The sequence below is a fragment of the Bartonella sp. AA16NXGY genome (assembly GCF_042197325.1).
In the GTDB taxonomy this organism is placed as follows: Bacteria; Pseudomonadota; Alphaproteobacteria; order Rhizobiales; family Rhizobiaceae; genus Bartonella.
Map to the genome: position 1 here is coordinate 1 of NZ_JBHIRR010000001.1, position 115,343 is coordinate 115,343.

The following is a 115,343-nucleotide window of genomic DNA, read 5'->3' on the forward strand; positions in this document are numbered from 1 at the left end:
CAAGAGATGCAAAAGATTTTGGCAAAAGCTGCTTAAACCTATGGGGGTGCTCTCTCCTCCCAGCACTCCCACCCATTTAATTAATATAAAAAAGAGAAAGGTAATGAGATGATATTTGATGATGGAGATAGATATGTAACGACACGTGAGTGTGCACAGCTTTTTAGTGTATCCACAACAACGATTCGCAATTGGGTGCTTCAGGGGTTGTTTCCGGAGCCATATAAGCTAGGGAGAGCAGTGAGATGGAGAAAAAAAGAGATCCTAGCTTTTACTCCAAAGAAAAATACGGAGCAAATAAGAACAAATTAGGTAAAATTATATAAACCGTAGAAGGTGGTCTAAAAGTTGGTCTTAAAATAGCTCTTTAAAGAAAAAATCTATATATTTCAATATTTTAAACAAAAAAGTGGTGCCCAGACGCGGATTCGAACCACGGACACGCGGATTTTCAGTCCGCTGCTCTACCAACTGAGCTATCTGGGCATGCTTCAAAAAAACATAAAGCGTTTGCGGTTATAACATTAAAATTTTCTCTGTCCAGTCATCAAAAGAAAAATAATTGATTTTTTAATAAGTTTATCTCCCTATTCTAGAGCGTTATCAATGAATCTTTATCATAAAATAAATTTGATAGGTATATTGGACACTTTAGTGTATTGTTATTAGAATGCTGTCTTATCGTGGTGGTGATACGAAAAAAAATTAAAAGAATCAATCGAGAAGAATGATTAAGAAAGATTTTTTTATAAAGTTTCCCTAAATTTTAAGCATACGAAATAAGAGACAACATTTTTGACTTTTTTCTAAAAAGATTATTGATTAGTCTTTATAATAATTTGTTTTTCTTTATAAAGAAAGAAAAACATCTAAAAGGGGAGAAATAATGATAATGTTACAAAAACCAAGTAATCGTCCCAATAATACTAATTTTTCTTCAGGCCCTTGTAGCAAACGGCCTGGTTGGACTCTTGATGTTCTTAAAAATGCATTAGTTGGGCGTTCACATAGATCTAGAGAAGCAGAATTAAAACTTGCTGAAGTTGTTAATTTAACCCGTGAGATTCTTGAGGTTCCTTCTGATCATCGTATAGGAATTATGCCAGGATCAGATACCGGTGCTGTTGAGGCTGCTCTATGGTCTCTATTAGGTGAGCGTGGCATTGATATGGCAGCGTGGGAAAGTTTTGGGTTTGGGTGGAATAAAGATGTTGTCGAGCAATTAAAGCTTTCTGATGTGCGTCGTTTTGAAGCTCCTTATGGTGAAATACCAGATTTAACACAACTTGACTTTGATCGGGATGTTGTTTTTACATGGAATGGGACAACTTCTGGTGTGCGTATTCCTAATGCGGATTTCATTCCGCATAAGCGGGCTGGATTGACCATTTGTGATGCAACATCGGCAGCTTTTGCGCAATATCTTGATTTTTCAAAATTAGATGTTGTTACTTTTTCATGGCAGAAAGTTTTGGGAGGTGAGGCTGCACATGGTATGGTGATTTTAAGTCCTCGTGCTGTTGAGAGGCTTGAGAATCATGTTCCAGCTTGGCCTATGCCCCAACTTTTCTATATGACAAAAAATGGAAAATTGAACGAAGATATTTTTAAAGGAAAGATCATCAATACACCTTCTATGCTTTGTGTTGAGGATTTTCTTGATGGGTTGAAGTGGGCAAAATCTCTAGGAGGTGCAGCGGCATTAAGAGCAAGGGTTGAGAAAAATTTTTCTGTACTTGATGCTTTTGTTCGCAAAACGCCATGGTTAGAATATTTGGTAAAAGATCCTGAAGTGCGTTCTAACACCGCTATTTGTTTAGATATTGTGGATCCAGTGATTACTGCTTTGGATACGGAAAAGCGAGTATCTTTTATAAAAGCGGTTGTGAAGCGTCTTGATGAGGAAGGGGTTGCTTATGATATCGGTTCGTATCGCGATGCTCCTCCTGGGCTTCGAATTTGGGCGGGTATAACAATTGAGGCTTCCGATCTTGAAATTTTAACACAATGGCTTGAGTGGGCGTTCCAAGTTGAAAAAGCACAGCTTTAAATAATTACTGTTGATTTTCACAACGTGTTTTTAAACAAAAAAGGATACGAGAGATTATGATGATCTTTCGTATTCTTGTATCAGACAAACAGCCTCTAAATATTACATGAATTGTAAAAGATTAAGACGGGGAATGAATGCTTTGTCAGGTGTTGGATACGCACAAATTAAAATCTCTAATGTTTTTACTTTTTGTAGCGAAAATGACAGATTTAAAATATTTGGGTATTTGCTTATCTTTATTATCATAAATTTGAAAATTTAATCACTTGAAGATTGAGAAAAATCTGAAATGAGGAGTCGCACTTGCTCTAAGGTTTCGTTATAAAGAAGAGTTTGTTTTTGAATGCTGGTTTTTTTGACCAAACACGACGGAGAAAGTTATGGCCAATGTAGTTGTTGTCGGTACACAATGGGGTGATGAAGGCAAAGGTAAAATTGTAGATTGGTTGTCTGAGCGAGCAGATATCGTGGTGAGATATCAGGGGGGGCATAATGCTGGCCATACATTGGTTGTTGATGGAGTCAGTTATAAATTATCACTTTTACCGTCTGGTTTAGTGCGTGGCAAGTTATCAATTATTGGTAATGGTGTTGTTGTTGACCCTCATCATTTTGTTGCAGAAGTAAAAAAACTATGTAATCAGGGTGTAAAAATCACACCAGAAATTTTGCGTATTGCTGAAAATGCTCCTTTGATTCTTTCTTTGCATCGTGATCTTGATGCAATTCGAGAAAGCGGTTTATCTGGTTTAAAGATTGGTACAACAAAGCGCGGTATTGGACCGGCTTATGAAGATAAGGTGGGACGTCGTGCTATCCGAGTGATGGATTTAGCAGAAAAAGATACACTTATGGCTAAGATTGAGCGGCTTTTGAGGCATCATAATGCTTTGCGTCGTGGGATGGGTGTTGCAGAGATTGATTCTCGAGCACTTTATGATGAATTGATGCAAGTTGCGGATAAAATTTTGCCCTTTATGGATTGTACGTGGCGTCTTTTAGATGAAGGTTATCGAGGAGGGAAACACATTCTTTTTGAAGGTGCGCAAGGTGCTTTATTAGATAATGATTTTGGAACTTATCCTTATGTAACGTCATCTAATACAGTTGCTGGGCAAGCATGTACAGGTTCGGGGATGGGACCTGATGCAATCCATTATGTTTTGGGTATTGCAAAAGCTTATACTACACGCGTTGGAGAAGGGCCGTTCCCGACAGAGCAGATAAATGATATTGGTGAATTTCTGGGAGTGCGTGGACATGAATTTGGTGTTGTAACGGGTCGAAAGCGTCGATGTGGTTGGTTTGATGCTGTCTTAGTACGTCAGATGGTAACAATTTGCGGTGTTCAAGGTATAGCATTGACAAAACTTGATGTTTTAGATGGTTTGGATGAAATAAAAATTTGTATTGGTTATGAGCTTGATGGTAAAAGGATTGATTATTTACCTTCTTCCATGGGAGCTCAGGATCGGGTGAAGCCTATTTATGCAACATTAGAAGGTTGGAAGGAAGAAACAGCACATGCATTGAGGTGGGAAGATTTACCAGTGCAGGCTATTAAATATATACGCTATATTGAAGAACTGATTAATACAAAAGTGGCTTTATTATCCACAAGTCCAGAGCGTGAAGATACTATTCTTATTACGGATCCCTTTGTTAATTGATTATTGTTTTTAGATTTCTATATATGTTCTCTGTTCGTTTTTGTATCTTTTTACAAAAAAAGTTTTTAAGAGCACGTAAAAGAAAGGTGCAAAATAGCATTGTTTATTTTTCATATTCATTTTACATTATTGCAATAGTTGTACCAATATTAAATGGCAACCAATTTAGAAGGCTAAAATAAAGTTTTTTGGCTTTACTATTGATTTTTTCTCAGTTTAAGAGAGATTATAGAGGAAATGGTAGATTTCGTTGGAATCTTAAAAAAGACAATTAATGCACAAAATAATATTACACCACAAGTGCGTAAGCGGATTTATAAGCGGGCTACCGAAACACTAGAACATCAATTTGTAACAGCAAAAATACCACAAGCAATAGCGGATGAACAAAGAAAGATTCTTCAAAGTTCTATTGCAACTGTTGAAGGAGAATATTTAGCAGTTGAAAAGAAACGGCTTTCTTCAGTTATTGGTTGGAATCCCACAAATATAAATGAAGATAAGAAATATACAAAAAAAACTATATTACCAAAGAATAATGAATTGTCAGAGGTAAACATAAAAAGAAAGCAAGATTTTGTTACACGTTCAAAGGATAACAAGGTATTTGTTGAGCTTTGTGTATCAGATATACCAGATGCAGAGCCTGTTAATATGGAGGCTGATGTGCCTTCTCAGCATGTTAATAGCAGTGTGTTAAAGATTTCTCCTTCGCAGGAAGATAATCCGCATATTGTTTCGCACATTTTTTCTCAGGCTTTACGTCGTGCTAATAAATCGTTAGTGCAAAGGCGTATTGTGATAAGTGCTGTTTCTGTTGTTAGTTTTGTTGTTTTACTTGTTGGTATTTTTTTTGTTGGTGAGCGTGTATTTGTATCAAATGATCATCAGTTTTTAGAAGAAAATCTTCAAGCTTCTCACAGAGTACCAAAGGCATTTCCAATTAAGAGAAAGTTAACACAACGCTTATTAGAGGATGGAAGTGAAATTGATGTTGGTTTAAAACAAGCGATAGATTCTTCGGATGAAGAAGTATTCTCAACAGTTGTTGATAGCAATTTGCAATCGCTTGAAACATCAGGTGAAGCTGTTTTCTATCAAGCACGTACAAATTATGATGCAGAAAAGATAGCAACGGGAAGTGCTCGCTGGACACTTATAAAAGAGTCTCAAGTGAAGGGGTCTCCAGAAGAAACAACTATACAAGGTGATATAACAATTCCTGATGAAGGGATATCATTACGGTTAATTTTACGTCGTAATACCGATCAGTCATTTCCTGCTTCATATATTATGGACCTTATTTTTATTCTTTCGGATAAATTTTCAGGTAAAGCTATAAGCAATGTTCAAGCATTAACCTTTAAAGCAAGTGAACAATCCATTGGACAGGCTTTAACAAGAACCATTGCTGCAAAGATTAACGATGACTTTTTTCTTGTCGCATTGAGTGGAAATCATCCATTTCTTGATCGAAATTTACAATTGATGCGAGAATTAGATTGGATGCGTTTGGTGTTAACGGATAAAAACGGGCGTATAAGTGAATTAACCTTTGCAAAAGGACCAACAGGTAAGTCTATTTTTAATGAAGTTATTGGACAATGGCTTGCACAACAAGATAAGTTAACAGTTCTTGGTCAACAAAATAAAACATAGATGCAAAAAAATAAACGGCTGTGAAGAATTTTCTACGACCGTCTTTATCAATTATATACCAAATATATTCAATAAAGCTTTAGATATCAATAACTTAAAGAATTCTATAGGCTAATTTACAAGTATAAAGCCAAGGCATGCTTTTTTTCATTTTCACATTTAAAGAATGTGCAAACCATTGGCTTTATACTTAACTCTAGGTTTTATACTTGACTTTGAGATAAAGTAGAATCTTTGATAGAGTTTTGCACTTTTTCAAATGCACGCATTTCAATTTGTCTTACTCGTTCTCGACTAATATTAAATTCACCAGAGAGTTCTTCTAGGGTTAGTGGTACATCGTTTAAACGACGCGCTTTAAATATACGCTTTTCGCGTTCATTGAGATTGTCCATGGCATTTATGAGCATGGAACGGCGATTTTCTAATTCACTTTTTTCAATTAAAATTTGTTCTTGATCGTTAGATTCATCCACCAACCAATCTTGCAACTCACTGTTTTCCCCTTCTTTTGTTCGAATTGGTGCGTTGAGTGAAGTGTCACCACCAAGCCTACGATTCATTGATACAACTTCATCTTCTGTGACATTCAACTGGATTGCAATTTTTTTCACTTGTTCTGCATTGAGATCGCCACTATCAAGTGCTTGAAGTTTACTTTTTAACTTACGAAGGTTGAAAAACAAACGCTTTTGATTAGCTGTTGTCCCCATTTTCACCAAACTCCAAGAGCGCAATACATATTCTTGGATTGATGCTTTAATCCACCATATTGCATAGGTTGCAAGACGAAAACCCCGCTCTGGTTCGAAACGTTTAACAGCTTGCATGAGTCCAACATTGCCTTCTGAAATGACTTCCCCAATGGGAAGTCCGTAGCCCCGATATCCCATCGCGATTTTAGCTACGAGACGCAAATGGCTGGTTACTAGCCTATGCGCAGCTTTTAGATCATTATGCTCACGGTAACGCTGAGCTAACATATATTCTTCTTTTGGCTCAAGCATTGGAAAACGACGCACTTCTTCCAAGTAACGGTTTAAACCACCATCACCTGTCATTACTGATAATAAATTCATATGGGCCATATATAGCACCCTCCTTTTGTTTGAATTCCCTGATAAGGCAAATTCTATGTTTTAGATAGCTAACTATCCTCATAACCTCACTCTAGCATATTTTTCAATTTTGTTCAAAAAAAGATATTTTATTGTGAAATCTTGAGAAGGGGAAAAGTTTCAATTCATTTTTTTAAAAAGTTTAATAAGTTTAGCCATATCTTGAGGCAGTGGTGCGGAAAACGACATAACTTTACCGGTAGAAGGATGTTCAAAAGTAAGACTTGCAGCATGGAGTGCATGTCGGTTGAATTGATCGATTGCATTTCTAATAGTGGAGTTGAATGTGTTTGATTTTGTTTTAAAAGCGTTTCCATAAACTGTATCGCCTATGAGTGGATGCCCAATATGAGTCATATGAACACGGATTTGATGGGTGCGTCCAGTTTCCAAGCGACATTCCAGAAGGCTAGCAAAAGATGTTGAGTCTGCATGAGAGCCATATTTTTCAAGCAGAGAAACATGTGTAACAGCATGACGAGCATAAGGGTTTTGGTTATGGATGACAGCTTGCTTTGTCCGGTTATGGGGCGAACGGCCAAGTGATGCATCAATTGTCCAGACATTGCGCTGAGGTGTTCCCCAAATCAAGGCATGGTAGCGTCGATCTAATGCGCAGGTACGTCCATGATCAGAAAATTGAGCACTGAGACTTTTATGAGCTAGATCATTTTTTGCAACAACCATGACACCGCTTGTATTTTTATCAAGACGATGGACAATACCAGGGCGTTTAACACCACCTATACCAGATAAACTATTCCCACAGTGGTAAATAAGGGCATTAACCAATGTACCGGTCCAATTGCCATTCCCAGGATGAACAACAAGACCGGCTGGTTTGTTAATAACAATGACATGATCATCTTCAAAAAGAATGTCCAATGCAATGGCTTCAGCGCTAGGTTCTGCATCACGAAGGTCCGGCATTTCCAATTCAATTATTTGGTTAGGTTTTAATTTTATTTTGGGTTCCTTTATGAATTGACCATCAATTTTAAGACAGCCTTCACGGATGAGAGTTTGCAAACGCGAACGTGAGAGCACATCATGATATTGTTTTGCGAGCCACTGATCAAGACGTTGCCCAAGAGCACCTTCATCCGTTATTTTCTGTATTACCATACGATTCCTATTAAGTTTTTAATAAGATTTTACCAGTACGAAATTGCTTTACTATCGAGAAATTCTTTAATTCCCCAATGTCCTCCTTCACGAGCGCGCCCAGAAAATTTTACACCTCCAAAGTAGCTTCCACTGGGTAATCCATATCCATTAACTTCTACCATACCAGAGCGTACTTGTGCCGCAATACGACGATATTTGTTGCGATCTTGCGATTGAATATAGTTTGTAAGACCATACTCAGTCTCATTCGCTAAAGCGATGGCTTCTTCTTCTGTACTAAAAGAAAGAATCGAGAGAACTGGACCAAAGATTTCTTCTTTAAAAATACGCATATGAGGTTTTACATCAGCAAAGACTGTTGGACGGACATAATAACCGCGTTCCATTCCTTTCGGTAAACCAGTCCCGCCTGCAACAAGAGTTGCACCTTCATCAATTCCCGATTGGATAAGATCTTGAATTTTATCATATTGTTTTTTTGAAACAACGGGCCCAATATGATTTCCTTCTTGGCAGTTTGGTCCTACTTTTGTTGTTTCTGCAATATCTTTGGCTATTTTCACGGCTTTGTCATAGATGCTCTGTTCCACAAGCATACGAGTTGGTGCATTACAACTTTGTCCACTATTATAAAAGCAATGTCGTGCACCACGTTGAACAGCATCTGAGTCGGCATCAGCAAAGATAATATTCGCTCCTTTTCCCCCAAGTTCCAGACAGACTCTTTTTAAAGTAGCGCTGGCATTTTTAGAAATATCTTTTCCTGCTCTAGTTGAACCAGTAAAGCTGATCATTTCTAAATCTGAATGTGCAGAGAGGTAAGAGCCGACAGTCGCACCATCACCATTGATTAAATTAAAAACACCGGCTGGAAGTGCGGCTTCATCTAAAAATTCAGCAAAAAGCATAGCAGAAAGAGGCGCAATTTCAGAGGGCTTTAACACCATGGTACAGCCAGCCAAGAGAGCAGGAATAACTTTAAGAGTTACTTGATTCATGGGCCAATTCCATGGCGTAATTAATCCTACGACGCCGATAGGATCGTAGTGAAGGATTGCTTGCTCATTTCCCTTTATTAAAGTTTCTTGGAACGAAAACTCTTTATAAGCTTCGATAAAATTGCGAATATGGGAACTTCCGGTTGCAGTTTGCGCATTAAGCGCCATATCAATTGGTGCTCCCATTTCCATTGAAATGGTTTTTGCCATGTCTTTGGAACGTTTTTCGTAGATCTCTAGAATTTTTTCAACAAATCCAAGACGCTCATTTGGTGATGTTGTTTTCCATTTTTGAAAGGCTTCTTTAGCCGCATTAATTGCTTTATCAGCATCTTTTGTACTTCCAAGGCTAATGACAGCACAAGCCTCCTCTGTTGATGGATTAATGACGTCAAAATCGTGAGGAGTGCTTGGCTCATCCCATAGACCATTGATATAAAATTTCCGTTTATTAAACATAATTCACTCCCTTTTTTCTATTTATATTTATATTTATATTTATATTTATGTAATTATGATTGTCTTAGTCTAAGCCTTTTTAAACGAGGATAACAAGGATAATCTTATAAAAACGTGAGAAATTAGATTATATCGTGATAATTGAGCATGGAGAATTCAATAGAGCAATGCTTATTGTATTATTGAGACTAGTTTCTTTTATGAAAAGGGAGAGAAAGAGAGGCATAGACAATTTTCTTGAAGTTTTTTTATCATGAAGTTTTCTTCAAAACAAATGAAATACGCGCTCTATGACACCATAAACTAGGCAATTTATATCGTAAATATGCAAAAGGCAGATTATGAATATGCATTATGGCACTATTTTTTTCATTAAAAAGTAACCATCAGCAAAAGGTTATTAACCTTCGTATGATAGTTTCTACGAATTCTTTTTGAAAAGGTTATTTTTCTCATTGCTATAAATTTGTTGGGTGCCATGCATAATTCGAAAACAAAATCTATTTCTACGTCTTCTTTTTCTGATGATGGTACAAAAGGTGCATCAAGAGAAGATTTATCTGTTAAGATTACTGAGATATTTCCTTATCCGGAAGTGTGGAAAAAGGCATTTGCCCTCGGAAAAAACGTCCGTTTCACGAGAACCCCAGAAGTTGAGATTTTGCGTCGTCGTATAGAAACAGATCCAGTTTTTGCAAAACAGTTTAAAATTTTTACGAAGCAAGATCAAAAAAAAATTACAGATACAGATATTGTACGTTGTAACAAGAAAACAACAAATATTCTTTCGACAAAAAAAGTCATTAATCCTCAATCAATAGAGAATAAAACATCAGTTTGTCATTCAACGGTTTTGAAGCAGTTGTCACGTCAAACTACTCGTATGCCGTCAGCAAATATTCCACTTGAGGAGGATAAACAAGAACGTAAATTACAAGTGGAAAATGTGCTACAAAAAATAAAACCTGCTTTGCATCTTTCCGATGATGCATTTTTTGAGTGTGAATCTTTGATATTTGAACATGTGGAGACTCAAACTTCAAAAGAGGATGGAATATCAATTGATACGACAAATGAAATTACACCAGATATTCCCACAGCCTTTGATGAGTCAATAACGGCTCTTTACCGTGTTCTTGAATACCGCTTTCCACAACTCTATGATTCAATTACATCAGAATCTCCAGCGGAAAGGATGCGAGGTGTTGAGAAAATTTCTGATTTAATGCATACAAATAATGATACTACTAAAGAGAGTCATTCTAATCTTTCTGTTGAAGATTCTGCTCATACGTTAAGTAATACAGGCGCGTTAAGCGATGCAGGGGCGAGTATAGAGACTGAAAATAGCAATAATACTGTCGCCAATAATACTGTTGATTGTATAAACAAAGCCGTCACAAAGAATTCAAAAGATTTTTCTGTGATGCAAGCAAACAGTAAAAATAAAACATTGCAATCTACTCGTATGCCATTAGGTAATTATGATTCTGCTTTTATGCAAAATATTCAATCTATTGACTGTGATGTTTATGAATTTCCTCCGATCAACTTATTACAGGAACCTGTTTTTCATGAAGGTACGATGATTCCTCAAGAAACATTAGAACGTGGTGCTGGACTTTTGGAAAGTGTTTTGGAAGATTTTGGCATTAAGGGTGAAGTTATCCATGTTCATCCAGGGCCAGTGGTAACAATGTATGAATTTGAACCCGCCGCGGGCGTAAAGTCATCGCGCGTTATTAATCTTTCTGATGATATTGCGCGTTCTATGTCTGCTATTTCTACACGCGTTGCTGTAATTCCTGGACGTAATGTTATCGGGATTGAGTTACCCAATGCGGTTCGTGAAACCGTTTATTTACGAGAATTAATCCAAACACGTTCTTTTCGTGAAAGTGAATTTAAACTTGCTCTTGCTTTGGGGAAGGGGATTAATGGTGAACCGGTCATTGCAGAATTAGCAAAAATGCCTCATTTATTGGTTGCAGGAACAACAGGATCAGGCAAGTCTGTTGCAATTAATACAATGATTTTGTCGATTCTTTATCGTATGACACCAAAGCAATGTCGTTTGATCATGGTTGATCCTAAAATGTTAGAGCTTTCTGTTTATGATGGCATTCCACATCTTTTAACACCCGTTGTCACAGATCCCAAAAAAGCAGTAACAGCTTTAAAATGGGCGGTTCGTGAAATGGAAGAGCGTTATCGCAAAATGGCTAAGTTGGGTGTGCGTAATATTGATGGTTTTAATGCACGCGTTGCACTTGCAGCTCAAAAAGGCGAAACAATCATGTGTACTGTTCAGTCGGGTTTTGATAAGGAAACAGGGGAAATGCTTTATCATGAAGAAGCCATGGATCTCACGCAGCTTCCTTATATTGTTGTGATTGTTGATGAGATGGCTGATCTTATGATGGTGGCAGGGAAAGAGATAGAGAATGCCATTCAGCGCTTAGCGCAAATGGCGCGTGCGGCAGGTATTCATCTTATTATGGCAACACAACGTCCTTCTGTTGATGTTATCACAGGTACAATTAAAGCGAACTTTCCTACCCGCATTTCTTTTCAAGTAACATCAAAAATTGATAGTCGTACGATCTTGGGTGAACAAGGTGCTGAAACGCTTTTAGGTCAGGGGGATATGCTTCATATGGCAGGTGGTGGACGCATTGTGCGCGTTCATGGACCTTTTGTCTCAGATGAAGAAGTTGAATCCATCGTTGCACATCTTAAAATGCAAGGAAAACCTGATTATTTAGCAACGGTAACAGATAATGAAGACGATAACAAAGAGGATACTTCTGCTGATTCAGCTGCTGAAATTTCTGAGGAAGAAAATTTTGATGAAGAGGGTGAGGAACTTTATAACCAAGCTGTAAAAATTGTTATGCGTGATAAAAAATGTTCAACATCTTATATTCAGCGCCGACTTTCAATCGGCTATAATAAAGCAGCTTCTCTCGTCGAGCGAATGGAAGAAAAAGGCATTGTTGGAGCCGCTAATCATGTTGGAAAACGTGAAATTTTACTCAATGAAGGAAAATAAACAAACGCATTTAAAAATATGCAATTTTTTAAATATCTGACAGTTATTATTTAAATGTGCTTGTTTTATTTTTTTATATAATATTAAAAATTTAAATGGAGAGTAATAAAGCAAAAGCGATCTTTTGTATTAAGACTTCTGATGAGGTAAACAAGCTGATATCAAAGGAGATTATGAGATGTTTTTAACATTTCTAAATGATCTGGAATATAAAGAAATTAAACAAATCTTTATATGAAAACAGATAATTTGTGTTCTCTTTTTTACAGAGAAATTTTTTAATAAAATAGTGCGGTGGCATATTTTTTGTTTTTTCTTTTGTAGCGATTCTAATGAAAGAAAGATCTTTGGGAGATTATTGAGAGCATCATAAGAAAAATGCCCAATATGCAAGTTCTGTTGCATAGGATACTTTAAAGCGTCACGCTGAATTTATTATCATTTGATATTATTGGCTCAAGAAAGATGTTCTTACGAGAAGCTTTATTTGAAAAAGAGATTTTGATAATGCAGTATATTGATTTATAGTAATTTATCATTATTCACAGTGAATAAAAGTCTCAAACATTGTAAGATTTTCTCATTTCAAATCTGTTTCTGTTGAAACAATTAAAACCGTTTTCTTGCGTATCATAATAATGTAGGAGTAAAAAAGTTAAAAAATAAAAAGGCTGCTTATGAACGCCTTCAAATGCCGAGAACTATTGATAACATTAGGGGCTGAAATTAGTATAATGATGGTGCTAACCAGCTCTTTTATAAGTATAAAAATGGTAATGCACAATGCCTTGATATCCTCTATAGGGACTTTTACATTACACCATTTACAGATGACGTCGTAAAATAAGCTTGGGGATCTTGGGAGATATCTTTTCAAAAAAGGCGCATGAATGTGTAAAATAAGTGTATTCTTTTTGAGTACTATTTATGCGAGGGAGATGTTACCATTATTGTAACAAGATTTATTACATAATGGGTGAATAAGCAACAAGAGCTGGAAGCTTCTTTTTATTCTTGTTTTGTTGATGAAACAGTCAAAATTTTGCTACAGACAATTGATATGAGATATCAAGTTATTTTAACCAGAATAGATAATTGTAAACAAATTAGCATTATTCATTTGAGAGTAAATTCAACACTTTTTAGTTTTAGTTATGCCATTAAAAGCAGATGAGTTAAAGTTAAATACAAATGAATTAAAATGTCAGCAAGAAGCTTTTCGTTTTACACCAGAGCTTTTGCCACGGCCTTTTACGTGGGAAATCGATCACAATGGTTTGTTTTGTGAAGTCTCAAAAGAGCTAGCTGAAGTTGTTGGTCCTCTCTCTTCTTCTATTTTAGGGTGTAGTTTTCATGAGCTTGCTCATCAATTTAATGATGATCGATATCTGGTTCTCAGTCGTTTTATTGAAGCGGCTATGCCTTGGAGTAAAGAGATTGTTCAATGGCCTGTTGATGGTTGCTTACAATGGCTTGATGTTGAATTGTCGGCTTTGCCAATTTTTGATGTTAAAAAGCAGCTTAAGGGGTTTCGTGGCTTTGGTGTTTTAAAAATACAAAAAAAAGTCCAAGAAAAAAGAAATGAAAAGCTAGAAACAGAAATGCTATGTCTTACGGAGATAGAACGCTCAGCTTTTCGTGAAATTGCAGAGCAATTGCGTGATGAATTGAATTCATCGGTAAAAGAAGAAAATTTAGTTGAAGAAACAGCTATTCAGTTACCATATGCACAAACATTGCCGGTAAATGCTATAGAACAAGCTCTCGTAAAAGAGCCCGCTGCAGTTTTATCATTGTTGGATACAGCAACAGATGGTGTTTTATGGTTGGATGAAGAGGGCTTTGTTCAATCAGCGAGTAGGGCAGCCTTAGCATTAATGGGTTATGAAATAAATGAACTACGAGGACAACCATTCTCTTCATTATTTACTTTGCAAAGCCGACTTTTGGTTGAAAAGTATTTTAAATCAATCCGTATGGAGGAAAAAAATCAGGTTTTAAATCGCAGTGAAACCGCTGATTTAATGACAAAAAATCATAAAAATATAACCGTTTTGATAACGATTGTATTTTTGGTAAAGCAAGGCAATTATGCTGTTATGTTGCGTGATAGGACACAAACAGTTCCATCAGGAGAAAAAAAAGCAGAAGAGGATAAAATCGTTGGAGTTGTTCATGAAATACGAACACCTTTGAATGCTCTTATTGGTTTTGCAGAAATTATGAGAGAAGGCCGTTTTGGTTCGATAGAAAATGAGCGCTATCATGGATATTTACGCGATATTATTTCCTCTGGAAAACATATATTATTGCTGATTAATCAATTACTAGAGTGCTCGAAGATAAATTATTCTGGTTCCGATAACCAGATTGATTCTTCCCTTATTTCTGAAACATTTGATGTAATATCTTGTTTACGTGCGACGATAGCTTTTCTTGAAACTCAAGCCAATCAGAACGGCATTATCATGCGTATTGTTGCTCCACCTCACGTTCCATTTATTCCTGTATCACAACAAGTGTTTCGCCAGATTATATGGAATCTTCTTTCCAATGCTATTCGTTTTACACCTTTGGGTGGACAGATTATTGTTCACGTTTCTTATAGAAAAGAACGTGTAAAAATTTCAGTGAGTGATAATGGTATAGGGATGAACGAAGAAGAGATTATACAGGCACTGCAACCTTATGGTCAAGTAGAGCGCAAAGATGGACGATCTGGTGATAGCGCTTTTATGGGAACAGGTTTAGGCCTCCCAATGTGTAAAGCAATGGTGGAAGAAAGAGGGGGACAATTTTTACTGTTCTCAAAACCCAATCATGGAACAACTGTGGAAATGTTTTTTCCTCGTGTTCCATGATGTAAATCTTGCATAAAATTATTTTTTCTTAGCCAAAAGATCTCTAATTTCTGTTAAAAGTTGTTCTTCTGAAGACGTTTTTTTGGGGCTTTCTTCTTCTTTTCTACGAATTTTATTCATAGCCTTAACGAATAAAAAAAGAACCCAAGCAATAATGAGAAAATTGATGAGTAAAGTAATAAAGTGTCCATAGCTAATGGTTGCTCCAGCTGCTTTGGCGGCACTCAATGTTGCTTGTTTTTCGCCAGCAAGTTGAATAAACATATTAGAAAAATCAATCCCACCTGTAATCAGCCCAATGATTGGCATAAAAATATCATTGACAATTGAGTTGACCAAGCTACCAAAAGCACCCCCTATAATCACACCGATAGCAAGATCAATCATATTACCTTTTAGGGCAAATTCTTTGAATTCTTTAAGCATTGCATTTTCCCCTTTATATAAGCGATATACGGTAATTTACTTACCGCTTTTGATGAAAAAGGAAAGGGCAGATTTTATTTTTAGGATTATATTACGATATTAATATTATTTTCAAAGAACTTTATAAGGTTTAATAAAGAGCTTTAGGGCTCTATTTGAATGTACATAGAATATTTCCTAGAAAAAAGCTTTTTTGATAAAAACTATATCTGCTTTTTCAACAGAAAGTAGAAAACTGTAGCTTAATTTATATAATTGCCTCAAGATTTTTATGTTAACATTAAAAAGAGAGGTTTTTACACAATACCACAAAATAAGTAGTGTAGAAAGTTGAGCTATCAGAAAGCTTTTCAAATGAAGTACATATATTAGCATAACATTTTGTCATAAAAAGAGAATTTAGGAATAAAAAATATATTTCAGCACTGATAGAAGAAATAGATAGATGAGACAGGAGTAAAACTTATAATTTAATTCCTCTTAATTTAGTAAGCGATAATAGCAATTAGGAGGGCATTATGGCTTATCTAAAAGCTATTTGTATTGGGTTACATGAGCTAAAATGGCGATAATTCGGATGGAAGAAACACATTTCATCTGCTGGAAGATTGTATCAGTTTATAAATAGCAGAGCTCTAGGGTTTGCAAGATCATTTTGGTTTGGAAGTCGTTGGTATGATGTTTGAGTTCAATAATCAACTGTCATTACTTAAAATATATGTTAGGCAGAGCACTTAATAGATGCAAAATTGTATTTAATACATCAGAAATGGCAAAGAAAACAACGCAGATTATCAATAGAGTACAAATTGATTGAACATTCTGTTGCTCATAAATAGTGCAACAATAGTATGAATTTAGATGATTTTATGAACTATGTATCCTATAAATGCTAGGAAAAAATAGCTTTATAGAACAAGCTTTGTTTCTATTGAAAACAATATTACACAAAGGAACTTTGGGAATAGAGATAATTTGCCTGCATTTTTAAGAAAATTATGAGCGTGCCTGCATAAGGCGTCATAAAACCATGACTATGGTAAGAGCCATTGATGTTCCAATTCATGCTGAATTTTATAAGATTAGGATTCATATTTTAATCTTTAAAAAATGTCGAAAAAGAGAAACATTTTTTAAGAATAAAAAGTTCTTTACATAGTATAACCAATATAAACATGTATGGCTATTATGTGATGAGTTTTCTTCTAGAAGGGGAATATTATTTGGATAATATGCTTGCTTTGATTGGAAATCTTTTGTGTTAAAAGGTAGAGGTGAGGTGCGATGGATCATTTTTATGTTGTGGAGAAGAATTGATGAGTTTTTTTCGTTGTATTGGCCGTTCTGCCTTATTTATGTTGGATCCAGAGCAAGCACACGGTTTAGCGATTCTTGGGCTGAAAAGTGGATTAAATGGTTGTCAAAAGGTTATCGACAAACGTTTGTGTGTAACTGTTGCTGGTCTTGAGTTTGAAAATTTTATTGGTCTTGCAGCGGGGTTTGATAAAAATGCAGAGGTTGTAGATGGTATTTTTCGGTTAGGATTTGGTTTTACTGAAATTGGGACAGTGACACCAAAGCCTCAGATTGGAAATCCTAAACCACGGCTTTTTCGTTTAAAAGAAGATGAAGCGATTATTAATAGAATGGGCTTTAATAATGACGGACATCAAGTTGTTTACAATAGATTGCATGCGTGTAAAAAAACTGGTGTTATAGGAGTCAACATTGGAGCCAATAAGGATACGGTCGATAAGATTGATGATTATACTGTTGGTATTGCTCATTTTTATGATGTTGCTGATTATTTTACGGTTAATATTTCTTCTCCTAATACACCAGGTTTACGTGATTTACAGGCCCGTGACAGTTTGCATCTTTTGTTGAGTGCAATTTCGCAAGCGCGAAATGAGCAAGAGAACAAGCATGGATTCTCCATTCCCATTTTTTTAAAAATTTCTCCTGATTTATCAGAGAAAGAATTAGATGATGTTGCTGAAGAAATAAAACTTTCTGATTTTGATGGACTCATTGTTTCTAACACAACTCTTTCACGCCAAGGTCTTAACAATAGTCACTTCCGTAATGAAGAGGGTGGGCTTTCTGGACGTCCACTCTTTGAGCGTTCTACTATTATGCTTGCAAAAATGCGTCAAAAATTAGGGAAGGAGATTGCAATTATCGGTGTTGGCGGTATAAAGGATGCACAGACTGCTTTGGAAAAAGTAAAAGCTGGTGCAGATTTGATTCAATTATATAGTGGGATGGTTTATGAAGGTCCAAATCTTGTCATAACTATTCTGCAAGAGGTTTTGCAGATGATGCAACAAGATGGAGTTGATAACATAAAAGGCTATCGTGATCATAGTCTTGAGCATTGGGCAAAATTTCCTTTGTAAAAAACGCTTTTTTCTTCACAAAAAATTGCGAGATTTTTTTAAAGGGGCTTGCAAACTTTGTTGATCTTCCTTATGTCACATAAGCAAAGAATAAATGTTTACGAAATCGTGAACAGTTATGATACATTTGATTTTATGCGGTTGTAGCTCAGTTGGTTAGAGCGCTGGTTTGTGGCACCAGAGGTCGTAGGTTCAAATCCCACCAACCGTACCATTGATTTCCTTACAACTTTTCTCATTCTCCTTTCCAGTGTTTTGTAAAGCGGTTAAAAGACGCAGTTTTCGGCGTTTTTTGCCTTTGACTGATAACAGAGCCGAGGCCTTGCGCGGGTGTATTTTCCTCTTTTTCGCCCAAAATGGCCAAAACGTCTCATTGAGCGGAGACTTTTTTAAAAAGGTCTCCGCTCAATTTATATTTATTTTTCAATATGTTATAAAATTGCTCATTTTTGGTCGGTATGCATCTTGTGGGTGGCGCGCGTGATACGAACCTAAGGCCTCTGTTTAAGTAGAATCGCTATAATTCCCCTATAAGGTTTTGTTTTTTTACAGTAAGCTTGCAATATGCATGAAAATAAATATTCTATTCTTCTATACTGAGCATAAGGGGAAATGCAGTGATGAGTATAATAGCGGGTGAAGATAAAATTGATTAGCCTTTTACTAAAGAAACCCTTTACTATTTTTTATGCCAGTGCTGGTGTCTGTGAGGAAAAACGTAGACATATTATGTTGTATCTCATCAATAAATATATTACATGGATTTGGGTTATCATATTTTTTGCTAATGGGCTGCCCAATGTTTTTTTGAAGGGACTCCCCAGCTTTGGTGGATCAATATGGGTTTAGTTTGTGTTGGTATCTTTTTTTCTAAATATTTTCCTAACATGATGCGATATTTTTATCGCATCAAACATCATGGAGCATAATATGTCATTGTTTAACATTCTGACTGGAACTCCTTTATGGGCCTGGATTTTGCTTATTTTTCTCATTGCGAGGGGAATAATCGCATTGAAAGATAGGGAAATGAAGGTTAACCGCCTTTTTCTATTGCCGTTAGTCTTTCTTTTTTTGGGCGCAAGCGATGTGATTAAAGAGCTGGCGTTCCTGCGCTGGGGAGCAGTCTCAATGTTGGCAGGGCTGATGATCGGCGTTGGCGTTGGCTGGTTGCTCTGGCGTGCTACTGCGCGTTTAAAAATCAAAGAAGGAACGGATTTCATTATTCTGCCTGGTACGCCGTTGACGCTGACATTTATTCTTATCGCTTTTGTCATCAAATTCACATTGATTGTTTTTCTCAAGGTTGTACCTGATTTGAAATATGCATTTGATTTTAACCTTCTTTTTGGTCTTTTAAGTGGGTTCACTGGTGGTGTGTTTTGGGGCGGCACATTAAATTTATATATAACATTTCGAAAAAATATAAATTAGTTCCTATATCCTTAGCTGTTGATGCTTCTGTCAAGTATTATGATACAGAAGCGTCCGCTGTTTTACGTTGAAACTGCGGCTGCTATACGACTAAGTGGCCTTACGTCTGAGTATGCAAGAGCGGCAGAGTTTATACAGTCTACGCCATAATATGTGGAGCACTCTTGCGGGAATGAGTGCATTATTATTGCGATATACATGTAACCCTCTAGCTAATATTATATTAGTAAGGCTGTTTTTTGAAGCCGCTTGTAATTACGGTGTGTTTTTAAAGAGAACGTTCGAACCGATGTATCGCTTGCAGTACCATTTCTCTTTATAAAACTATTCTCATTTCTTTTAGAAATCTGCACTTCTCAGCTTTTTTTGCGTATGATCGATAACGTAGTTAAGATCCTTGAGATAGTGAATTTTTATCTCTTTTTGCTAAAAATGCTCAAACCATCTTATTTAGTCGAGACTTTGTTTAAGAAGGGATCTTCTAAATTTATTTTTTCAATAGGATATAAATTTCTCGTTTTGGGTGCGCGGTAAACTTATAGCAGCAATAAGCTTAGGTTTATTGGTTCTAAGCGTGGAGGGAGTTGAGCTATCCAATGAAAAAGAATAAATTGCATTTTTGTCTAACTTTGTGAACACACACTATTTTCTGGACTAATCGAGGAAATAGAACATTCCTGTGTTGAGAGGATTAGACAATGAGTTGTAAACAATTAGAGCAAGAAATAGCCACTGTAAAGTATACGTTAATGTAGGAGCCCAAAGCCTTATGGCACACTTATTTCAGTGACGATTATTTAGGACAAACGCATCATGTGCTTGTGGTGTCAAAAGGCTATCAATGAGGGCAAGATTTACAAAAGCTTGAAAGCTATTGCTAAGCATATTACCGGCATCAATTGGAATGGCCATTTGTTTTTTGGCCTTGTAAGGCGGGGATGAGAGGATGACTGGGGACAAGAAAGGTGCTTAAACAAGCGATAAAACCAATACGCGGCGCTATATATAGACGTAAAACCGAAGAAGGTTTAAAGCAAGAGTTTAACTGACGGGACGACAAAAAGAAGCAGACGAAAGCTTTGTTAAAGCTTACCGTCATGAAGGTTGGCAATTAATACCAACGTTGCTGATAATGTAAAAATCATGCCGCAATATATTTAAGGAGCGAGTGCAAGAGATTAATACATTCCTATGGCAGATTGTAAAAGCATGGTTTGTACATGAGTCTAATTATATGATTGATAAGGCAATACAAATCACTCAGGGATAAAATGATAAGAGCTATATTTTATTATGAATCTGACACACAGTATAAAACCTATAAAGGCAAAGCGTTTTATGGCATGGGAAGGATTTTCAGCTTGCTGGTGGGCGTTTGAGGGTGTTTTTACACACCGTGAAAGGTATTTTAGCAAATCTTGCTTGTGCGGACAAGGGAGAACTAGAAGTGGATGCTGACATAATCCCTTGTGAAATGGTTTTTATTGCGTCAAAATAAATGATGAAGAAATTTATGTTTTCGTTGGCAGTGATAGTACTTGTATGTGCTTGACCAAGCCACATGTGACGCAATTTTAAAATTACCCATGGTGGCATGTCGTCAAATTGACGATACAGCTCTTCGATTTGTAAGAAATATGACAAGGCTAAAAGATAGACATATTTGGGATGTGCTTGTGCCAATTGATAAGCTTATTGATAATATTTGTAAGTGCCATAATAGCACACAAGAAAAAATATAAAATAACCGCCTTTATTATGCCAAACAGCGGCTAATTTAGGGCGCGAAATTATTGCTTTTTCAAAGTAAATCAAAGAAAGGCAAAATGATCAAAATGTGGTAATGCGAATTGATCTAGCCGACTTGCGTAAGCAAAAAGACATAAAACAAGCACAAGAAACTTTAAAAAATAAAGAGAACAGCTTATATGACACTTTTCATGAAAGTAAATTTGCAGAGGATATAGAAATAAATAGGATAAAAGGAATTGCGACGTACAAAAGAAATATTCATAGACATATTTTATACTAAGCGTAACGGAGAAGCGCAAAGATGAGTATAATAGCGGGTGAAGATAGAATAGAGGGCATGAGTCAAAGCCCTGTTAATCCAGACATAGAAAAGTTAAAAGCAGCCTTTCCGCAATGTTTTGCTGAGGGAAAGCTGGATATAGATCAGCTTCTTAATCTATGCGGCGAATATATTGATAATGATTTTGAGAAGTTCAAATTTGAATGGAAGGGCAAAGGAGCAAGTTTAAAGCTTGCACAAAAGCCTTCACTAGCGACATTGCGCCCGAAGCGCGAGGAGAGCGTAAACTTTGATAATACACATAATCTTTATATTAAGGGCGATAATCTTGAAGTGTTAAAACTTATCCAGCGGGCTTATTTTGGCCAAGTGAAGATGATCTATATAGACCCGCCCTATAATACGGGGAATGATTTTATCTATGATGATGATTTTAAAGACCCATTGGCGCGATATAAGGAAGTGACCAAGCAGACAACGAAGTCAAACCCTGAGACAATGGGGCGGTTTCACACGGCTTGGCTCAATATGATTTATCCGCGCTTGCTTTTGGCACAGACCTTATTGCGTGACGATGGGGTGATCTTTATCTCGATTGATGATCATGAGGTGCATAATTTGCGCAAAGTGTGCGACGAGGTGTTTGGTGAAGAAAATTTTGTTGCTCAATTGGTGTGGGAGAAGGTTCACACGCGCAAGAATTCAGCGAAATATTTTTCTGTCAGCCATGAATATATTATATGCTACGCAAAGTATAAGGAGAATTTCAAGAGAAACCTGTTACCGCGACCAGATAGTTCAGCATATAAAAATCCTGATAATCATCCTAAGGGACCTTGGAAAGCGGACCCCATTACGGCTCATAAACCCTATGCGGCCAATTATACAATTACCAAGCCGAATGGGGTGGTTCTGAAAAGGCCGCAAGGGCGTTATTGGGCTTTTAGCGAAAAAGTTTTGAAAGAAAAAATTGCTAATGATGAGATCATATGGGGCGAAGGCGAATCCTATCCTATGATTAAAAGGTTTTTAAATGAGACTCAAGATGGGTTGGTTCCTACGACTTTTTTCGGCAAGGAGATCGATGCCAATTTTGATGAAGAATTTGCAGGAATTTTTAAACGAGAGTTTTCAGGTGATACCGCTTTTTCCAAACGTGAAATTGATCAATTAATGCATGTTCAAGGATTGTTTGAATATATTAAACCTACCAAACTCATAAAATTGCTCATGCAAATCGGCATGAACAAAGACGACATCATTCTCGATTTTTTTGCTGGCTCTAGTACAACAGCGCATGCAGTGATGGCTTTGAATGCCGAAGATGGTGGCAATCGCAAATTCATCATGGTGCAATTGCCTGAATTGTGTGATGAGAAGAGCGAAGCTTATAAGGCTGGTTATAAAACTATCTGCGATATAGGTAGCGAACGTATTCGCCGCGCTGGTGCACAAATCAAGCAAAAGCATGAAGCAGAATTCACAAGCAAGCAGCCTTTAGACATCGGATTTCGCGTGCTAGAGCTCGATAGTTCCAATTTTTCCATATGGGACGATAGCCCGATTGATCCGAATGCACTTGATGTTAAAGAACAATTGCAAATGCGTTTGGATCATATTTTACGGGGGGTGAATTCCGAGCGCTCTCATCAAGATATTATCTTCGAGATCATACTTAAATATGGTTGGCCATTGGATTTAAAAATTTATCCTTTACCAATCAATGGCAAAAAATTCTATTATATAGGTGAGAGCGAAGGCGATGTCTTAGTGATTATAGCCATAGACCCGCCCTTGGACCCCGAAGATGCGGAAGAGATGATAAAGTATTTGCCCGTAAAAATCGTAGCGCTTGATGCGGCCTTTAAAAGTGATGAGGCGCTTATTAATTGCGACTTTATCTTTAAAGACAATGAAGTAAGTTTTGATAAAATTTAAACTATAGAGAGACGATTGGGGCGGCGATATGAAACTTAAATTTAAACAACAAGAATTTCAAAATGATGCCGTTAAAAGCGTCATTGATTTATTTAAAGGCCAACCACGACGAGATTCTTCTATTTTCTTGTGTTCAGAACAAGGACAATTAGCGTTAAATGAATTTGGTTATGGTAATCAATTATTGATTAGTGATGAAACTATATTAGCAAATTTACAAGAGGTGCAACAGAACAATAAACTCGTGGCGAGTAAGGCGCTAGAGCAAAAGCAGTTTTCTATTGAGATGGAAACGGGAACAGGCAAAACTTATGTTTATAGCAAGACGATTTTTGAGTTAAATCAACGCTATGGCTTTATCAAATTTATTATCGTCGTACCAAGTGTTGCTATTCGCGAAGGGGTATATAAATCACTTCAAGTAACAAGGGAGCATTTTCAAGCAGAGTTTGATAATCTGCCCTATCGTTATTTTATTTATAATTCAAAAGATCTTTCGCAAATTCGCCAATTTGCAAGCTCTACCAATATTGAAATTATGATTATCAATATTGATGCATTTAAAAAAGCGGAAAATATTATCAATCTTCCGCAAGATAGACTGAATGGCGAAAGTGCTATGCGCTATATCCAAGATACAAATCCGATTGTGATCATAGATGAACCGCAATCGGTGGATAGTACAGCAAAAGCGAAAGAGGCTATTGCGAGCCTTAATCCGCTTTGTGTTTTCCGCTATAGTGCCACGCATAAAGAGGAGATTAATCTTTTATATCGTTTAACACCTGTTGATGCTTATCAAAAAGGACTGGTAAAGCAAATTTGTGTCTCTTCTAATCAGATAGAGCAAGATTTTAACCGTCCCTATATTGCCTTGAAATCCGTATCACACAAACATGGCTTTAAGGCGCGCTTAGAGTTGGATATTGCGGGAAAGAATGGCACTGTGAGCCGCAAAACAGTTACAGTGAGACAAGGCGATGATCTGTATCGCGTTACGGGCGGGCGTGAGCTTTATAGGGGTTATATTGTTTCGGGTATCAATTGCATGGCGGGGGATGAAGCTGTTGAGTTTTCTGATACTGAAGTTGTCAAATTTGGCCACGCCCTTGGTGATGTGAATACAATAGAGCTTAAACGCGCGCAAATTTATCGCACTATAGAAACACATTTAGATAAAGAATTGCGGCTTGCGCCTTTAGGGATTAAAGTTTTATCACTTTTTTTTATTGATGAGGTGGCTAAATATCGTAGCTCTGATGAAGAGCCAGCACTTTATGAGCGTATGTTTGAAGAATGTTATGAAGAGCTGTTGACGAAAAAGAAATATGCCTCCTTACGAACTAAGTTTGCGCAAAATGTTCGAAATGTGCACGGCGGTTATTTCTCGCAAGACAAGAAAGGCGTGTATAAGGATACAAAGGGCGACAGCCAAGCTGATGATGACACTTATAACACGATTATGCGTGATAAGGAGTGGTTATTATCTTTTGCATGCCCCTTGCGTTTTATCTTTTCACATTCTGCCTTGAGAGAAGGCTGGGATAATCCGAATGTGTTTCAAGTGTGTATGTTGATTGAGCAAAAATCGAATTTTACCGCACGGCAAAAGATTGGTCGCGGTTTGCGCTTGTGCGTAAACCAACACGGTGAACAGGTAGAAGATAAAGATATAAATGTGCTGCATGTCATGGTGAATGAAAGCTTTGCTGAGTTTGTGAGTACATTGCAAAAAGAATTAGAGGCGGATATTGGTTATAAACTTGGTACATTGCAGATGGAGCATTTGGTTGGCCGTATTTATGAAGATGTAAAATATGTGGCCGCTAAAGTGGAAGTATCGCAAGCACAAAAAATTGTTAAAATACTTGTTGCAAAAGATTTTATTGATGAGGCGGGTGTCGTTAAAGTAGATCAAGATTTAGTGGCGAGCGAATTTGAGGCTATAGGGGCGGAGGAAATGCCACGCGAATTGCGTCAAGAAATTGTGAAAAAAACTGATGCGGGCGCGCTTATTAATGTTGAGACGCTGCAAGATCTGATTTATATGACAGCTGTGACGGAAACAAAAATTCTGTCTTCGCAAGAGGCTGCTGATATATTGGTTGAGTTGCGTGAAAAAGCCTTGCTTACATCAGCAGGAAAAATCACAGATACATTAAAAGCGCAATGGGCGACTGGGACGTTAGATTTAAGTGAACGTTTTAGTAAAGGGCAGAAGCAAGCTGTGCTGCAGGCGCTAGAAGCGAGCCAAGCCATGCCGATTATTCGTAATGCTACGCGCGAGGTGCGGGTTAAGCTTAAAAAGCAAACAGTGGCTTCACCAGAGTTTTTGGCCTTGTGGGAGAAGATCAATAAAAAGACCACTTATCGTGCAAAGCTTGATCGCACAGAGTTTGTTGCCAAAGCAGTGGATGCAGTGGAAAAAATGGCGCCAGTTGCGCCCGCGCATTTGGTTTATCAGACAGCAGAGATAGAACTGGATAGTGCTGGTGTGACCTATGAAGAGCAGTTATTAAAGCAGAGTGCGCTTGATTATAGTTTTTGTGCACTGCCGAACATTGTACATTATTTGACCTTAAAGCTGAAATTAACCACAAAGACAATTATTGGTATTTTGACCAAGAGTGGCCGTGAGCATGAGTTTGTAAAAAATCCACAAGCTTTTTTAGAGCGCATAGAAGAAATACTCAATAAAACCCATGTTAATCTTACAATTGATGGCATTAAATATTTAAAGCTGGTCGGGCAAGAATATAGTGTGCAAGAGCTTTTTACCAGTGAAGAGCTTGTGGCAAATTTAGAGCGTACAGCTGTTGTGAGTGAGAAGAGTGTGTATGATCATGTGGTTTATGAAAGCAGTGTGGAGAAAGAGTTTGCACAAAGTCTTGAAAATGATCCTGAAGTCAGATTGTTTTTTAAACTACCAAGAAGTTTTAAAATAGCCACTCCCATTGGTTCTTATACGCCTGATTGGGCAGTTTTTTTAGAGCGAGATGGCGAACAAAAGCTTTACTTTGTGCTGGAGACAAAAGGGGCAAACAGCGAGTTTGATTTGCGACTTAAAGAAATACTGAAGATTAAATGCGGCAAAGCGCATTTTGCTGCACTGCAAACGAGCGTTGCGTTTAACGACCAGCCGGTGATAAATTGGCGTGAATATAAGCGTACTTTGCCCGAAGGGGCGCATGAGTTTCCAAGTGCTGCGGTGGTTGTTACAGAATGATTGGAGCATGAAATACTTAAGGGGGAGGGGAGAAAAGCTTTTTATATCAAAATAATAAATTGATAAAAGGTAGTTATAATGTACACTTCATGTTGAATTTAATTGTTTTCATTTAATACAGGAGGTAAAGTTATGAAAACTAAAGATATGTATAAACCACTGAAAAAAAATTAAACGGGTTGATGTTGCTGCGCTCAAAGCCCGAGCAAGTGAGCAGAAAATGGCTGCTTGAGGCGCTTCTATGAATTGAAGTTTTAAAATATACAAAGCTGGCGGCAAAAAAAGCTGCCAGCTTTATAGCTTTTGGATATATTAATGACGATAGATTATGAAGTTAAAAAGTTGCTCTATGGCTGTGGGGCAATGAGCGAGGTTCGGCTGATTACAGGTTCCTTCCATGCTTTTTTTTCTTGTCTATGGGCGTTAGTATAGCACAGTTAGCCTTATTGCAAATTGTGTTTAGCGCGGCTATTTGTATTTTTGAAGTGCCTTGTGGGATTTTAGGAGATAAAATTGGCGTTAAAAAAATGTTATCTTATCATGTTTCTTTTTTTCGCTCTTCTTCTTTTTATCTATTTACGCGCCTAATCTTTCTGTCTTAATTCCGGCAGAAATTATATATGCTTTAGGCTTTGCTTTATGTTCTGGCGCTGATAGCACATGGATTAAAGGCTTAATCGACGGCGGTGGATACAAGGGTAGTTTGATCTACCACCAAGTAAACGTCTATAAGCGGGAACTGATGGCATTCATGAATATGGTTGCTGGTGCGCTAGGTGTTCTTATTGTTTTGTGTATGGATAATTATCAGTCGGCATATTATTTTTGTTCTTTCGGGTTTCTCGTGCTTGTATTCTTGTTTAGTCGGGTGACGGGGATAGGTATTGCATCCGCTTCGGATAGTCAGTAAATAGACTCGGGTTCTTTGTTGCATGCAACAGAAGCTTTTACTTATTTAGTTACCTCAAAAATCGGGTTATATTACATATTGATATGTGGTTTTATTGTTGCTGCATTGCAGCCAATATTTCATTTTTGGCAACCTTTTATTTTGGGACAGACAGGAGTATTAGACAATGCGACAGGAAAGACTAAAATTCTTATTCTTGGCCTGTGCTTTGTGTCTTATACTCTCGTAAAATACTTATTTAATCGCTTTGTGATTAAATATCTTATGCAAAAATATGCTCCTATGGCGATAACTTTGTGCTCACTCGTCCTAAGTGCTGTTGTTATGCTTGCTCTGCTTCTCGTTGCAAACAGTTGGGCTCCTATTATTTTATTCACCGTATTTCACAGTTTTTTTCTGTTCCTATGACGCAGTTTGAAGCAGAATTTTTTAAACATATTCAACAAAAGAATGCAAATACGGTTTTATCCATTGTTAGTTTTCTTGCGCGTATTTTTGGTATTTTAGCGCTTGTGCTGATTGTTGGTTGGCAAATAATGTTTGTATAGAAGCAGCTTTTTGTTTTGCCTTGGTTTGTATATGTTCAATTATCCCGCTTAATTTGGCTTGGCTTTATACTGATAAAAAGTTAATAAAAAACGAAGAGGTCTGAGAGTGAAGATACAGTTGAATAGGGACTTGCCTATGACTTACATAAAGACACAGGAAAAAATAGTGTGTGGGTCATCTTATATGGATTGAGTCGAAATTAATAGCTGTCCATCGTTTTTAGCAGAGATGCTTACCGATTTGAATGCGCCAAATGATTGTGCTGTTATTCTCCAGAAATATCGCGAACGAGTATATCAAGAGGATATGATATTGATGTGTTGTTAAATGAATACTTCAGATTGGATTCGGAGGAGGCCAAAATTATTATTTTTGAGGAGGGCAATCATTCATATGAAGTCTCTATAGGTTTTGTGATGTGGACATGGTGCGTATAGTTATAGAATGCTCTCCTAGTGAGTGCTAGATGGTGCTTTTGCGTTCGTAAAATATTGTGCGTTGGTTGTTGAACTAAAGTTTCATAATTTTAGATCGTAGAGCGGTGGGGCATCGAGGTGTCTTATGTATCATAAACGCTCTTTTTTAATTGGTGTATAGGCACAATGGATTGTAAAAATGCTAATGCCTGTGTTTTTTGACAACTTGGTCGGCTTTGTTTTTTTTACGTATGTAAGCAGCGAGTAAGCAAAGGTTAGCACAGGTGTATTACTTGCAGTACCAAAAAGTTTGATTAAAAATACTAAAAATGGATATACAAGACGAACAAACGGCTCGCTGAGGATCTTTTATCAATGACTGTAGTTGCTTGGGGGCATAATATTGTACAAAAAACCAATAAAGGTGCATTGCGCTTCTTTTTTAAGAACTGGGCATCTCCTCTTACCTTAATGCGTTCTCATTATGCATCCTTTACACAAGACTTGTGATGGAAAGACTTTACGGAAAAAATCAATGTGTTTTGTTTAAAAGATCCGAGCTTAATATGCCCTTCAATATGGAAGGGTATTTCACAATGTTTGTTGTGATGAAGCAATTGCTCTCTCTTGGCATGCCACTGGCTGTTGGGTTTATCTCTCAGATGATGATTTCCTTCACAGATGCAGCGCTTGTAGCGCATTTAGGCGTGCAAGCCTTGAGTGGTACAATGTTAGCTCTGAGTATATTTAGTTTTGTTATGTTGTTTGGGCTAGGTATTATTACCGCGGTTGCACCAAAACTTGCGGAAAGTTTTCGTAGACAAGATAGATATGCATTGAAGGCATGGTTTGATCAAGGAATATGGCTTTCCCTTGTGATTGGAATGATGAGTGCGATCATTTTACTCAACACGAGAAATATTTTGTGTTTTCTCGGCCAAGATGGGACAATTGCCAATATAGCGCAGGAATATAATAGTGGTGCTGCTATAGGGGTGGTGTTTTTTTATCTTTATGTGAATAGCCGGGGATTACTGTCAGCAATTGGTAATCCAAAGCCGTTAACCTGGGTTATGCTTGCGGCTATCCTTGTGAATTTTCTTATCTCTTGGCCGCTTATTTTTGGTATAGGTTCTGTAAGCGGATTAGGTGTCTTTGGTGCAGGAATTGCGAGCAGTTTGATCCGTATTTTAATTGTTATTGCAGCAGCAATAATTTTGTCCCGCAATTCTGCTTTTCATTCTTTTCGCTTTAATTATTTGAGACCAAAGTTAGAGATTTCACGAATAATAAAATTGCTGCGAGTAGGGCTACCCATTGGTATACGTATTCTTATTGCGGAGGGCTTTCCTTCGTTCATTGCATTCATGATTACGGTTTATGGGGTCGAATCTTTGGCCGCGCATACGATAGGGATGCGTCTCGATATGCTTATTTCTGTGGTGGCTTTGGGGATTTCCAGCGCAGCCGCGACAATAGCAGCGTGGTATAGAGCAGATAGGAATAATATGGCTCTAAAACAATTGCGTATGAGTGTCACTGTTTTTGCTGTAGCTTATGTCTTGTTTTTATCAGGGATTGTTTATCTCTCTTATGGATTCATCCTTACAACCATCTTTAATATTTCTTCAGAACGCGTTATTGTTTTCTCTTGGAAGTTGCTTCCGTTCATCTTATTGTCTTTTTCTTTTGGCACTTTAGGAGCTATGCTCAATGGCATACTTGTGGGCTTGCTTGATACGTTTTGGTCAACAATTGTTGTAGCAATAAGTTATTGGGGGTTAGGCCTATTTGGGGGAGCACTAATGGCGCATTTTTTTGAATATGACTTTATTGGCTATTGGCTTGGCATGATTGGTGCAAGCTTAATCGTTTCTCTCTTTAATTATATGCGCGTGGGTTATTTAATAAAATGCAATCCTATATTTGGGGCAGAGTGAGTGTTATAAAAGCGCTTGTAAAGCACTAGCTGTGAAGGCTTAGCTACTTATCGTCCATAGAGGCTGTTTTACTTCTATGGAGATAACAATATAGGTTACAAAACTTGCTTAATATTGAAAAGAAGTGTCTTTGATTGTAGCCTCAATATTATTTGTTGAGTTTTTAAAATAATATGGGTTTATTAAAATCATTCGGCTACAATTTAAGAGTAAGTTCGGTAGATTGGAAGAGTTTAATACCTTAAAAAATGACGAGAAAAAACGTGCTTATATTCATACGCCGTTGAGGAGGCATTTAAAAAAGTTGTTGTTTTTATAAGTCATTACCATTGTGATGCTAAAACGCATGCATTTGTCAAAACAATCGCAGACGCTAACGATGTTATTCTTGCAAGCCCTGTTTATCACGGGTCTTATTCAGGGGGATTGAAGAATGCTCTTGATAATTTAGAGTATAATGCTTTTGGGATAAAGTTTTTGGTCATCTCTCTCATGACAATATAACCCAAAATGCGCACTGCCCTGTGTATATTTGGTACCAATTGTGCATACGCTTTATGGACCGGCGCTGCAATATCAAGTTGCTTCGGCTAAAGATGATTTTGCGTTTGAGAATGAAAACCGTACACGGAGACTTAGCAGCGTAAATGTACGGGCTTGCTGCGCACATCTTGCTGATAAAATGTACAATAAGGGTGGAGGATATGATCAAAAATGATAAGAAATACCGTTAGTTAGTCGTTGGTGGTACAGGAATATTGGCGCCCTTTTGCCGGTCATGAGGGCTGAACAACGTGATTATCGCAGCGCGTTTTCGTTCTCATCAATCCAAAATTGAGTTATTTCAGACAAGGGCTAAATGTATATTTTGGAGATTATTATAAGCCATAGGCACAATTTTTAAAAGGGGTACCACTATGGACGGGCTTGAAATATTGCATATTATGGGGGGCATTCGCCTGCACATGCATTTTCGTGTAGATTGAGATTGAGATTGAGCGGTTGGCCTTCTTACCGAAGCCTCTGTGTATTGTTCATGTTTTTGGTTCTAATGCAGAGGATAAAATAATCTCTGGATGTGCGCATCATAATAAGATTGATTCTACATCTGTAAAATTAGGTCGGAAAAGGCGATCATAGGGCCAACGGTGGTCAATGAGAAAAGTGTTTATGATCATGAGATTTGTGAGAGCCGTATTGAGAAAGAGTTTGCGCAAAATCTCGATAATGACTCTGATGTAAGATTGTTTTTTAAACTGCCAAGAAATTTAAAAATAGCCACTCCCATTGGTTCTTATACGCCTGATTGGGCGGTTTTTTAGAGTGAGATGGCGCGCAAAAGCTTTATTTTGTACTGGAAACAAAAGGAACGAATAGCGAGTTTGATTTGCGCCTTAAAGAAATGCTGAAGATTAAATGCAGCAAGGCGCATTTTACCGCCCTTGAGACTGGTGTGGTATTTAACGAGGCACTGGTGATGAGTTGGCGCGATTCTAAGCGGGGATGGTGGTAGAGAGAGTGGGGGCTGTGGTAAGAGTGGGCGGCACGAATGACGCTGTCTTTAGTTGCGTACCGCCAAGCTAATTTTGTGCTTTGCGGAATTCGCTAAGACTTTTGGACGTACCGCGTTTACCGCGTAATAAAATCTTATGAATATCATGCAGAAGGCGCGCGCAGAAGGGGGTGATTACGTGACTAGCTTCCCAATGCCGTAATTAAGTACAGCTACATAATGAGATAGCTCTTCAATATCATCAGTTGCACTGATACTTTTTCTTTATTTTCAAACAATAATAGGTCAGATGGTAACGATTATGTCCTTTCTATCTAAGAAAAGAGTAGCACCGCTTGCGTATATGCACGAGTAAAAGTTAATCAACATTGGTCTGAGGTAAAAACCGTCAATTATTTCTAATACACCTAAGGATTTCATAGCTTGCTCTAACGGTTTATATAAAGCCGCCCTTTTAAAAGGTGGATTGGGTGGAAAATTTATTGGAATATAGGCTTTATGAATCTCTCGAACTAAGCTTTCTACTATGCAGGCCCTAAGGCGTGATTGCATATATGGTCGCATCTGTTGCTGCGTTGTGTAGGCAAAGATCCTAAACTAGGAAAGGAGGGCTGCTCTTTTGATTACAAAGGAAGAATACGGCTAATTACAAAGGAAGAATACGGCGCGTAAGTGCAGCAAAATGTATTTTGAGGAGCAGAGGGGTGAGGCATTTGATGTCCAGCGGGTAACGGATTAACTGGAGTATAAGTGGGTATTGCTAGGGCGGAGTTTTTGGTTAAGAATTGCACTTCGTACGCTATAAGCTCTCTGCATCCTTCATATAGGCGTTGGATCATCGCCCAATCAACGTAAAGGGGCTGTTTTGTCTTTAGCGTTTGTTTGGCTGCTTCTATAGTGCCGCTGGCTCTATCAGCCATTATGGTGATAATTTTCTCGTCCAAAGAATAAATCAATCGATTGCGTAATAGGGTATGTGTGCCTTTTTTGACCGTGTCTTTTTTTAAAAGCAGCTGTTACCTCGTGGCAGGGTTGGGGGTGTTTATATGATCAGCCTGCCAAAGAAATGGAAGCGTTATCGCGATAGCCACCAATAGTAGTCCAGCGATAAAGGTGGCAGCAAACTGCAATGATATAAAAGAACCAAGGACGCCGACCAAAAAGCTTCCGACCGGCGTTCCAGCATAGCCTATCACTCGAAAAGCAGAATTAGCTCGCCCGAGAAGTTGCTTTGGTGTGAGGCGCTGCCTGAAGGCGGTAACACCAATAAACCATAAGCTTGCTCCAACGCCAGCAATAAAGGTGACGCCCCATACGACGACAGCACTTTTTGAAAAGGCTGGAATCAAAAGCAAGACAACAGTTCCTAAACCGTCAGTGAGAACAGCTAGGCGCACCGGTGCATAGCGTATACGCGACGCAAATAGGGCACCTGCCATTGTTCCAAGCGCGTAGGCTGCAAACATCACGCCATATTGGCTGCTATGTAGGCCCAGATACCGACTGTCGGTAACGAAGAAGATGAACGAGGTTAGGAATGCTCCAAATACCACCGATAGAAAGAATGTGAGTAATGTAAGGGAGGTAAGATGCCGATTTGAAAAAATGAAACGAAATCCGGCAATGATATAACGGAAAGTGATGTTTTTTTTATCGGGTGTTGGCGATATCGGAACAGCACGGCGAGCGGTAAAAATCAATGTGATAAAAAGCACGATTAACAGGCCGAGAAATAGCAGTGTGCTATGCGCTAAAATGCTGCTTGTTATGACAGGGGCAAGAAAATAGGAGACCCCGAAATCTAAAAACAAGACAATTGAGTAGAAGGTCATCAATCGCTCTCCCTCCATGATAAGTGGTGGAATAGTCATTATATAAGCTTCGGCAGAAACGACGATGAATCCAGCAATGGTTGCATAGAAGAAAATTTGTTCGGCTGGAGTAATCTGTATCGTGAGCAGTACGAACAGTACAATATGCAGTAGCATGAAGATGAGGAGAGCCGAGGTTGCAAGTTTTATTTTGTCGCAGCGATCAAGTAAAGCGCCTGCAAGGATGCCGAAAATTGGCCACGCTAATGAGAAGAGACCTTGCGCCCAACTTACTCCGACTACGCCATATCCAGATTGTCTTGCTAATAGCGGGATGGCAGTGCGCAAAGCACCGCTGAGTAAGGCGAGCAGACTAACGGTTAGGCAAAAATAGCGTATGTTCTTGTTGGAAAAAAGCGTGAACATTCTGTTCTCCTTAAGATGCCACACAGGTTTCCGCTGGTCCATCAAGTACGGCGGTTGTATTCAGCATGTTTGCGACATAGCCGTCCAAGATATTCCTATCTGCCTGAGGTAGAAGAAAATACATAAGGTTGGAATACCATTGCCAACCACGCTGAGTCAGTTGAAGATCGTTATCACTTTCTACGATGAGACCTGCACCTATGAGCTATTGTAGGTTATTGTATACGAAAGAGGGAAGTGCGGTCCAGTCAATTCTTTCTTTTTTGGCATATTTGGCATAGCCGTTATAAGGTAGCCGCATACACAACGCTTTGGAGGCTTGTTGCTCCGCTGATACCCAATTGTAGTATACTTTGGATTTTCCTTTAAGTTGTATGTCGGTAATGTATCCGCTTCGACTGGGATTGGCTCGTGTGACGAGTGAGCCGAGAATCGACAGTGCTGACGCCCCGAAGCCAACCACATAATCGTCATGATAACCATGCAAATATTTGTGATAGCGGAAATAATTAGCTGAACTCGTTTTAGCGAGCGTTAGAGGAGTGTTATTGGCAATTTTGATATAGGAATGCCCATTACACGGCGCATAGCCGCAGCTGCGCATAACGATGTCGCTAAATAATCGAAGCATCTGTCGATGCTGTAGGCTGGACGGTTTAAGCCCTTTTTGTGCGTAAGACTTATGCAGTTGCGACGTGATAGCCAGATTGTTGATTGCATAGAGGTTGATGGTTTCAGGGTGAAGCTCGCTGGCTTGCTTCAAATCGTATAATAGTTCTTCGGTTTGCTGGCTGTGCATGCCATATAGTAGGTCGAAACCGACATGTCCAATTATCTCTTGTGACCAAGCCACGGTATTGTTGATTTGTTCACGTGTTGAGGTGAGGTTAAACAATGATCGGAAACGCTCAATGAAACTCTGTATACCGAAGCTGATCCGGTTAACGCCGATCTCACGGGCAGCATAAAGTTTATCACGTGTGACGCTCTTCGGTTCGCTTTCCAGTGTAAACTCGGCTAAGGAAGAGAGCTCAAATTCGGCATGCAATACTTTTCCGATGTGGCGGATATTATCTGCGGACAAGAGCGACGGTGTGCCGCCCCCTATATAGATGCTGCGGATGGGCCCTCTAAGCGAGCGAATGAAATTTCCTTTGGTTCTGATCTCTGTGGTAAGCGCTGACATATAAGATTCGATTTGCTTAACGTGCTTGTAGGCCCCTTTCTGAAAGGGACAGAAGGAACAGATGGTTTCGCAAAAGGGAATATGCAAATAAAGAGAAATGGTACGCGCTTGTGGAATCTGCTTACTTTGCGCTAGTTTATTAAAGTCTAGGTAATCGTAAAATTCATTTGAAATAGTGCGAAATAACGGATATGTGAAGTTGTAAATCGGCTTGAGTTGATCGAACTTCACAAAAGGATGATCCACGAGTTGCATAGTTTACCTCCCCCAATTTCTTAACGCGCACTATATTATTGACGGGCGACAGGTGATCCAATCATCCGAGTGTATTACCAAAGATTTTCACGGAACATAATGAATCCTCCTTTTGTAGAAGTTATATGTATTATACATATAACTCATTATATGAACAGATGAGCTTGTTTAAGAGGCAATGTAAAGATAAAAATATAAAAGAACTTTCTCTTGCAGCCTTATGGTCTGATATTGTAATTGGTATCCTGTTTTACGTGGTCGGGCTATGAATGCCTAGGGCGAGAAAAAGCAGGGTATTTTAATGGACGTGCGGGGCATCTTTGTTATGTTGCTGGGATTTGGAATTTGCGTCTGGTTATGAAATATCATTAGCGCAAAAAGATGGTTTTAAAGGTAGATATATATTTTTTAATATCCCTGTAAAACTTCGAGAAGAGATAGAATTATCCTATTAGAAAACATATAAATGTCCAGTGTGATAATATTATCGAATTACATGACATCATCACTCGTGCACGCCATTTTGACATATTACCTAAAATCTCATTGAGATTGTGCCATGTACTGGAAAACGGGGATAGATCGTGTTTTGGTATGACTGCGGCGAAGTTACGTGCCGCATTATCTTTGCTAGAATCCAATAGGATTAGGCTTAATGGGGTGCCTTTGCATGTGGGCTCTAATTTGAATTCGACTGAGTTAATAGTATCCACCTTAACTAAGGCTGGAAAGGATATTTACGCATTGAAGGATCAAAAAAGTTTTATCAGTCTAGGCGGAGGATATCCGACTTCCACAGCGTTCTGCGATGCCATGACGGTCAATGACGAATACCCTCGTAAAATTTATGAGGCATTATCACAATTGGGTTGTGATTTACATAAGCGTACGGTAATTATTGAACCTAGGCGTATTATATCTAAAGATTATGGTTATTTATTTTCAAATATTAGCTCTATAAAAGAGCAGAATGGTACGAACTTAATTATAATCTGGGCTCTGGGGATGTGTGCTCGGTTTGCACAGTATCACGAGATCATAAGTCAAAGTATGTGAAAGCAACTGATACAAAAAAGATTTTACGATGGTGGAAGATCGACGATAAAGGACGTTAGTTCAAAGGAAATTGATATTATTGTGTTCTCATATCCTGATTTTTTGGCTTTTTAGATATAAATAACACACCTCCTAGTGGGCTGGAGACTATCAAATGTTGGATCACGCATGGCGCAATTAGCAAAAATTCCTATCTATTGGATTTAGTATGCTCCACTGGATTCTCAGCTCTAAATATTGTGTGCGAAGTGCAATGTCAAGCGGTGGGAATTGATATAAGTGCAGAGTCTGTACCATCCGCTCAGAACAAGGTTGATAGCTCTGTTATACAGGCGATGGTTAAGTTTTATGTCGGAAATGTTGAGCGTATGACTTATCCTGAAAATACATTTACGCATATTATGGCGGGGTGAGTATTTGTAAGCACAGCTGTAAAGGCTACTCACCATCCTAGGGTGTTTACTTCTATGTGGATAACAATAGAGTTACAAAACTTGCTTCATATTAAAAGAAAAGTTTCTTTTCTTTTAATTAAGCATTGCTACAACCAAAAGGAAATTAAATATCTCGCCTTTATTATTCTCGCCAATGTTTGCTTATATATGATTATTTGAATCGGAATTAGGTTACGTACAATATGGTATTTCTCGCTGTTTTATATAAGGAGAAGGTTCGCACCGATGTATCGCGTGCAATATCAATTTTTTCACTATGGTGATAGGATAGCTTTTTGAGCGCAAAGTTCTTTTACCTTGATGGATCTTATAGTATTCTTCAAAAATATCAGTTGATAATTTTTTTTCGTGTCGTTTATGCATGGGCTGATACAATAAGAATAGGACTTGATTGTTTTTAAAGTTGGTATGTTATGGCTGTAAAAAATGGTGAACAAACGAAAAGTAAGAATTTTAAACCTGTCTCTCGTTTTCTCAAAAGTTTACGTGGTGTGTGCAATTGGGAACAAGTTTCACAATGGCTTGCTTCCCGTAAGGTAGAGGATATTGAATGTATTACGCCTGATCAAGCAGGGGTACCACGGGGCAAGATGATGCTTTCTAAAAAATTTACATCGGAAACATCATTGGCATTGCCTTCAGCAGTTTTTATGGCAACAATTTCAGGGGATTATCCGGAAGATGGTCATGGTTTTGAATATCCTAAAGCAGATGGTGATTTACGCCTTGAGCCTGATCTTTCTACGTTAAGCATTGTTCCATGGGAAGATGCTCCTACGGCACAGGTGATTTGTGATCTTGTGTATCAAAATGGTCAGGTTGTGGATTACACACCACGCAATGTTTTACGAACAGTGGTTCATTTTTACACAAAAATGGGTTTAAGCCCTGTTGTTGCACCAGAAATTGAGTTTTATTTGGTACAAAAAAATCCCGATCCTGATTATCCGTTAGTTCCACCAGTTGGTCGTTCTGGGCGTTCAATTGGTGGTGGACAGGGGTATTCCATTGCTGGTGTTAATGAATTTGATGATTTGATTGATGATATTTATCAATTTTCAGAGGCACAAGGATTGGAAATTGATACCCTCATTCATGAAGAAGGAGCAGGTCAGTTTGAAATTAATTTACGTCATGGTGATCCTATTGAGTTAGCGGATCAAGTTTTTATGTTTAAACGAACAATTCGTGAAGCAGCACTAAAACATAATATGTATGCGACATTTATGGCAAAACCCATTCAGGGGCAGCCAGGTTCTGCGATGCATATTCACCAATCGGTCGTTGATAAGAAAACGGGTATGAACATTTTTACACAGGAAAATGGTGAAGAAAGTATCTGTTTTCGCCATTTTATTGGTGGATTGCAAAAACATATGCCAGGGGTTCTTGTGATGCTTGCGCCTTACGTGAATTCTTATCGACGTCTTGTACCTGATAATTCGGCTCCTGTTAATTTGCGGTGGGGATATGATAATCGTACTACAGCTTTTCGTGTTCCTCGTTCTGCTCCTCAAGCGCGGCGTGTCGAGAATAGGCTTCCTTCATCAGATGCGAATCCTTATTTAGCTCTTGCAGCTTCTTTAGCGTGTGGTCTCATTGGTTTACAGCAAAAAATTGAGCCAGATGAGCCAACGACAAATAATGTGAATGCTGATAATATTGAGTTACCGCGTGGACTCATTGAGGCAGTTAATTTGTTTGAACAAGATACAGCAATACATGCTATTTTAGGGGATGTGTTTGTCAGTACTTATGCTGCAATCAAACGACAAGAGTTTGAAACTTTTATGGAAGTAATTAGTCCGTGGGAGCGTGAATATCTCCTGCTGAATGTTTAAATTTTATGACGATGATTGATGATAATTCAATTTCTCCAGGAATTTCTTGGTATGAAGATACTTTAAAAGAGCGCCCCTCTTATCCTTCTTTTTGTGAAAACAGACAGTGTGATGTTGCCATTATTGGAGGCGGATTTACGGGTCTTTCGGCTGCTTATCATTTAGCCAAAGCTGGAGTGGATGTTGTTTTGTTTGAAGCATCACGTTTTGGTGATGGCGCTTCAGGGCGCAATGGTGGACAGCTGGGAACAGGGCAACGGCAATGGGTAGAAACATTAGAAAAAAAGTATGGTTTTGAGCGCAGTAAGGCTCTGTTTGATTTGGCAGAAGAAGCTAAAAGAGATATTTTATCTTTATGCGCAATGCCTAATTGTCCTTGTGATTTGATAGGAGGACAGCTTTCTGTAACTCATAAAAGGCGTGAGCTTCTCTCTTATCAACAGCATATTGAGGCGATGCAGCGTTATGGCTATCACGCGCTTACTTTTATGGATAAGGCTGAAACATTTGAGCGACTTGGATCAACTTTTTATTGTGGTGGTATTTATGATGCGGATACCGGTCATATAAATCCCTTAAAATTGATTATTGGGTTGGCAAAAAGAGCACAAGATGCTGGTGCTAAGCTTTATGAGAAGTCACAAGTAACGACCGTAAGGCGCAAGGGAGCACATTGGAAAGTAATAACAGAAAAAGGCAGTGTAACAGCAGAGCATGTTTTACTTGCAACAAATGGGTATAAACTTGGTCTGGAGCGTTTTATTGAAAAAAATATTGTTTCTATTCGCTCTTATATTGGAGCAACGGACCCATTACCAAAGCATAGTTCAATTCTTATAGGGGGGGAATCGGTTGATGATTCCCGTTTTATGGTTCGCTATTTTCGCAAAAGCATTGATAATCGTCTCTTATTTGGTGGTGTAGAAAGTTATGACAATAAGCATCCTCTAAATTTAGATGAACGTATAAAACGGCAAATTGTTGAAATTTATCCTCAATTACATTCTATCAATTTAAGCCATCGGTGGGGAGCAACGGTTGCCATCACAGTTGAACGTATGCCCTATGTTCGACAAATTTTTTCAAGGATGACTTATTGTGGTGGTTATTCAGGGCATGGCGTTATGCTGGCTCCTTTCGTGGGAAAATTATACGCAGAATGGTTAACTGGAAAATATGAACGTTTTTCCTATTTCCAAGACTTAAAGATTTCATCTTTTCCGGGAGGAAGAGTTTTGCGTTATCCGCTTATATTTTTAGCAATGCGTTGGTTTTCTTTATTGGATCGCCTTTAATGGAAACATTGCTTGAAATGAAGAAAATTAATGGCTTATTTAGTATCTGTCTGCTTTAATGATGAAAGCTTTTATAAGTGATATGGGATTTCATAATCGAATAGAAAAATAAACAAGTTCATGGTGCGTAAAATTATTCCAGTTTCTTCCTTTGATTGTATTGTTTTTGGTGGCAATGGTGATCTGGCGTTGCGCAAGCTTTTGCCGGCTTTGTATCATTGTCAGTGTGCTGGGCAATTCAGTGAGCCAACACGTATTATTGGGGTTTCGCGCACTTCCTTAAGTTGTGAAGAATATCAAAATTTTGTTCGCATTTCTTTAGAAAAACATATCCATCCAAAAGATCTCAATTCAACAGAACTCAATCGTTTTCTTGCACGTTTAAGCTATGTTTCTGTTGATGTTACCTCAAATCGAGGGTGGAAGGATTTAGCCCTCCTTCTGTCACAAGATTCAGCGGATATTCGAGCTTTTTATTTGGCTGTTGGTTCGTCACTTTTTGCTGATATTGCGATGAAGTTGGGAAAAAATAATTTGGTGACAGCACAAACACGGATTATCATTGAAAAACCAATTGGTTGCGATGTAAAAACAGCTATTTCACTTAATGATGTATTTGCAAGCGCCTTTAATGAAGAGCAGATCTTTCGCATTGATCATTATCTTGGGAAGGAAACTGTTCAAAATTTAATGGCATTGCGGTTTGTTAATACACTTTATGAACCGCTATGGAACTCCAATTATATTGATCATGTTCAAATAACCGTTGCTGAATCTTTAGGGTTAGAGGGGCGTACAGAATACTATGAAAGCACTGGTGCTCTACGCGATATGGTTCAAAACCATATGCTACAGTTACTTTGTTTGGTTGCGATGGAAATACCATTTACCAACAGTGCTAATGCTGTGCGCGATGAAAAACTTAAAGTTTTACATTCTTTAACACCGCTTGATGTCCATAATGTAGGGCAGCATACTGTACGTGGGCAGTATCTTTCTGGTCTATCAAATGGTATATCGGTAGAGTCTTATTTTGATGATCTAGGAAGAGCGAGTGAGAGTGAAACATTTGTAGCACTTAAGGTTAAGATTGATAACTGGCGTTGGGCTAATACGCCTTTTTATTTACGAACAGGTAAGCGCATGTTCACGCGAATGTCTGAAATTGTTGTGGTTTTTAAACCTATTCCTCATAATATTTTTAATGTGGATTTAGATGAAATTTTTTCTAATCGGCTTGTAATTCGTCTCCAACCTGATGAAGGTGTAAAACAATGGTTGATGATTAAGGATCCAAGTTATGGCGGTATGCGGTTTTGTCACATTCCATTAGACATGAGTTTTGCTTCTGCATTTTCTGAACGTAATCCTGATGCTTATGAACGTTTATTAATGGATATTATTCGTGGAGATCAAACACTGTTTATGCGTCGTGATGAAGTTGAGGCTGCTTGGCGTTGGATTGATCCAATCATTGAGGGATGGGAAGAAATAAAACAGCCTGTTCACAGTTATAACGCTGGTTCATGGGGGCCGTCTGCTTCGATGAGCCTCATGGAACGTGATGGGCGTATATGGAACAATTTAGTTTAGAGCAATAAGTATGTATAGAATGAATATTGATCGTTTAGACTTTGAAACCCCTCAGACTTTAGCCTTGGCATTAGCAGATCGAGTAGCCGCAGAGCTTAGTGTATCTGTTCTTGAGCGCAAGAGAGCAGTTTTAGCGGTGTCTGGTGGTAAAACACCAGAATTGTTTTTTCATTATTTGTCAAAAGCGGATATTGATTGGCAAAAGATTATTATCACGTTGGTCGATGAACGTTTTGTCCCTGCACACGATGAACGTTCAAATGAACATATGGTACGGTGTCATTTGTTACAAAATTTTGCCGCAAAAGCACGTTTTGTAGGGCTTTATCATAAAGCAATTACTGCTGAACTTGCTGCTTTTTCAGCGGCGAGTCGTGTTAATACTTTGCCTAAACCCTTTGATGTTGTTGTTTTAGGAATGGGGGAGGATGGACATACGGCTTCTTTTTTTCCTGATTCTGATCGTTTAAAGCAAGCGCTTGATTTACGAACACAAGCACTTGTTTTACCCCTTCATGCTAAGAGTGCTGTTGAGCCAAGACTCTCACTAACTTTGCCAGTTATTATGCAATCTCGTTGCGTTATTCTCCATTTCGAGGGTTTTCAGAAACGCGATTGTTTTGAAGAAGCTTGTCAAGACGGGTCTGAAATAGAAATGCCTATTCGGGCAATTTTGCGTAATTCCCCTCATCTCGTTCAGGTTTATTGGTCGCCTGCAGAAAATGAAATAAGTGAATCAAAATATGTGACACAAAGTGAATAAAACGTAATCTCTCTCAATGAATGAGGGGAAGAAACAATGAAAGGGGGAGAGAAATATGGCACTTTCCAAGACAATTGCCACAGTTACACGAAGAATTTATGAACGTTCTCGATCAACACGAGAAATTTACTTAGATCGTATTGCGAAAGCACAAGTTCATCGCCCCAAACGGAGTTTTTTAGGATGTGCCAATCAGGCTCATGGCTTTGCTGCTTGTGGTGCAATAGATAAAGAGCGTTTGAAGGGAAATATCGTTGGGAATATTGGCATTATCACGGCATATAACGATATACTTTCAGCACATCAACCTTTTGAAAAATTTCCTCACTTAATTAAAGAGTCGGCCCGTATGGTTGGTGGTGTTGCACAGGTTGCAGGTGGTGTTCCCGCGATGTGCGATGGTGTTACGCAGGGAAATGCGGGGATGGAGCTTTCCCTTTTTTCACGTGAAGTAATTGCAATGGCAACAGCTATAAGCTTATCACACGATGTCTTTGATGCAGCATTGTATCTTGGGGTGTGTGATAAAATTGTGCCAGGTTTATTGATTGGTGCCCTAACATTTGGTCATTTACCAGGAATTTTTATAGCTGCTGGTCCTATGACAAGTGGTCAAGGTAATGATGAAAAAGCAAAGATACGTCAACTTTACGCGGAAAATAAAATAGATCGCCAAACACTTCTAGCATCGGAAGCACGTTCTTATCATGGGCCAGGAACATGTACATTTTATGGAACAGCTAACTCTAATCAGGTGATACTGGAGATGATGGGGCTTCATATGCCTGGAGCTTCTTTTATTAATGCGAATACACCGTTGCGTGATGCTTTAACAAAAGAAGCTACGAAACGTGTACTTGAAATGACAGATCTTGGTGATCATTATAGTCCACTTGGTATGATCATTGATGAGCGTTCTTTTGTGAATGCCATTGTAGGATTAAATGCAACAGGAGGTTCTACCAATCATGCGATTCATTTGATTGCTATGGCTGCTGTTTGCGGTATTAAATTGACATGGCATGATATTGCAGAAATTTCATCCGTTGTGCCTCTTTTAGCGCGCATTTATCCTAACGGTTTAGCAGATATTAATCATTTTTACGCTGCGGGGGGAATGGGATTTATTATTCGCGAGCTTATCGAGGCAGGTTTGGTACATGAAGATGTTTCTACGGTTTTTGGTAAAGATCTCAATGCTTATGCAATTGAAGCAAAGCTTTCTGCTGATGGTCATGTGGTGCGTGAAGCGGCTCTTAAGGAAAGTGGTGATCATAAGGTGTTAGCGGGGTGGAGAAAGCCATTTCAGCTTGATGGTGGTCTTCGTGTTTTATCAGGAGATTTGGGAACAGCTATTATAAAAGTTTCCTCTGTTAAACCAGAGTATTGGCAGATTAAAGCACCAGTCTTTGTTTTTAATGATCAAGAGGAACTACAAAAATCTTTTAAATCTGGAGTGTTGCATAATAAAGACTTTATCGCTGTCATTCGCTATCAAGGACCAAAAGCCAATGGTATGCCAGAGCTTCATAAATTAACAACCATTTTAGGCGTTTTACAAGATCGCGGTCAAAAGGTAGCATTGATAACCGATGGGCGTATGTCAGGAGCGTCAGGAAAAATTCCTGCTGCTCTCCATGTGACACCAGAAGCAGTGGATAATGGCCCCATTGCACGTTTGCAGGATGGTGATATTGTTTTTCTTGATGCTCATGAGGGTAAATTAACTCTTTTGGAGGATTTAGCAAAATTTAACGCGCGAAAAATCATACCTCCGGATCTTTCAAAAAACGAACATGGTGTTGGACGCGAACTTTTTCATGTTTTTCGTCAATCCGTTAATCGTGCAGATCAAGGGGCATCTGTTTTTATGACATGAAAAATGCAAAAATAAATAAGCTGAATCATATACAATGAAACCATATACAAGGAATTGTTACAATTTTTAGAATTTTGGTATCGGCAGATTGTGTGATCGCGCGGCGGCTTTGAGTGTATTAACCATAAGCATGGCAATTGTCATTGGTCCAACGCCTCCTGGAACAGGGGTGATCGCAGCAGCTTTTTCTTTTACGTTTTCAAAATCGACATCACCAACAAGACGTGTTTTCCCTATACCTTTTTCTGGTGCAGCAACGCGGTTAATACCGACATCAATAACAATTGCACCATCTTTTATCCAGTCTTTTTTAATCATTTGTGGGCGGCCTACAGCTGCTACTAGAATATCAGCGCTTCGACACACATCATCAAGGTCACGGGTACGACTATGGGCAATTGTCACAGTGGCATTGGCTGCTGTTAAAAGGGCAGCCATAGGTTTTCCAACAATATTAGAGCGTCCAACAACGACAGCATCAAGTCCAGATAAATCTCGTCCACAGTGTTGTTCAATCATCATCATGGCACCAGCTGGAGTGCAGGGAATAATTGCATCTTCAAGTGCATTTGCCGCGAGTTTTCCTACATTAATATAATGAAAACCATCAACATCTTTTTGGAAAGCAACGGCTTGTGTTATGCGATTTGTATTCATATGAGCAGGGAGAGGCAGCTGTACCAAAATACCATGAATTTTGGGATCAGAATTTAATGTTGCAATAAGTTGAAGGAGTTCTTTTTCTTGCGTTTCTTTGGAAACGACATGTTTGATTGAAAGAAACCCACATTCTTCGGCTTTTTTATTTTTTGAGGTGACATATACTTGACTTGCAGGATCATCTCCAACGATAATAACAGCGATACTAGGTTGTATATTATAGTGATGGCGGAGCTTTGCTGTTTCGGCCTTAACTTTCACAATAATCTCTTCAGCAAGTTTTTTTCCGTCGATAATATTATTCATTCAGAGATCCTTTCGGTAAGGCTGTTTGTTTTTTTTGTAAAGCATTTTCTAATAATACGATAGAGTTTTATAGCAATATTCATATGAGAACAGTAAGAATGGTTTTATAATGTTGTGGATTTATAGTTTTGAAGACTTTTAAATAATTGCTTTATAAAGAAGCAGCAACATTGCTGTTTGAATAAATTTTGGATAAAGAACAAAAATAATGAAGATACAAAGTGGATATAGTGAATTATAGGATTATAAAAACTTTTTATGATCATTTAAGTTTGTTTTTAATCTGTTATAGGGGGATAAGTATAGAGGGATAATGTGCGCATCAGAATAATAAAATTTTTGAGCGGAGTTTTTATTACAATTATCTTTTTATTTGGAGTGGGGATTCTCGTTTTACCTTATCTTATTTCTACAGATGCGATTCGTATTCGTTTAGCGCAGGATTTAAGTGCGTGGACGGGTTACAATGTGCAATTGCGTGATCCACCGCGGTTACATCTTTTTCCTTATCCTAAAGCATTTCTTTCTGGCGTTACTTTAACATCAAAAATGGATGATGTTGCGCCATTAATGGAAGCTGAATCAATAGAAGTTGATCTTTCTGTCGTCGATCTTCTTTGGGGACATATTTCTTTTTCAGAGACGCGGATTATGCGTCCTCAATTTGTTATGGAAAAGCCTGTTAAAACAATAGCAGATTTTTTTGATCGGTTTTCTCGCTCACAAGGTGCATTAGGGGTGGCAATACGTAATACGCGTGAAATATTAAAACATAATCCTGAGCATCCAGAGATAGAGCACCTTTTAAAACAACCTTTTGGACGGATTGTCATTAAAAATGGTGTTCTTGTGTATCACGATAGTTTTTCAGGAGTAGCAGAAAAAATAACAGGATTAAATGCAACTTTAGATTGGCCGGAATCAACTCAGGAAGTACGGTTACGTGCAGATGCGCGTTGGCGCGGAGAGTTTACAAAATTATCACTTGATGCTTCTCAAGCATTACTGCTTCTTGCTGGAGGCAAAAGTCATATTAGGGCAAGTCTCAATTCTGTACGTGGGGGAATAACTTTTACAGGAAAGGCTCGATTATCTGAATATTATATTTTTGACGGAAAAGTGTCAATGCGTTCTCCTGGATGGAATCAGACATTGTCTTGGGTTGGTGGAAATCAGTTTTGGGGACATAAATTAAAAATACCCATTGTATGGGAATCTCATTTTTTAGCGCAGCCAATGCATATCCAAATGAACAATGTTACATTTACGATGGGGAAAGCCAATGCGCGAGGAGCTTTAAAACTCGATTTTCAAGATTATGTACCAAATGTCATGGGCTCTTTAGCCTTTGATAATCTAGACCTTAGCCTCTTGGGTTCAATGTTTTTTTCAGGTAAAAAGAAAAATGCCTGCTTTGACATGAGAACTTTTGATTGTATTGGCGTGGATATACGACTTTCTGCGCCACAAGCTAAAATAGGAAATATTTCACTCACAAATTTAGCTGCTGCAATACAAATAAGAGATGGTCATGGTATTTTTGATCTTGGACATGCGAATATTTTTGGTGGATCTGTGCAAAGTAATATTGAAGTTACTTCAGCTGGACAGAAAGTGCGTATTGGAGGAAATATTTCAGGTGCTTCTATTGATATGCAGGAGACTTTAGAAATCTTGGGATTTATTCCATTTATACAAAGCAAAACGAATTTTACTGCAACGGTACGAACACTTGCTGATTCTTGGCCAGAAATTTTTACGAAAATGCAGGGTGAGTTAACACTGAAGATGTCTTCTGGTCGGCTATTAGGGTATGATCTGAATGAATTACAAACAAGACTTTCAAATAAACAACAATTTCTTTTAATGAATAATGATACTTTTTCAACAACATTTGATCACTGGGATATTCAGACAAGCTTTTCAGAAGGTATGATGAAGGTAACAGAGTCATTAATGCGTACAGCAGACTTGAGCTTATCCATTCAAGGAATCATTGCAACTGCTATTGCGCAAGGGAAGGAAAATGAACTGATATTACAGGCACAACTACGCAAAAACTATAGATCAGAAACTTTATGTAAAGATGTCCAATGTCTTGCTAATAGCCTTGCATGGCCTTTTACATTTTCTCTAAGCTCTAAAGGACAAAATCATGGCGATTTTTGGGTTACAAAAGATATTAACGCAGATTGAGTATCGTTTTTCATCTGTATAATATTCTATCCTATAATGGTAATTCGTCTTTTTGCAACTTAAAATTGTCTTTTAAATTTAAATCAGAGCTCCCATTATCGGAAGATTCTCTCATTTTAAATCCGTTCGTCGTGAAGCAGTAAAAACCATCCTCACCGTCATAATAAGTGAGGTTGGTATAGATAAATGACTGAAGAGAGGAATAAAAAACCTTCTTATGGAATCTTTCAAATACAAGAGATTCATAATATCGGTGCTAATCTTATAAAAATTGCTAAAAAACATTAAAATTTTAAGGAGGATGTTGGCCAGTGCTTATTGAATCGCAGAAGAAATACCATAGCCATCTTTGGTAATTGTATGCTTCCCGTCGGCTCCAACAGAACCAATTCCCACTGTAATCAAAATAAAGGCTAAGAGGGTTGTAATCGTAATAATTGTAGCTTTTTTAGCAGACATATTTTTCCTCCACGGATGCATCAATGACTGAATGCAAAGATGAATGGTGCATTATTTAAACTTTTATGAAAGCAGAATCACTTAAGGATCTATAAGTTCCTATTATTATCTCATAAAGCTAAAAAAACTCTATAATTCTTTAATATATTATAGTTCTATAGATATAATTTTTTCTTTTTGCTATATATTTTTCTTCATTTTCTCGATGACGATAGTGAGCATTGGCAAAATTTTTATGCGCATAAATTATAAACTTAAAAGATTATTTATCCGACAGACATTGGCTTTGAATGAAGAAATAAAGATAGAGGGGGCACAAGCTTCTTATCTTATGCATGTTTTGCGTATGAAAGAAGGAGCAGAAATTTTACTTTTTAATGGACAGGATGGTGAGTGGCTTGCTAAACTCATCACTGTTAAGAAAAAATTTGTTGTGGTTCAGCTTATCCATCAAGAAAGATTACAAACGACGCATTCCAATCTTATTTATTGCTTTGCTCCACTCAAAAATGCGCGGTTGGATTATATGGTGCAGAAAGCTGTTGAAATGGGGGTATCGATTTTGCAGCCTGTTATAACGCATCATACGCAGGCTACGCGTATCAATATGGCGCGTATGGAAGCCAATGTTATTGAAGCTTCTGAACAGTGTGGAATTTTATCTCTTCCTAAATGCGTATCGGCTCTATCATTAGCAGAACTTTTAGCACAGTGGGATGAGACACAGCCTTTATTCTTTTGTGATGAAGAGCATAAATTGCATAATCCATTACCTTCTTTTAAAAAGCGTGACGTTACAACACCTGGTATTCTTATTGGACCGGAAGGTGGCTTTAGTGAAGAAGAGCGGAGCTTTTTAAAAAAACATCCTTTTGTGTTTCCAATATCACTAGGTCCGCGTATTTTACGCGCTGATACTGCCGCTGTTGCTGCTTTGGCTCTTCTTAATGCTACCGTGGGGGATTGGGCAATGGATTGAGAAATCTGTAAAATCATTCTAAACAATTTATTTAAGATGATGATACCAATTATAGGATACGGTAAGTTATGGCGCTTGATATAACTGATGAAAGTGAAATTTATAACTTAGATTCTTTGGTTAGCTATTTCCAAGGGGGGTATAAAGCAGAAGATGATTGGCGCATTGGTACAGAACATGAAAAATTTCCGTTTTATAGAGATGGTTTTCACCCTGTTCCTTATGAAGGAGAGAGGGGAATCCGAGCGCTTTTAGAGAGGATGCAAAGCGCCTTAGGATGGAAACCTATTTTAGATGAAGAGAATATTATTGGGCTCGTAGGATCAGTTGATCAGGGAGCCATTTCTTTGGAACCTGGGGGACAATTTGAATTATCTGGTGCACCATTAAAATCAGTAAGCCATACATATTACGAGTTGATGGAGCATTTAACTCTTCTCAAAAAAATTGCAGAACCATTAGGTATAGGTTTTTTAGGTCTTGGAGCTAGTCCAAAGTGGACTTTAGCTGAAACGCCGCGAATGCCTAAATCACGTTATCAGATTATGACTGATTATATGCCTAAAGTGGGGTATAATGGTCTTAATATGATGTATCGCACATCAACAGTTCAGGTTAATCTTGATTTTTCATCTGAAAGTGATATGCGGCGAAAAATGCAAGTATCCATGAAGTTACAGTCCATTGCAACGGCATTATTTGCAAGTTCGCCCTTTACAGAAGGGCGCCCAAATGGCTTTTTATCGTGGCGTTCTGAAATTTGGCGTAATACGGATAATCAGAGGACAGGCGTTCTGCCCTTTGTATTTTCTGAGCGTTTTGGTTTTGCTGATTATGTTGAATGGGCCCTTGATGTTCCAATGTATTTTGTTGTGCGGGATGGTCGTTATTATGATTGTACACACATAACGTTTCGTCAGTTTATGAATGGAGCATTAAAAGGACAAGTTGCAAATTCAATTCCAAACATGGGAGATTGGATTAATCACTTATCAACGTTATTTCCTGAAGTCCGCTTAAAAAGATTTTTAGAAATGAGGGGAGCTGATTGTGGTTCTTGGAAGCGCATTTGTGCGTTGTCGGCTTTTTGGGTTGGGCTTCTTTATGATAGGGAAGCACTTAATGAGGCAGAGGCTTTGACAAAAGATTGGTGTTTTGAAGAAGTTTTAGAGTTGCGCCAACGCGTTCCTAAAGAAGGGTTAAGAACTCCTTTTCGTCAAACTATTCTTTTAGAGTTAGCACGTCAAGCTCTCGCTATTGCTCGCAAAGGCTTAAAAAATCGCAAACAGTATGATACGAATGGTTTTGATGAAACAAATTTTCTTAATCCTCTAGAAGAGGTTGTTGCAATGGGACAAACAGATGCTGAAAAATTTTTGTCCCATTACTATTCTATTTGGAATGAGTCGGTAGAACCTTTATTTTTAGAATGTGCCTATTAAATTTGAAGCAAAGATACTTCCTACTTTTTTAAAAATGCATATCACCGTGGTGGTTCATTCACTCATTTCTCTAGAGAGCATATCCTACCTTGCTTTTAACATTTCTCATAACGGAAAGGATACAATACAAAAATCTCTTGGGCAGTGTGATTTTTATACCCAATAATATCACGATATTTCTGTAATCATAATGTTGTCCCTTTGTACAAAAGATAGTTCATAAGAGATAAAGCTTATTATCAAACATTTTTTATTCACTTGGCTAAGCCTACTTATGAATAGGTCTGAAAATTATATTTTTTACTTTTAAAAGGGATAAAAAATATAATTTGCGGTTAATAGTCAATTATTATAATTCAATATACGATGCTTATATGAAAGAGCATTTTATTATACAAAAATTATGATATCAATCTTTCAGTGCGCTAAAAAGACAGTAGAAAAAATACCGATAGATCTATGTATGTATAACTCAATTTTATTTTTATAAAAAAAAGAAATATATTATGTAAATAGATAGAAATAAAGATTATTATATATAATGAATGTGTTAATTACATCATTAAATATTGATAAATAAAAAATATTATCTTCATAGAGTTATATGAAATTATAAGCTATTCATAGATAAGAAATAACTATTTGTATGCAAAGGGGTATTATATTAAAATACTATTATTCTTGATAAAGAGGCACGAGATAAAGAGATTGAGCTTGTAACGAATGAGTGTTTGAATACACACAAAAATTCAAAAAAGCACAACATTTCTATAGCAGAATAATCTTTATCAGTATGAGCGCAACTTATTATAGGCAATTAATTATCCCCATACATTGTAAATCTACTGTAAGACTGCTTTTAATGCTTTAAACTGTACTATTCATAAAATTTATAATATTTGTAGGCTTAAAGCCTCTCATTGTAATCATATATCCTCAGTCTTTTCCATTGTTTTCATTATCTAGAAATTTGTAATCGTCTTTGTTATGCTCCACTAGGATAAGCAGCTTTAAAATGTGCTCGTCCTTCATCCGTAATGGCATCACGCCTCTGTAAACCAGATGTTTTTCTTTCCTTTATTGAATTTGCAAACAAATGGGATTGTTTTTCATCATGAACAGTTACAGAGATTCAACGTTTTTATAAAGATACCGTGGAAAGCATTGACCTGTATCTATTGCATCTAGATTAGGCAAATTCTTAGCTATCAATACAGAAAAAACGCTTCGTGCTCCTATGCCTGTAATTTGTATCATCCTATTTTCAACTTTTTGTCCTATCAGGACTATACGAGGCATTTGGTAAATTCCATCGTTGAGATTCCGATTATAATAAAACCACTGTTGCGTAAAAGGATGATATGAACTCTGAGTGAGGCATGCCTCTTCAAATTCAAAAACCTTTCCTCTTATTAGTTCTTGCGTAACATTATAACTCCAACTTATCTTTTTTATATCTAAAGTGACAAAATTATCTATAGCACATGCACGTGTTGTTCGATCAGCATATGAATAGGTATCGTTAAAACGTTTTACTGCGCTATTATAAAAAGCAATCATATTATTTATATTTTCTGCTCAAGCTCCGCCCTCCAATGTTACGGCAACTCTTGCATTAAGATGTTTCATAAGAGGTCTTTCTACTCCTTTCTTATACATTTTTACTCATACGCCAGCCCTGCTTGTGACGTGCAAGCAAATGATTTTGATTGATTCAAGATAAACAGGTTTGAAATGAGAGAATCTTACGTTATTCGGGACTCTCATTTAATATGCAAAACAGTAAATTATGATTATAAATCAACATGTTGTATTTCAAAGCCTTTTTATGACTATAAAAAGAGTTTTGAAAAATAAAAAAGCTTTCATTGAGAGCAAAGAAAGAATGTATAAAAAGTATTTTCAATAAAATAATTATATTTGAAGTGCTGATCAAAGCTATTGAGAGTGCAGTCCATAAAATGAGCAGAAGTAGCTTGTTGGTGTATTTTCTAGAAAAATCATGAATGTTCGATTGTTAATTCATCCTTGCTTGGAAAGCTCGCTTCAGTTCAAATAGAAAAAGAGAGAGGTAAGGAGATTTATAGGATAAGATATGCTGGAATTATTCAATATTAAGATGCAATGAATGTTGTTTATATTTTTCTTATTTAACTATTTTATAAGAGCATAAATTTAAAGAATAAGAAAATAATTTTATTTATTTTCTTTAAACAGTTATTAGTAGATAAAAAATTCTCTTTTAATCTATAAATTAAAAAAATAATGATTTTGTAAAAGCCTTGTAAGCTTTATAGGTTAATTTTAAATATCATGCATTGATTTTGAATTATGCAGATTATTTATGTCAACCATAATAATAGTGAGCATAGACAATGACACTTAATTTTTTCGTCAATTTATTTCTATTTGTTATTTTTTTATTGTTGGTTTTTCAAAGTAAGAAAATGCAATGGAGTCTTTCACTACGTGTTATGCTATGGCTTATCCTTGGCTTGATTTTTGGAAGTGTTTTGCAGTTTATTTATGGAGAGGGTGAAAGCACTTTATTGAAATCCGTTGAATGGTTTAACATTGTCGGTGAGGGCTATATTTTATTGTTGCAAATGATTGTTATGCCATTGGTTTTTATCTCTATCGTTTCAGCAGTTGCTCATTTACATTCTGTTTATGCTGTTGGAAAGATGAGTATAATAACAATTTCAATATTGCTTTTTACAACGGCTCTTTCAGCATTGGTTGGTGTGCTTGTGGTTAATTTTTTTGGATTAACAACCGATGGTTTGGTGCATGAAGGGCAAAATGTTTCTGCTCTTCTTGAAGGTCATATTTCTAAACTTGGAGATATGAATATACCAAAGATGATTTTGTCTATGATTCCTAAAAATCCATTTGCTGAGTTGAGTGGAGCTAAACGTACGTCAATTATTAGTGTTGTGATTTTTGCGTCATTTTTAGGTGCATCGGTTCTTCTTTTAAAGAAAGATGAGCCAGAAAAAGGAGAAAAAGCGCTTTTATTTATTCAAGTGGCACAAGCTTGGATTATGCGGTTAGTCCGTATTGTGATTGCTTTGACGCCTTATGGTATTTTTGCACTTATGACGAAAGTAGGAGCAATATCGCGTATTACAGATATTTTAAATTTACTGGTTTTTATCATTGCCTCTTATGTCGGTATTATTTTAATTTTTGGAATTCATGGTGTATTGCTTGGTATTTCTGGGATTAATCCCTTTCGTTTTTTCAAAAAGGTTTTACCAGTTTTAACATTTGCTTTTAGCAGTCGTTCAAGTGCTGCAAGTATTCCTTTGAATATTGAAGCGCAAACACAGTGGATAGGTGTACCACAATCCATTGCGAGTTTTGCAGCTTCTTTTGGGGCAACAATTGGACAAAATGGTTGTGCTGGTCTTTATCCAGCGATGCTTGCGACCATGATTGCACCCTCTATGGGTATTAATCCTCTTGATCCTACTTGGATTGCTACGCTTATTGGTGTTGTAACGTTGAGTTCTATTGGTGTTGCTGGTGTGGGGGGAGGTGCTATTTTCGCTGCATTGATTGTGTTACCAATTATGGGGCTTCCTGTTACTTTGGTTGCTGTACTTATCTCTATTGAACCGCTAATTGATATGGGACGGACTGCTCTAAACGTGAGCGATTCAATGATAGCTGGAACGGTCACCAGTCAAATATTACGGACAACAGATAAAAGTATTTTTAAAAAATAATTTTAGATTATATTTTTTGGGGCTGTAAAACATCTGTAAGAGATATTTGCGCTGAACCAGGTTGTAGCGGTTTTTGTTGATTGGGATGAGGAGCCCAACCAGAGAGCCAGATGAAAGAAAAATGTGCACGAATACGTCCATCAGGATCACTAAATCGTTGTGCATAGATTTCAGCTGCGCGGAGAAAAAAACGTTTGGATACAGGGCGTCGTGAACGATTGATGAGTGCATTTTGCATTCCCATAGCTTTAAGATCGTGCATAAGGTCAAACATTGTATTATAACGTATTGTGATATCTTCAACGTCTGCTACAGGCAGGGCAAAGCCAATACGCTGTAAAAGAGCGCCTGCATCACGAATGTCGGCAAAAGGGTAGATTCTAGGGCTTGCTCCATCATAAATTTCACTTTCAGCTTGCAGCAGGCTTTCGCGCAATTCTCTTAATGTACCAGCTCCTGCCATAACAGCAAGAAATAAGCCATCTGGTTTAAGAGTATTTTTTATCTGGCTTAGAACACCAGGGGTATCATTGGTCAATTGTAATGAAAGAAGTGAAACAATAAGGTCACAGTAACTTTGAGGTAAATCAAGAAATTCTCGATGACGTAAATGAAATTTTTTATCATGGCTTTGATAAAGCGTATCGGTCTCAATGCGTTCTATGGAACAAACTTTTCCAGATTTCATTAAAGCTTGCGCAGCAAGGTCTGTATGGCTGTGTAAATCGAGAGCTAATGTAAAGAGGCGATCAACAGTGCTAAGGCGTTTATAGAGATCTTCTGCCATGTGAGAGAGTAAAAAGTCACATCCTTTTTTTGCTTTTTGAAAGGCACGTTTTCGGAATTGTTCAATGCGGTTATGATCAAAAATTAAAGGATGCGACATATTGTAGAACACTTTCGATCTATGAAAGAATATATTTTAAAAAGGTTCATTATTTGTGCAAGCTCTGTCAAGTTTATAATATGAAAGAAAATAAATTTATAGAAGGTAAGAGTTTTTAAAGGAATTAAAATTATAAATTGAGGAAATACAAAGGAACTTTTGTTCTGAGGGAAACTTGTAAAAGCCTAAATTTATAATGTTGTATTTTCGAGAAGCGGCGTTAAATAGCGGAGATATACTAAGTAAGTTCGTTGAACGCTTGAAAACGATGCTTTATCCACCAATTTGTCCTGGATGTAAGCAAAATGTTTTTACTTATGGTACGATTTGCTCCGAATGTTGGAAAGATCTTCAATTTATCACAAAACCTTATTGTCCTGTTATGGGGACTCCTTTTGTTTGTGATATGGGGGATGGTTTTCTTAGTGGTGAAGCACTCCGTAATTCCCATCCTTTTTCACGTGTTCGCTCAGTCATTGTTCATAAAGGGCTTGCACGAACTTTAGTAACGCGCTTAAAATATGGTGATCATATAGAATTGGCATCATTTATGGCCAATTGGATGATGTTTGCTGGACGCGAGGTTATTGATGATTGTGATGTTATTATTCCCATTCCATTGCATTTTCGTCGTTTTTGGGAGAGGCGTTATAATCAATCTGCTGAGCTTGCACGTTACATTGCAGCATCACAAAAAAAGCTTTTAAAACCGAGTTGGCTTGTTCGTTGTCGGCATACCCGTCCGCAGGTTAGTCTTTCTTCGAGAGAGAGAAAACTTAACGTAAAAAATGCTTTTAAGGTTTCGCATAAAGTTAAAAAATATCTCAAAGGATGTTCTGTTTTGCTGATTGATGATGTATTTACAACGGGTGCAACAGTTACAGCAGCAGCTGCTGCATTAAAAGATGCAGGTGCACGACAGGTTGATGTGCTAACATTTTCGCGTGTTCTCAAAGAAGATTCTATTTTTCCCTCTTCTTAAGAGGAATTTAAAATGAATATTATTAAAAAATATTGGAGGATAATACTATGAAAGAGGTAATAATTTATACACGCCCTAACTGTCCTTATTGTACAAAAGCACGTGATTTGCTTAATAAAAAAGGCGTAAAGTATACAGATATTGATGCTTCCACATCCCTTCGCCAAGAAATGGTACAGCGTGCAAATGGACGTAATACATTTCCACAAATTTTCATAGGTGATTATCACGTTGGCGGTTGTGATGATCTTTATGCTTTAGAGGCTGAGGGAAAGCTCAATTCTTTATTACAAGGCATATGATATTTGTAAATTACATATTCTTAAGACCGTTTTGCAAGAAGGAGATAGTTAACGCCCATGTCTTTTGAGCGATTCCAGCTGTCGTTTAATGGGTTATAAGTAATACCTATCTCATCAATGACAGTCAGAGCGTTTTTTGATAAGAAATTTTTAAGTTCTAGAGGTTTTAGGAATTTTTTATAATCATGGGTTCCTTTAGGAAGCCAACGTAGAATATATTCAGCGCCTACAATAGCAAGCCCCCATGCTTTCCATGTGCGGTTGAGTGTTGAGACAAACATCACCCCTTGTGGTTTCAGCATTTTTGCTGTAGCTTCTATGAAGAGATTAACGTCAGCGACATGTTCAACAACTTCCATATTAAGGATGATATCAAATTTTTCTCCTTCATTGGCAAGTACTTCTGCTGTCGTCGTGCGGTAATCAATGGAAAGATCATTTTGAGCTGCATGGGTTTTTGCGACTTCAATATTTGTTTGTGCAGCATCAACGCCTACAACTATAGCACCAAGACGTGCCATTGGTTCAGATAACAAGCCTCCTCCACAGCCAATATCAAGAATTTTCAAATTGTGAAAGGGCGTAAGTGAAGAAGGGTCACGATTAAACTCTAAACAGATTTTTTCTCTGATGTAAGCAAGGCGTGTTGGGTTAAATTGGTGAAGAGGTCGAAATTTTCCTTGTGGATTCCACCATTCTGTAGCAATACGTGAAAAATGATCAATTTCACTTTGATCAATAGTTGTTTGTGTTTCATCGATCATGTTGCCTTCCTTTATTTTTAATGATCAGGTCAAGTAGATTTTATACAAAGTCAAGAGAAATTAATATAATCATAATGAAACTTGCACAAATGATAGATATTCGCTATGTCGAGAAAATGGTTAGTTGATACAGCATCTAATTCTCATTACTGTTTGAGATAAGAGATGTAAAGGTAAGAGTGTTATTAATGGCGCGCATTGTCATGAAATTTGGTGGAACGTCTGTAGCAAACATTGAATGTATTCATAATGTTGCAAGGCATGTCAAAAGAGAGGTTGATGCAGGCAATGAGGTTGCCGTTGTCGTATCTGCGATGGCTGGTAAAACGAATGAACTTGTTCAGTGGACAAGTGGTGCTTCCTCTATGCATAGAGATGCTCGTGAATATGATGTTGTGGTTGCTTCTGGTGAACAGGTTACGTCAGGTTTGTTGGCTTTGACACTTCAAGAAATGGGGGTGAATGCACGTTCATGGCTTGGTTGGCAAATTCCTATTCATACAGACAATGCGCATGGCCGTGCACGTATTACTAATATTGATGGATCTTTTTTAATCGAGTGTTTTCAGGAAGGTCAGGTTGCCGTTATTGCTGGTTTTCAGGGGTTATCTCCGGATAACCGGATTTCTACCTTAGGGCGTGGGGGATCAGATACAAGTGCTGTTGCTATAGCCGCTGCTGTACAAGCTGATCGCTGTGATATTTATACGGATGTGGATGGTGTTTATACAACGGATCCACGTATAGAGCCGAAAGCGCGTCGTTTACCAAAAGTAGCTTTTGAAGAAATGCTAGAAATGGCTTCTCTTGGTGCAAAGGTTTTACAGGTTCGTTCTGTTGAATTGGCAATGGTTCATAAGGTTCGTACCTTTGTGCGTTCAAGTTTTGAGGATCCTGATGCGTTAGGCATGGAGGATCCAATGAGTTCTTCTGGAACACTTATTTGCGATGAGGATGAAATTGTGGAACAACAAAATGTTACTGGTATTGCTTTTGCTAAGGATGAAGCACAAATTTCCCTTCGTCGGCTTGCCGATCGTCCAGGGATTTCGGCAGCAATTTTTGGTCCCTTGGCTGAAGAAAGCATTAATGTTGATATGATTGTGCAAAATATTTCTGAAGATGGCTCAAAAACTGATATGACTTTTACTGTACCATCATCAGATGTAGAAAAAGCCGTTACACTTCTTGAAAAGAATCGCAAAGAAATTGGATTTGATGTTCTCCAGTTTGAAAGCGATCTCGCCAAGGTATCTGTGATTGGTATTGGAATGCGTAGCCATGCAGGTGTTGCCGCTACAGCATTTAAGGCTTTGGCTGAAAAGGGTATTAACATTCAAGCAATTACGACCTCAGAAATTAAAATTTCTATTTTGATTGATAGTGCTTACACTGAACTTGCGGTTAGAACATTACATGCTGTTTATGCACTTGATAAGGGATAAGTATTTTTTAGTTTCAACAGAGTTTCAATAACGTAAAGCTTTAATATATATTAATAATTTTTGTTAAGGATATTTATATTTTAACTTAAATGGAATATTTAATACAGCAGGACTCTCTCATTTTAAACTTGTTCATGATGAATTTAAAATGGTCACTTATACATTACAAGAGAAAGATGTTTGGGTAAAAAACTGTTTAAGAAGGGATATAAAATATGCCGTCTATAAACGTTTTAGAGCCTATAGAGTGAGATGGAGAAGACTTTACGATAAGCCTTAATAGAACTAAGGAACAATGCACTGCGTTTATTCAAAGAATGCATGTTACATGAGGGACAGCCTCGTGAATACAGATTTAATATTATAAATCTTAGAGAAATGGGAGCTCATTGGATTAGTGACGGAATTACCAAAATAGAATTGATGATGTATTTTCTAGAGATGTTTAGTTTGTCATCAAATGATTGTTTATGACTTTATGTATATCTTGAAAATTTAATTTTTTCCGTATTACGAGGCAATAAAAAATATATCTCTATAGATAATATTTATGTTGCACTATAAGTTATAAAATTACCATGTCTTATGCGTTTATAGCTTCTTCAGAAGTACTTTTCATAAAATAATGATAATGTTACAGTGTGTTTCTTTTATGATTTTATTACTTAAATTTTTTTCATGTCTATTTCTCTTTTTTGAATTATGATTAAGATTTTCAAAGTTTTTGATACCTCCATATGTTCTTTAGGTTAACTTTCTTCCCTTAACTACTCTATTATAAGTATTTTCTGTGTCATACTGCCAATCACACATGAAATACATTCTTTCGTTTTTGCAGTATATTGTGCTAGTTTCTTATCATGTTTACATATTTTGCAAATGGTGGTCTTTGTAAGCAAAACTCTTCTTGTGAGAAATATAGCCATATTATTTTACCCTTCTTGTATTTTATGTGGCGTTGTACAATTTGAAAGTCTCGGAAATATTGCTTTTTAAATTATCTATGAAGAGTATTTTATGATATCAAGAAATATAGAGCGTGCTCTTTAAACAAAAAGAAAATAAATATCAAATAAGAGCGGAAAAAGGGGAGAACAACGATATATATGCTCTATTTTTCCACCAATCATATGTTTTAGAATAGTCTAAATGACTAGGATTTTCTTTTTTCCCGCGAGTTAATTACGTAAACTAGAGTGCTCCCTGTGGAAGCATGCTTCAAGTTTAATTCTTTCATGGAGTGAGACAAGCGATGTGTCGATGATAAAAAACGGGAATATTTTTCCACTCCATTGTCAATCTAGTAGTGATGTTATGACGTTGTTATTCCAAATAAATCTTTTGTTTTTTGTTACCTGTATCAATCTCTAATGTCAGTGCAGATGCATATTTGATGGTATATTGAGACGGATAAGGGGCCTACGAGCAACTCCTGTTTTTGTATGCCAGATAGGAATAAGGATGTTGCGTATACCTGGTGGGGTAATTTCTGAAATGGAGATAAAACCTAATTGGGTGAGATGAAGCCATAAAAGTGAAAACCAACTTCCATTTTACAACTTCCTTTTAATTCTGCTTTACAATTTTCAAAGGTATTGACAGCAATATCTTTTAAATAATGGATATTACACATTGGTTCACGTTTTTGTTTATTTGCGTTATTTAAATCTATATGCCTTTCACGTAAAACAAAACGCTATTATAGTGCCAATTTACGCGCTTGTTTTGAAGAAATATCTCTCTCCCCAAGGCGCCCCCCCCCCACATTATGGCGCCTGTGGATGGCTAACGTAAAGTTTATTGGGGACCACCATCTCCTTTACTTAGATCAAAGGTGTCAGCTGGTCGTCATCATTTAATTTTTAGTTTTCCTGTTGAACAGCGCTTATATGGATATGATGAAGCATTCTTATTTCTTTCTTCAAATAATCCATACTTCTCCTCGGCTTGTGACGTGTAAGAGAATAGTCTTGATTGATTCATCATGTACAGATTTGAAATGAGGAAATCATACGATATCTAGACTCCATTCAAGATTTATAATGATAAATCAAATATTTTTTATCCAAAAATAATGTGCTTTTAAGAAGATAAAAATTAAAGTTATTTAGAATACCGCAATAAAATCAGTAACGAGGAGGGTAGTTTATTGGAAAAAAATAAACCATGGAATTACTTAACTGATTATTGAATTTTGCTTATTCTTATCTGTTTCGTATGATTAAACATAAGATATTGATTCATAATAATTAATTTTTTTATAGTGAATAATAGTCCTGACGAAAGGCAGCTTTTCTGAAACCACGAAGCCTTTTATATTGAAACAATTAAAATCATTTCTGTGCATATCATGAGTGGAGCTGGTGCATGAGTAAAAGAATATTGAAGAAAGGAATAAAAATATCTCTTATAAGTCTTTTTAAGAGTCAAAGGTGTTGTAACATTAGAGGCTCGTAAATAGTATGATGATGTTAGTTTTCTCCTTCATAAGTGTAAAGATGAGGCGAGACAACAGCTTTTACATTAAATATCGTCCGAACCCAACAAATGAGCGAAATCGCTTTTTAAAAGTTCTGCATAAAAATGTATTTTCAGTTAGTTTGTTAGGAACTATGAGAAATTCCTTTATTGCGCTTAATATAAATAAATCCATATCCCAGACCGATAAGGGCAGATAAACCTGAGCCACAAAGGACCCCAATTTTTGCCGCATCAAGCAGAATAATATCTTTAAAAGCGAGCATTGAAACAAAAATAGACATTGTAAAGCCAATTCCTGCTAAAAAACCAATGAGTAAAACACCTGTCCAAGTCATATGAGGGGGTAGGCGGCATAGTCCTGATTTTACAGCTATATAACTGGCAGTGATAATACCAAGAGGCTTACCGATGAAAAGACCAATGACAACACCCAGAACAATCAAGAATGATTTGTCAGAAGAAAGATCAAAGTTTGCAAAACTTACTCCTGCATTTGCGAAGGCAAAAACTGGCATGATACCGTATGCAACCCATGGATGCAATGCTTTTTGAACACGTGTTACTGGGGCAATCATGGCCCGTTGTCCTTTGCGCATCTTTTTCAATGCTGTTGAAATATGATGCAGATCTGTTTTTGTATTTTTTTCTTGAAGAATTTGCATAGCGTTACTGAGCATGGTGAGTGGCGCTACAAGAGTACGGGTAGGAAGAACGGGAGTCATCATCCCTAAGATTACGCCAGAAAGCGATGGGTGAACGCCTGTTACCATTAAACCCCACCAAATGATTGCACCAGGTAAAATGTAAAGCCATGCTGATGCAAGCCCGATCCACTGAAAAAATAGTACCAAAGCAATACCCGCTCCTGCAATCATTAAACCGCTAGGATCAATGTTTGTTGAGTAGAAAAAAGCAATAATAAGAACAGCGATAATATCGTCAATAATTGCTAATGATAGAAGAATAATATGAAGATTAGAGGGAATTTTTTTCCCTAGAAGAGCAAGAATACCTAGAGCAAAGGCAATATCTGTTGCTGTTGGCACAGCCCAACCGCGGATATGTCCCTCGTTAAAATTGAAGATAAAGTAAATAATTGCAGGAACACAAACGCCCCCTATTGCAGCAACAATTGGTAAGATTGCTTGTTTAAAATCGGCAAGAGCCCCTTCATGAATTTCGCGTCGAATTTCCATTCCTGCGACGAGAAAGAAAATAGTCATAAGGGCATCATTAACCCAGAAATGTAAATCCCATGAAAGAGTGAAATGACCCAAATTAAAGCCAAGAGGTGTATGCCAAAAAGATTCATAGAAAGCAGCATATTTAGAATTGGCAAAAATAAGTGCAGAAGCAGCAGCTAATAAAAGAACAACACCACTAAGAGCTTCAATATGGAGAAAACGCTCGATAGCAGAAAGCGCTTGATTAGTGACACGAGAAGCGCGATTAGGCAGGCGATTTGAAGATAAATCAGACATGAACAACTCCAAGCATCGTCAATTTTAGATTCTATACTCTCTGTATAAATGACTTTGTATGATACCTTCTGTATCATACAAAAGAAAAAAGAGGAATAAAGTTCTTAATTTATAGACAAGATCATCATGTTTAAAGCACAAAATGTTTAACGCGACGCTTCATTTTTAATAGTGAGATGTACTTTGCTTAAAGCCTTAGATAGATCATTTTGTAGAGCAGATTCGAGATCAACTATTGCGAGACCTTTATTATCTTTTGCTTTAATTTTAACGATCAATGTTTGTGGATTTTTAGCAAATTCTCCTAAGGATTTTGAAATTTTTTCTGCTTCGTCATGATTTTTTAGCAGAATTTTTGGGGTCTGCGTCATCATTAGATAGAAATCGTCATAAAGTTCCTTTTTTAGATCATGTTGGCTGTCATTAAGATTTTGCGCAAGATAAGAAAAAAGCTTATCAATGAAACCTGCATCCGTATATTGTATATCAATTTCATTGATGCCAAGGTCTTGAGACGCAGCAATCATTATATTTTTCTGACCAGAAAAAAGCTTTTCATCAACATCAATAACCTTAGCCGAGATGTTCCCAGATCCAACGTTTTTCATATTGAAAGACATTGTATCAAGAAAGAGCATACGTTTTTTTTCATCGTAAGAAATATCAATTTTTCCTGAAACATTAAAGCGCTCAAAGTTCAGATTTTTGAAGAACTCTAAGTCTTTTTCATTCATTTTTTTAGGTAAAACGGAAAGGTTATTGAGAGAAAGAAAAAGCTTTTTAGGGATAGGTTGTTTCCACAAACTTGGTTTGAATTGGAATGATTCGAGCGTTGCTTTCAACTGCGGTATATCAACGGTGATATTATCAACTTTGGCATCCGCTGAGGTAATGGCGAGCAGTATGTTTAGAAGAAGACCATTTTGTGCTACTTTTTCAGCGATTTTATTATTCTCTTTTCTTGCATTAAGATAAGCTTTGATTAATTTTTCAGGAGTTTGCTCAAGCGGTTTCATCTTTAAACCAGATGTTTTAAACTGCCCAAGGAAGAAAGAGCTGTTTTTTTCTGCTTCTTCAAAAATATCGACACTTATATTATTCAAAGAAATGGGGCCAGTAACGGTTTTACCTTGATTGAGAGCATTGTTTTTTCCAAAAATGATAGAGTAGGCATAGTTGATGTCGATATCATGGGCTTTTATTGTATTACTTTTAGCCATAAGTTGCATCTGTTTGGCACCATTTGCTACGATCGTTTTAAGATCCATATTTTTGATACTAACTGAATGGATATGGTTATTTCTAAAATCAGAAAGCTGGAAATTCTTGATTTCAACCGTTTCTGTTCGGTTATTTTTATTTTCTATAGAAAGTTGTATATTGGGAGCAATAATTGAGGAAAGCTCAATACGCATCATTGATTGTAAAAGACGTGATGTTATCGTTCTATCTTTTTCTTTTAAGGATACATTCCGAAGAGAAATTTGGGGAATTTGCACATGAATATTATTATACTTTAAATCAACATTATAAAATGTAAAAGTTCCGGGAATAAAGGAAAGAGGAGGACGGGCAGAAATGGCGCCAATTTTAAGTGATGTACCAGCTGGAACAGGTATTGTCACATTCTTCAAATTGATTTTACCTAGAATGCTTACTTCAGATGTTTCGGCTTTTATGGAATGACGGGCTATTTCTTTTCTTACAAAACCGTCAAGATAGGGTTTTGCAATATAAAATCCACCAACAATTATAATTGCCAAGATAGCAACAAATCCAATAATGCAAGTGAGCCAATATCTGAGGTTACTTTGATACCCACTATTAAGATTGACCATTCTTTCTTCTTTCATTTTTATCACTCTTTGAATTGAGAGTGAAGATAAATTCTTTTAAGCAACGACAAAGGTTTAAATATAGCGTGTACCAGTTTCAACAATTATCTACTCTCTATATTAGAGTTATTCTCATCTTTTTTGCAATATAGCTTTATCAACTTTTATCAATTTTCTTTGGGTTCAGCACTTTATAGAAAAGCACGCATAATAAGGAGAGGCAAGTTTATGCGCATCATAATTTTTTATCACTTTAAAATTATCCTAAAATATTTCGATGTCTGCTTTTATCTTGCTGCTGTTTATAGGAATATTTAAAACATAAAAAATATGTTCTTGTTCATTATAATTTAATGGGGAGAGGTAAGTGTTATGACAGAAAATCAAATAATGGCTTTTTCGATCATTGGTCTCATGATGGTTGTTTTTATTTGGGATCGATTTCGTTATGATCTTGTTGCTATTTGTACTTTATTAATAGCTTGTGCCCTTGGTCTTGTCAGTCCGAAGGAAGCTTTTAGCGGTTTTAGTAATGATATCGTTATTATCGTGGGGAGTGTGTTTGTTGTCAGTACGGCTGTATCTCGCTCTGGTATAATGGAATTTATTATTCAACGGATATGGCCAGACGTGAAATCGGTGCGTCTTCAATTAGCGTTTTTGGTTCTTTCTGTTGTCGTATTATCAATGTTTGTTAAAAACATTGGTGCTTTGGCGATTATGCTTCCGATAGCTTTTCAGTTTGCACGTCGTTCTCAGGTTTCTCCTTCTGTCTTTTTGATGCCCATGGCCTTTGGTTCTTTGTTGGGGGGGCTTATGACACAGATAGGAACATCTCCCAATGTTGTTATTTCAGCGATGCAAGAACGTTTAGCAGGAACACCTTTTACTATGTTTGATTTTACACCAGTTGGTGCGGTTGTTGCGACGGCTGGTGTTGTATATTTGGTTCTTTTTTATTGGCTTTTGCCTGTGCGTGTGCGTTCAGGTGTATCATTTGATGATGCCATTGATATTCGTAATTATGTTGCAGAAGTACATATTCCAATAAATTCACCGATTGTGGGAAAAAATATTGTTGATTTGGTTAAGCCATCAAGTGGTGATGTTATGGTGATTCAAATCATCAGAAACAAAGTATCTATTTCACCATTACCAGATTTTGTTTTGTCTGAAAATGATATTATTTTGCTGGAAGGATCACATACAGGGTTAGATAGCGTGATGAATTCTGCTCGTTTAGAGTTTTCTAAGGGGCGAACTATTGTTGCAGGTGATAAGGACAGTGATATTGATATTATTGAAGCAGTCATTACCCATAATTCACCTCTTATCGGTATTAGTGCGAAAGAGTTTTCCTTATTTGATCGCTATAATGTAAATTTGCTTGCGTTAAGTCGTCAACATGAAAGGGTGCGGGGAAGACTTGATGATATTATTTTCCATCTTGGAGATGTGATTGTTTTGCAAGGACAGGATGCAGTTATTCCAAATTTATTAAGAGAATTGAAATGCTTGCCCCTAGCAAAACGAAATATTGTGTTTGGAAATTTACGACATGGTTTCATCTCTTTAGCTGTTTTATTTATAGCAATTATTTTTACAGCTTTTCATATTGTTCCAGTTGCTTTTTCTTTCTTTTCTGCTGCTGCTGCAATGGTGATCTTTCGTGTTTTGCCCGCGCGTGATCTGTATCAGGCATTAGATGGCTCAATATTAGTGCTATTAGCGGCTCTTATTCCAGTGAGTGAAGCGTTAGAGAAAACAGGATGTACGGATCTCATTGGTCAATGGCTGAGCCAATTGGCAATATTTTTCCCGCCATCCGGTGCTTTAGCGCTTATGTTGGTGACAGCTATGTTGGTTACGCCATTTTTGAATAATGCAGCAACAGTGATGATGGTAGCACCAATTGCGTCAAGTTTTGCTCATTCCCTTCATTATAAGCCTGAAGCTTTTTTGATGGCTGTTGCAATTGGTGCGGGCTGTGAGTTTCTTACACCTATTGGACATCAAAGTAATATGCTCGTGATGGCGCCAGGAGGATATCGTTTTAGTGATTATCCACGTTTAGGTGCTCCATTGGCGGTGTTGATCGTTATTATTGCTGTTCCAATGCTTATGTGGGTTTGGCCTTTACAATAGGATATTTTTAGAAACTTTAAGAATCAATTATAAAAGGTTGTTAATCGTATGAAGATAAGTTGAAGGGATATACTTTATATAAAGAGCTTTAACTGAAGATTTGGAATTATACCACACTGTAATCATGGCGCTTCGGTATTTTTGATACAGATAAAAATTTATCTATTTGGTTTTAGTAGATATTCATGGAAATTTACTGTTTATTCAAGTTTTTTCAAGAATTGGTTTTTCTATTATAATTGTATAATCCAATACAACCAACGATTGCGGTTGAAGACTTTAAAAGATTATTCCTCTATATAATGGAGAGAAAGTTCGCTTGAGATGATAGGCAATCATGATAAATATTAAGGCAGTGAATTTTTCATAATATGTAAAAGCTGTAATGTGAACAAACAGGGTGCTTACATCATTTTCGATTAAGACTGTTGCAAAAATCTGATTGAATTGGCTACATGTTGATTTAAAATAAATAAACGAGCAATTTAAAGATTTTTAGTTAATTAGGGCTACCATCTTTATCCATTTATGCGTAAAAGCACAGGTGAAGTAACTTTTTTCAAGGTATGATATATGTCGTATGATAGTTTTATTGCTGAAGTGAATGCAGAATTTCGTCAGGAAAAGGCGCTTGCTTTTTGGAGACGGTATGGTTTTTCAATTATTGGAGCGGCTGTTCTTTTTATATTCATGATAGTTGCTTATCAAGTTTATCATCATACACAAATAAAGAAAGCTGGTTATATTGGTGATGCATTTGTAAAGAGTCTTGATCTTGCGGATACACGTGATTTTGATAAAGCGATAAAGCAATTAGAAACTGTTAAAACCTCTCATTTTGGGGGGTATCCTTTTCTTGCTCGTTTACGTGAGGCTTCTTTACTCATGGAGAAAGGTGATATTATTAAGTCAGTGGAGATCTTTGATTCTGTTGCAGCGGATGAGAAAGCACCGCAGATTTTGCAGAAAGTTGCAAAAATTCGGGCAGCTTATATTCTGGTTGATACAGGGACATTAGCTGATGTTGAAAAGCGCATCAAAGATATGGCAAGTGATACCGATCCTATGCGTATGTCTGCAAGAGAAGCTTTAGGCTTAGCTGCTTATAAGGCGGATAAAATGGATGAGGCGGTTTATTATTTTAAGAAAATTTCTGAAGAAGGTTCTTTGGGTTTAAAAATAACAGATCGGGCTCGAATGATGCTTGAGCTTATACAAGCTGAGGGCAAGGCAAATAAGGAATAAATCGATGAGCCTTACCATTGCTATCGTTGGTCGTCCCAATGTTGGGAAGTCAACACTATTTAATCGTTTGGTTGGGCAAAAATTGGCTTTGGTTGATGATAAGCCTGGTGTAACACGTGATCGGCGTATTCATGCGGCAAAACTTCAAGATTTACGTTTTGATGTGATTGATACGGCTGGGCTGGAAGAAGCAGGTGATCATACACTTGAGGGGCGTATGCGTTCTCATACAAAAGTTGCAATTGATGAAGCGGATCTTATTTTATTTGTATTTGATGCAAAGAGCGGAATAACACCAAGTGATTTAAATTTTTCTTCATTGGTTCGCAAATCAGGAAAGCCAATTGTGCTTGTTGCCAATAAGTCTGAGTCAAGAGCGGCAACAGGAGGAGAGTATGAGGCGTGGTCATTAGGTTTGGGGGAGCCATGCCCAATATCGGCTGAACATGGTTTGGGACTTAGTGATCTGCGTGATGCAATTATAGATGCTGTTGGGTCAGAGCATGTTTTTGGCAACAACAAAGAAGAAGATAGAATGATACAACCTGCATCTGTTGGTGATGATGTAAAGGATTTGGAAGAAGAGGAGCTTATTTACGATGAAAGTAAGCCCATTAGGATTGCAATTGCGGGGCGTCCCAATACAGGAAAATCCACTCTTATCAATAGTATGTTGAAACAAGAGCGATTGTTAACAGGACCAGAAGCAGGACTCACGCGTGATTCTATTTCTGTAGATTGGGAATGGCGTGGTCGTCATATTAAACTTTTTGATACTGCAGGTTTACGTCGAAAGTCGAGAATTCAAGAAAAATTAGAAAAACTATCTGTTGCAGATACTTTGCGTGCTATTCGTTTTGCAGAAGTGGTGGTCATTGTTTTTGATGCAACGATACCTTTTGAAAAGCAGGATTTACAAATTGCTGATCTTGTGATTCGTGAAGGGCGTGTTCCAGTTATTGCTTTCAATAAGTGGGATCTTATTGAAAACAGTCAGACTACATTGATTGATTTGCATGAAAAATGTGCGCGATTTCTTCCTCAAGTTCGTGGTTTGAGAGCTGTTCCTTTATCAGGACAATATGGTCAAGGGTTTGATAAACTGATGGAAAATGTCATGATGATGCACCGTGTATGGAATCGTCGCATTTCGACGGCTAAATTGAACCAATGGCTTGGAACTGTTGTGGCACATCATCCACCTCCTGCGGTTTCTGGACGTCGACTTAAGGTTAAATACATCACACAGGTTAAGACACGTCCTCCTGGATTTATGATTTCCTGCTCGCGCCCCAAAAGTATGCCTCAGTCGTATTTGCGTTATCTTGTCAATGGGTTACGTGAAACATTTGATATGTCTGGTATACCCATTCGCATATCATTACGAGCCTCTGATAATCCTTTTGCGACACGTTCCAAGAAGAAATGATAACTCTTTAATTTTTTAAGTGAATGAAATCTATACTTAAGAATCTTAAAAATAAGTTTTTTAAATGATCGTGCTTTTCATAAAAGAAAAAGTTTTATTTGCTAAAGTTTTAATTTTATTGATAATCATTTATCATGAGCGCTATTGAATAGAGTTCTCTCATCTTGATAAAGATCATTTATTTGCATGTCATGAGAAGAGTTTAATAGGGAGTATTTAAGAAAGAGTACATAATCCTCTTAATGGGTTATTAAAGTGCAAGAATAGATGCAATATGAGGGTAGGGGAATGTAATTATGATGCTTGTTTGAAAAGCAGCATTAGATTATCGTTTCATAAAAATAAAGCTTATGAATAAGCGCTTTTGCTTACGATAGTTTGTCTGAATAAAAAGCAAAAATATTTGCTGAATCTACGGATATTCAATTGTAAAGAGCGAAATTCATAAAAGTGGATTAAAATTGTATAAAGTAGTATGGTAATCGTATTTAAATTTTATTGTGTTCTATTGGCTTAATCTATTTGAAATTTTGGATTTATTAATATCTTGTATTTAAAGGACCTTCTCTTAATACCCTCAAGCTCATTTCGTGATGAGGCCTGTAATGGCGTATATAAAATACTTTACGAATAGGATCATATAGAAACCATTGATTATTTCATTTTCATAAAATAAAAAGTGCAAGTTTATTCGAATAAAAGGAGAAAACCAACGCTCTCATACTGTTTTTAGCTTTCTATGTTCTCTTTCAAAACTAGGACTGATATAACATTGGGAGTCGGAAAATAAGATGGTATTGGTTTACACCTTTTGTTAAGTGTAAAAATGGTTGTTCTATGAGTTTTATATTATTCACGTGAACTTTTCGTTATACATTCACGGGTGCTGTCGTGAAATCGGTTTAGGTGCTTGGAATATCTTTTTAAGAAAGCGTGTAAATTGAAAAATACGTTATTTCTGCAATAAAATTTATACGATAACTTGTGATAGATTTCTTTTAGTATCTTGACGAATAAATTCGGGAACAATATGATGCACACGGTTTTATGAAATGTATTCTTACGTTGCTTTTTAATTAAGGAGCCAATGATGGCGATGGGCGAGAAACCCGTTATGAGCCGTAAGGAGGCTGAAGAGGAAAAGCAAGGAGAGTGTCTTCATTCAGAGGATTTGGAATGTCGTAGTAGGAACTTAAGCGTAGCTTTAGTGCGCAAGCAAGCATTAAAGAAGCGGGAGCATAGGAATAAGCGGGAAAAATCACAAGGAAGGATGGCAGGTGCAATTAAGCTTTCCAGTGAGTTTCTGGCAAGTATTATAGTTGGTATTGTTTTGGGGTTGGGGTTTGATAAGTTAGCAGGTTCATGGCCTTGGGGATTGGTATTTTTTCTCTTCTTTGGATTTGCTGCTGGTGTATTGAGTATTCTTCGGTCTGTGGGGTATGTTTCCTCCAGTCAATTAGGAAAAAAAGGCGTATTGCGCCAAGATAAACAAAATAAAGGGGCCAATGAGAGGTCCGATAAATGAGGTTGAAGTGACAGCGCACGCTCCAGATCCTATTCATCAGTTTGAGGTTTTAAGGCTGATTAAGATTTCCATAGGAAATATGGATTTATCGTTTACAAATGTATCATTGTTTACAGTTCTCACGGTTGTTGTAACTTCTATTTTTCTCTTTATTTCATCATCGAGTCGTGGATTGGTTCCAACGCGGATGCAGTCTCTTTCGGAAATGGCATATGAATTTGTAGCATCGACTCTGCGGGAATCATCTGGTGTGCAGGGAATGCAGTTTTTTCCTTTAGTTTTTTCTCTGTTTACTTTTATTTTGGTTGCTAACTTTATTGGTCTCTTTCCTTATTTTTATACGGTTACGTCTCAAATCATGATCACGTTTTCGTTAGCAATAGTGGTAATTTTGACGGTGATTGGTTATGGCTTTTATAAGCATGGGGTCAGTTTTTTGAAACTGTTCGTTCCCAGTGGAGTTCCTGTTGTGGTTTTACCTCTGGTGACAATGATTGAGGTTATTTCTTTTCTCTCCCGTCCAATTAGTCTTTCTCTTCGTCTTTTTGCGAATATGCTTGCTGGTCATATTACGCTTAAAGTGTTTTCTGGGTTTGTTGTTTCAATGATTGGGGTAGGAATTGTAGGTGTGGGTGGTTCGATTTTACCGCTTATTATGACTGTAGCAATTACTGCTCTTGAGTTTTTGGTCGCATTTCTTCAGGCTTACGTCTTTACGGTTTTAACTTGTATGTATCTTAATGATGCAATTCATCCAGGACATTAATAGAACTGGCGGTTTTCCGTCGAATAATGCAATTTCGCTTTAAAGGAGAATAACATGGAAATGGTGCTTGCAGCAAAATATATTGGCGCTGGTCTTGCTTGCTTTGGTATGGCTGGAACAGCTTTAGGACTTGGTAATATTTTTGGTAGCTATCTTTCTGGTGCATTACGAAATCCATCAGCAGCAGATAGTCAGTTTGGACGTCTCGTCTTTGGTTTTGCTGTAACAGAAGCTTTGGGAATTTTTTCATTGCTCATTGCTTTATTACTTCTTTTTGGGGTTTAATCATTATCAAAAGGGTATATCTGTTCTTGCATGAGGAAAGATTTACCCTTTTAGGCTCTTAACTAGAGAGATGCCAGAGAGATGTTTGTCAGTTATCATCGGTTATAGAGGGCTTTAATAAGCTATTTAAAGGATGAAAGAAGATGTTTGTTTCAAGCGCTTATGCACAGAACACTGAAACGTCGATAGAACATATTAAAAAGGTAGCAGAGCATGCAAATCGTGTGTTTCCGCCTTTTGATTTTGTGCATTTTGGTTCGCATTTTTTCTGGTTGGCAATTTCTTTCGGACTGTTTTATCTTTTTATCTCCCGTGTAATTGTACCACGTATTGGCGGTGTTATTGAAACACGGCGAGATCGAATCGCATCTGATTTAGATCAGGCAATGCGCATGAAGCAAGAAGCAGACATTGTTGTTGAAACTTATGAGCGGAAATTAGCAGAAGCGCGTTTGAACGCGCAGGCTATAGCGCAGGTAGCTAGTAAAGAATTAAAAGAAAAGGCAGAGCTTGAACGGAAAGAAATTGAAGAGAGTCTAGAGAAAAAACTCGCAGATTCTGAAAAACAGATAGCAAAAATTCGGGATAAAGCGATGCAAAATGTTGGTTCTATCGCTGAAGAAGTAGCTCTTGAAATTGTGAAAAAATTGATTGACGTTGATATCAGCAAAGAGGCTGTTCGTTCAGTTGTTAAAACTGCGGATTATTGAGGAAGACAAAGATGACTGATACTTTTTGGGCATTTGTTGGGTTAGTTCTTTTTTTGGCTCTTTTAGTCTATTTCCAAATTCCACAGAGGGTTATACACCATCTTGATGCGCGCGCGAAACGTATCAAAGATGAACTGGATGAGGCTCTGCGTCTTCGTGAAGAGGCACAGGAAATATTGGCTGAATATCAACGCAAACATGCAGAAGCAGAAAAAGATGCGCAAGAAATTATTGCAGCAGCAAAGCATGAAGTTGAATCCGTTATTGCTGAGGCCCGTGCAAAAGCAGAAGAATATGTAAAAAACCGCAATAAATTGGCAGAACAAAAAATTGCCCAAGCAGAAGCGGATGCAATACGCATGGTTTCTTCATCGGCGATTGATTTGGCAATTTCTACAGCAGGTACCCTTATTGCAAGGGAAATAGATTCTAACAAGGCAGATGAACTTATCAAAGAGTCTCTTGAGAAAGAATCATTTATCAAAATGAAAACATATCTTAATTAATGATATTTGAGAGATAAAGAACAGTCTCTTTGGTTGCATAATTTTCTCAATATTAATTAATAAAAGTCATAAAAAAGAAAAAATTATCTTCATTGTTTTTATCAGTTAATAGGGTATTTTGATTTTAAATGACAAGTTTTGAGAAGTCTGCAACCGATTGTGTAACAATGTGAGTGCGTTTGAGAAGAGCAAGACGGTTAGCACGAACATCAGTTTTTTTATCATTCACCAATACTTTTTCAAAAAATATATCAATCAATTTTCCAAGTGGCGCTAGCACACTGAGTGCAAATGATAAATTTGTTGCATTGATGGGAGCAAGAACCTTTCTTTCTACTTCACAGATTGCATGATAGAGCTGCTTTTCTTCTTTCTCGACAAAGAGCTCAGGATTAATTTCATTCGCTATTGTTGTGCTTTTTTGAAATTCATTTTCAAGAATATTGGCAGTACGTTTTACAGAGGCTACAAAGTTCATTCCATCGTGGGTATTGATGAAAGCGATAAGCGATTCGACACGACGTGCAACCAATAAAAAATCATCAGAATCTTTATTTAAAACGGCTTCAAGGGCATCGTAACGAGCGCCTTCCTCTTTTAGATAGATTTTCAAACGGTCATGAAAAAAGAATAACAGATCTGATAAAATATATTCTGTTTTTTCTGGAAGCAGATTCTGCAATTGTGAATTTTCTCTTTGAGAGATTTCATATTTATTTTTTTGTTGTAAGAAAAGATTCGTTGCTAACTGGAACAGCGGCATAAGATTGATTTTCCAATCTCGCGAAAGTACAAGCCTAATAATTCCCAATGCTGCTCGTCTTAACGCATAGGGATCTTTTGAGCCCGTTGGTTTTTCATTAATGAGCCAAAAGCCAACGAGCATGTCAATTTTGTCGGCGAGCATAACGGTTATAGCTAGTGGTTCTTGTGGAAGACGATCTGTTGGTCCTTGAGGTTTATAATGGTCTTCGATTGCTACAGCTACGCGAGGATCTTCCCCTTGAAGAAGGGCGTATTTTTGCCCCATAACACCTTGTAGTTCAGGAAATTCTCCGACAATTTCTGTTTGCAAATCAGCTTTTGCAAGGATGGCTGCACGTTTTGCTAAAAGAGGATCTGTTTGTATCAAAGGGGCAATTTCTTGTGCGAGTGTAGCAATGCGTTCTACTCTTTTACCTTGTGTACCTAATTTAGCATGAAAGGTTACATTCAAATGATCAAGTCGCGCCATTCTTTGATCGAGAGGTTTTTTTATATCAAGCTCAAATTTTTTTATAGAAGATTCCAATTGTTGAAGATCAGGCAAATCATGCTGATCGGTTTGCCAAAAATGAAGTGCATCAGAAAGACGGGCACGGACAACCTTACTATTTCCTTTCGAAATTTCTTTGCCTTCATCATTTGCAAGAATATTAGAAACGAGAATAAAATGATGAGAAAGTTTTACTTTTTCTCCTTGTTTGCGGGTGACAAAACATTTTTGATTGGCTCGAATGGTCAAGCGAATAATTTCTGGAGGAATATCAAGGAATGATTTGTCAAAATCACCCATCAGGATAACAGGCCATTCAACAAGACCAGCAACTTCTTCTAGGAGGGGATTATCTTGAACCAGTTCTAAACCGTTTGCAAAGCAGAGATTTTGGGCATCAGCTAAAATAATATTCTTTCGTCTTTCGGCATCCAGAATGACTTTATGGGTTTCAAGTTGAGTAACATAGTCATCAAAGCGGCGCACTTGAAATGGCTCTCCATCACTTAAGAAACGATGACCATAAGTTAAATTATTGCTTTTAAGAGAACCAATTGTAAACGGAATAACATGTGTTTCACCAATTTCTGGTCCGAAGATGCAAAGAATGTTTTGTAAAGGTCTAATCCACTTCAAAGTACCACTTTGTGCTGAATCTTTTCCCCAACGCATAGATTTCGGCCACGGAAAGTTGCGGATAATATCCGGTAAAATATCGGCAATAATTTCTTCTGCAGCTCGACCTTTTTTAACAATTTTAGCAATATAAAAATGACCTTTTTTATCATCATGTCCAATATGCGCTTCAGAAACATCATTTAATCCTGTTGCACGTAGAAAACCATCAATTACATGCTGTGGTGATTTTATACTGGGACCTTTGCGTTCTTCATGGACATCTTTGGAGCGTGTGGAAAGTCCGCGTATGTCCAATGTTAGCCGACGAGGTGTCCAATATTCACGAGCAGCTTCATAGATCAATCCAGCATTTACAAGTTGATCTGTAACAGATTTCTTAAGATCAGCAGCAGCTTTTCGTTGCATACGTGCGGGGATTTCTTCACTGAAAAGTTCAAGAAGAAGATCAGACATTAGGCTTCTCCAGTATATATTTGTCCAGCTTCTGTGAGTAAAAAGGCTTCCCCACAACGGCGCGCGAGATTACGAACGCGAAGAATGTAATTTTGTCGTTCGGTTACAGAAATAACGCCACGTGCTTGCAAAAGATTAAAGATATGGCTCGCTTTAATACATTGATCATAGGCAGGAAAAACACAGCGATGGAATACATTTTCTTTATTTGGTTTTCCAGCATCAAGAAGTGCGCTGCATTCGCGTTCTGCATCGATAAAGTGCTGATGGAGCAGTTTTGTATCAGCAAATTCGAAGTTATAATATGAGTATTCCTGTTCTGCCTGTAAAAAAATATCTCTATAACTTATTTTGTTTTCTCCCTCCAAACCATTAAAGTTAAGGTCATAGACGTTATCAACCCCTTGGATATACATCGCTAGACGCTCAAGACCGTATGTGAGTTCCCCTGAAACTGGAGCGCATTCAATGCCGCACACTTGTTGAAAATAAGTAAATTGAGAGACTTCCATTCCATCGCACCAACATTCCCATCCAAGCCCCCAAGCACCAAGAGTGGGACTTTCCCAATCATCTTCAACAAAGCGAATATCATGCAGTTTTGTATCAAGCCCGATAGCTTGTAGCGACTTTATATAAAGTTCTTGTAGATTGAGCGGAGAGGGTTTGAGAAGCACTTGGAATTGATAATAGTGTTGTAAACGATTTGGATTCTTACCATATCGGCCATCTGTTGGACGTCGAGAGGGTTGGACATAAGCAACTTTCCAAGGGCGTGGTCCTAGAGAGCGTAATGTTGTTGCTGGATGAAAAGTCCCAGCTCCGACTTCCATATCGTAAGGTTGCAAAATTGCACACCCATAGTGTGCCCAATAATTTTGCAAAGTTAATATTAGTCCCTGAAAAGAACGTTTGGGGTTAAGATGTTCAGGCAGTTTCACGCTTTATACTCTTTATATTGAACTAAACAAAAAACAAAGTAATTTTAGTTTCTCTATTTATTATTTCATGTGGTTTATGGTTAAGCATCGTTTATTGCAAACCAAATTTCAACTTTTCTTGAATTTGTTCAGAATTTTCTGGTTTTCCGTCAATTGCGTGGTTCCATTGAAAGATTGCTTCACGTTTACGCCCAACTTTCCAATAGGCATCCCCTAAATGATCATTTAGTGTTGGGTCCTCAGGTTGTAATCTGACAGCATTTTCTAATATTTGCACTGCTTTATTATATTCTTTTAGTTTATAATAAGCCCACCCTAAAGAATCGAGAATATGACTGTTGTGAGCTTGTAAAGCAGAGGCTTTTTGTAGCATACGGAGCGATTCTTCAAGCTTCTCACCACGTTCCACAAGGGAATAGGCTAAATAATTAAGAACCTGCGGTTGATTTGGGAAAAATTCAAGTGATTTTCGCAAGTCAAGTTCTGCTTTTGGCCATTGCTTTAAACGTTCAAAAGCAATACCACGCTGATAAAAGAGTTTCCAATCGTCCTGCTGAAAGTTTTTTATCTTTGTAATAGCGTAGTCTAGAGTTTTAATGGCCTCAAGAAATTTATTGTCCTGCATATAAAAAGCAACGAGCGTTATCAAAATATTACGATCATTGGGAAATTTTTTATTTAACAATGTGAGTAATTTTATTGCTTCTTTGTAATTGTTGTTATTGGCAAGAAGGAATGCAAGATGAAGTTGTCCATCTTTATAATAAGGAGATTTAGGGGATAAAGCGCGATAAAGTTTAATTGCTTGATGTGGATCGTTCAATTTAGCAGAAATGTGTGCGAGCTGAAACAGTGTTGCGTCATTTTGAGGGTATAAGGCGAAAGATAATTGCTTAAAAATACGTGCAATTCGCCCTGAGTTTTTGTAGTTGAGGGCTGTTCCAAAATTATATAATACCTCGGCTGCTCCTTGTTGAGGTGTTTTAATAACTCTCTCTAAGAAAGAATTTTTTTCAATTTTTTCTTGAAAATTTTTAAGGACTTCTCGACCTGACAACATTTGTTCGCCATGCTGGATTGTTTGAAGAGCTTGGTTGCGCATATTATGGCGCAATTGGAATGAGGCATAGGCTATGATAATACGCTCATAAGTATTAGGAGCGATAAGAGTTCCCTGTTTGTTACTCAGTGCTTTAATGAAATATTTTTTTGCATCCTTTGGCCGTTCTGCAAGGTCGCTCATAAGTGCTAGATGATAAGATATAAAAAGATCATACCAGACAGGACCTTTGAGTTTCTTAAGATCATCGATTGCCTGAGATTTTTGTCCAGATCCAAATGTAATCCAAGCGCCGATGAGTTCAGGTATTGGATTATTGGACGTAGGAAGTTCCTTTAATTTCAGAAGAGCCTTGGCATTCTTATAATCTTTTTTGATGAGACTTTCTACTGACAAAGTTAAGGAAACAAAGGGAGTTATAACATCGTTCTCTTTGAGTTTTTGGGCTTGTTGGACAGCTTCTTTAAAGTTTCCGACCGAGAGCATAGCTTCAAGGAGCTCTTTTTGTGTTTCAATGTTATCAGGTTGATAAACCAGTGCTTGTTTAAAATAATTGATAGCAAGTTCTGTTTTATTTTCATGATTTGCAACCCGTCCAGCTAAATAAGCACCTGTAAATGAGCTTGTATGAGTTGCTGCACTTATTTTACTGTAGGTGAGGGATGGCATCAGCATGATACCCACGATAAAGAGGGCAAAAAGTCGAGATACCGTTGCAGAGCACATGGAGCTAATCCTTTTCAAGATAATCAATTGATGGTGTTGTTTATAGATCATATCTCATTACTTTGTTGAGAAATACTGCGATTCTTGCAAAGAATTCAGTTTACGCGCGCAATACAAAATTCAACAGTCTCAACGAGAGCATTATAAGCAAGATTTTCATTCATGGGAACAAGAGCATCAATTGCATATTTTCCATAGATGCGTGCTTGTTCTATTGTATCTGTGATACTATCATACTTTTCCATTAAGTGTTGCGCGTGTGCGAAGGATTCATCATTATTATTGCCATCTTCAAGCGCTTTTTTCCAGAAATCTTTTTCTACCATATTCCCACGCTCATATGCGAGAATAACAGGCATTGTGATTTTTCCTTCTCTAAAATCATCCCCTATATTTTTTCCTAAGTTTTGAGCACTACCGCTATAGTCAAGTGCATCATCAATTAATTGGAAAGCTAAACCTAAGGATGTTCCATATTCACGTAATGAAGAACGCTCTTTATTTCCATAGCCAGCAATAATGGGTCCTACTTCAGCGGCTGCTGAAAAAAGTGCTGCTGTTTTTGCATCGATGATTTTGAGATATTCTGAAGGGCTGGTTTTTATATTTTTTGCGGCAGAAAGTTGCATAACTTCTCCTTCAGCAATAATTGCAGCAGCGTTGGCTAGGACAGAGAGCGCTTCTATGGAACCGACATCGACCATCATTTTAAAGGCCTGGCCCAATAGGAAATCACCAACAAGTACACTTGCTTGATTCCCCCAAATCATCCGTGCTGTAGATTTTCCACGTCGTAAATTACTTTCGTCAATCACATCATCGTGTAGCAATGTTGCTGTATGCATAAATTCAACAGCTGTTGCGAGTTTTATATGCCCGTCACTTTGATAACCGAACATATGAGCAGAAGCGAGCGTAATCATTGGGCGTAATCGCTTTCCACCTGATGAAATAAGATGGTTAGAAATTTCAGGGATCATCTCAACCTCTGATTTTGCCATAGAGAGAATAAATTGATTTACGCAATCCATATCTTTTTGAGTAAGATTGACAAGAGGTTGAAGAGAAATTTGATTATTTCTTATTTGTTTTGGTTTGATAGCTGCACTCAATGTGTTTACTCCTAGAGTATTGCAATGGACATATATAAAATTTACTTTATTCATTAGCATAAAGGGGGTTTGGTTTTGACTCAAGCTTTTGATGTCGTTTAAAAGTGTTAGCTTGGAATGTTATTGGCAAGAAATGTTCTTTAGCGAGTGTAATCTTATTGTTATAAAATAATAAAAAATTTAAAATAGCAGCTGAATGGCAAAAATGCAGTTTATAAAGGTGAGCATTAGGCTTTTAAATGGATAAAGCAGCGAATCAGAGTGGTGAAACAATTGACAGTTTTCACCGCGGGAAATTTTATTTGGTTCAACCCCATAAATATGGTCATCGTTCTGGAATGGATGCGATGTTATTAGCTAGTTTGGTTCCAAGTGATTTAAAGGGCAAGGTTGTTGATTTAGGTGCTGGTGCTGGAGCTGCAGGGTTAGCTGTTGCTTCGCGTTGTCTGAAAGTTCATGTTACCTTAGTTGAACGTTCGGCTTTTATGATATCTTATGCTCAAAAAACGCTTATGCTAAAACAAAATAAACAATTTGCTAGCCGAATTTGTTTGCTAGAAGCAGATGTTACCTTCAAAGGGAATGCCCGTATAAAAGCAGGTTTGATAGATAATAGCTTTGATTTTGCGATTATGAATCCACCTTTTAATAATCCCACTGATCGCAAGACACCTGATCAACAAAAATCTGAAGCACATGTTATGCCTGAAGCGATGTTTGATAATTGGTTGCGGAGTGCAGCAGCGATTGTCAAGCCAGGTGGATACTTAGGGCTCATTGCACGACCACAATCACTAGTAGATATTTTGCGTGCTTTAGAAGGGCGCTTTGGTGGTATTTGTATCGTTCCTGTGCATGCACGTGCAAAGACAGCAGCAATTCGTCTTTTATTTTACGCAAAACGAGGAAGCAGAGCAGCTTTATCTATTTTACCGGCATTGGTTATACATGAAGGTAATGACCATACTTTTTCACCCCGAGTTGATGCAATTAATAATGGATATATAAGCTTGTGGGAACTTTTCTAATAGTATCTTGTGTTTTTTAGTTTATTATTTAAAGTCTACACTTTGTTGTTAGGGAGGTTTGACTTTGGATGAAATTATATTTCTGGTTGTAATGTGGGGATTGATTGGCGTTTTTGGATGGTATCGCGTTCTTCCTTTTTGTTGTCCTTGCCTATTTAATTGTTCTTAATTTATAAGGAGATTTTGTTTTGATGGATTTTATTAAAAGTTTTATTCCACGCCGTTTTTCTTCCGATAAACTTGAAATTCCTGTGGTGCGCCTTCAAGGAGCAATTATGGATTCATCAGCATCTATATCTCGTACCCTTTCCCTCAGTAGGTGTGCAAATCTTTTAGAGAAGGCTTTCGCACACAAAAAGTCACCGGTTGTTGCACTTATTATTAATTCTCCTGGTGGTTCACCTGTACAATCGCGTTTTATCTTCAAGCGCATTCGTGACTTGGCAGAAGAAAAAAATAAAAAGGTTCTTGTGTTTATTGAAGATATTGCAGCATCTGGTGGTTATATGATTGCTTGTGCAGGGGATGAAATTTTTGCAGATCCTTCTTCAATTGTTGGTTCCATTGGAGTGGTTTCAGCTTCCTTTGGTTTTCCGGAACTTTTGAAGAAAATTGGTATCGAACGGCGTGTATACACAGCAGGAAAGAACAAAGTTACATTAGATCCATTTCAGCCAGAAAAAAAGGCGGATATTGAGCATTTGAAATCTCTCCAACTTGAAGTGCATCAAACTTTTATCGATTTGGTTAAAGAACGGCGTGCTGAAAAATTATCAGATGATTCGAATCTCTTTACAGGAATGTTTTGGAGTGGAAAACAAAGCGTTGGGCTTGGTCTGGTTGATGGATTGAATGATGTACGTTCTGTTATTAAGGAGCGCTTTGGTAATGATGCAAAACTTCGACTTATTATGCCTCCAAAAAGTTTTTTAGGACCTAAAACGCCTTCAGGAGTGACGGCACATACGGTTTATACAGTCGTTGATAGTGCATTGATGGCAGCAGAAGAGCGAGCTCTTTGGCAGCGTTATGGTTTGTGATGGAAAGGATCATTCAAGCCAGAGAGATTTTTATCTAAAAACAGATACTAGAAGAAAAAAGGCTTGAAATGATACGAATGAGAACATGTCGTTTATTTTGTATGAGAACTCTTTATATTTATTGTTTTTTAGAAAACGATTAAGAATATTCCAAGCTGTTTATAGGGCTCGTGCTAAAAGTATGGGTAAAAGGGGGAAATTTTTAAAAGAACCCTATGTAAGTGAATATTACGTCATATGATATCAAATGTACAAACTTCGTTCCAAAGATATTCCTATTTATTTACACCTATTAAATTGAATTTAGCTCTACATGTTGTGGGGCAACGTGCTGACGGGTATCATTTAATAGAGAGTTTGGTTTATTTTAGTCTTAGCGGTGATTGTCTACACTATGCACCTTGTGAAAATAATCAGTTTGTTTTGACGGGGTCGTTTGCAAAAGGGCTTGTTTCTCATTTAGACAATTTGGTTATTCGCGCAAGGGACTTTATGCATAAGACTTTTCCGGAATGTGCTCAACCTGCTTTTTTTCGGCTTGTAAAAACATTACCTGTTGCTTCAGGCATTGGTGGTGGCTCAGGTGATGCAGCTGGGGTTATCAGCATGTTGCGTCGGCAGTGGAATCTTGATTGCTCTTACGAAGAATTAGCAAAAAAGAGCTTAGTTCTTGGTGCTGATGTTCCCATGTGCCTTTGTGCATTAGAGTATCAGCAGCCGCTTTTGGTTAAAGGAATTGGTCAAGAGATGATACGACTAAAAGAAGCTTGTTCATTAGCAATGGTATTGGTTAATCATGGACAAGAGATTTCAACACAAGCTGTTTTTAAAGCGTTAGAGAAGCGTCATAATCCTTCTTTAAAAATTAATACAGACGCTTTAAAGAGTGTTGATTCATTAGTTGAAGTTTTACAAGAAACGCGTAATGATCTTTTTTCTCCTGCATTAAAAATAGCACCTCAGTTAGCTGAAGTGTTATCTATATTAGATGAATGTGGGGCTCTTTTTTCCCGTATGTCTGGAACGGGAGCAACTTGCTTTGGCATTTTTAAAAATAAACAAACGGCGCAACAAGCAGCTCTTTTTATCAAATCAATGTACCCAAATTGGTTTGTAAAACCTATCATGACTTTAGGAAATATTTGATAAATAAATATAAAAGCTTTTATTTTATCATGATTTTATTATACATAATAAAAGAGGGTAACCAAAGAAATGTGTTTTTTTATTTTTTGTGCAAGAATTCGTGGAATGTTTGAAGAGCCATTTAAAACTGTAATGCTTGCAAAAAATGATCAGGCTACAGAAATAGATGTATGTTTGTTGTATTTGTGATGTATCAAAGATGTTTAATTTGCCGCTTCAACCAAATTTTTCGTGCGAATTGGATTTGCAAAAACAGGGTTTTTTTCATATAGCAGGTGTTGATGAAGTAGGACGGGGGCCTCTCGCTGGACCTGTGGTAACAGCAGCCGTTATCTTGGATAGAGATCGTATTCCTAATGGGTTAAATGATTCAAAAAAACTTTCTTTTTTCCAACGAAATAGACTTTATCATGAAATTTTGCAAAGTGCATTAGCGGTTTCAGTCGCCAGTCTTTGTGCTCGTACAATTGATCAATCTAATATTAGAAAAGCAACGTTAGAAGCAATGCGTCGCTGTATTATAGGATTAGCCATTCCAGCCCACTATGTCCTTGTTGATGGGCGTGATATTCCTTCTGAGTTGTCCTGTCCTGCAATGGCATTGATTAAGGGCGATCAGCGTTCAGTTTCAATTGCAGCCGCATCTATTATTGCGAAAGTAACGCGTGATCGGATGATGGAATGTACAGGACAAGTTTATAAAGGGTATGGTTTAGAGAAGCATGTAGGTTATGCAACGCTAGCGCATCGTACAGCTCTTGATAAATATGGACCAGTTATAGGATTACATCGTTATAGTTTTGCACCACTAAAAGAGTGTTATAGAAATGATGTGTCATGACGATTCTACCACTCGATAGTGCTTCGATAAGAGAGGCAATAGCGCTTCTTGAACAAGGGAAGTTAGTAGCGTTACCAACGGAAACTGTTTATGGATTAGCGGGCGATGCAACCAATGGGAGGGCAATTTCTTCTATTTACTCTACAAAGGGTCGTCCACAAATTAATCCTCTTATTGCGCATGTTAGCGGCATCGAAATGGCGGAACGTTATGTTAAAATTGACTTTCTTTCACGCCAATTAATAGAGGAATTTTGGCCAGGGCCTTTGACATTGGTTTTGCCTTTAAAGGAACAGCATAATATCCATCCTTTAACAACCTCTGGTTTGAATACCTTGGCTGTTCGTTTTCCAGACAGTCGTTTTGCGGAAGTGGTACAACATTTTGGCCGTCCACTTGCTGCTCCTAGTGCGAATCAATCGGGGCGTCTTAGCCCTACTTCAGCTGAGGCTGTTTTTGCATCTTTGGGGGAATCTGTTCCTTTGATATTGGACGGAGGACCTGCTAAAATAGGGCTGGAATCAACGATTATTAAAATTTGTGGTGAAAATATTTATCTTTTGCGTCCAGGGGGGCTTGCGGCTGATAAAATTGAAGAGGTTGTGGGGAAGCCTTTAAAACGGATAGATCAAAGGGCGGCGATTGAAGCTCCTGGGATGTTAAAATCGCATTATGCTCCCAATGCTACGGTTCGTTTGAATGTAGAAAAGGTGGAAAATGGTGAAGCGCTTTTAGCATTTGGTTCAAAGCGTGTTATGGGGGCTGAAAATGCCGTTTCTATTTTAAACCTTAGCGAAGATGGAAAGTTGGAAGAGGCAGCCTCTCATTTATTTCAATATATGAAGGAATTAGATTCATTTAAAGTGAGATGTATCGCAGTAGAACCTATTCCATCATACGGATTAGGAGAGGCTATCAATGATCGTCTTATACGGGCTGCGGCTCCAAAGGAGAAATGAACATGGAGCAGGAATTAATTGAAGGGTTTAGGGAAATTGTTGGTGCTAAGCATGCTATAACAGATCAAGCTTTGATTGCACCGTATTTGCTTGAAGAGCGTGGGCTTTTTCATGGAAAAACACCTTTACTTTTACGTCCATCTTCTTGCGCAGAGGTCTCATCGATTATGCAGTTAGCGAGCAAAACGCGCACACCGATTGTGCCACAGGGTGGAAATACAGGGCTTGTGGGGGGACAACAACCAGATGAAGGAGGAGGGAGCGTTCTTTTATCCATGGAGCGATTAAATAAGATTAGAGCTATAAATCTTGAGGGAAATTTTGTTGTTGTAGAGGCTGGTGTTATTTTACAGGATTTACAGAAAAAAGTGGATGAATCAGGTCGTTTTTTCCCTCTTTCTTTGGCATCTGAAGGTTCTTGCCAAGTAGGAGGAAATCTTTCGTCGAATGCTGGAGGGACAGCTGTTTTAGCTTATGGCAATATGCGTGATCTTTGTCTTGGTTTAGAAGTTGTTTTACCGGATGGGCGTATTTTAGATGATTTGCGTTTTGTTAAAAAAGACAATAGCGGTTATGATTTAAAAGATCTTTTTATTGGTGCAGAAGGCACATTGGGAGTTATAACCGCAGCCGTTTTGAAGATGTTTCCAAAAATAAAAGGAAAAGCTGTTGCTTTGGTGGGATTATATAGTCCGGCGAAGGCCTTAGAGTTTTTATCTCTGGCTCAAGAATATGGAGGAGGGATGTTGACAGGTTTTGAGCTCATGGGAAATCCCAGTTTGCAAATGGCTTTAGATTATAAGATGTGTGAGAAGCCTCCTCTTCAGCGGAAACATGAATGGTATGTATTAATGAACATTTCATCGTTGCAAGGCAATGATGAGGCGTTATCGGTATTGAGTACTATTTTAGAAGAAGCTTTAAAGAACGCGGTGATAGAAGATGCAGTTGTTGCGCAATCTTTAAAACAGCAAGATTTTTTTTGGCAATTACGAGAAAGTATATCATCAGCACAAAAGTTAGCAGGAGGGTCCATTAAGCATGATATTGCAATCCCACTTGCTTCTATTCCTGATTTTATTGCTGAGGCAGCGCTCATTGTTGAAGATATTGCTCCAGGAGCACAGGTGATTTGTTTTGGACACATGGGCGATGGAAATTTACATTATAATATTACACAACCTGTAGGAGCTGATACGACAGTGTTTTTGCAGTTATGGTCAACAATGAATCATCGCATTCATAGTTTAGTGGTGGACTATAGAGGTGCATTTTCTGCTGAGCATGGAATTGGTCAGCTTAAGCGCGAAGAACTTCGTTCTTTTAAATCGCCTGTCGCATTGGATATTATGCAAGGGATTAAAAAAACACTCGATCCTTTAGGGATAATGAATCCTGGAAAAGTATTATAATTCAAGAATGGTGATCATGCATTTTTGTTTAGATTTTAATAACCAAAAAAGAAACCAGTTGTTTTTTATTCAAACTTTTAATAATCCAGTGAGAAAAAGCTGCTAAAGGGTGTATGTTATTTAAGATAAATTGGGATAATGTATATGGCTAATCAATGCTTTAATCAGGCAAAAGCGGTGCTTGAATTTCGGTTAGATCCGTGCCATTTGCCACAAACGACGACATATTTTTCATCCAAAACGGGTAATCAGGTTATTTGTTCGTTAAATGAGCGTGGTGTTTCTTTTAAAACGGATATGCCTTCAAGCTTATCGCATTTAATACCCCCTTATCATTTTCAAGGAATTGCAGCACGTACCGTAAAAACGCGTTCAGGAGAAAGAGCTGTTTCATTAGAATTACTTCATGCCGATGAGGAAGCTTGTATACCGCTTTTGGTTTCCAGAGATTTGAATAATGTTCTTCTGGATTGGCGGTTATGGGCGGATACTTATGGCCTTCCCATGCTTATGATCAATGAAGATAATCGCATTCTGGTTGTAAAAGATCGTTCTGATTTACATCGATTTTTTGGTACAACAGCACATTCTAAACAAAAGCATTTTTTACTTCGTTATAGCAATCCGTTAGGCTTGCGTTTGGTGATTGCGAATCGAATTGCACTCCAGTAAATTAACATGCATTCATTTTTGTACGACCGTCAGCATTTATCTTGTTGTGCTGTAAAACATCGTTGTTTGGGGAGGTAACATAAGGCATGTAAACTTCACACATGAAGTGTTGTTAGAAGATATGGCGAATATTCTTAAGTTTGCTTGTAGGTCTTTGTGTAAGTGCAGCATATGAGTGGGAAGCAAGAGGAACCCGCTTAATGAGAATTCAGACCTTTACAGACGGGATTTGGTGTGACTTTTGGTTCTTGAAAACAAAGAGAAAGTCAATGATTGTAAATGAGAGTTTTTTGACACCATACATTGGCAGCAGGAATCGATGATATAAAACGCTTTTTTCAGAGAGGTAAAAACGGTTTTCATAACAATAGAAACTGTTTTTTTGCGGTATAATTTTGGGTTTTTGCCACATTATTAAAAACACCAGAAGATTACTGGAAGTGTTTTTGAATTTTTTTTTATAAATCATTTCTCCATGTTGAATGAAAGCTTTGAATATTGCAGAATATTCTTATTTCATCTCTCTTTTATAATCAAAATCATTTAGATAGAAAGGGTTATCGTAATATTGAGAATTGGAAAATACAATGATGGTATAGGTTTTTATTTTTATTCCAGAAAGCTGGCAGAATGGATTTATACTATTTGCAGGTAGTGTCGTAAAATGGGAATGATAAGCATGAGAGATATTGTTTAAGAATTTGTATGTGAATAACATAACTATCTTTTTTGGGCATTTTATTTTTCGTAAAAGCGGAATTTCACTAAAAACGCGATAAATAAAAGGAATGATAGTATATACGTTTTTCCTCAGGATTTTATAAGAAAGAAAGTGTTTATAAAAATGATGAGAAAATGCGTTTAAAGTAAAGACAACAGTAAAATGATTATTTTATATTACATCTTCAGATTCAGAAAATTTTCCTATTTTATCATGAGTAGATATCCTATTTACAATATTTGATTGTTCAAAGGAAAGCACACTTATTTTTTCAAAGTTATGGTCAACGTAAAACAGTGAGAAAATTTTTGTATCATGCTCTTATATAAAATAAGAAAATCGTAAAAAAAGAATATTCAAAGGATTTAATTTTCTCGCGCAACGGCTCTCCATCCGATATCTCGACGAACAAAACCTTCTGGCCAATCAATACAATCAACAGCTTCATAAGCACGTTTTTGTGCATGCGTAATCGTTTTTCCTGTTGCAGTTATATTGAGTACACGTCCACCATTTGCAATGAGTTCTCCATCACGCAACACTGTACCAGCTTGAAAAACTTTCACATCGGGAAGAGTGTTTACTTGATCAACGTTACGGATAACAGTACCTTTTTGGGGAGAGTCTGGATAACCACTAGCAGCCATAACAACGGTGAGAGCTGTTTTTTCAGACCACCGAAGAGGCTTATTTTCAAGTTTTCCTTGAGATGCAGCAAGAAAAATTGGCAAAATATCATCTTTGAGGCGCATCATTAAAACTTGACATTCAGGATCACCGAATCGTACGTTAAATTCAATTAATTCGGGTCCTTTTTGCGTTATCATTAATCCGACGAAGAGAATACCTTTAAAGGGGGCGCCCATTTCTTTCATGCTTTTTAAAGCTGGTTCAACAATTTCTTTGAGAGTACGATTCACTATTTCTTGGGTCATGATGGGCGCTGGTGAATAAGCACCCATACCACCGGTGTTTGCTCCAGTATCCCCATCACCTACACGTTTATGATCTTGAGCAGATCCAAAAGGAAGAGCAACTTTACCATCACAAAGGCAGAAGAAGCTTGCTTCTTCACCTTCAAGAAAAGATTCTACAACAATTTTGTTTCCTGCATCTCCAAATGTACTTTTGAAGCAGGCATCAACTGCGTTAAACGCTTCTTCCATAGTTGTTGCAACCACGACACCTTTGCCAGCTGCTAAGCCATCAGCTTTAATAACAATGGGAACACCTTGTTGCTGAATGTAAGCTTTAGCTTTAGAGGCATCATTAAAGCATTGGTAACTTCCTGTAGGAATGTTATTCTTCCGACATAAATCTTTTGTAAAGGCTTTTGAACCTTCTAGTTGAGCAGCTTTTTGAGTAGGACCAAATACACAGATGTTAGCGCTATTAAGAGAGTCTGTTATACCCGCCACCAAGGGTGCTTCTGGTCCTACAATTACAAGATCAATAGAATGTGCCTTACAAAAATCAATAACAAGGGGATGGTCATCAATGTTTAAATTAATATTTTCACCAAATTCTGTTGTTGCAGGATTTCCAGGAGCACAATATAACTTTGTTAGCAGTGGTGATGCTGCTATTTTCCATGCTAAAGCATGTTCTCGTCCACCTGAGCCAATAAGAAGAATATTCATTGCTTGCTCCTCTCATAAAAGATAATTAATCTCATCCCCTTCTCATAAGAATGAAATGTCTCTATCGCAAGACCAAAGGTAAATCATTTGATGAAAAAAAATAAAAATATCGCGCATGTTCAGTCCTATGATAGCCAAGGACGGGTTATGGATGCATCTTCCAAACAATGGGTCTACAGCTTCCTTCCCCGTTCTTTATGGTTTTATGCGCAATTGGCGCGTTGGGATCGACCTATCGGTTGGCAATTGTTGATGTGGCCTTGTTTTTGGTCAACAACAATGGCTTTTTTCTCTTATAACATGCATTACGATACTCTTTTATCAATGTTTCTTCATTGGGTTTGGTATCTTTTTCTTTTTTTTCTGGGGTCTATTGCTATGCGAGGGGCAGGATGTACTTGGAATGATCTTATTGACCATAAAATTGATGCTCAGGTAGAAAGGACACGTTCTCGCCCATTGCCAACAGGTCATGTGAGTCGGTTTCAAGCGAGAGTTTTTATCCTTGTGCAATGTTTTGTTGGTTTAGTCGTTTTATCACAATTTAATAGGTTTAGTTTTTTTCTAGGTATTTCGTCATTGATAGCTGTTGCATTTTATCCTTTTATGAAACGCGTAACATATTGGCCGCAGTTTTTTTTAGGCGTTGCATTTAATTGGGGGGCATTAATGGGGTGGGCTGTTGTCTTTGGAAGTTTAAGCTGGGCACCAATCTTGCTTTATGTGGGATCAATTTTGTGGACCATAGGATATGATACAATCTACGCACATCAAGATAAAGAAGATGACATTACTGTTGGTGTCCGTTCTACGGCTCTTCTTTTTGGTAAAGCAACCAAGCGTGCTTTAGTATTTTTGTATGGTGGTTTTGTGATGTTCGTTAGTCTAGCATTTTATTTAGCTGGAGTTCCTGTTCTTAGTTTTTTGGGGATTTTTGTGGCAAGTATCCATATGTTTATTCAAATTAAAGTCATTGATATAGATGACAGTTCACAATGCCTCAGGCTTTTCAAATCTAATTCGCTTATTGGTTTTGTGATTTTTGCTGGTTTAGTATGTGGGGGTATATGGATGATATTTTATCCTGCGGTCTAAAAATAAGTTAGCTAAAATCATAGTTTCTACTGAATACAGTATGTTTTTTTTTAATAAGCTTGTTGCTAATCTATTTTTAAGCAATACAGTAGAAAATATCACCAATTAACCTTTACAGTGAAAATAAAATTCTTCTATTTAAATAAAATAAATCATCTTCTTTTAGAATTTTTCGAATAAAAAATATTTGTTTAATTGTTGCGAAGAAAAAATCTTCATAACGATGAAGTTTGAAGGATTAGGGATAAAGTTTTTGTCTTTTCCAATCGCTGTGTTCAACACAATCCCGTGTAAAAAGCAAACGATCATGTAAACGAAATGGGCGATCGCACCAGAACTCTATAGAAAGGGGTTTAACACGAAACCCAGACCAATAAGGTGGTCGTGGAATATTGCCTAGAGCATAACGCGCAGTATATTGAGCAATTGCTTTTTCGAGCACAAAACGATTGTCTAAAGGTTGAGATTGTTTAGAGGCCCATGCACCAATTCGACTACCACGTGGTCGCGATTGGAAATAGGCATCGGCTTCCTGTTGACTTACTTTTTCAACGATTCCTCTAATTCTGACTTGACGACGGAGTGATTTCCAATGAAAACCTAAGGATGCTTTCATTGATTTTAAAATTTCTTGTCCTTTACAGCTTTCATAATTGGTATAGAAGACGAATCCTTGGGGACTGTAGTCTTTGAGGAGAACCATACGAACATTAGGGAGTCCTGTTTCGTCAACGGTTGCTAATGCCATAGCATTCGGATCATTTATTTCACTTATCGTTGCCTCTTCAAGCCACTTTGCGAAAAGTTCAAAAGGTTTTTGCATTTGCATAAAATGATCATCTGTTGGTATTTTTTTGCTCATAGTTTCTCCAAATATCAGTGAGCATGGGTGAGGCATTTTCTCATTTACTTTATCATCAAGAAGTCACAGTACCATTTTTTCTTATTTTCAAAAAGCCAATGCTATCGTGTATTTCTATGGTAGTTTAATTATTTTTACTTTAGCATAGACTACAAGGAGCTATATTAAATAAATATCTCATTTTATCTGGTATTTTAGTTTATTGATAGACATATAAAGAGAAAAGAAGAAATTATTCTTTAGAATAGACTGATGAAGCTATAAGGGATATTGAACAACGTATCAGTTGATATTTTGAAAACGAAGAAATTGAAAAGAGGGCAATATGCGTGATCCCTACACGATTCTGGGTGTGGCACGTACCGCAAAATCGCAAGAGATTAAATCGGCATTTAGAAGATTAGCGAAGAAATATCATCCAGACCATAATAAAGATGATACAAAGGCTAAAGAGAAATTTGCTGAAATTAATCAAGCCTATGAAATTATAGGTGATAAAGATAAAAAGGCACAATTTGACCGCGGTGAAATTGATATGGAAGGAAAACCGCTTTATCAAGCCTATGGTGCTGGTGAAAATTTTAGCAATAAACAAAATCCCTTTTCAGGAAGAGCAAAGGGATTTGATTTTTCCTCTTCAGGTGGTGCAAGTTTTGATGCGAGTGATATTTTTCGGGATCTGTTTGGAGGAGGAGGTAGCTTTTCGAATTCTACACACTATAACCGTCCCCAACAAGGAGCACATGTTCGTGCTAATCTTGCCATAACATTAGAGCAGATGGTTGGCGCAGAAAAGGTGGAAGCTGTTTTTCCAAATGGAAAAAAGTTAAAAATTAAACTGCCAGATTATATTGAAGACGGACAGACTATTCGTTTAAAAGGTCAGGGAGAAGAGGTACCTCACGGGCAAGCAGGAGATGCGTTAATAACCATTCAGATTCAAAAACATCCTCGTTTTCGGGTTGAAGGAAGAGCACTCCATCTTGATTTACCAGTTTCTCTCAAACATGCTGTTTTGGGAGCAAAAGAAGAAGTTGAGACGTTGGAGGGGCGTGTGGTTTTAACGATTCCTGCGTGGTCAAGTTCTGATCGCGTTTTACGGTTGAAAGGGAAAGGGCTTCGTTTAAAAAATGGTACAAGAGATGATCTTTATGTGCATGTTCGCATTATGTTGCCGGGAGATGAAAATGCCGCCGCACTAGAACAGTTTTTGCAAATGCAACAAGATTAATTTTAAAAATTTTATATATAAAAGCGTAGTTTTTGTTTGATTTTAAACCAATTGCTTGAAGAAAAAGTTGACCTGTGTCATAGGCAGGTGAATAATACTAATTTTAAGTAACAATGGGGCAGTGCTGATGGCTAAGGGTAATGGTTTATTGTACGGTAAGCGTGGTTTAATTTTGGGGTTGGCCAATAATCGCTCCATCGCTTGGGGAATCGCTAAAGCGGCAAGTAGCGCAGGGGCAGAGCTTGCTTTTACCTATCAGGGTGAAGCAATGAAAAAGCGTGTCGAGCCTTTGGCTGAAGAATTAAAGGGATTTGTTTGTGGACATTGTGATGTTTCTGACAGTGTCTCTATTGATACGGTCTTTAGAGAAATAGAGAAGAAATGGGGAAAACTTGATTTTTTAGTTCATGCTATTGGTTTTTCTGATAAAGATGAATTAAGTGGTCGTTATATTGATATCAGCGAATCAAATTTTATGATGACCATGAATATTTCCGTTTATTCCCTAACAGCTCTAACGAAGCGTGCAGAAAAATTGATGCCAGATGGTGGTTCAATCTTGACACTAACCTATTATGGTGCAGAAAAGGTTGTTCCCAATTATAATGTAATGGGGGTTGCCAAAGCCGCTCTTGAAGCGAGCGTGAAATATTTAGCGGTAGATTTAGGTCCCCAAAATATTCGTGTTAATGCTATATCTGCTGGACCAATTAAAACGTTAGCGGCTTCTGGTATTGGTGATTTTCGTTATATTTTAAAATGGAATGAATATAATGCTCCATTACGTCGTACGGTAACAATTGAAGAGGTTGGTGATTCTGCACTTTATTTTCTTTCAGATTTGTCTCGTTCTGTTACCGGTGAAGTCCATCATGTCGATTCGGGTTATAATATCATAGGTATGAAGGCAGTTGATGCCCCAGACATTTCTGTCGTTAAAGAATAAAGTTTGGTTTATAAGATTTTATTAGACAGCAGTAATTTGACCAAATTTAAGGTGTCCAAGAGTATTTGGGAGAAAAGAGCTGTTTTGTGTATAGCACACAACATACGTTATCGTTGTATATATTTGACAGAGAAATGGATCTTTTTTCATGTCGCATAATACATTTGGTCATTTGTTTCGTGTAACAACATGGGGTGAAAGTCATGGTGCTGCTCTTGGTTGTGTCATTGATGGTTGTCCACCTGGAATTATTTTTACTCTTGCAGAAGTTCAAGCTTATCTTGATAAACGCAAGCCAGGACAATCAAAATACACAACGCAGCGCCGAGAACCAGATGAAGTAGAGGTCCTTTCAGGAGTTGTTGTTCAAGACGATGGAACGACATTGGTGACAACAGGTACACCAATTTCTCTGTTGATTCGAAACACAGATCAACGCTCTCAAGATTATGGAGCAATTGCTCATCAGTATCGTCCAGGACATGCGGATTATACTTATGATATTAAATATGGCATTCGTGATTTTCGAGGCGGGGGACGTACTTCGGCACGGGAGACGGCAGCACGTGTTGCAGCAGGTGCATTTGCTCGTAAAATCGTTCCTGGTTTGATTGTACGAGGAGCAGTGATAGCAATTGGTCCTCATAATATTAATCGTGATCGTTGGGATTGGTCAGAGGTTAATAATAATCCTTTTTTTACAGCTGATGCAGAGATGGTTCACATTTTTAGTGACTATATCAGTAAACTCCGTAAAGAGGGGACATCTGTTGGTGCGGTTGTTGAGATCGTTGCAGAAAATGTTCCGGCAGGTTTAGGAGCCCCTATTTACGCAAAGCTTGATCAAGATATTACCTCGTTACTTATGTCGATTAATGCGGTAAAAGGTGTGGAAATTGGTGATGGTTTTGCGGCAGCCCGCTTGAGGGGAGAAGAAAATGCCGATGAAATGCGAATGGGAAATGATGGAAAACCGCTTTTTTTATCCAATCATGCTGGTGGTATTTTAGGGGGAATATCGAGTGGACAGCCAATTGTTGCGCGTTTTGCTGTAAAGCCTACTTCATCAATTTTAACACCTCGTCGTTCCATTGATGTTGATGGTCATGATATAGACGTTATAACAAAGGGACGTCATGATCCATGTGTTGGGATTCGTGCCGTTCCTGTTGGTGAAGCGATGGTTGCTTGTGCTATTGCTGACCATTATCTAAGACATCGCGGTCAAGTTGGGTGATTGAAAAGGTGAACAATGGCGTATGATGAAAAAAAAATTGTTTCTGCACTTAAAGCTTTTGAACGCGGTGAAATTGTTGTGGTGACAGATGATGATGACCGTGAAAATGAGGGTGATTTAACTGTTGCTGCAGCGCATTGTACAGAAGAAAAGATGGCGTTTATTCTTCGTCACACAACAGGTATTGTGTGCACACCTATGCCAAAAAAAGAAGCAAAACGGTTTAATCTTTCTCCTATGATACCAGATAATAACTCTGCACATGGGACGCAATTTACGGTTACTGTTGATTTTAAACACGGCATAACAACAGGAATTTCAGCGCATGACCGTACATTAGCTGTACGTAATCTTGCGAATTCAAATGCAAGTGCGGATGATTTTGTTCGTCCAGGGCATGTTTTTCCTTTAATTGCGCATGAAGGGGGAGTGCTCATGCGTTCAGGTCACACGGAGGCTGCTGTTGATTTATGTAAATTAGCTAATTTGCCGCCGGTTGGTGTTATCGGTGAGTTAGTTAATGATGATGGAAGCGTTAAACATGGCGATCAGATTATGAAATTTGCGCAAGAACATCGGTTGCATATTATAACGGTTGCAGATTTAATTGCTTACCGCCAACGTAAGGAAATATTGATCAAGCATGTTGGAGAAATGCCTATTGAAACATTCGTAGGTCCCGCTATTGTTCAAAGTTATCAACTCCCTTGGGAAGTCGTTCAGCATATTGCAATTGTTTTTGGTGATGTCCGTGAGGGTGAGAATATTCCTGTGCATTTACATCATGAAAACATTATAAGTGACGTTTTTTGTCAAACTTCAGATATTATGGTGATGATGCGGCGTATGATGGAAAAAGAAAAACGTGGCGTATTTATTTATTTGCGTGAAGGATCTGTTATACAATCAACTGTTGGTATTCAAAACATGACAAGAAACAGTTCAGAAAACCATGTGCAGGCGATTGAACGCGAAGAAGAATGGCGCAAAATTGGTTTAGGATCACAAATTTTAAAATATTTAGGGATAGGCTCTGTTATTGTTTATGCTTCTAAAGAGCATCATTATGTAGGTTTGGAAGGTTTTGGAGTTCGTATATCCAGAACAGATATTTTTTGAGGTTCATATGAAAAAAGAGATACAAGAGGGGGATATTACGACCTTAAGCTTTGAGCAAGCGCTTAAGCAACTTGAAGTTATTGTCGAAAATTTGGAACGTGGCGATGTGCCTTTGGAACAATCCATTGATATTTATGAACGCGGTGAAGCGCTTAAAAAGCATTGTGAAAAACTCTTAAGAGTTGCTGAAGCTAAAGTTGAAAAAATCCAGCTTTCAGAAGAAGGTTTTCCAGAAGGAGTGGAACCACTTGATGCTAAATAATTTAAATCTTTTTGGATATTTATTGTGGGACTTAAGAGAAGCAATAACCTTAGTTTATAAACAGAAAGTTTTATTGATTTCTTTTTTATAAAATAAGTTAAATGAGGAAATTATAGCTCATCTCAAATAGAAAAGAGCATTTTTCAGTAAAAAAGATGCAAAACTGTAAATAAAAGAGTAGAGAAGATATATTTTTATCATTGTGTTTTCTTGAGTTAAGATAATAGAAAGGATTTTTTTTGTCTCAGGTCTTAACACCATTGCTTGACCGTGTTTGTTTTCCGCAAGATTTGCGGGCATTACCTGAGTCTGATTTGGTACAGTTGGCTGATGAGTTGCGGACCGCAACAATTGATGCGGTTTCTGTAACAGGTGGTCATCTTGGGGCGGGACTTGGTGTTGTTGAGCTCACTGTTGCATTACATTATATTTTTGATACACCAGAGGATAGGATTATTTGGGATGTTGGTCATCAAACCTATCCACACAAGATTTTAACGGGGCGTAGAGAAAAAATTCGCACATTACGTCAAGAGGGCGGATTATCTGGTTTTACAAAACGTTCAGAAAGTGTGTATGATCCATTTGGGGCGGGGCATTCGTCTACTTCTATTTCAGCGGGGCTTGGTATGGCAGTGGCAAGTGCTTTGAAAGCAGAGACAAGACGCAATATCATAACTGTCATTGGTGATGGTGCAATGTCTGCGGGCATGGCTTATGAAGCCATGAACAACGCTGGTGCTTTGAATGCACGCTTGATTGTTGTTCTTAATGATAACGATATGTCTATAGCACCACCTACAGGTGCTATGAGTGCACATCTTGCACGATTAGTGTCTCGTCCTTCTTATCGTCATTTGCGTGAACGCGTAAAGATGTTGAGCGAAAAATTGCCAAAGTTTTTTTTGGATAAAGCTCGTCGTTCAGAGGAATTTGCGCGTGGCCTTTTGGTTGGGGGAACTTTATTTGATGAGCTTGGCTTTTATTATGTTGGACCCATAGATGGGCACAATTTGGGGCATTTATTGCCTGTTTTTAAAAATGTTCGTGAATATCCTAATGGTCCTGTTTTGGTGCATGTTGTAACCCATAAGGGAAAGGGATATCCACCTGCAGAGGCCTCGTCTGATAAATATCATGGTGTTAATCGTTTTGATGTCACGACAGGAAAACAGGTAAAAGCATCAAGTAATATTCTACCCTATACCAAGGTATTTTCTAAAGCTTTAATAGAAGAAGCTCGCCATGATGATAAGATTGTTGGCATAACAGCAGCGATGCCAACAGGGACAGGCCTTGATTCTTTTGCGAAAAAATTTCCTGAAAAAATGTTTGATGTTGGTATCGCTGAGCAACATGCCGTAACTTTTGCGGCAGGACTTGCTTGTGAAGGGTATAAGCCTTTTGTTGCAATTTATTCTACTTTTTTACAGCGTGCTTATGATCAAATTATTCATGATGTATCAATTCAAAAATTACCGGTACGTTTTGCTATTGACCGAGCAGGTTTTGTGGGGGCAGATGGTGCAACACATGCTGGAAGTTTTGATATTGTTTTTTTGGCCACTCTTCCTGAGTTTGTTGTTATGGCACCTTCTGATGAGCTTGAACTGATGCATATGGTGCGTACAGCTGCAGCTTATGATCAGGGACCAATTTCTTTTCGTTATCCGCGTGGTGAGGGGATTGGTATAGATTTACCGCAACGTGGTGAGTTATTAGAAATTGGAAAAGGGCGCGTTCTGCGTGAAGGAAATAGAATCGCTTTGGTTTGTTTTGGAACGCGGATGTCAGAAGTGTTGCAAGCTGCTGATGCGTTGGAGGCTGAAGAATTGTCTACAACGGTTGCAGATGCACGGTTTGCAAAACCTTTAGATAAAGATTTGATGCGTCGTTTGGCACGTGAGCATGAGGTATTGGTGACAATTGAAGAAGGGGCAATCGGTGGATTTGGAGCGCACATATTACAATTTTTAGCGCAAGAAGGGCTCTTAGAGCATGGTTTGAAAGTTCGTACACTAAAATTTCCTGATGAATATTTGAATCATGGTTCACCAGAAAAAATTCTTTCACGTGTCGGACTTGACGCTATGGGTATTTTAAACACGGTTTTTGCTGTTTTGGGACGCGAGATTCGAACAGGATAGAAAATTCGAGTATGAGATGGCTTCCAGAAAAAGACTCGATATTTTTTTAGTTGAAAAAAACTTTTTTACGACACGTTCACGCGCACGTGATGCAATTATGCGCCAAACTGTTAAAGTTAACGGAGAAATCGTTTTTAAAGCTGGGCAAATCGTTTTTGATGATGCAGAGATTACCGTTTGTGATCCAGCGCAGAATTATGTTTCTCGGGCAGCGTTAAAATTGATTGCTGCACTTGATGCATTTCCAATTGTAACGGACAAAGTGACAGCCATTGATGTTGGTGCATCAACAGGTGGTTTTACGCAAGTTCTCTTAGAGCGTGGAGCAGATCATGTCATTGCCGTTGATGTTGGGCATCATCAATTTGATAAACGTTTATTGGGCAACAGTGCTATAACGTTATTAGAAGGCTTGAATGTCAGAGATTTTAAACAGGAACATTTAGGTGGGCGAGAAATTGATCTTATCGTTTCAGATGTTAGCTTTATTTCGCTCAAACTTGCGTTGCCTCCCGTGTTGTCTTTAGCCAAGAAGGGTGCCCAAGCTGTTTTACTGGTAAAGCCTCAGTTTGAGGTTGGTCGTAAACACTTTAGTAAGGGAGGAATATTAAGTCCATCAAGTGCTAAAGAAACTGCTGAGGCGCTTTTTGTTTGGTTAAATACACAAACAGGGTGGAGTGCAAAAGGTTTAATTTCTTCCCCTATTACAGGTGGTGATGGCAACGTGGAATATTTACTATTCGGAGAAAAACAAGAGTGAATGACAATGTCATAATCGATCATATCGGAGCAAATGGTTATGGTATTGCTAAGACGTCTCACGGCTTCGTTTCTGTTCCTTTTACTTTACCAGGAGAGTGTGCTGAAATTACTGTTCATGGAAAATATGCAACATATATAACATTAAAAGAAAAATCATCAGAACGCATTGATACTCTTTGTCAGCATTTTGGAGAATGTGGAGGGTGTACTCTTCAGCATTGGCATATGGATGCTTATCGCGTATGGAAACAACAATTGGTTGTTGAGGCGCTTAAAAAGTATGGACTTAATAATGTTGTTGCGCCTTTAATAGAATGTAAACCTTATAGCCGACGGCGGATTACTCTAACAGCATCCATGACCCCACAGGGGCAAAAAGTTGGTTTTAACCGTTATCTCTCTCATGAGATTGTAGCTCTTGAGGAATGCCCAGTAAGCCGTCCAGAGCTTATTTCTCAGTTGCATAATATCAGAGAGCTCTGTGCTTTTCTAAAGAGCTCTGCCAAACGGTTTCATGTTACGATAACATGTGTTGAAAATGGTTTAGATGTTGCTTTAAGCGGTTGCATTATACACCATGAATCACTTCGTCAGAGAATGATCAGTGCTGCTCTTTCATATGGGATTATACGTTTATCTGTTGACGGTGAAGTTTTGGTTGAACGAGAAAAACCAGAGATTTACTTTGGAGATGTCCGTGTTGAATTTCCTTCTGGTGGTTTTCTGCAAGCAACTTGTGAAGCTGAAAATATAATGGGCAATATTATTTTGACTCATTTAAAAAAAGCAAAGAATGCTGTTGATTTGTTTTCAGGGGTAGGAACATTTACCTTGCGTATGGCAAAAAAGATGAATGTTCATGCAGTAGAAAATAATGAAGATGCATTAAGAAATCTAAATACAGCAGCACGTTTTGCGACTGGTTTAAAAACGGTCACTTGTGAAAAACGTGATCTTTTCCGACATCCCCTTTCTGTAAAGGAACTTGAATGTTTTGAGAGTGTTGTTTTTGATCCTCCCCGTGCTGGTGCAGAGCAACAAGTACGTGAATTAGCGAAGACAACAGTATCACGTGTTGTGGCAATTTCTTGTAATCCTACTACATTTGCTCGTGATTTATCTCTTCTTGTTGCAGGGGGGTATACAGTAGAAAAAATCATACCGATTGATCAATTTTTATGGTCACCACATGTCGAAGTTGTTGCTGTTTTGAGCAAAAAGAAAAAAAAGAAAGGTTGGAAACTTTAGCCTGAAAGTTTTTTAATACTATGAAGATTTTTTAAAAGTTGACCTGTGTATTATTATAAAATTTCTCCAAAATTTATCTATAATAATAACCTTTTTCTCGTTGAGCTAAGAGCACTGAATGTAGAAAGTGCTTTTTTCTTTTAAGCTTTTTTATTATGAAATATAAAAGACAAGTTACCCCACACAAAAAAACACACAAAAGACTAATATCTTACGAAAAAGATGTGTCTGAATAAGCCTGTGCCGTCGTTATATTTGCCATCCCCTAATGTTTCTTAAAACTCTTGGTACTTGAGACGGCCCATAAGAGGAATCTTTAGTCTTTTCTTGTACAGTTTTTATCCATATAACTCTCCCCGCCTGTAACGTATAAACGAATGATTTTGATTGATCCAACAGACACAGATTTAAAATGAGAGAATCTTGCGGTATTCAAGGTTCTAATACAATATGAATAACGCTAGATTATCTTTATAAATCAATTCATTGTAATCTCCCCCTCACAAAATGGTCATAATAGACGAGAAGGAGGCAATACTGGGAAGGAATGAGCAAGCTTATTCCTCTATAAGCGCAGTTCCACCGATTGTCATATTATTGATTCGAAGATGAGGTTGACCAACACCAACAGGGACATTTTGCCCTGCTTTTCCGCACATACCAATACCATTATCTAGTTTACTATCATTACCAATCATTGTGATACGTTTCATAGCATCCGGTCCATTTCCAATAAGAGTTGCACCTTTGATTGGTGCACAAATTTTGCCATTTTCTACTCGGTATGCTTCAGTACATTCAAAGACGAATTTTCCGGAAGTAATATCAACTTGTCCTCCACCAAATGAAACAGCATAGATACCACTTTTAAGTGAAGAAAGGATTTCTTCAGGTGTTTTATCTCCTCCTAGCATGATTGTATTGGTCATTCGTGGCATTGGTGCATAAGCATAAGATTCACGCCGTCCATTTCCAGTTGATTTACCTCCCATAAGCCGTGCATTAAGTCTGTCTTGCATAAAACCAACGAGTTTTCCATCTTCAATGAGAACGTTATATCCTGAAGGGGTCCCCTCATCATCGACAGTGAGAGAGCCACGGCATTGTGGAATTGTTCCATCATCAACAACTGTAACACCTTTTGCTGCAACTTGTTGTCCTAAAAGTCCAGCAAAAGCCGATGTTTTTTTACGGTTAAAGTCACCTTCTAAACCATGACCTACGGCTTCATGGAGCATAACACCAGGCCATCCGTTAGCTAAGACAACATCAAAAGATCCAGCAGGTGCTGCTTCTGCTTCTAAATTTGTTAAAGCCATACGTAAGGCTTCATCCGCGGCTTTTTTCCAATTGTCTTCATGAATAAATTGGTTAAATGCTTGTCTCCCTCCACATCCATAAAAACCATTTTCACGACGATTGCCTTCAGCTGCGACCACAGATATAGAAAGTCGCACAAGGGGACGAATATCACGAACCAAATAACCATCTGCACGTAAAATTTCAACATGTTGTAGCGAGCCGGAAAGAGAAACAGTCACCTGATGCAATTTATCATTTTTAGCACGTAAATAGGCATCAATTTTTTGCAAAAGAGCACTTTTTTCTTCAAATGATGGAGCATCAAGGGGATTATGCGGTTGATAAAGCCTTTTGTTTGTTTGTTGAGGTGCTATGCTATAAGTCCCTGCATGATTATTATAGGTAACAGCTTTAGCAGCTTCACTGGCACGTTTGAGTGCAGCAGCTGATAACTCACTAGAGTGAGCATATCCAGTAGCCTCTCCAGCAACAACGCGTAGTCCAAATCCCATATCTTGATGAAATGAGCCGTTTTTAAGCTGTCCATTATCAAATAAAAGAGCTTCGCTTTCTGTGTACTCAAGGTAAAGCTCACCATCATCAGCATGATGAAGTGTTTCCTGTATAAGTGATTGCACTTTAGAGGAAGCAATATCAAAATGATCAATCAGCGATTTCATAAGAATTATCCTATTTTTATGGGGGCTCAGAAGATTTTTATCAATCTAATTTTAAGAATCTTTCAAAATATACGATGAGATTTTGATTGTTTAAAATGTATTGATTTCATTCATGTCGGTAAGGTTGCATAGGCGTCGCCAAGACCATGAAGGTCAACAAAACCTCCAATCCCTTGTTCCGGAGTTGTAAAGATAAAATAGGTTGCCATTTTTCCTTTTAAAAAGAGCTGCAATATGTCTTCTTTAAGAAAGGCTTCAGCAACACAATTATCACCAAGACAACGACGATATTCCATTCTGCCCATATTTTTATCGTCAATTTTAATTCCAACGCCAGGACGTAATTCAACGCGAATCGGAACAAAAACACGCATCAAAGCACCTTGCTTTTGAGGAAGTTTATAAAATGTAACGCGCAAGGTAATATCTTGACGCCCTTGTGTGTGAACGTTTTGTACAACTTCACACTGTATGTTAGGTGTACCTGGTGGTAGAGAACACACTTTTGTCCATGCACCATAGGTTTGCGGAGCAGGGACATCTTGTGCATAGGGTGTTTGTGCAAATGCATGACTGATAAAACTACTATAAAGCGTGTAAAGAACAGCACCAATAAAAAAAGTTTTTTTGAGTAATTTATAAAGTATCACAGAAAATCCTATCCGACTCAACACCCACAACCATGCATAGATTTACATAAAAAAATGAATTCCCCATAAAAAACCATAACACAAAATCAGTATTTACCCAAATATATTAATTCATATGATATATTTTTATGATACATTTGTAATGTGGAGAGAACGTTGATTGAAAAAATGTATTTTTATTGCCAATATTTCCATTTACTTTTAGGGGATACGTGCGAAAGAGATATTTCATATTTTCTCAAAAATACGATTGGTCTTAATGGGTCATTTCCATACGCTAGATAATATTTGTCAGATAATATTGGATTTGTGAATGACAGAAATGGAAAAGGGCTTTGAGTGGAATGTCAGTTTCAGAAGAGTTATCGGTTGTGAATGGTAAATCAACGCCACCAAAATCCGGTATTGGTGATTACATCACATTATTAAAGCCACGTGTTATGTCTCTTGTGGTCTTTACGGCTCTGGTTGGTTTGCTTGTATCGCCTGTTCCTATCAATCCGTGGTATGGTTTTTTAGCAATTTTATGTATTGCTGCTGGTGGCGGTGGTGCGGGAGCACTGAACATGTGGTATGATGCTGACATTGATGCTGTGATGGAACGGACTAAAAAGCGTCCTATTCCCATGGGTAAAATCAGCTCCCAAAAGGCATTTATTTTTGGCATGGTTCTTTCTATGCTCTCGGTATTGGTTATGGGGAGCTTCATTAATTGGTTTGCGGCATTTTTTCTTGCGTTTACGATTTTCTTTTATGTCGTTATCTATACAATTTGGTTAAAGCGTATCACACCACAAAATATTGTTATTGGTGGTGCTTCTGGGGCTTTTCCACCAATGATTGGATGGGCCGTGACAACAGGGACAGTGAGTATTGATAGCTTTTTATTATTTTTAATCATTTTTATGTGGACCCCCCCTCACTTTTGGGCTCTTTCTTTATTTTCATCTCTTGATTATGAGGCTGCAGGTATCCCTATGATGCCTAATGTACGAGGTGAACATTCAACAAAAAAACAGATTTTATTTTATACTGTTTTGATGGCATTGTGTGCTGCTGCTCCTTGCTTTACTGGTCTTGGCGGAATTTTTTATGGTATTTTTTCAACAATTTTAAGCATTATCTTTATTTATTTTGCCTATCGTTTATGGAAAGCTGATACACATAATGAAACTATTTTGATGGCCAAAAAAACGTTTTTCTTTTCGTTACTTTATTTGGCAGCTATCTTTGGAATTCTTTTGATTGAATCTCTTGTTTGGTATTTTATCGCTCTTTAGTTGCGTAAAATGAAAGAGCAAATTTTAAAAGAGCTTTTCTTCAAGAAAATGCTGTAAGAAAACACGATAGAGTGTGTTCTTATGCAAAAGATGATATTGCACGTTTTTTTACATTGCTTATTCATGTATAATAATAGGTTGTTTGAATATATAGCTAAAACTATAGAGATTAAGGATGATTTATGTCTGGACTTCCCCCTTTAACGATACGTCTTTGTGGTCCACGTGGATTTTGTGCAGGGGTTGATCGTGCTATCCAGATTGTTCTGCTTGCATTAAAAAAATATGGTGTTCCAGTATATGTTCGTCATGAAATTGTACACAACCGCTACGTAGTTGAGGGATTACAGCAACGGGGTGCTGTTTTTGTCGAAGAACTTAATGAGATTCCAGAAGAACATCGCAATCAACCAGTTGTTTTTTCTGCTCATGGTGTACCAAAATCTGTTTCAGAAGAAGCACGATACTATAATTTGTTTTATCTCGACGCAACATGTCCGTTGGTCTCGAAAGTTCATAAACAAGCGATACGACATCAACGTCATGGTCGTCATGTTATATTGATTGGTCATGCTGGTCATCCTGAGGTGATAGGGACAATGGGACAGCTTGAAGAAGGGGTTGTGACGCTTATTGAAACGATAGAAGATGCTTTGCATTATCAACCCAATGATCCAGATAAATTAGGATTTGTTACACAAACAACGCTTTCTGTTGAAGATACTGCAGGAATTATCGATATATTACAACAACGTTTTCCTACATTAGCAGCACCAGCGGCTGAATCAATTTGCTATGCTACAACGAATCGACAAGATGCGGTTAAAGCAGCGGCAAAGGGGAGTGATTTGTTTTTGATTGTTGGAGCACCAAACTCTTCTAATTCACGACGTTTAGTAGAGGTTGCCGAAAAGTCTGGTGCGCGGCAAGCTATTTTAGTTCAGCGCGCTGATGAAATTAATTTTGAAAACCTAAAATCTCTTTCTATAGTCAGTCTTTCAGCAGGGGCTTCGGCTCCTGAAATTATTATTGATGAAATTATTTCAGCATTTCGTGAGCGTTATGATGTCACAATAGAATTAGCTGAAACAGTGGTAGAAACGGAAAAATTTTTAGTGAGTCGCGAATTACGCGACGTCATTTTAACGTCTCAAGATATGGCTTTCGTTAATGGTCAAGCAAATAATGCAAAAAATGAAAATCAGAATACAGACATGTCTACAACGAAAGCAGAATAATGGCCGTTTATACAGATATTCACCCAAATGATTTAAAAGTGTTTTTAACACGTTATGCAATAGGATCACTTTTGTCTTATCAAGGTATAGAAGAGGGGATTGAAAATTCTAATTTTATGTTAGAGACAACACAAGGGCGATTTATTTTAACACTTTATGAAAAGCGTATTTCAAAAGATGATTTACCTTTTTTTTGTCGCTTGATGCAGCATTTAGGACAGCGTGGAATTCCTTGTCCTCAACCTGTTATTCAAAATGATGGAATGATGATCTGTGAACTAGCAGGACGTCCTGCTGCTATTATTACTTTTCTGGAAGGAGAGTGGATCCGCCAGCCCAATATAGATCATTGTGGCGAAGTGGGGACGGGGTTAGCACAATTACATTTAGCAGGACAGGATTTTACACTCAGTCGTAAAAATACTCTTTCTGTTATGGATTGGAAGGTATTGTGGCAACGTTGTCAAACCAAAGAAGATGCATTGTTAAAAGAATTTGGACAAAAAATTGAGTTGGAATTGGCTTTTTTACAGGAAAATTGGCCATGTAATTTACCAATAGGCATTATTCATGCAGATTTATTTAATGATAACGTTTTTTTTGTGAATCATCGTCTTTCTGGGATGATAGATTTCTATTTTGCTTGTAATGACTTTTTTGCTTATGATTTAGCGATCTGTTTAAATGCTTGGTGCTTTGAGCCTGATCATTCCTATAATCTTACCAAAGCACGTAAGTTATTGGAAAATTATCAAAAAATAAGACCATTGATCCCTTTAGAATTGGACAAGATGGTCTTATTAGCTCGTGGTGCATCTCTACGTTTCTTACTCACACGTCTATATGATTGGTTTAATACACCGCCTAATAGCTTTGTTATTAAGAAAGATCCATGGGAGTATTGGCACAAGCTTTGTTTTTTCAGTAATGTAAATTCGCTAAGTGAATTAGGTTTTTAAATTTTATGGCAACTCAACAAAAAGTCGTTGAAATTTATACAGATGGTGCTTGCTCAGGGAATCCTGGAGTTGGAGGATGGGGAGCAATTTTACGCTGGAATGGTCATGAACGGGAGCTTTATGGCGGTAAGATCCATACGACAAACAATCAAATGGAACTCATGGCGGCAATTTGTGCATTAAAGGCGCTTAAAGAGCCCTGTTTGGTCGATCTTTATACAGACTCAGTTTATGTACGTAACGGTATATCTAAGTGGATTGAAGATTGGAAAAAGAATAATTGGCGCACTGCATCAAAAAATCCTGTTAAAAATATGGAGCTATGGCAAGCTCTTGAGGATGCTAGTTCTTGTCATACAGTTAGATGGCACTGGGTAAAAGGGCATGCGGGACATCCAGAAAATGAACGCGCAGATGCCCTTGCTCGCAAAGCAATTACTCAATATCGTGAAAATGGACGTTTTCCAGCATAATTGCTTTTTGAGAGCTTTTTCTTTTATCACGGAGACGCAAGAGGGGTTGGCTGCGTATGGAATATGAATGTTCCACTTAAGGCGTGATCTTTAAAAGCAACTGTATAAAAAATTTTTTGGTTTATTTCTTCTGGTGTGAAATAGAGTGGAGCACTGAAGAGTGTATATTCTGCGTTATCACTGACTTTTCTTGCTGCTCCAATTTGCATTTCTCCTCCATCTAAAAAGAGAGAGGAAGGAGTGGTTTTGTTGTTATTTTGTATTTTTATAAGAAGGGTACTATTATTTTTTTCAGCACTTATTTTTAGTGCATTCTGCGTCATGCGGGGCAAAGAATTTTGCGCCTTTTTTAAGAAGGAAGCAGGAAGCTGTTTATTTTTAAGAGCAGATGGCGAAAAATCAAAGTTAACAGTAAATGGAAGACAGATTTTGTGACATAATCCAAGAGTGAAAGCACCACTTAAATTTTTGCTTGAACCAGAAAGATTGAAGGGCAATATTACTTTATCTTTATAACCTAATGACCAATCATTTTCTGTTTCAAAAAGCTGTGGAGTAGGATAAAAGATTTCATAAGAAATCTGTTGGTTGAAATTAAAAAATGGTGCCATGCCAGAATTACCTGGATTACGCCAGTAAGTTTTCCATCCTGGTTTAAGCTCAATTTCAATAATGCCTTCTCTTATTCCAGAAAGAGAAGGTTCAGTGATCGCTAATCGGATACGACCACCCTCTGATTCATACCAAGATGTTGCGAAAAGCTGGAGTTTTTGTTCTGTTTGAGCATTTACAGGAATGTTAAGTAATTCTAAAACTATGAATGTTAAGCTTAAAGTAACTAAAAGCTTTTTATAAAAGAAAGTTGCGATATTTTGTAAATTTGTAAATATATAACTTTTTTTCATTGGAGTTTTATTTTCCTAGTGTGCTAAATGAACAAATTTTTATCATGTCAATTATGGAGAATAACAGATTAATGAAGCGGTGTAATGGCTTTTTAGGTGGACAATTACTCATAGCAATGCCTGGGATGAATGACAAACGCTTTATTCGTTCTGTTATTTATATTTGTGCGCATTCTGATGCCGGTGCGATGGGCATCATTCTCAATCAATTGCATCACATTGATTTTCCAGAGCTTTTGCTTCACTTAGGAATCATAGACAGTGGCCAAAAAAAAAGTCTTTCTGAACCAATAAAACAGTTTCCAGTTCGCTATGGTGGTCCTGTTGATCCTTCGCGTGGTTTTGTCCTTCATTCAGATGATTATGCTTGTGAAGAAACTGTTTTTATTGCGGATAAGATCTGTTTTACTGCGACAATTGATATATTAAAAGCGATCAGTTGCGAACAAGGTCCGCAACATGCACTGGTCGCATTAGGCTATGCTGGATGGAAAGCGGGGCAACTTGAGGCAGAAATTTCTACAAATGGTTGGCTAATCAGTTCTACATCACCTAGTTTTCTTTTTGAAAGCGATTTAAGCTGCAAGTATGATAAAAGTTTAACACGCATGGGTATCGATCCAACTTATCTTGCTTCTGAAATGGGACACGCGTAGAGTTTTTTCTAAGCTTTTTAACTTTACACGTTATTTTATCCCTTATGTTTTTATTTTATAAGGGAAATGGCTCTGAACGAGCGTAATTAATTCTTCTATGGCAATCGGTTTCGTCACAAGTGTACTTTGAACATATTTACAGCCTTCTTGACGGAGGAAGATTGCTTCTTTTTCATTTTCAACACCTTCTGCGATAATTTGCAAATTAAGATCTGTTGCCATATTAATGATAGACTTTAGAACAATTTTCTTCTTAAGAGAGTCGATTGAGATAAGTGAACGATCAAGTTTAACCATATCAAATGGATAACGTACGAGATAGGTCAGAGACGAATAACCTGTTCCAAAATTATCGAGTGCGAGATTCATTCCAAGTGTTTTAATTTGTTCAAGAAAGTGCGCTGATTGTTCAGGATTATTTCTTAAGACAAATTCAGATATTTCAATCATCAGACGCCCTTTGTGGAGCGGATGGCGAAGCAAAGCGGCACGCAATTGACTGATAAAACGAGGATGAATCATTTCTGCGCTTGGTAAATTAATTGAAATAAAGAAAGATTGTTGGGAAAACTTTTCTTGTACATTTATAAGATCAATAATGGCATTATCGATGATAAATTGTGACAAATCCATAACAATTTGTTCATTTTCTACGATTTTTATGAAATCAGAGACATTTAAATTTCCATAAGTGGGATGATGCCATTCTACAATTGTTTCAAAACCAATAATATGTCCGTCTGATAAATTAAGAATAGGATGGTAGAGGATTTTCATCTCATTACGTTTTATGGCATAATGGACATCTTTCTCCAGAGTATTATGTTCGAGACCCAAAGTGCGAAAATTAGGACGAAAAGGTTCAATATGGTTCCCACCCATTTGTTTTGCGCGAATCATCGCTAACTCACTATCATTAAAAATATCTTTAGCCGTCGACCGGCTTTCACTCCATGTAACCAATCCGATAGAGGTTGAAAGGATTATTTTATTTTCTGAAAGTGAAATAGGTGCTGAAATTGTTTTGTGCAAATGATCTGCAAATGCTGCAATTTTTTGTGGTTCGGTTTCACTGAGTAAAATAATTGCAAAGCGGTCTGCTGAAAGACGCGATAAGGTGTCTTGAAAGTTAATGAGACGATTTAAACGACGTGCGATTATAAGCAGTACAGTATCCCCAACTGCTATGCCTAATTTGCGATTAATTTGGCGAAAATTGTCAAAATCAATCATAAAGACAGTTGGTCTAATTTTGATATTTGCTTTCGCTAAAGAGGTATAATTTTGTAGTCTATCAAAGAAAATTTGTTGGTTAGGAAGTCCAGTTAAGCTGTCGTGGATTGCATCATGCAATAAGCGTTCTTCGGATTTTTTATGGTTAGTAATATTGACAATGGTTCCAATGACACGTGTGATTTTTCCATCTTTTTGCATAGCCGGACGTGCACGAAGAGAAAACCAATGATAATAACCACCACCGGAAGAAAGCCGAAAAATTTGATCAATGCGCCCTTTTTTATTTTTAAGAATGATATCCAATACGGCTTGAAAGCGTTCACGATCATCATGGTGCAAGGCTGAAATCCAGTTGCGCATAGGTCCATTGAGGTTATGAATTTCAGTACCAAAAAGGGTTGCCATGTTTGGATGTACAACAATACGATCACGCTCAATATTCCAATCCCAAATAATATTTCCAGCTCCCTTTGCTGCGAGTACTTGTTGTTCAAGGTCGGAAAATATTCCTTCATGGAAAGCGTCATTAGAAAAAGTTTGTTGCAGGACAGTAAAGCTTATGAGAAGAACAATGAGCACTAATCCTCCCGCTAATGCTGGCTGGATAATATCATTGTTTAAATGTCCAGCTATGCAGGCATAGGCTCCAACACACCAAAAGCTAATGAGCAACCATGTTGGAATAAGCATAATGGCGCGGTCATAGCTTCTGATTGAGAAATAGATGATTAATATTATACCAAGCACAGCGGTAAGGCCAAAAGACAAACGCGCAATTCCAGCTGCTCTGATGGGATCATAAATAGCAAAGGCTCCTAGACTGCAAAACGCAATGGTCCAAGCGATAGCACCGTAACTAAAATGATAATGCCAGCGGTTAAGGCTGAGATAGGTAAAAAGAAAAATGAAGAGTGTAGCAGTAAGTGCTACTTCTGTACCAGCACGCCAGATTGGTTGGGTTGTGAGTGTAACTGCAAAGAATTTATTTAAAAAGTTGAAGTCAATACCAATATAAAAAAGCACTGCCCAAGCAACTGCCGCTGTTGCAGGAAACAGCCCTGTTCCACGGACGACGAAGAGAACAGCTAACAAAAGCGCTAAGAGACCTGATATCCCAAGAAGAATACCATGATAAAGCGTATAAGAATTAATTGCATCTTTATAAGCTTCAGGTTGCCATAAATAGATTTGCGGTAGATTTGCAGAGTTAAGTTCGGCCACAAATGTAATAACAGCACCAGGGTTAAGGGTAATACGAAAGATATCAGAGTTTGCACTAAGTTGACGATCGAGGGAAAAACCTTCGCTTGGCGTTATGGATTGAATCCTTGATGATCCAAGGTCTGGCCAAAAAAATCCAGAACGTGCCATGCGGTAATGGGGGGCAACGATGAGACGATCAACTTGTTCATCTGTTGGATTTGCAAGAGAAAAAACTGCCCAATTTCCGGAAAATTTTTCATTTTTTGCCTGCACTTCAATACGCCATACAATACCATCTGGTCCTGGTGCTGTACTTGTTTGAAAAATAGAGTTGTTTGTATGGTGAATTTCAATTGCTTTTGAGAGATCAAGAGCAGCATCTTGAGAAGAAATTTTAACTGGTTCAATTGCTTGTGCTGATGTAAGATGGACAAAAGAACTAACGACTACAATGAAAATGATGTCAATTATTTTACGCAAACTCTTCACAATGTCCCACTCTCAATATTTTAGGATGTTTAATTTTCATTTCGACTTTTGAGAAAAAACGTCCACCTTTTATAATTTATTTACATAATAAATTGTTATCACTTTTTCTTAAGTTATGTGATTTTATATACAAATAGACCACACACCCATTTGCTTCAATGGAACCTGAAGCGAATGAAGTTTTATATTTTAAAAGGGCAAAGTTAAACCATGAATTTCCAGATTTCACGGATATACCTTCACTTATTAGAATCTTTATCACATGAAGTATGAATTGGGTAGTTTTGTACGCCTATTTGCCCAATATTTCCAAAACTTATTTAATGAGGAGAGCTTTTGTGGTAAATTTTATGATAAAATATGTGATGTTATTGTGATGCTGCTTTGAAAAGAAGTTTTTACTTTAGCTTGTATGAAAGAGTTGACGTTAAATCATCAAAATTTATGAGGGGTCCTACAGGTCCGACAGCAGTTAGTGTTGGAGTGGAGTTTGTAAAAAGACGATGTGCTAAATCAGTTAATCTTTTAGGAGTGATGAGATTGAGGCGTTCAATTGTTTCCGATATTGGAATTGGTCGACCATAAAGGAGTATTTGGCGAGCAATGAGATGTGCTTGACTAGAGGGATTTTCCTGTGACATTGTCAGATTTGCACGATATTGCGTTTGTGCTCGTTGCAGTTCGTTGGCGTGAATATTTTTGCTGACCTTGGAAAGTTCATCAAGAATCACAGGAATAAGTTCTTTGAGCCCTTCTTGTCCGGTAGCTGCGTGAACACCAAAAAGCCCAGTATCTGAAAATCCCCAATGAAAAGCATAAATAGAATAGCATAATCCACGTTTCTCTCTTACCTCTTGAAAAAGACGTGAAGACATACCACCACCAAGAATGATAGAAAGAATTTGGGCTGCATAAAAATCACGCGCGTGATAAGCACGTCCTTCAAACCCTAGAACAACTTGTGTATCCATTAAATCGCGATATTCACGAAAGTCGCCACCGACATAATTTGCAAGATTAGTAAGAGGTGCGGTTGAATGGGAGCGAAAAGTACCAAGACGACTTTCAACTTCTCGCAAGAAACTTTCGTGCTTTACAGCTCCTGCAGCAACGACAATCATACGATCTGCACTATATTGTTTATTGATGAAATCATGGAGATCAGTAGATGTAAATGATTGAATAGTTTTAGCTGTTCCTAAAATAGAGCGTCCAAGGGATTGATGACGAAAGGCTGTTTCTGTAAAGTGATCAAAAACAATGTCATCAGGAGTGTCATGGGCAGCACCAATTTCCTGAAAGATTACTTGTTTTTCTCGTTCTAGTTCATCGTCGTCAAATTTTGAATGCATTAAAATATCGGCTAAAATATCTATAGCAAGTGGGATATCGCTTTTAAGAACACGTGCAAAGTAAGCTGTTGTTTCAATACTGGTTGTAGCATTGATTTCACCGCCAACATCTTCAATATCGGTTGCAATTTGAAAAGCAGTACGGTTTTCGGTTCCTTTAAAAGCCATATGCTCAAGAAGATGAGCAATACCATGCTGTGTGGAGGTTTCATTGCGTGAGCCCACTTTAACCCATATTCCGAGGGCAACACTATCAATTTGTTGCATTGTATGTGTGGCGATAGTCAAACCATTACTAAGGCGACATATATCTACATCCATGTATTTACAACTCCATTAAATAAGCTAAATACCTCATTGTAAGGGTATCAGAATATTCTTGATTTAAATTAATGCAGCTAACTTTAATAAGATGCACGCGATTTTAAAGAAATATAATCTTTTACTATTTTTTCATCATTAGCAAGATTTATAAAATGTTCTTCGTGTTTCATTACATCATTGAGATGAGATGGCCATGGAGCATGAAGGCCACAAGCACTTTTAATAGTATCAGGAAATTTAGCTGGATGAGCCGTGGCAAGAACGATCATTGGAATATGCGGTTTTTTGTTTTCACGCGCTACTTGAAGAGCGACCGCTGTATGTGGATCAACAAGATAGCCACTTTCCTTATAGACACTATCAATTGTTTGAGCTGTTGCAGCCATGTTGCTTTTTCCAGCGGAAAATAGGGAACGAATATTTTTGAGTTGCTTTTCATCAAGAGTAAAGAGACCCGTTTTTTTCAAGTTTTCCATTGCATTGCGAATCCACATTGGATCACGATTGCCACTTTCAAAGAGCAAACGTTCAAAATTAGAAGAGACCTGAATATCCATAGAAGGTGATGTTGTATGGACTATTGGTTGTGTTTTGTAAGTACCACTGGTCAATGTACGTACAAGGATGTCGTTATCATTCGTTGCGATGACCAGTTGAGCAATGGGTAATCCCATACGGGCTGCGACATAACCTGCAAAAATATCACCAAAATTTCCAGTAGGAACAGTAAATGAAACAGCTCTATCAGGTGCTCCTAAAGAAAGTGCAGATGAAAAATAGTAAACAATTTGCGCCATGATACGCGCCCAATTTATAGAATTAACACCTGAAAGTGCTCTTTTTTTACGAAAATTGTGGTCATTAAACATTGCTTTGACAAGAGCTTGGCAATCATCAAAATTTCCTTCAATGGCAATGGCATGAACATTGGAACAATGATTGGTTGTCATTTGCCGTTGTTGAACAGGCGATACACGTCCTTTAGGAAATAAAATAAAAATATCTGAGTGTTCTTTTCCAGCAAAAGCCTGTATTGCAGCTCCTCCTGTATCACCTGATGTTGCAGCAATAATCGTTGCACATCTATTTTTTTCAGTCAAAACATAATCCATCAGTCGAGAAAGAAACTGCATTGCTACATCTTTAAAAGCTAAAGTAGGACCATGAAAGAGTTCAAGGATAAATTCATCTGCTCCAGTTTGTCGTAACGGACAGATTGCTGGATGGTGAAAGGTTGCATAAGATTCAGCGATCATATTTTCAAAAGCTGTATATTCGATTTCGTTATTCACAAAGGGCCACAGAATAGTTTTAGCAATTGTTGTATAGGACTGACCACGAAGTGCTCGTAACGCATCAAATGATAGCTGAGGAAATTTATCTGGCAAATAAAGTCCCCCATCACTTGCCAACCCTGTCATGATTGTTTCCGTAAAGCTTAAAGCAGGAGCTTCACCTCTCGTGCTGATATATTCCATAAGTCTTATCCTTTTTTTATTTCTGGCAAATTGATGAAGTTATTTATTTCACGTTTTTCATAATATTTAAATTATTAAATGGATAGAGCTTCTTTTCTTCTTTTTAATTCAATAATGAAAGGAAATAGCCTTAAGCATTTTTATTTTTGAGATATAAACGCCAAATGTTCACAGAAAATCTGTTACAGTCAAAATTTTTTTCTCTATTATTCATTCACTTAAATTTTACAACGTATCTTCACTTGTACACCTTCTTAAATAATAAAATTAAATAGATAGAATGGTATTTATTGAAGAACTTTTGTATAAAACTCAATCATTCATAGTTATTTTATGCTCTTAATACTTTGTAACAATTAAATCTGCTAAACTGAATGTTAAAATGATACATCTCAGAACTCACATTGGAAGATTTATAAGGTAATTTTATGGCACTTCGTGCGCAAATCTATACTTTGAATAATCTTTTTTAGCTTAATTTATCACTTTGTATAATAATAGATATTATATTTGTGCTATACAGTATGGTAACCTAAAGTTTATCCATAGAAAACATACAACAGCCTGCTAAATGATGGGAAGCAGGCTGTAAAGTATTTTCATTTTAAATAGAAAAAAATAACTAAGTATCTTTGAATTATTTGCCTTTAATTTTTCCTATTGCCCATCCGATTATCCCGCTAAATATGGCCATAACAGATCCAGTCAAGAATCCAAAACCCAAAGCTCCTACTGTAGAAAAAACTCCTAGCGTAATTGGTTCAAACACTTTCTCAAATTTTCCTTCAAAGGCAGATTCACTTTTTGCTTTATGAGTGAAACTTGGGACATAAAGAGCAGCTATATCGATAGCTTTTTTCTTTCCTTGTTCTATTAAAGAGACAGTTTCCCATTGAGTATCATTTTTCAAATGATTGGCATGAACATTTATAACTTGTGAAAGCAGAAAAGCAACTGCTATAAAAATATTTAATACGTAAGTTTTCAATACTTTAATCATAGTTTACCACCAATACTTTTATTTTAATCTGAATTGAATAGATGCATCGGCAGAATTAGTGCACATTGAGAGAAACAGAAGCATTTAAAGCTTTTTTCACTCTTAGTGTGATAATTCATTAGTTTTTGTCATCAACAATGGATAAACACGGAATATGTTCATAGTTTATATTTCATATGAGAAGGTCTTATTCTGATGAAATTTCAATTTTAACGAGATTTAAAATACAATATTATTTTACTTATTATCCATCCTAAAAACATGCCTATCGTACTTGATGCATATCCAAGTGCCATCCCCATACCAAAAGCCCCGAGTGTAAGAGGTTCAACAACCTTTTCAAATTTTCCTTCAATAGTAGCTTCATTACCCACTCCACGATTTAGACTAGGTCTATAGAGAGAAACGGTATGGACTGCATCCTTTCTTTTCTGTTCTATTGCAGAAACAAAAATATTCTCACGATGAGTACTATTTTGTAAAGAGTTTGCATGCACATTTACAACCTGAGAAAGAGAAAAGGCAGAAATAATGAAAATACTTAATATATGATTTTTAAATAATTTAACCATAATTTACCTCAAATATTTATACTATTCAATATATATGCGTAAATTTATACTTAATTTATAATTTGGATATTTGGATGTAATCTACAACATT

General features: G+C 37.5%; 91 protein-coding genes and 2 tRNA genes. 63 read left to right on the forward strand and 30 right to left on the reverse strand.

The window, feature by feature from the left end; genetic code table 11:
- The first annotated feature begins 108 nt into the window (after positions 1–108).
- Positions 109–312, forward strand: coding sequence for a helix-turn-helix transcriptional regulator (locus ACFINK_RS00005; RefSeq protein WP_375606917.1), 204 nt, complete (start codon positions 109–111; stop codon positions 310–312).
- 98 nt (positions 313–410) lie between these two features.
- Here the strand turns inward: ACFINK_RS00005 and ACFINK_RS00010 are convergent.
- Positions 411–486 (reverse strand) — tRNA-Phe (locus tag ACFINK_RS00010).
- A 400-nt stretch (positions 487–886) separates the two neighbouring features.
- Between ACFINK_RS00010 and ACFINK_RS00015 the strand changes: the two genes are divergently transcribed.
- The 3 genes from ACFINK_RS00015 to ACFINK_RS00025 all read left to right on the forward strand — a co-directional run bounded on the left by ACFINK_RS00015 (position 887) and on the right by ACFINK_RS00025 (position 5,382).
- A complete protein-coding gene (locus tag ACFINK_RS00015) occupies positions 887–2,050 on the forward strand; it encodes a phosphoserine transaminase (RefSeq protein WP_375637990.1) in 1,164 nt (387 codons plus the stop codon).
- Positions 2,051–2,433: 383 nt separating this feature from the next.
- Positions 2,434–3,723, forward strand: a complete 1,290-nt coding sequence (locus tag ACFINK_RS00020; protein WP_375613716.1) for an adenylosuccinate synthase — start codon at positions 2,434–2,436, stop codon at positions 3,721–3,723.
- A gap of 237 nt (positions 3,724–3,960) precedes the next feature.
- Positions 3,961–5,382, forward strand: a complete 1,422-nt coding sequence (locus tag ACFINK_RS00025; protein WP_375613715.1) for a hypothetical protein — start codon at positions 3,961–3,963, stop codon at positions 5,380–5,382.
- A 203-nt stretch (positions 5,383–5,585) separates the two neighbouring features.
- On the opposite strand, the gene rpoH is transcribed toward ACFINK_RS00025, so the two are convergent.
- The 3 genes from rpoH to ACFINK_RS00040 form a co-directional block, all read right to left on the reverse strand.
- Positions 5,586–6,470, reverse strand: coding sequence for an RNA polymerase sigma factor RpoH (gene rpoH, locus ACFINK_RS00030; protein WP_273790355.1), 885 nt, complete (start codon positions 6,468–6,470; stop codon positions 5,586–5,588).
- A gap of 150 nt (positions 6,471–6,620) precedes the next feature.
- The gene (locus ACFINK_RS00035) at positions 6,621–7,625 is read right to left on the reverse strand and encodes an RluA family pseudouridine synthase (RefSeq protein WP_375613714.1); all 1,005 of its coding nucleotides are present in this window, start codon (positions 7,623–7,625) and stop codon (positions 6,621–6,623) included.
- A gap of 29 nt (positions 7,626–7,654) precedes the next feature.
- Complete coding sequence (locus ACFINK_RS00040; RefSeq protein WP_375637993.1) at positions 7,655–9,085, reverse strand: aldehyde dehydrogenase family protein; 1,431 nt, start codon at positions 9,083–9,085, stop codon at positions 7,655–7,657.
- A 478-nt stretch (positions 9,086–9,563) separates the two neighbouring features.
- Between ACFINK_RS00040 and ACFINK_RS00045 the strand changes: the two genes are divergently transcribed.
- Positions 9,564–12,137 (forward strand): DNA translocase FtsK, encoded by a 2,574-nt coding sequence (locus ACFINK_RS00045; protein WP_375613712.1) that lies wholly within the window; start codon positions 9,564–9,566, stop codon positions 12,135–12,137.
- A 1,154-nt stretch (positions 12,138–13,291) separates the two neighbouring features.
- The gene (locus ACFINK_RS00050; RefSeq protein ID WP_375612060.1) at positions 13,292–14,998 is read left to right on the forward strand and encodes a PAS domain-containing sensor histidine kinase; all 1,707 of its coding nucleotides are present in this window, start codon (positions 13,292–13,294) and stop codon (positions 14,996–14,998) included.
- Between the two features lie 18 nt (positions 14,999–15,016).
- On the opposite strand, the gene mscL is transcribed toward ACFINK_RS00050, so the two are convergent.
- Positions 15,017–15,424 (reverse strand): large conductance mechanosensitive channel protein MscL, encoded by a 408-nt coding sequence (gene mscL, locus ACFINK_RS00055; protein ID WP_026500234.1) that lies wholly within the window; start codon positions 15,422–15,424, stop codon positions 15,017–15,019.
- Between the two features lie 1,316 nt (positions 15,425–16,740).
- Between mscL and ACFINK_RS00060 the strand changes: the two genes are divergently transcribed.
- The 4 genes from ACFINK_RS00060 to ACFINK_RS00075 all read left to right on the forward strand — a co-directional run bounded on the left by ACFINK_RS00060 (position 16,741) and on the right by ACFINK_RS00075 (position 20,199).
- A complete protein-coding gene (locus ACFINK_RS00060; protein WP_375627812.1) occupies positions 16,741–17,823 on the forward strand; it encodes a quinone-dependent dihydroorotate dehydrogenase in 1,083 nt (360 codons plus the stop codon).
- Between the two features lie 137 nt (positions 17,824–17,960).
- Positions 17,961–18,037 (forward strand) — tRNA-His (locus ACFINK_RS00065).
- A gap of 716 nt (positions 18,038–18,753) precedes the next feature.
- Complete coding sequence (locus ACFINK_RS00070; RefSeq protein WP_375631507.1) at positions 18,754–19,257, forward strand: hypothetical protein; 504 nt, start codon at positions 18,754–18,756, stop codon at positions 19,255–19,257.
- Positions 19,258–20,070: 813 nt separating this feature from the next.
- Positions 20,071–20,199, forward strand: coding sequence for a DUF2924 domain-containing protein (locus tag ACFINK_RS00075; RefSeq protein ID WP_375631508.1), 129 nt, complete (start codon positions 20,071–20,073; stop codon positions 20,197–20,199).
- Between the two features lie 414 nt (positions 20,200–20,613).
- On the opposite strand, the gene ACFINK_RS00080 is transcribed toward ACFINK_RS00075, so the two are convergent.
- Complete coding sequence (locus ACFINK_RS00080; protein ID WP_375637995.1) at positions 20,614–20,940, reverse strand: hypothetical protein; 327 nt, start codon at positions 20,938–20,940, stop codon at positions 20,614–20,616.
- 370 nt (positions 20,941–21,310) lie between these two features.
- On the opposite strand from ACFINK_RS00080, the gene ACFINK_RS00085 reads away from it, so the two are divergent.
- The 10 genes from ACFINK_RS00085 (at position 21,311) to ACFINK_RS00130 (ending at position 31,781) form a co-directional block, all read left to right on the forward strand.
- Positions 21,311–23,227, forward strand: a complete 1,917-nt coding sequence (locus tag ACFINK_RS00085) for a site-specific DNA-methyltransferase (RefSeq protein ID WP_375637998.1) — start codon at positions 21,311–21,313, stop codon at positions 23,225–23,227.
- Between the two features lie 28 nt (positions 23,228–23,255).
- Positions 23,256–26,453: a restriction endonuclease gene (locus ACFINK_RS00090; RefSeq protein WP_375638000.1), complete on the forward strand. Its 3,198-nt coding sequence runs from the start codon at positions 23,256–23,258 to the stop codon at positions 26,451–26,453.
- Between the two features lie 742 nt (positions 26,454–27,195).
- Positions 27,196–27,363: a hypothetical protein gene (locus ACFINK_RS00095; protein WP_375631516.1), complete on the forward strand. Its 168-nt coding sequence runs from the start codon at positions 27,196–27,198 to the stop codon at positions 27,361–27,363.
- 296 nt (positions 27,364–27,659) lie between these two features.
- Positions 27,660–27,911 carry a hypothetical protein gene (locus tag ACFINK_RS00100; RefSeq protein WP_375638002.1) on the forward strand — a complete coding sequence of 84 codons (252 nt, stop codon included), beginning with the start codon at positions 27,660–27,662 and terminating at the stop codon, positions 27,909–27,911.
- A gap of 792 nt (positions 27,912–28,703) precedes the next feature.
- Complete coding sequence (locus tag ACFINK_RS00105; protein ID WP_375638004.1) at positions 28,704–28,838, forward strand: hypothetical protein; 135 nt, start codon at positions 28,704–28,706, stop codon at positions 28,836–28,838.
- A gap of 86 nt (positions 28,839–28,924) precedes the next feature.
- A complete protein-coding gene (locus ACFINK_RS00110) occupies positions 28,925–30,268 on the forward strand; it encodes an MATE family efflux transporter (protein ID WP_375638005.1) in 1,344 nt (447 codons plus the stop codon).
- A gap of 315 nt (positions 30,269–30,583) precedes the next feature.
- Complete coding sequence (locus ACFINK_RS00115; protein WP_375612108.1) at positions 30,584–30,772, forward strand: NADPH-dependent FMN reductase; 189 nt, start codon at positions 30,584–30,586, stop codon at positions 30,770–30,772.
- A gap of 40 nt (positions 30,773–30,812) precedes the next feature.
- Complete coding sequence (locus ACFINK_RS00120; RefSeq protein ID WP_375638007.1) at positions 30,813–30,986, forward strand: hypothetical protein; 174 nt, start codon at positions 30,813–30,815, stop codon at positions 30,984–30,986.
- A gap of 430 nt (positions 30,987–31,416) precedes the next feature.
- Positions 31,417–31,590 carry a restriction endonuclease gene (locus ACFINK_RS00125; protein ID WP_375612064.1) on the forward strand — a complete coding sequence of 58 codons (174 nt, stop codon included), beginning with the start codon at positions 31,417–31,419 and terminating at the stop codon, positions 31,588–31,590.
- A 65-nt stretch (positions 31,591–31,655) separates the two neighbouring features.
- On the forward strand, positions 31,656–31,781 hold the full coding sequence (locus tag ACFINK_RS00130) for a hypothetical protein (RefSeq protein ID WP_375638009.1): 126 nt from the start codon (positions 31,656–31,658) through the stop codon (positions 31,779–31,781).
- Between the two features lie 623 nt (positions 31,782–32,404).
- Here ACFINK_RS00130 and ACFINK_RS00135 read toward each other — a convergent pair.
- The 3 genes from ACFINK_RS00135 to ACFINK_RS00145 all read right to left on the reverse strand — a co-directional run bounded on the left by ACFINK_RS00135 (position 32,405) and on the right by ACFINK_RS00145 (position 35,459).
- Positions 32,405–32,737 carry a hypothetical protein gene (locus ACFINK_RS00135; protein ID WP_375638011.1) on the reverse strand — a complete coding sequence of 111 codons (333 nt, stop codon included), beginning with the start codon at positions 32,735–32,737 and terminating at the stop codon, positions 32,405–32,407.
- Between the two features lie 60 nt (positions 32,738–32,797).
- Positions 32,798–34,018: an MFS transporter gene (locus tag ACFINK_RS00140; RefSeq protein WP_375638013.1), complete on the reverse strand. Its 1,221-nt coding sequence runs from the start codon at positions 34,016–34,018 to the stop codon at positions 32,798–32,800.
- Positions 34,019–34,223: 205 nt separating this feature from the next.
- Positions 34,224–35,459: a coproporphyrinogen-III oxidase family protein gene (locus ACFINK_RS00145; RefSeq protein ID WP_375638015.1), complete on the reverse strand. Its 1,236-nt coding sequence runs from the start codon at positions 35,457–35,459 to the stop codon at positions 34,224–34,226.
- Positions 35,460–35,921: 462 nt separating this feature from the next.
- Between ACFINK_RS00145 and ACFINK_RS00150 the strand changes: the two genes are divergently transcribed.
- The 7 genes from ACFINK_RS00150 (at position 35,922) to edd (ending at position 44,341) form a co-directional block, all read left to right on the forward strand.
- Complete coding sequence (locus ACFINK_RS00150) at positions 35,922–36,515, forward strand: type III PLP-dependent enzyme domain-containing protein (RefSeq protein WP_375638125.1); 594 nt, start codon at positions 35,922–35,924, stop codon at positions 36,513–36,515.
- 176 nt (positions 36,516–36,691) lie between these two features.
- The gene (locus tag ACFINK_RS00155) at positions 36,692–36,928 is read left to right on the forward strand and encodes a class I SAM-dependent methyltransferase (RefSeq protein ID WP_375638126.1); all 237 of its coding nucleotides are present in this window, start codon (positions 36,692–36,694) and stop codon (positions 36,926–36,928) included.
- Positions 36,929–37,383: 455 nt separating this feature from the next.
- Positions 37,384–38,811: a glutamine synthetase family protein gene (locus ACFINK_RS00160; RefSeq protein ID WP_375612069.1), complete on the forward strand. Its 1,428-nt coding sequence runs from the start codon at positions 37,384–37,386 to the stop codon at positions 38,809–38,811.
- Positions 38,812–38,822: 11 nt separating this feature from the next.
- Positions 38,823–40,106, forward strand: a complete 1,284-nt coding sequence (locus ACFINK_RS00165) for an NAD(P)/FAD-dependent oxidoreductase (protein ID WP_375638127.1) — start codon at positions 38,823–38,825, stop codon at positions 40,104–40,106.
- 120 nt (positions 40,107–40,226) lie between these two features.
- Positions 40,227–41,699 (forward strand): glucose-6-phosphate dehydrogenase, encoded by a 1,473-nt coding sequence (gene zwf, locus ACFINK_RS00170; RefSeq protein WP_375638017.1) that lies wholly within the window; start codon positions 40,227–40,229, stop codon positions 41,697–41,699.
- 10 nt (positions 41,700–41,709) lie between these two features.
- Positions 41,710–42,462 carry a 6-phosphogluconolactonase gene (gene pgl / locus ACFINK_RS00175; RefSeq protein WP_375638019.1) on the forward strand — a complete coding sequence of 251 codons (753 nt, stop codon included), beginning with the start codon at positions 41,710–41,712 and terminating at the stop codon, positions 42,460–42,462.
- Positions 42,463–42,517: 55 nt separating this feature from the next.
- On the forward strand, positions 42,518–44,341 hold the full coding sequence (gene edd / locus ACFINK_RS00180) for a phosphogluconate dehydratase (protein ID WP_375638021.1): 1,824 nt from the start codon (positions 42,518–42,520) through the stop codon (positions 44,339–44,341).
- A gap of 66 nt (positions 44,342–44,407) precedes the next feature.
- Here edd and folD read toward each other — a convergent pair whose 3' ends face one another.
- Complete coding sequence (gene folD / locus ACFINK_RS00185; RefSeq protein ID WP_375629801.1) at positions 44,408–45,307, reverse strand: bifunctional methylenetetrahydrofolate dehydrogenase/methenyltetrahydrofolate cyclohydrolase FolD; 900 nt, start codon at positions 45,305–45,307, stop codon at positions 44,408–44,410.
- Between the two features lie 315 nt (positions 45,308–45,622).
- Between folD and ACFINK_RS00190 the strand changes: the two genes are divergently transcribed.
- Positions 45,623–47,503, forward strand: coding sequence for an AsmA family protein (locus tag ACFINK_RS00190; protein ID WP_375638023.1), 1,881 nt, complete (start codon positions 45,623–45,625; stop codon positions 47,501–47,503).
- A 315-nt stretch (positions 47,504–47,818) separates the two neighbouring features.
- Here the strand turns inward: ACFINK_RS00190 and ACFINK_RS00195 are convergent, their stop codons facing one another.
- Complete coding sequence (locus ACFINK_RS00195) at positions 47,819–47,962, reverse strand: hypothetical protein (RefSeq protein WP_273790383.1); 144 nt, start codon at positions 47,960–47,962, stop codon at positions 47,819–47,821.
- Between the two features lie 235 nt (positions 47,963–48,197).
- On the opposite strand from ACFINK_RS00195, the gene ACFINK_RS00200 reads away from it, so the two are divergent.
- Both ACFINK_RS00200 and ACFINK_RS00205 read left to right on the forward strand, forming a co-directional pair.
- The gene (locus tag ACFINK_RS00200; protein WP_375612075.1) at positions 48,198–48,941 is read left to right on the forward strand and encodes a 16S rRNA (uracil(1498)-N(3))-methyltransferase; all 744 of its coding nucleotides are present in this window, start codon (positions 48,198–48,200) and stop codon (positions 48,939–48,941) included.
- 68 nt (positions 48,942–49,009) lie between these two features.
- Positions 49,010–50,383: a glutamate--cysteine ligase gene (locus tag ACFINK_RS00205; protein ID WP_375612076.1), complete on the forward strand. Its 1,374-nt coding sequence runs from the start codon at positions 49,010–49,012 to the stop codon at positions 50,381–50,383.
- Between the two features lie 1,122 nt (positions 50,384–51,505).
- Here ACFINK_RS00205 and ACFINK_RS00210 read toward each other — a convergent pair.
- Positions 51,506–51,943: a type ISP restriction/modification enzyme gene (locus tag ACFINK_RS00210; RefSeq protein WP_375612077.1), complete on the reverse strand. Its 438-nt coding sequence runs from the start codon at positions 51,941–51,943 to the stop codon at positions 51,506–51,508.
- Positions 51,944–52,758: 815 nt separating this feature from the next.
- Here ACFINK_RS00210 and ACFINK_RS00215 point away from each other — a divergent pair.
- Complete coding sequence (locus ACFINK_RS00215; protein WP_375638025.1) at positions 52,759–54,114, forward strand: L-cystine transporter; 1,356 nt, start codon at positions 52,759–52,761, stop codon at positions 54,112–54,114.
- A gap of 7 nt (positions 54,115–54,121) precedes the next feature.
- Here ACFINK_RS00215 and ACFINK_RS00220 read toward each other — a convergent pair whose 3' ends face one another.
- On the reverse strand, positions 54,122–55,000 hold the full coding sequence (locus tag ACFINK_RS00220; RefSeq protein ID WP_375638027.1) for a class I SAM-dependent methyltransferase: 879 nt from the start codon (positions 54,998–55,000) through the stop codon (positions 54,122–54,124).
- Positions 55,001–55,196: 196 nt separating this feature from the next.
- Between ACFINK_RS00220 and ACFINK_RS00225 the strand changes: the two genes are divergently transcribed.
- Positions 55,197–55,982: a ComF family protein gene (locus tag ACFINK_RS00225; RefSeq protein ID WP_375621100.1), complete on the forward strand. Its 786-nt coding sequence runs from the start codon at positions 55,197–55,199 to the stop codon at positions 55,980–55,982.
- A 47-nt stretch (positions 55,983–56,029) separates the two neighbouring features.
- The gene (gene grxC, locus ACFINK_RS00230) at positions 56,030–56,284 is read left to right on the forward strand and encodes a glutaredoxin 3 (RefSeq protein WP_375612081.1); all 255 of its coding nucleotides are present in this window, start codon (positions 56,030–56,032) and stop codon (positions 56,282–56,284) included.
- A 20-nt stretch (positions 56,285–56,304) separates the two neighbouring features.
- On the opposite strand, the gene ubiG is transcribed toward grxC, so the two are convergent.
- A complete protein-coding gene (ubiG, locus tag ACFINK_RS00235) occupies positions 56,305–57,048 on the reverse strand; it encodes a bifunctional 2-polyprenyl-6-hydroxyphenol methylase/3-demethylubiquinol 3-O-methyltransferase UbiG (RefSeq protein ID WP_375638029.1) in 744 nt (247 codons plus the stop codon).
- A 188-nt stretch (positions 57,049–57,236) separates the two neighbouring features.
- On the opposite strand from ubiG, the gene ACFINK_RS00240 reads away from it, so the two are divergent.
- A complete protein-coding gene (locus ACFINK_RS00240) occupies positions 57,237–58,493 on the forward strand; it encodes an aspartate kinase (protein WP_375638031.1) in 1,257 nt (418 codons plus the stop codon).
- 2,603 nt (positions 58,494–61,096) lie between these two features.
- Here the strand turns inward: ACFINK_RS00240 and nhaA are convergent.
- Complete coding sequence (nhaA, locus tag ACFINK_RS00245) at positions 61,097–62,455, reverse strand: Na+/H+ antiporter NhaA (RefSeq protein ID WP_375638033.1); 1,359 nt, start codon at positions 62,453–62,455, stop codon at positions 61,097–61,099.
- A 146-nt stretch (positions 62,456–62,601) separates the two neighbouring features.
- On the reverse strand, positions 62,602–64,308 hold the full coding sequence (locus tag ACFINK_RS00250; protein ID WP_375638035.1) for an aq_1923 C-terminal domain: 1,707 nt from the start codon (positions 64,306–64,308) through the stop codon (positions 62,602–62,604).
- Positions 64,309–64,662: 354 nt separating this feature from the next.
- Here ACFINK_RS00250 and ACFINK_RS00255 point away from each other — a divergent pair, with 354 nt between their 5' ends.
- The 8 genes from ACFINK_RS00255 to ACFINK_RS00290 all read left to right on the forward strand — a co-directional run bounded on the left by ACFINK_RS00255 (position 64,663) and on the right by ACFINK_RS00290 (position 72,901).
- A complete protein-coding gene (locus ACFINK_RS00255) occupies positions 64,663–66,435 on the forward strand; it encodes an SLC13 family permease (RefSeq protein WP_375613534.1) in 1,773 nt (590 codons plus the stop codon).
- Between the two features lie 573 nt (positions 66,436–67,008).
- Entirely contained in the window at positions 67,009–67,680 is a 672-nt protein-coding gene (locus ACFINK_RS00260) for a tetratricopeptide repeat protein (protein ID WP_375612087.1), read from the forward strand.
- A gap of 4 nt (positions 67,681–67,684) precedes the next feature.
- Positions 67,685–69,109, forward strand: a complete 1,425-nt coding sequence (gene der, locus ACFINK_RS00265) for a ribosome biogenesis GTPase Der (RefSeq protein ID WP_375638037.1) — start codon at positions 67,685–67,687, stop codon at positions 69,107–69,109.
- Between the two features lie 1,090 nt (positions 69,110–70,199).
- Entirely contained in the window at positions 70,200–70,634 is a 435-nt protein-coding gene (locus ACFINK_RS00270) for an AtpZ/AtpI family protein (RefSeq protein WP_375612110.1), read from the forward strand.
- Between the two features lie 7 nt (positions 70,635–70,641).
- Positions 70,642–71,400 carry a F0F1 ATP synthase subunit A gene (locus tag ACFINK_RS00275; RefSeq protein WP_375638128.1) on the forward strand — a complete coding sequence of 253 codons (759 nt, stop codon included), beginning with the start codon at positions 70,642–70,644 and terminating at the stop codon, positions 71,398–71,400.
- A gap of 54 nt (positions 71,401–71,454) precedes the next feature.
- The gene (locus tag ACFINK_RS00280) at positions 71,455–71,685 is read left to right on the forward strand and encodes a F0F1 ATP synthase subunit C (RefSeq protein ID WP_005773968.1); all 231 of its coding nucleotides are present in this window, start codon (positions 71,455–71,457) and stop codon (positions 71,683–71,685) included.
- Positions 71,686–71,828: 143 nt separating this feature from the next.
- Entirely contained in the window at positions 71,829–72,395 is a 567-nt protein-coding gene (locus tag ACFINK_RS00285) for a F0F1 ATP synthase subunit B (RefSeq protein ID WP_375612089.1), read from the forward strand.
- 11 nt (positions 72,396–72,406) lie between these two features.
- Complete coding sequence (locus tag ACFINK_RS00290; RefSeq protein ID WP_375638039.1) at positions 72,407–72,901, forward strand: F0F1 ATP synthase subunit B; 495 nt, start codon at positions 72,407–72,409, stop codon at positions 72,899–72,901.
- Positions 72,902–73,025: 124 nt separating this feature from the next.
- Here the strand turns inward: ACFINK_RS00290 and glyS are convergent, their stop codons facing one another.
- The 4 genes from glyS to ACFINK_RS00310 all read right to left on the reverse strand — a co-directional run bounded on the left by glyS (position 73,026) and on the right by ACFINK_RS00310 (position 79,147).
- Positions 73,026–75,248 (reverse strand): glycine--tRNA ligase subunit beta, encoded by a 2,223-nt coding sequence (glyS, locus tag ACFINK_RS00295; RefSeq protein WP_375638042.1) that lies wholly within the window; start codon positions 75,246–75,248, stop codon positions 73,026–73,028.
- On the reverse strand, positions 75,248–76,189 hold the full coding sequence (locus ACFINK_RS00300; RefSeq protein WP_375606430.1) for a glycine--tRNA ligase subunit alpha: 942 nt from the start codon (positions 76,187–76,189) through the stop codon (positions 75,248–75,250). The genes glyS and ACFINK_RS00300 overlap by 1 nt, the downstream gene beginning before the upstream one ends.
- A gap of 91 nt (positions 76,190–76,280) precedes the next feature.
- Positions 76,281–77,975: a tetratricopeptide repeat protein gene (locus ACFINK_RS00305; protein WP_375612092.1), complete on the reverse strand. Its 1,695-nt coding sequence runs from the start codon at positions 77,973–77,975 to the stop codon at positions 76,281–76,283.
- A 95-nt stretch (positions 77,976–78,070) separates the two neighbouring features.
- Entirely contained in the window at positions 78,071–79,147 is a 1,077-nt protein-coding gene (locus tag ACFINK_RS00310) for a polyprenyl synthetase family protein (RefSeq protein ID WP_375629760.1), read from the reverse strand.
- Positions 79,148–79,326: 179 nt separating this feature from the next.
- Between ACFINK_RS00310 and ACFINK_RS00315 the strand changes: the two genes are divergently transcribed.
- The 7 genes from ACFINK_RS00315 (at position 79,327) to ACFINK_RS00345 (ending at position 86,185) form a co-directional block, all read left to right on the forward strand.
- Complete coding sequence (locus ACFINK_RS00315; protein ID WP_375629758.1) at positions 79,327–80,115, forward strand: tRNA1(Val) (adenine(37)-N6)-methyltransferase; 789 nt, start codon at positions 79,327–79,329, stop codon at positions 80,113–80,115.
- Positions 80,116–80,306: 191 nt separating this feature from the next.
- Complete coding sequence (locus ACFINK_RS00320) at positions 80,307–81,155, forward strand: S49 family peptidase (protein ID WP_375612095.1); 849 nt, start codon at positions 80,307–80,309, stop codon at positions 81,153–81,155.
- 237 nt (positions 81,156–81,392) lie between these two features.
- Positions 81,393–82,301, forward strand: a complete 909-nt coding sequence (locus ACFINK_RS00325) for a 4-(cytidine 5'-diphospho)-2-C-methyl-D-erythritol kinase (RefSeq protein WP_375638045.1) — start codon at positions 81,393–81,395, stop codon at positions 82,299–82,301.
- 199 nt (positions 82,302–82,500) lie between these two features.
- On the forward strand, positions 82,501–83,142 hold the full coding sequence (rnhB, locus tag ACFINK_RS00330; protein ID WP_375638046.1) for a ribonuclease HII: 642 nt from the start codon (positions 82,501–82,503) through the stop codon (positions 83,140–83,142).
- Entirely contained in the window at positions 83,139–84,101 is a 963-nt protein-coding gene (locus tag ACFINK_RS00335) for an L-threonylcarbamoyladenylate synthase (RefSeq protein ID WP_375611114.1), read from the forward strand. The genes rnhB and ACFINK_RS00335 overlap by 4 nt, the downstream gene beginning before the upstream one ends.
- A 2-nt stretch (positions 84,102–84,103) precedes the next feature.
- Complete coding sequence (locus ACFINK_RS00340; RefSeq protein ID WP_375611115.1) at positions 84,104–85,513, forward strand: FAD-binding oxidoreductase; 1,410 nt, start codon at positions 84,104–84,106, stop codon at positions 85,511–85,513.
- A 144-nt stretch (positions 85,514–85,657) separates the two neighbouring features.
- Positions 85,658–86,185, forward strand: a complete 528-nt coding sequence (locus ACFINK_RS00345) for a DUF6101 family protein (protein ID WP_375638047.1) — start codon at positions 85,658–85,660, stop codon at positions 86,183–86,185.
- 1,086 nt (positions 86,186–87,271) lie between these two features.
- Here the strand turns inward: ACFINK_RS00345 and purD are convergent.
- Entirely contained in the window at positions 87,272–88,546 is a 1,275-nt protein-coding gene (gene purD, locus ACFINK_RS00350; protein ID WP_375638048.1) for a phosphoribosylamine--glycine ligase, read from the reverse strand.
- Between the two features lie 90 nt (positions 88,547–88,636).
- Here purD and ubiA point away from each other — a divergent pair, with 90 nt between their 5' ends.
- Positions 88,637–89,641, forward strand: coding sequence for a 4-hydroxybenzoate octaprenyltransferase (gene ubiA, locus ACFINK_RS00355; RefSeq protein ID WP_375628320.1), 1,005 nt, complete (start codon positions 88,637–88,639; stop codon positions 89,639–89,641).
- A gap of 238 nt (positions 89,642–89,879) precedes the next feature.
- On the opposite strand, the gene pdxH is transcribed toward ubiA, so the two are convergent.
- Positions 89,880–90,503 carry a pyridoxamine 5'-phosphate oxidase gene (gene pdxH / locus ACFINK_RS00360; protein WP_375628318.1) on the reverse strand — a complete coding sequence of 208 codons (624 nt, stop codon included), beginning with the start codon at positions 90,501–90,503 and terminating at the stop codon, positions 89,880–89,882.
- Between the two features lie 325 nt (positions 90,504–90,828).
- Between pdxH and ACFINK_RS00365 the strand changes: the two genes are divergently transcribed.
- The 8 genes from ACFINK_RS00365 to ACFINK_RS00400 all read left to right on the forward strand — a co-directional run bounded on the left by ACFINK_RS00365 (position 90,829) and on the right by ACFINK_RS00400 (position 99,455).
- A complete protein-coding gene (locus ACFINK_RS00365; RefSeq protein ID WP_375620646.1) occupies positions 90,829–91,734 on the forward strand; it encodes a DnaJ C-terminal domain-containing protein in 906 nt (301 codons plus the stop codon).
- Positions 91,735–91,861: 127 nt separating this feature from the next.
- The gene (gene fabI, locus ACFINK_RS00370; protein WP_273787904.1) at positions 91,862–92,680 is read left to right on the forward strand and encodes an enoyl-ACP reductase FabI; all 819 of its coding nucleotides are present in this window, start codon (positions 91,862–91,864) and stop codon (positions 92,678–92,680) included.
- A gap of 148 nt (positions 92,681–92,828) precedes the next feature.
- Positions 92,829–93,917: a chorismate synthase gene (aroC, locus tag ACFINK_RS00375; RefSeq protein WP_375611121.1), complete on the forward strand. Its 1,089-nt coding sequence runs from the start codon at positions 92,829–92,831 to the stop codon at positions 93,915–93,917.
- Positions 93,918–93,932: 15 nt separating this feature from the next.
- Positions 93,933–95,036, forward strand: coding sequence for a 3,4-dihydroxy-2-butanone-4-phosphate synthase (gene ribB / locus ACFINK_RS00380; RefSeq protein ID WP_375638049.1), 1,104 nt, complete (start codon positions 93,933–93,935; stop codon positions 95,034–95,036).
- 7 nt (positions 95,037–95,043) lie between these two features.
- Positions 95,044–95,298 carry an exodeoxyribonuclease VII small subunit gene (locus ACFINK_RS00385; protein ID WP_375611123.1) on the forward strand — a complete coding sequence of 85 codons (255 nt, stop codon included), beginning with the start codon at positions 95,044–95,046 and terminating at the stop codon, positions 95,296–95,298.
- Positions 95,299–95,537: 239 nt separating this feature from the next.
- Positions 95,538–97,445: a 1-deoxy-D-xylulose-5-phosphate synthase gene (gene dxs / locus ACFINK_RS00390; RefSeq protein ID WP_375638050.1), complete on the forward strand. Its 1,908-nt coding sequence runs from the start codon at positions 95,538–95,540 to the stop codon at positions 97,443–97,445.
- Positions 97,446–97,461: 16 nt separating this feature from the next.
- On the forward strand, positions 97,462–98,205 hold the full coding sequence (locus ACFINK_RS00395) for a TlyA family RNA methyltransferase (RefSeq protein ID WP_375613026.1): 744 nt from the start codon (positions 97,462–97,464) through the stop codon (positions 98,203–98,205).
- Positions 98,202–99,455: a class I SAM-dependent RNA methyltransferase gene (locus tag ACFINK_RS00400; protein WP_375638051.1), complete on the forward strand. Its 1,254-nt coding sequence runs from the start codon at positions 98,202–98,204 to the stop codon at positions 99,453–99,455. Before ACFINK_RS00395 ends, ACFINK_RS00400 begins: the two co-directional genes overlap by 4 nt.
- A gap of 557 nt (positions 99,456–100,012) precedes the next feature.
- Here the strand turns inward: ACFINK_RS00400 and tldD are convergent.
- Both tldD and ACFINK_RS00410 read right to left on the reverse strand, forming a co-directional pair.
- Positions 100,013–101,437, reverse strand: coding sequence for a metalloprotease TldD (tldD, locus tag ACFINK_RS00405; RefSeq protein WP_375611127.1), 1,425 nt, complete (start codon positions 101,435–101,437; stop codon positions 100,013–100,015).
- Between the two features lie 110 nt (positions 101,438–101,547).
- Positions 101,548–102,087, reverse strand: coding sequence for an invasion associated locus B family protein (locus tag ACFINK_RS00410; protein WP_375628307.1), 540 nt, complete (start codon positions 102,085–102,087; stop codon positions 101,548–101,550).
- Between the two features lie 344 nt (positions 102,088–102,431).
- Between ACFINK_RS00410 and cyoE the strand changes: the two genes are divergently transcribed.
- From cyoE to rnhA, 4 genes are all read left to right on the forward strand, one after another.
- Complete coding sequence (gene cyoE, locus ACFINK_RS00415) at positions 102,432–103,367, forward strand: heme o synthase (RefSeq protein ID WP_375613023.1); 936 nt, start codon at positions 102,432–102,434, stop codon at positions 103,365–103,367.
- Between the two features lie 182 nt (positions 103,368–103,549).
- Positions 103,550–104,605: a 4-hydroxy-3-methylbut-2-enyl diphosphate reductase gene (ispH, locus tag ACFINK_RS00420; protein WP_375611130.1), complete on the forward strand. Its 1,056-nt coding sequence runs from the start codon at positions 103,550–103,552 to the stop codon at positions 104,603–104,605.
- Positions 104,605–105,564 carry a homoserine kinase gene (locus ACFINK_RS00425; protein ID WP_375613022.1) on the forward strand — a complete coding sequence of 320 codons (960 nt, stop codon included), beginning with the start codon at positions 104,605–104,607 and terminating at the stop codon, positions 105,562–105,564. The genes ispH and ACFINK_RS00425 overlap by 1 nt, the downstream gene beginning before the upstream one ends.
- Before the next feature lie 5 nt (positions 105,565–105,569).
- Positions 105,570–106,037, forward strand: coding sequence for a ribonuclease HI (gene rnhA / locus ACFINK_RS00430; protein WP_375613021.1), 468 nt, complete (start codon positions 105,570–105,572; stop codon positions 106,035–106,037).
- A 26-nt stretch (positions 106,038–106,063) separates the two neighbouring features.
- Here rnhA and ACFINK_RS00435 read toward each other — a convergent pair whose 3' ends face one another.
- On the reverse strand, positions 106,064–106,942 hold the full coding sequence (locus tag ACFINK_RS00435) for a protein-disulfide reductase DsbD domain-containing protein (protein WP_375638052.1): 879 nt from the start codon (positions 106,940–106,942) through the stop codon (positions 106,064–106,066).
- 71 nt (positions 106,943–107,013) lie between these two features.
- On the opposite strand from ACFINK_RS00435, the gene ACFINK_RS00440 reads away from it, so the two are divergent.
- Entirely contained in the window at positions 107,014–107,598 is a 585-nt protein-coding gene (locus ACFINK_RS00440) for a YqgE/AlgH family protein (RefSeq protein WP_375613019.1), read from the forward strand.
- Between the two features lie 42 nt (positions 107,599–107,640).
- Here ACFINK_RS00440 and ACFINK_RS00445 read toward each other — a convergent pair whose 3' ends face one another.
- From ACFINK_RS00445 to ACFINK_RS00465, 5 genes are all read right to left on the reverse strand, one after another.
- A complete protein-coding gene (locus ACFINK_RS00445; protein ID WP_375638053.1) occupies positions 107,641–110,526 on the reverse strand; it encodes an EAL domain-containing protein in 2,886 nt (961 codons plus the stop codon).
- 398 nt (positions 110,527–110,924) lie between these two features.
- Positions 110,925–112,199, reverse strand: a complete 1,275-nt coding sequence (locus ACFINK_RS00450; RefSeq protein ID WP_375611135.1) for a M16 family metallopeptidase — start codon at positions 112,197–112,199, stop codon at positions 110,925–110,927.
- 83 nt (positions 112,200–112,282) lie between these two features.
- A complete protein-coding gene (thrC, locus tag ACFINK_RS00455) occupies positions 112,283–113,680 on the reverse strand; it encodes a threonine synthase (protein WP_375631597.1) in 1,398 nt (465 codons plus the stop codon).
- A gap of 637 nt (positions 113,681–114,317) precedes the next feature.
- Complete coding sequence (locus ACFINK_RS00460) at positions 114,318–114,680, reverse strand: hypothetical protein (RefSeq protein WP_375613017.1); 363 nt, start codon at positions 114,678–114,680, stop codon at positions 114,318–114,320.
- Positions 114,681–114,889: 209 nt separating this feature from the next.
- Entirely contained in the window at positions 114,890–115,252 is a 363-nt protein-coding gene (locus ACFINK_RS00465) for a hypothetical protein (RefSeq protein ID WP_375638054.1), read from the reverse strand.
- Positions 115,253–115,343: the final 91 nt, after the last annotated feature.

Excerpts from the sequence above, each read along its gene's own strand:
- ACFINK_RS00385 (WP_375611123.1), top strand. The coding sequence starts at position 95,044 with ATGAAAAAAGAGATACAAGAGGGGGATATTACGACCTTAAGCTTTGAG.
- ACFINK_RS00435 (WP_375638052.1), bottom strand. The coding sequence starts at position 106,942 with ATGAAAAAAAGTTATATATTTACAAATTTACAAAATATCGCAACTTTC.
- ACFINK_RS00220 (WP_375638027.1), bottom strand. The coding sequence starts at position 55,000 with ATGTCGCATCCTTTAATTTTTGATCATAACCGCATTGAACAATTCCGA.
- ACFINK_RS00095 (WP_375631516.1), top strand. The coding sequence starts at position 27,196 with ATGGCATTCATGAATATGGTTGCTGGTGCGCTAGGTGTTCTTATTGTT.
- ACFINK_RS00450 (WP_375611135.1), bottom strand. The coding sequence starts at position 112,199 with ATGGATGTAGATATATGTCGCCTTAGTAATGGTTTGACTATCGCCACA.
- ACFINK_RS00200 (WP_375612075.1), top strand. The coding sequence starts at position 48,198 with ATGCGCATAAATTATAAACTTAAAAGATTATTTATCCGACAGACATTG.
- cyoE (WP_375613023.1), top strand. The coding sequence starts at position 102,432 with ATGTCAGTTTCAGAAGAGTTATCGGTTGTGAATGGTAAATCAACGCCA.
- ACFINK_RS00165 (WP_375638127.1), top strand. The coding sequence starts at position 38,823 with ATGATTGATGATAATTCAATTTCTCCAGGAATTTCTTGGTATGAAGAT.
- zwf (WP_375638017.1), top strand. The coding sequence starts at position 40,227 with ATGGTGCGTAAAATTATTCCAGTTTCTTCCTTTGATTGTATTGTTTTT.
- ACFINK_RS00365 (WP_375620646.1), top strand. The coding sequence starts at position 90,829 with ATGCGTGATCCCTACACGATTCTGGGTGTGGCACGTACCGCAAAATCG.
- ACFINK_RS00140 (WP_375638013.1), bottom strand. The coding sequence starts at position 34,018 with ATGTTCACGCTTTTTTCCAACAAGAACATACGCTATTTTTGCCTAACC.
- ACFINK_RS00020 (WP_375613716.1), top strand. The coding sequence starts at position 2,434 with ATGGCCAATGTAGTTGTTGTCGGTACACAATGGGGTGATGAAGGCAAA.
- ACFINK_RS00335 (WP_375611114.1), top strand. The coding sequence starts at position 83,139 with ATGACGATTCTACCACTCGATAGTGCTTCGATAAGAGAGGCAATAGCG.
- edd (WP_375638021.1), top strand. The coding sequence starts at position 42,518 with ATGGCACTTTCCAAGACAATTGCCACAGTTACACGAAGAATTTATGAA.
- ACFINK_RS00465 (WP_375638054.1), bottom strand. The coding sequence starts at position 115,252 with ATGGTTAAATTATTTAAAAATCATATATTAAGTATTTTCATTATTTCT.
- ACFINK_RS00425 (WP_375613022.1), top strand. The coding sequence starts at position 104,605 with ATGGCCGTTTATACAGATATTCACCCAAATGATTTAAAAGTGTTTTTA.
- ACFINK_RS00305 (WP_375612092.1), bottom strand. The coding sequence starts at position 77,975 with ATGTGCTCTGCAACGGTATCTCGACTTTTTGCCCTCTTTATCGTGGGT.
- ACFINK_RS00240 (WP_375638031.1), top strand. The coding sequence starts at position 57,237 with ATGGCGCGCATTGTCATGAAATTTGGTGGAACGTCTGTAGCAAACATT.
- ACFINK_RS00035 (WP_375613714.1), bottom strand. The coding sequence starts at position 7,625 with ATGGTAATACAGAAAATAACGGATGAAGGTGCTCTTGGGCAACGTCTT.
- ribB (WP_375638049.1), top strand. The coding sequence starts at position 93,933 with ATGGCGTATGATGAAAAAAAAATTGTTTCTGCACTTAAAGCTTTTGAA.
- rnhA (WP_375613021.1), top strand. The coding sequence starts at position 105,570 with ATGGCAACTCAACAAAAAGTCGTTGAAATTTATACAGATGGTGCTTGC.
- ACFINK_RS00090 (WP_375638000.1), top strand. The coding sequence starts at position 23,256 with ATGAAACTTAAATTTAAACAACAAGAATTTCAAAATGATGCCGTTAAA.
- ACFINK_RS00045 (WP_375613712.1), top strand. The coding sequence starts at position 9,564 with ATGCATAATTCGAAAACAAAATCTATTTCTACGTCTTCTTTTTCTGAT.
- ACFINK_RS00320 (WP_375612095.1), top strand. The coding sequence starts at position 80,307 with ATGGATTTTATTAAAAGTTTTATTCCACGCCGTTTTTCTTCCGATAAA.
- ACFINK_RS00105 (WP_375638004.1), top strand. The coding sequence starts at position 28,704 with ATGACTGTAGTTGCTTGGGGGCATAATATTGTACAAAAAACCAATAAA.
- ACFINK_RS00310 (WP_375629760.1), bottom strand. The coding sequence starts at position 79,147 with ATGCTAATGAATAAAGTAAATTTTATATATGTCCATTGCAATACTCTA.
- ACFINK_RS00260 (WP_375612087.1), top strand. The coding sequence starts at position 67,009 with ATGTCGTATGATAGTTTTATTGCTGAAGTGAATGCAGAATTTCGTCAG.
- ACFINK_RS00285 (WP_375612089.1), top strand. The coding sequence starts at position 71,829 with ATGTTTGTTTCAAGCGCTTATGCACAGAACACTGAAACGTCGATAGAA.
- fabI (WP_273787904.1), top strand. The coding sequence starts at position 91,862 with ATGGCTAAGGGTAATGGTTTATTGTACGGTAAGCGTGGTTTAATTTTG.
- ACFINK_RS00060 (WP_375627812.1), top strand. The coding sequence starts at position 16,741 with ATGAGTTTTTTTCGTTGTATTGGCCGTTCTGCCTTATTTATGTTGGAT.
- ubiG (WP_375638029.1), bottom strand. The coding sequence starts at position 57,048 with ATGATCGATGAAACACAAACAACTATTGATCAAAGTGAAATTGATCAT.
- ACFINK_RS00210 (WP_375612077.1), bottom strand. The coding sequence starts at position 51,943 with ATGATTGCTTTTTATAATAGCGCAGTAAAACGTTTTAACGATACCTAT.
- pdxH (WP_375628318.1), bottom strand. The coding sequence starts at position 90,503 with ATGAGCAAAAAAATACCAACAGATGATCATTTTATGCAAATGCAAAAA.
- mscL (WP_026500234.1), bottom strand. The coding sequence starts at position 15,424 with ATGCTTAAAGAATTCAAAGAATTTGCCCTAAAAGGTAATATGATTGAT.
- rnhB (WP_375638046.1), top strand. The coding sequence starts at position 82,501 with ATGTTTAATTTGCCGCTTCAACCAAATTTTTCGTGCGAATTGGATTTG.
- thrC (WP_375631597.1), bottom strand. The coding sequence starts at position 113,680 with ATGGAATATATCAGCACGAGAGGTGAAGCTCCTGCTTTAAGCTTTACG.
- ispH (WP_375611130.1), top strand. The coding sequence starts at position 103,550 with ATGTCTGGACTTCCCCCTTTAACGATACGTCTTTGTGGTCCACGTGGA.
- ACFINK_RS00255 (WP_375613534.1), top strand. The coding sequence starts at position 64,663 with ATGACAGAAAATCAAATAATGGCTTTTTCGATCATTGGTCTCATGATG.
- ACFINK_RS00280 (WP_005773968.1), top strand. The coding sequence starts at position 71,455 with ATGGAAATGGTGCTTGCAGCAAAATATATTGGCGCTGGTCTTGCTTGC.
- ACFINK_RS00075 (WP_375631508.1), top strand. The coding sequence starts at position 20,071 with ATGTGCTTGTGGTGTCAAAAGGCTATCAATGAGGGCAAGATTTACAAA.
- ACFINK_RS00025 (WP_375613715.1), top strand. The coding sequence starts at position 3,961 with ATGGTAGATTTCGTTGGAATCTTAAAAAAGACAATTAATGCACAAAAT.
- ACFINK_RS00395 (WP_375613026.1), top strand. The coding sequence starts at position 97,462 with ATGGCTTCCAGAAAAAGACTCGATATTTTTTTAGTTGAAAAAAACTTT.
- ACFINK_RS00005 (WP_375606917.1), top strand. The coding sequence starts at position 109 with ATGATATTTGATGATGGAGATAGATATGTAACGACACGTGAGTGTGCA.
- ACFINK_RS00225 (WP_375621100.1), top strand. The coding sequence starts at position 55,197 with ATGTTGTATTTTCGAGAAGCGGCGTTAAATAGCGGAGATATACTAAGT.
- ACFINK_RS00145 (WP_375638015.1), bottom strand. The coding sequence starts at position 35,459 with ATGCAACTCGTGGATCATCCTTTTGTGAAGTTCGATCAACTCAAGCCG.
- der (WP_375638037.1), top strand. The coding sequence starts at position 67,685 with ATGAGCCTTACCATTGCTATCGTTGGTCGTCCCAATGTTGGGAAGTCA.
- nhaA (WP_375638033.1), bottom strand. The coding sequence starts at position 62,455 with ATGTCTGATTTATCTTCAAATCGCCTGCCTAATCGCGCTTCTCGTGTC.
- ACFINK_RS00040 (WP_375637993.1), bottom strand. The coding sequence starts at position 9,085 with ATGTTTAATAAACGGAAATTTTATATCAATGGTCTATGGGATGAGCCA.
- ACFINK_RS00085 (WP_375637998.1), top strand. The coding sequence starts at position 21,311 with ATGAGTATAATAGCGGGTGAAGATAGAATAGAGGGCATGAGTCAAAGC.
- grxC (WP_375612081.1), top strand. The coding sequence starts at position 56,030 with ATGAAAGAGGTAATAATTTATACACGCCCTAACTGTCCTTATTGTACA.
- glyS (WP_375638042.1), bottom strand. The coding sequence starts at position 75,248 with ATGTCTGATCTTCTTCTTGAACTTTTCAGTGAAGAAATCCCCGCACGT.
- ACFINK_RS00160 (WP_375612069.1), top strand. The coding sequence starts at position 37,384 with ATGGCTGTAAAAAATGGTGAACAAACGAAAAGTAAGAATTTTAAACCT.
- ACFINK_RS00290 (WP_375638039.1), top strand. The coding sequence starts at position 72,407 with ATGACTGATACTTTTTGGGCATTTGTTGGGTTAGTTCTTTTTTTGGCT.
- aroC (WP_375611121.1), top strand. The coding sequence starts at position 92,829 with ATGTCGCATAATACATTTGGTCATTTGTTTCGTGTAACAACATGGGGT.
- ACFINK_RS00345 (WP_375638047.1), top strand. The coding sequence starts at position 85,658 with ATGGCTAATCAATGCTTTAATCAGGCAAAAGCGGTGCTTGAATTTCGG.
- folD (WP_375629801.1), bottom strand. The coding sequence starts at position 45,307 with ATGAATAATATTATCGACGGAAAAAAACTTGCTGAAGAGATTATTGTG.
- purD (WP_375638048.1), bottom strand. The coding sequence starts at position 88,546 with ATGAATATTCTTCTTATTGGCTCAGGTGGACGAGAACATGCTTTAGCA.
- pgl (WP_375638019.1), top strand. The coding sequence starts at position 41,710 with ATGTATAGAATGAATATTGATCGTTTAGACTTTGAAACCCCTCAGACT.
- ACFINK_RS00050 (WP_375612060.1), top strand. The coding sequence starts at position 13,292 with ATGCCATTAAAAGCAGATGAGTTAAAGTTAAATACAAATGAATTAAAA.
- ACFINK_RS00340 (WP_375611115.1), top strand. The coding sequence starts at position 84,104 with ATGGAGCAGGAATTAATTGAAGGGTTTAGGGAAATTGTTGGTGCTAAG.
- ACFINK_RS00460 (WP_375613017.1), bottom strand. The coding sequence starts at position 114,680 with ATGATTAAAGTATTGAAAACTTACGTATTAAATATTTTTATAGCAGTT.
- ACFINK_RS00270 (WP_375612110.1), top strand. The coding sequence starts at position 70,200 with ATGGCGATGGGCGAGAAACCCGTTATGAGCCGTAAGGAGGCTGAAGAG.
- ACFINK_RS00205 (WP_375612076.1), top strand. The coding sequence starts at position 49,010 with ATGGCGCTTGATATAACTGATGAAAGTGAAATTTATAACTTAGATTCT.
- rpoH (WP_273790355.1), bottom strand. The coding sequence starts at position 6,470 with ATGGCCCATATGAATTTATTATCAGTAATGACAGGTGATGGTGGTTTA.
- ACFINK_RS00070 (WP_375631507.1), top strand. The coding sequence starts at position 18,754 with ATGTCATTGTTTAACATTCTGACTGGAACTCCTTTATGGGCCTGGATT.
- ACFINK_RS00325 (WP_375638045.1), top strand. The coding sequence starts at position 81,393 with ATGATATCAAATGTACAAACTTCGTTCCAAAGATATTCCTATTTATTT.
- ACFINK_RS00440 (WP_375613019.1), top strand. The coding sequence starts at position 107,014 with ATGAAGCGGTGTAATGGCTTTTTAGGTGGACAATTACTCATAGCAATG.
- ACFINK_RS00195 (WP_273790383.1), bottom strand. The coding sequence starts at position 47,962 with ATGTCTGCTAAAAAAGCTACAATTATTACGATTACAACCCTCTTAGCC.
- ubiA (WP_375628320.1), top strand. The coding sequence starts at position 88,637 with ATGAAAAAAAATAAAAATATCGCGCATGTTCAGTCCTATGATAGCCAA.
- ACFINK_RS00110 (WP_375638005.1), top strand. The coding sequence starts at position 28,925 with ATGTTTGTTGTGATGAAGCAATTGCTCTCTCTTGGCATGCCACTGGCT.
- ACFINK_RS00215 (WP_375638025.1), top strand. The coding sequence starts at position 52,759 with ATGACACTTAATTTTTTCGTCAATTTATTTCTATTTGTTATTTTTTTA.
- ACFINK_RS00315 (WP_375629758.1), top strand. The coding sequence starts at position 79,327 with ATGGATAAAGCAGCGAATCAGAGTGGTGAAACAATTGACAGTTTTCAC.
- ACFINK_RS00015 (WP_375637990.1), top strand. The coding sequence starts at position 887 with ATGATAATGTTACAAAAACCAAGTAATCGTCCCAATAATACTAATTTT.
- ACFINK_RS00250 (WP_375638035.1), bottom strand. The coding sequence starts at position 64,308 with ATGAAAGAAGAAAGAATGGTCAATCTTAATAGTGGGTATCAAAGTAAC.
- tldD (WP_375611127.1), bottom strand. The coding sequence starts at position 101,437 with ATGAAATCGCTGATTGATCATTTTGATATTGCTTCCTCTAAAGTGCAA.